The organism is Ruegeria sp. CDSA020 (genome assembly GCF_059612345.1).
Genome location: NZ_JBXWQK010000009.1, coordinates 55,068 through 164,086 on the forward strand (window position 1 = coordinate 55,068; position 109,019 = coordinate 164,086).

The 109,019-nt window shown below is 58.1% G+C and carries 118 protein-coding genes (2 of these 118 cut by a window edge); 46 read left to right on the forward strand and 72 right to left on the reverse strand.

Annotation, left to right across the window (positions count from 1 at the left end; all coding sequences use genetic code 11):
• On the reverse strand, positions 1-85 hold the start of the coding sequence (locus AC2FJW_RS15750) for a DUF4399 domain-containing protein (RefSeq protein WP_281973795.1). 356 nt of this gene lie to the left of the window's left edge; only the first 85 of its 441 coding nucleotides appear in the window; the start codon lies at positions 83-85; the stop codon falls past the left edge of the window.
• A 228-nt stretch (positions 86-313) separates the two neighbouring features.
• Here AC2FJW_RS15750 and AC2FJW_RS15755 point away from each other — a divergent pair, with 228 nt between their 5' ends.
• Positions 314-1,219, forward strand: a complete 906-nt coding sequence (locus tag AC2FJW_RS15755) for a LysR family transcriptional regulator (protein ID WP_142639975.1) — start codon at positions 314-316, stop codon at positions 1,217-1,219.
• 50 nt (positions 1,220-1,269) lie between these two features.
• Here the strand turns inward: AC2FJW_RS15755 and AC2FJW_RS15760 are convergent, their stop codons facing one another.
• Complete coding sequence (locus tag AC2FJW_RS15760; protein ID WP_496750619.1) at positions 1,270-2,187, reverse strand: hydrogen peroxide-inducible genes activator; 918 nt, start codon at positions 2,185-2,187, stop codon at positions 1,270-1,272.
• Positions 2,188-2,283: 96 nt separating this feature from the next.
• On the opposite strand from AC2FJW_RS15760, the gene AC2FJW_RS15765 reads away from it, so the two are divergent.
• Complete coding sequence (locus AC2FJW_RS15765; protein WP_496750620.1) at positions 2,284-3,246, forward strand: sodium-dependent bicarbonate transport family permease; 963 nt, start codon at positions 2,284-2,286, stop codon at positions 3,244-3,246.
• A gap of 3 nt (positions 3,247-3,249) precedes the next feature.
• Here the strand turns inward: AC2FJW_RS15765 and AC2FJW_RS15770 are convergent, their stop codons facing one another.
• From AC2FJW_RS15770 to AC2FJW_RS15785, 4 genes are read right to left on the reverse strand one after another with little or no spacing between them, the layout of a single operon-like run.
• The gene (locus AC2FJW_RS15770) at positions 3,250-4,152 is read right to left on the reverse strand and encodes an OmpA family protein (protein ID WP_496750621.1); all 903 of its coding nucleotides are present in this window, start codon (positions 4,150-4,152) and stop codon (positions 3,250-3,252) included.
• Positions 4,149-4,721: a peroxidase-related enzyme gene (locus AC2FJW_RS15775; protein WP_496709462.1), complete on the reverse strand. Its 573-nt coding sequence runs from the start codon at positions 4,719-4,721 to the stop codon at positions 4,149-4,151. Before AC2FJW_RS15775 ends, AC2FJW_RS15770 begins: the two co-directional genes overlap by 4 nt.
• Entirely contained in the window at positions 4,718-5,446 is a 729-nt protein-coding gene (locus tag AC2FJW_RS15780; RefSeq protein WP_496750622.1) for a GNAT family N-acetyltransferase, read from the reverse strand. The genes AC2FJW_RS15775 and AC2FJW_RS15780 overlap by 4 nt, the downstream gene beginning before the upstream one ends.
• Positions 5,443-6,165, reverse strand: a complete 723-nt coding sequence (locus tag AC2FJW_RS15785; RefSeq protein ID WP_496750623.1) for a competence/damage-inducible protein A — start codon at positions 6,163-6,165, stop codon at positions 5,443-5,445. The genes AC2FJW_RS15780 and AC2FJW_RS15785 overlap by 4 nt, the downstream gene beginning before the upstream one ends.
• Positions 6,166-6,214: 49 nt before the next feature.
• Here AC2FJW_RS15785 and sfsA point away from each other — a divergent pair, with 49 nt between their 5' ends.
• A complete protein-coding gene (gene sfsA, locus AC2FJW_RS15790; protein WP_496707023.1) occupies positions 6,215-6,931 on the forward strand; it encodes a DNA/RNA nuclease SfsA in 717 nt (238 codons plus the stop codon).
• Positions 6,932-7,222: 291 nt separating this feature from the next.
• Here sfsA and AC2FJW_RS15795 read toward each other — a convergent pair whose 3' ends face one another.
• Genes AC2FJW_RS15795 through AC2FJW_RS15805 form a run of 3 tightly spaced genes read right to left on the reverse strand, consistent with a single transcriptional unit; the run spans position 7,223 to position 8,720 of the window.
• A complete protein-coding gene (locus AC2FJW_RS15795; RefSeq protein ID WP_496707019.1) occupies positions 7,223-7,759 on the reverse strand; it encodes a GNAT family N-acetyltransferase in 537 nt (178 codons plus the stop codon).
• Positions 7,756-8,163 carry a DUF6632 domain-containing protein gene (locus AC2FJW_RS15800; protein ID WP_496692752.1) on the reverse strand — a complete coding sequence of 136 codons (408 nt, stop codon included), beginning with the start codon at positions 8,161-8,163 and terminating at the stop codon, positions 7,756-7,758. Before AC2FJW_RS15800 ends, AC2FJW_RS15795 begins: the two co-directional genes overlap by 4 nt.
• Entirely contained in the window at positions 8,160-8,720 is a 561-nt protein-coding gene (locus AC2FJW_RS15805; RefSeq protein WP_496703515.1) for a carboxymuconolactone decarboxylase family protein, read from the reverse strand. Before AC2FJW_RS15805 ends, AC2FJW_RS15800 begins: the two co-directional genes overlap by 4 nt.
• A gap of 145 nt (positions 8,721-8,865) precedes the next feature.
• On the opposite strand from AC2FJW_RS15805, the gene AC2FJW_RS15810 reads away from it, so the two are divergent.
• A complete protein-coding gene (locus AC2FJW_RS15810) occupies positions 8,866-9,567 on the forward strand; it encodes a winged helix-turn-helix transcriptional regulator (RefSeq protein WP_496703513.1) in 702 nt (233 codons plus the stop codon).
• Here the strand turns inward: AC2FJW_RS15810 and AC2FJW_RS15815 are convergent.
• From AC2FJW_RS15815 to AC2FJW_RS15840, 6 genes are all read right to left on the reverse strand, one after another.
• Positions 9,564-10,571 carry an NAD(P)H-dependent flavin oxidoreductase gene (locus AC2FJW_RS15815; RefSeq protein ID WP_496750624.1) on the reverse strand — a complete coding sequence of 336 codons (1,008 nt, stop codon included), beginning with the start codon at positions 10,569-10,571 and terminating at the stop codon, positions 9,564-9,566. The two genes, AC2FJW_RS15810 and AC2FJW_RS15815, sit on opposite strands and share 4 nt — an antisense overlap.
• 12 nt (positions 10,572-10,583) lie before the next feature.
• The gene (locus AC2FJW_RS15820; RefSeq protein WP_496750625.1) at positions 10,584-11,819 is read right to left on the reverse strand and encodes an NAD(P)-binding domain-containing protein; all 1,236 of its coding nucleotides are present in this window, start codon (positions 11,817-11,819) and stop codon (positions 10,584-10,586) included.
• A 27-nt stretch (positions 11,820-11,846) separates the two neighbouring features.
• The gene (locus AC2FJW_RS15825; RefSeq protein ID WP_496692757.1) at positions 11,847-12,413 is read right to left on the reverse strand and encodes an OsmC family protein; all 567 of its coding nucleotides are present in this window, start codon (positions 12,411-12,413) and stop codon (positions 11,847-11,849) included.
• 688 nt (positions 12,414-13,101) lie between these two features.
• Complete coding sequence (locus AC2FJW_RS15830; protein WP_496750626.1) at positions 13,102-13,332, reverse strand: hypothetical protein; 231 nt, start codon at positions 13,330-13,332, stop codon at positions 13,102-13,104.
• Positions 13,333-13,547: 215 nt separating this feature from the next.
• Entirely contained in the window at positions 13,548-13,826 is a 279-nt protein-coding gene (locus AC2FJW_RS15835; protein WP_496750627.1) for a hypothetical protein, read from the reverse strand.
• Between the two features lie 110 nt (positions 13,827-13,936).
• Positions 13,937-14,200: a hypothetical protein gene (locus tag AC2FJW_RS15840; protein WP_496750629.1), complete on the reverse strand. Its 264-nt coding sequence runs from the start codon at positions 14,198-14,200 to the stop codon at positions 13,937-13,939.
• A 46-nt stretch (positions 14,201-14,246) separates the two neighbouring features.
• Here AC2FJW_RS15840 and AC2FJW_RS15845 point away from each other — a divergent pair, with 46 nt between their 5' ends.
• A complete protein-coding gene (locus AC2FJW_RS15845; protein WP_496692760.1) occupies positions 14,247-14,396 on the forward strand; it encodes a hypothetical protein in 150 nt (49 codons plus the stop codon).
• A 221-nt stretch (positions 14,397-14,617) separates the two neighbouring features.
• On the opposite strand, the gene AC2FJW_RS15850 is transcribed toward AC2FJW_RS15845, so the two are convergent.
• Positions 14,618-15,277, reverse strand: a complete 660-nt coding sequence (locus tag AC2FJW_RS15850; RefSeq protein ID WP_496692761.1) for a sulfotransferase family 2 domain-containing protein — start codon at positions 15,275-15,277, stop codon at positions 14,618-14,620.
• Between the two features lie 590 nt (positions 15,278-15,867).
• Between AC2FJW_RS15850 and map the strand changes: the two genes are divergently transcribed.
• Positions 15,868-16,680 carry a type I methionyl aminopeptidase gene (gene map / locus AC2FJW_RS15855; protein WP_271952408.1) on the forward strand — a complete coding sequence of 271 codons (813 nt, stop codon included), beginning with the start codon at positions 15,868-15,870 and terminating at the stop codon, positions 16,678-16,680.
• Here map and AC2FJW_RS15860 read toward each other — a convergent pair.
• Genes AC2FJW_RS15860 through AC2FJW_RS15875 form a run of 4 tightly spaced genes read right to left on the reverse strand, consistent with a single transcriptional unit; the run spans position 16,668 to position 19,268 of the window.
• On the reverse strand, positions 16,668-16,847 hold the full coding sequence (locus tag AC2FJW_RS15860) for a hypothetical protein (RefSeq protein WP_496678387.1): 180 nt from the start codon (positions 16,845-16,847) through the stop codon (positions 16,668-16,670). The genes map and AC2FJW_RS15860 overlap by 13 nt on opposite strands.
• A gap of 24 nt (positions 16,848-16,871) precedes the next feature.
• Complete coding sequence (locus AC2FJW_RS15865; RefSeq protein ID WP_496750630.1) at positions 16,872-17,519, reverse strand: HAD family hydrolase; 648 nt, start codon at positions 17,517-17,519, stop codon at positions 16,872-16,874.
• Positions 17,500-18,060, reverse strand: coding sequence for a 16S rRNA (guanine(966)-N(2))-methyltransferase RsmD (gene rsmD / locus AC2FJW_RS15870; protein WP_496750632.1), 561 nt, complete (start codon positions 18,058-18,060; stop codon positions 17,500-17,502). Before rsmD ends, AC2FJW_RS15865 begins: the two co-directional genes overlap by 20 nt.
• Positions 18,057-19,268 (reverse strand): NAD(P)/FAD-dependent oxidoreductase, encoded by a 1,212-nt coding sequence (locus tag AC2FJW_RS15875; protein ID WP_496750633.1) that lies wholly within the window; start codon positions 19,266-19,268, stop codon positions 18,057-18,059. The genes rsmD and AC2FJW_RS15875 overlap by 4 nt, the downstream gene beginning before the upstream one ends.
• 99 nt (positions 19,269-19,367) lie before the next feature.
• On the opposite strand from AC2FJW_RS15875, the gene AC2FJW_RS15880 reads away from it, so the two are divergent.
• The 4 genes from AC2FJW_RS15880 to AC2FJW_RS15895 all read left to right on the forward strand — a co-directional run bounded on the left by AC2FJW_RS15880 (position 19,368) and on the right by AC2FJW_RS15895 (position 20,902).
• Positions 19,368-19,853: a peroxiredoxin gene (locus tag AC2FJW_RS15880; protein WP_142638675.1), complete on the forward strand. Its 486-nt coding sequence runs from the start codon at positions 19,368-19,370 to the stop codon at positions 19,851-19,853.
• Between the two features lie 102 nt (positions 19,854-19,955).
• Positions 19,956-20,201 carry a glycine zipper 2TM domain-containing protein gene (locus AC2FJW_RS15885; protein ID WP_496697828.1) on the forward strand — a complete coding sequence of 82 codons (246 nt, stop codon included), beginning with the start codon at positions 19,956-19,958 and terminating at the stop codon, positions 20,199-20,201.
• Between the two features lie 11 nt (positions 20,202-20,212).
• Positions 20,213-20,557, forward strand: coding sequence for an EF-hand domain-containing protein (locus tag AC2FJW_RS15890; RefSeq protein WP_496678396.1), 345 nt, complete (start codon positions 20,213-20,215; stop codon positions 20,555-20,557).
• Between the two features lie 33 nt (positions 20,558-20,590).
• Positions 20,591-20,902 carry a hypothetical protein gene (locus AC2FJW_RS15895; RefSeq protein ID WP_496750635.1) on the forward strand — a complete coding sequence of 104 codons (312 nt, stop codon included), beginning with the start codon at positions 20,591-20,593 and terminating at the stop codon, positions 20,900-20,902.
• Here the strand turns inward: AC2FJW_RS15895 and AC2FJW_RS15900 are convergent.
• Genes AC2FJW_RS15900 through AC2FJW_RS15915 form a run of 4 tightly spaced genes read right to left on the reverse strand, consistent with a single transcriptional unit; the run spans position 20,899 to position 23,641 of the window.
• On the reverse strand, positions 20,899-21,192 hold the full coding sequence (locus AC2FJW_RS15900; RefSeq protein ID WP_142638667.1) for a 4a-hydroxytetrahydrobiopterin dehydratase: 294 nt from the start codon (positions 21,190-21,192) through the stop codon (positions 20,899-20,901). The genes AC2FJW_RS15895 and AC2FJW_RS15900 overlap by 4 nt on opposite strands.
• Positions 21,189-22,376 carry a GNAT family N-acetyltransferase gene (locus tag AC2FJW_RS15905; RefSeq protein WP_496750636.1) on the reverse strand — a complete coding sequence of 396 codons (1,188 nt, stop codon included), beginning with the start codon at positions 22,374-22,376 and terminating at the stop codon, positions 21,189-21,191. The genes AC2FJW_RS15900 and AC2FJW_RS15905 overlap by 4 nt, the downstream gene beginning before the upstream one ends.
• A gap of 45 nt (positions 22,377-22,421) precedes the next feature.
• Positions 22,422-23,189, reverse strand: a complete 768-nt coding sequence (locus AC2FJW_RS15910) for a glycerophosphodiester phosphodiesterase family protein (RefSeq protein ID WP_142638663.1) — start codon at positions 23,187-23,189, stop codon at positions 22,422-22,424.
• A complete protein-coding gene (locus AC2FJW_RS15915) occupies positions 23,186-23,641 on the reverse strand; it encodes a RidA family protein (RefSeq protein WP_142638661.1) in 456 nt (151 codons plus the stop codon). The genes AC2FJW_RS15910 and AC2FJW_RS15915 overlap by 4 nt, the downstream gene beginning before the upstream one ends.
• A gap of 345 nt (positions 23,642-23,986) precedes the next feature.
• On the opposite strand from AC2FJW_RS15915, the gene AC2FJW_RS15920 reads away from it, so the two are divergent.
• Both AC2FJW_RS15920 and AC2FJW_RS15925 read left to right on the forward strand, forming a co-directional pair.
• Positions 23,987-24,757: an MlaA family lipoprotein gene (locus tag AC2FJW_RS15920; RefSeq protein WP_142638706.1), complete on the forward strand. Its 771-nt coding sequence runs from the start codon at positions 23,987-23,989 to the stop codon at positions 24,755-24,757.
• Complete coding sequence (locus AC2FJW_RS15925) at positions 24,747-25,355, forward strand: MlaC/ttg2D family ABC transporter substrate-binding protein (protein WP_496692767.1); 609 nt, start codon at positions 24,747-24,749, stop codon at positions 25,353-25,355. The genes AC2FJW_RS15920 and AC2FJW_RS15925 overlap by 11 nt, the downstream gene beginning before the upstream one ends.
• Positions 25,356-25,357: 2 nt before the next feature.
• Here the strand turns inward: AC2FJW_RS15925 and AC2FJW_RS15930 are convergent, their stop codons facing one another.
• From AC2FJW_RS15930 to AC2FJW_RS15950, 5 genes are all read right to left on the reverse strand, one after another.
• Entirely contained in the window at positions 25,358-25,690 is a 333-nt protein-coding gene (locus AC2FJW_RS15930) for a putative quinol monooxygenase (protein WP_271952393.1), read from the reverse strand.
• Positions 25,691-25,782: 92 nt separating this feature from the next.
• A complete protein-coding gene (locus AC2FJW_RS15935) occupies positions 25,783-26,880 on the reverse strand; it encodes an ABC transporter ATP-binding protein (RefSeq protein ID WP_142638656.1) in 1,098 nt (365 codons plus the stop codon).
• A gap of 4 nt (positions 26,881-26,884) precedes the next feature.
• Positions 26,885-27,784, reverse strand: coding sequence for a carbohydrate ABC transporter permease (locus AC2FJW_RS15940; protein WP_271952391.1), 900 nt, complete (start codon positions 27,782-27,784; stop codon positions 26,885-26,887).
• Positions 27,777-28,649 carry a carbohydrate ABC transporter permease gene (locus tag AC2FJW_RS15945; RefSeq protein ID WP_142638652.1) on the reverse strand — a complete coding sequence of 291 codons (873 nt, stop codon included), beginning with the start codon at positions 28,647-28,649 and terminating at the stop codon, positions 27,777-27,779. The genes AC2FJW_RS15940 and AC2FJW_RS15945 overlap by 8 nt, the downstream gene beginning before the upstream one ends.
• 57 nt (positions 28,650-28,706) lie before the next feature.
• Positions 28,707-29,951 (reverse strand): ABC transporter substrate-binding protein, encoded by a 1,245-nt coding sequence (locus AC2FJW_RS15950; RefSeq protein ID WP_496703494.1) that lies wholly within the window; start codon positions 29,949-29,951, stop codon positions 28,707-28,709.
• A 214-nt stretch (positions 29,952-30,165) separates the two neighbouring features.
• Between AC2FJW_RS15950 and AC2FJW_RS15955 the strand changes: the two genes are divergently transcribed.
• Positions 30,166-30,903, forward strand: a complete 738-nt coding sequence (locus tag AC2FJW_RS15955; RefSeq protein WP_282022099.1) for a response regulator transcription factor — start codon at positions 30,166-30,168, stop codon at positions 30,901-30,903.
• A complete protein-coding gene (locus AC2FJW_RS15960; RefSeq protein WP_496750638.1) occupies positions 30,900-32,351 on the forward strand; it encodes a sensor histidine kinase in 1,452 nt (483 codons plus the stop codon). The genes AC2FJW_RS15955 and AC2FJW_RS15960 overlap by 4 nt, the downstream gene beginning before the upstream one ends.
• A gap of 4 nt (positions 32,352-32,355) precedes the next feature.
• On the opposite strand, the gene fliP is transcribed toward AC2FJW_RS15960, so the two are convergent.
• From fliP to fliF, 4 genes are read right to left on the reverse strand one after another with little or no spacing between them, the layout of a single operon-like run.
• Complete coding sequence (gene fliP, locus AC2FJW_RS15965; protein WP_496692770.1) at positions 32,356-33,084, reverse strand: flagellar type III secretion system pore protein FliP; 729 nt, start codon at positions 33,082-33,084, stop codon at positions 32,356-32,358.
• Positions 33,084-33,371, reverse strand: a complete 288-nt coding sequence (locus AC2FJW_RS15970) for a FliM/FliN family flagellar motor switch protein (protein WP_496750640.1) — start codon at positions 33,369-33,371, stop codon at positions 33,084-33,086. The genes fliP and AC2FJW_RS15970 overlap by 1 nt, the downstream gene beginning before the upstream one ends.
• Complete coding sequence (locus AC2FJW_RS15975; protein ID WP_496750641.1) at positions 33,364-33,960, reverse strand: FliH/SctL family protein; 597 nt, start codon at positions 33,958-33,960, stop codon at positions 33,364-33,366. The genes AC2FJW_RS15970 and AC2FJW_RS15975 overlap by 8 nt, the downstream gene beginning before the upstream one ends.
• Entirely contained in the window at positions 33,960-35,546 is a 1,587-nt protein-coding gene (fliF, locus tag AC2FJW_RS15980; protein WP_496750642.1) for a flagellar basal-body MS-ring/collar protein FliF, read from the reverse strand. The genes AC2FJW_RS15975 and fliF overlap by 1 nt, the downstream gene beginning before the upstream one ends.
• Before the next feature lie 119 nt (positions 35,547-35,665).
• Between fliF and AC2FJW_RS15985 the strand changes: the two genes are divergently transcribed.
• From AC2FJW_RS15985 to AC2FJW_RS16005, 5 genes are read left to right on the forward strand one after another with little or no spacing between them, the layout of a single operon-like run.
• On the forward strand, positions 35,666-36,163 hold the full coding sequence (locus AC2FJW_RS15985) for a flagellar basal body-associated FliL family protein (protein ID WP_496750643.1): 498 nt from the start codon (positions 35,666-35,668) through the stop codon (positions 36,161-36,163).
• A gap of 9 nt (positions 36,164-36,172) precedes the next feature.
• Positions 36,173-36,679 (forward strand): hypothetical protein, encoded by a 507-nt coding sequence (locus AC2FJW_RS15990; protein WP_496750644.1) that lies wholly within the window; start codon positions 36,173-36,175, stop codon positions 36,677-36,679.
• Positions 36,676-37,251 (forward strand): MotE family protein, encoded by a 576-nt coding sequence (locus AC2FJW_RS15995; RefSeq protein ID WP_496697848.1) that lies wholly within the window; start codon positions 36,676-36,678, stop codon positions 37,249-37,251. Before AC2FJW_RS15990 ends, AC2FJW_RS15995 begins: the two co-directional genes overlap by 4 nt.
• Before the next feature lie 46 nt (positions 37,252-37,297).
• Entirely contained in the window at positions 37,298-38,167 is an 870-nt protein-coding gene (gene motA, locus AC2FJW_RS16000) for a flagellar motor stator protein MotA (RefSeq protein ID WP_496678419.1), read from the forward strand.
• Positions 38,164-40,299 carry a hypothetical protein gene (locus tag AC2FJW_RS16005; RefSeq protein WP_496750645.1) on the forward strand — a complete coding sequence of 712 codons (2,136 nt, stop codon included), beginning with the start codon at positions 38,164-38,166 and terminating at the stop codon, positions 40,297-40,299. Before motA ends, AC2FJW_RS16005 begins: the two co-directional genes overlap by 4 nt.
• Positions 40,300-40,421: 122 nt before the next feature.
• On the opposite strand, the gene betB is transcribed toward AC2FJW_RS16005, so the two are convergent.
• Positions 40,422-41,876: a betaine-aldehyde dehydrogenase gene (betB, locus tag AC2FJW_RS16010; RefSeq protein WP_496697851.1), complete on the reverse strand. Its 1,455-nt coding sequence runs from the start codon at positions 41,874-41,876 to the stop codon at positions 40,422-40,424.
• A 166-nt stretch (positions 41,877-42,042) separates the two neighbouring features.
• Here betB and AC2FJW_RS16015 point away from each other — a divergent pair, with 166 nt between their 5' ends.
• Positions 42,043-42,372 carry a hypothetical protein gene (locus tag AC2FJW_RS16015; RefSeq protein WP_496750646.1) on the forward strand — a complete coding sequence of 110 codons (330 nt, stop codon included), beginning with the start codon at positions 42,043-42,045 and terminating at the stop codon, positions 42,370-42,372.
• A 13-nt stretch (positions 42,373-42,385) separates the two neighbouring features.
• On the opposite strand, the gene AC2FJW_RS16020 is transcribed toward AC2FJW_RS16015, so the two are convergent.
• Together AC2FJW_RS16020 and trhO are read right to left on the reverse strand one after the other, a co-directional pair.
• Positions 42,386-42,889, reverse strand: coding sequence for a potassium channel family protein (locus AC2FJW_RS16020; RefSeq protein ID WP_142638623.1), 504 nt, complete (start codon positions 42,887-42,889; stop codon positions 42,386-42,388).
• A 73-nt stretch (positions 42,890-42,962) separates the two neighbouring features.
• Entirely contained in the window at positions 42,963-43,868 is a 906-nt protein-coding gene (gene trhO / locus AC2FJW_RS16025) for an oxygen-dependent tRNA uridine(34) hydroxylase TrhO (RefSeq protein ID WP_496750647.1), read from the reverse strand.
• A 96-nt stretch (positions 43,869-43,964) separates the two neighbouring features.
• Between trhO and pncA the strand changes: the two genes are divergently transcribed.
• On the forward strand, positions 43,965-44,558 hold the full coding sequence (gene pncA / locus AC2FJW_RS16030) for a bifunctional nicotinamidase/pyrazinamidase (protein ID WP_142638619.1): 594 nt from the start codon (positions 43,965-43,967) through the stop codon (positions 44,556-44,558).
• Here pncA and AC2FJW_RS16035 read toward each other — a convergent pair.
• Positions 44,555-45,088, reverse strand: coding sequence for a hypothetical protein (locus AC2FJW_RS16035; RefSeq protein ID WP_281973310.1), 534 nt, complete (start codon positions 45,086-45,088; stop codon positions 44,555-44,557). The two genes, pncA and AC2FJW_RS16035, sit on opposite strands and share 4 nt — an antisense overlap.
• A 165-nt stretch (positions 45,089-45,253) precedes the next feature.
• On the opposite strand from AC2FJW_RS16035, the gene pncB reads away from it, so the two are divergent.
• Positions 45,254-46,546 (forward strand): nicotinate phosphoribosyltransferase, encoded by a 1,293-nt coding sequence (pncB, locus tag AC2FJW_RS16040; protein ID WP_282022090.1) that lies wholly within the window; start codon positions 45,254-45,256, stop codon positions 46,544-46,546.
• A gap of 3 nt (positions 46,547-46,549) precedes the next feature.
• Here pncB and AC2FJW_RS16045 read toward each other — a convergent pair whose 3' ends face one another.
• Genes AC2FJW_RS16045 through AC2FJW_RS16070 form a run of 6 tightly spaced genes read right to left on the reverse strand, consistent with a single transcriptional unit; the run spans position 46,550 to position 53,963 of the window.
• Positions 46,550-48,001 carry an aldehyde dehydrogenase family protein gene (locus AC2FJW_RS16045; RefSeq protein ID WP_496750648.1) on the reverse strand — a complete coding sequence of 484 codons (1,452 nt, stop codon included), beginning with the start codon at positions 47,999-48,001 and terminating at the stop codon, positions 46,550-46,552.
• Between the two features lie 32 nt (positions 48,002-48,033).
• The gene (locus AC2FJW_RS16050) at positions 48,034-49,632 is read right to left on the reverse strand and encodes an ABC transporter ATP-binding protein (RefSeq protein WP_496750649.1); all 1,599 of its coding nucleotides are present in this window, start codon (positions 49,630-49,632) and stop codon (positions 48,034-48,036) included.
• Positions 49,629-50,444: an ABC transporter permease gene (locus AC2FJW_RS16055; RefSeq protein ID WP_496750651.1), complete on the reverse strand. Its 816-nt coding sequence runs from the start codon at positions 50,442-50,444 to the stop codon at positions 49,629-49,631. The genes AC2FJW_RS16050 and AC2FJW_RS16055 overlap by 4 nt, the downstream gene beginning before the upstream one ends.
• The gene (locus AC2FJW_RS16060) at positions 50,441-51,388 is read right to left on the reverse strand and encodes an ABC transporter permease (RefSeq protein WP_282027660.1); all 948 of its coding nucleotides are present in this window, start codon (positions 51,386-51,388) and stop codon (positions 50,441-50,443) included. The genes AC2FJW_RS16055 and AC2FJW_RS16060 overlap by 4 nt, the downstream gene beginning before the upstream one ends.
• A gap of 40 nt (positions 51,389-51,428) precedes the next feature.
• Positions 51,429-52,448, reverse strand: a complete 1,020-nt coding sequence (locus AC2FJW_RS16065) for a hypothetical protein (protein ID WP_496750652.1) — start codon at positions 52,446-52,448, stop codon at positions 51,429-51,431.
• Between the two features lie 27 nt (positions 52,449-52,475).
• Positions 52,476-53,963: an ABC transporter substrate-binding protein gene (locus AC2FJW_RS16070; RefSeq protein ID WP_281995708.1), complete on the reverse strand. Its 1,488-nt coding sequence runs from the start codon at positions 53,961-53,963 to the stop codon at positions 52,476-52,478.
• 170 nt (positions 53,964-54,133) lie between these two features.
• Here AC2FJW_RS16070 and panB point away from each other — a divergent pair, with 170 nt between their 5' ends.
• From panB to AC2FJW_RS16090, 4 genes are all read left to right on the forward strand, one after another.
• Positions 54,134-54,973, forward strand: a complete 840-nt coding sequence (gene panB / locus AC2FJW_RS16075) for a 3-methyl-2-oxobutanoate hydroxymethyltransferase (RefSeq protein ID WP_496750653.1) — start codon at positions 54,134-54,136, stop codon at positions 54,971-54,973.
• Positions 54,970-55,812: a pantoate--beta-alanine ligase gene (gene panC, locus AC2FJW_RS16080; protein WP_496750654.1), complete on the forward strand. Its 843-nt coding sequence runs from the start codon at positions 54,970-54,972 to the stop codon at positions 55,810-55,812. Before panB ends, panC begins: the two co-directional genes overlap by 4 nt.
• Before the next feature lie 69 nt (positions 55,813-55,881).
• Positions 55,882-57,360 (forward strand): glycerol kinase GlpK, encoded by a 1,479-nt coding sequence (gene glpK / locus AC2FJW_RS16085; protein WP_496750655.1) that lies wholly within the window; start codon positions 55,882-55,884, stop codon positions 57,358-57,360.
• 220 nt (positions 57,361-57,580) lie between these two features.
• Complete coding sequence (locus tag AC2FJW_RS16090; protein WP_142637549.1) at positions 57,581-58,918, forward strand: metal-dependent hydrolase family protein; 1,338 nt, start codon at positions 57,581-57,583, stop codon at positions 58,916-58,918.
• 144 nt (positions 58,919-59,062) lie between these two features.
• Here AC2FJW_RS16090 and smpB read toward each other — a convergent pair whose 3' ends face one another.
• The 10 genes from smpB to AC2FJW_RS16140 all read right to left on the reverse strand — a co-directional run bounded on the left by smpB (position 59,063) and on the right by AC2FJW_RS16140 (position 67,262).
• Positions 59,063-59,539, reverse strand: a complete 477-nt coding sequence (smpB, locus tag AC2FJW_RS16095) for an SsrA-binding protein SmpB (RefSeq protein ID WP_271951849.1) — start codon at positions 59,537-59,539, stop codon at positions 59,063-59,065.
• Positions 59,540-59,585: 46 nt separating this feature from the next.
• The gene (gene idi, locus AC2FJW_RS16100; RefSeq protein WP_496697875.1) at positions 59,586-60,128 is read right to left on the reverse strand and encodes an isopentenyl-diphosphate Delta-isomerase; all 543 of its coding nucleotides are present in this window, start codon (positions 60,126-60,128) and stop codon (positions 59,586-59,588) included.
• Between the two features lie 199 nt (positions 60,129-60,327).
• The gene (locus tag AC2FJW_RS16105) at positions 60,328-60,741 is read right to left on the reverse strand and encodes a c-type cytochrome (RefSeq protein WP_496750656.1); all 414 of its coding nucleotides are present in this window, start codon (positions 60,739-60,741) and stop codon (positions 60,328-60,330) included.
• Between the two features lie 113 nt (positions 60,742-60,854).
• Positions 60,855-61,871: a P1 family peptidase gene (locus AC2FJW_RS16110; RefSeq protein WP_496750702.1), complete on the reverse strand. Its 1,017-nt coding sequence runs from the start codon at positions 61,869-61,871 to the stop codon at positions 60,855-60,857.
• Positions 61,872-61,953: 82 nt separating this feature from the next.
• Complete coding sequence (locus AC2FJW_RS16115; RefSeq protein WP_496750657.1) at positions 61,954-62,700, reverse strand: SDR family oxidoreductase; 747 nt, start codon at positions 62,698-62,700, stop codon at positions 61,954-61,956.
• A 59-nt stretch (positions 62,701-62,759) separates the two neighbouring features.
• Positions 62,760-63,179 carry an alternative ribosome rescue aminoacyl-tRNA hydrolase ArfB gene (gene arfB, locus AC2FJW_RS16120; RefSeq protein ID WP_496697881.1) on the reverse strand — a complete coding sequence of 140 codons (420 nt, stop codon included), beginning with the start codon at positions 63,177-63,179 and terminating at the stop codon, positions 62,760-62,762.
• 262 nt (positions 63,180-63,441) lie between these two features.
• Complete coding sequence (locus AC2FJW_RS16125; protein ID WP_496750658.1) at positions 63,442-64,086, reverse strand: queuosine precursor transporter; 645 nt, start codon at positions 64,084-64,086, stop codon at positions 63,442-63,444.
• 91 nt (positions 64,087-64,177) lie between these two features.
• Positions 64,178-65,062, reverse strand: coding sequence for an esterase-like activity of phytase family protein (locus AC2FJW_RS16130; RefSeq protein ID WP_496750659.1), 885 nt, complete (start codon positions 65,060-65,062; stop codon positions 64,178-64,180).
• On the reverse strand, positions 65,035-65,898 hold the full coding sequence (mepA, locus tag AC2FJW_RS16135; protein WP_496692797.1) for a penicillin-insensitive murein endopeptidase: 864 nt from the start codon (positions 65,896-65,898) through the stop codon (positions 65,035-65,037). Before mepA ends, AC2FJW_RS16130 begins: the two co-directional genes overlap by 28 nt.
• Positions 65,895-67,262, reverse strand: a complete 1,368-nt coding sequence (locus tag AC2FJW_RS16140; RefSeq protein WP_496709436.1) for an MFS transporter — start codon at positions 67,260-67,262, stop codon at positions 65,895-65,897. Before AC2FJW_RS16140 ends, mepA begins: the two co-directional genes overlap by 4 nt.
• A 131-nt stretch (positions 67,263-67,393) precedes the next feature.
• On the opposite strand from AC2FJW_RS16140, the gene AC2FJW_RS16145 reads away from it, so the two are divergent.
• The 3 genes from AC2FJW_RS16145 to yaaA all read left to right on the forward strand — a co-directional run bounded on the left by AC2FJW_RS16145 (position 67,394) and on the right by yaaA (position 70,624).
• Positions 67,394-67,681 carry a YggT family protein gene (locus AC2FJW_RS16145; protein WP_271951835.1) on the forward strand — a complete coding sequence of 96 codons (288 nt, stop codon included), beginning with the start codon at positions 67,394-67,396 and terminating at the stop codon, positions 67,679-67,681.
• Positions 67,682-67,759: 78 nt separating this feature from the next.
• Positions 67,760-69,799, forward strand: a complete 2,040-nt coding sequence (recQ, locus tag AC2FJW_RS16150) for a DNA helicase RecQ (protein WP_496750661.1) — start codon at positions 67,760-67,762, stop codon at positions 69,797-69,799.
• A 33-nt stretch (positions 69,800-69,832) separates the two neighbouring features.
• The gene (gene yaaA / locus AC2FJW_RS16155; protein ID WP_496750662.1) at positions 69,833-70,624 is read left to right on the forward strand and encodes a peroxide stress protein YaaA; all 792 of its coding nucleotides are present in this window, start codon (positions 69,833-69,835) and stop codon (positions 70,622-70,624) included.
• On the opposite strand, the gene AC2FJW_RS16160 is transcribed toward yaaA, so the two are convergent.
• From AC2FJW_RS16160 to AC2FJW_RS16185, 6 genes are all read right to left on the reverse strand, one after another.
• Positions 70,594-71,055 (reverse strand): VOC family protein, encoded by a 462-nt coding sequence (locus tag AC2FJW_RS16160; protein WP_496750664.1) that lies wholly within the window; start codon positions 71,053-71,055, stop codon positions 70,594-70,596. The genes yaaA and AC2FJW_RS16160 overlap by 31 nt on opposite strands.
• Positions 71,056-71,073: 18 nt before the next feature.
• Entirely contained in the window at positions 71,074-73,281 is a 2,208-nt protein-coding gene (locus tag AC2FJW_RS16165; RefSeq protein WP_496750666.1) for a response regulator, read from the reverse strand.
• Positions 73,282-73,594: 313 nt separating this feature from the next.
• Positions 73,595-75,637 (reverse strand): hypothetical protein, encoded by a 2,043-nt coding sequence (locus tag AC2FJW_RS16170; protein ID WP_496750667.1) that lies wholly within the window; start codon positions 75,635-75,637, stop codon positions 73,595-73,597.
• Entirely contained in the window at positions 75,634-78,396 is a 2,763-nt protein-coding gene (locus AC2FJW_RS16175) for a DUF4159 domain-containing protein (RefSeq protein ID WP_496750669.1), read from the reverse strand. The genes AC2FJW_RS16170 and AC2FJW_RS16175 overlap by 4 nt, the downstream gene beginning before the upstream one ends.
• Entirely contained in the window at positions 78,393-79,268 is an 876-nt protein-coding gene (locus tag AC2FJW_RS16180) for a DUF58 domain-containing protein (RefSeq protein ID WP_496694308.1), read from the reverse strand. Before AC2FJW_RS16180 ends, AC2FJW_RS16175 begins: the two co-directional genes overlap by 4 nt.
• Entirely contained in the window at positions 79,265-80,272 is a 1,008-nt protein-coding gene (locus tag AC2FJW_RS16185; protein WP_271951824.1) for an AAA family ATPase, read from the reverse strand. Before AC2FJW_RS16185 ends, AC2FJW_RS16180 begins: the two co-directional genes overlap by 4 nt.
• Positions 80,273-80,336: 64 nt before the next feature.
• Between AC2FJW_RS16185 and AC2FJW_RS16190 the strand changes: the two genes are divergently transcribed.
• Complete coding sequence (locus tag AC2FJW_RS16190; RefSeq protein ID WP_281973328.1) at positions 80,337-80,912, forward strand: DUF1285 domain-containing protein; 576 nt, start codon at positions 80,337-80,339, stop codon at positions 80,910-80,912.
• Here the strand turns inward: AC2FJW_RS16190 and AC2FJW_RS16195 are convergent.
• Positions 80,895-81,839: a DMT family transporter gene (locus tag AC2FJW_RS16195; RefSeq protein ID WP_496697908.1), complete on the reverse strand. Its 945-nt coding sequence runs from the start codon at positions 81,837-81,839 to the stop codon at positions 80,895-80,897. The genes AC2FJW_RS16190 and AC2FJW_RS16195 overlap by 18 nt on opposite strands.
• Before the next feature lie 178 nt (positions 81,840-82,017).
• On the opposite strand from AC2FJW_RS16195, the gene AC2FJW_RS16200 reads away from it, so the two are divergent.
• Positions 82,018-82,773: a hydroxypyruvate isomerase family protein gene (locus tag AC2FJW_RS16200; protein ID WP_496750671.1), complete on the forward strand. Its 756-nt coding sequence runs from the start codon at positions 82,018-82,020 to the stop codon at positions 82,771-82,773.
• Positions 82,774-82,844: 71 nt separating this feature from the next.
• Positions 82,845-83,075: a DUF2798 domain-containing protein gene (locus AC2FJW_RS16205; protein WP_142638700.1), complete on the forward strand. Its 231-nt coding sequence runs from the start codon at positions 82,845-82,847 to the stop codon at positions 83,073-83,075.
• A gap of 42 nt (positions 83,076-83,117) precedes the next feature.
• Here AC2FJW_RS16205 and polA read toward each other — a convergent pair whose 3' ends face one another.
• The 3 genes from polA to AC2FJW_RS16220 form a co-directional block, all read right to left on the reverse strand.
• Entirely contained in the window at positions 83,118-85,916 is a 2,799-nt protein-coding gene (gene polA / locus AC2FJW_RS16210; protein ID WP_496750673.1) for a DNA polymerase I, read from the reverse strand.
• 70 nt (positions 85,917-85,986) lie between these two features.
• On the reverse strand, positions 85,987-86,454 hold the full coding sequence (locus tag AC2FJW_RS16215; RefSeq protein ID WP_281995731.1) for a hypothetical protein: 468 nt from the start codon (positions 86,452-86,454) through the stop codon (positions 85,987-85,989).
• Between the two features lie 410 nt (positions 86,455-86,864).
• Positions 86,865-87,044 carry a zinc-finger domain-containing protein gene (locus tag AC2FJW_RS16220; RefSeq protein WP_142638543.1) on the reverse strand — a complete coding sequence of 60 codons (180 nt, stop codon included), beginning with the start codon at positions 87,042-87,044 and terminating at the stop codon, positions 86,865-86,867.
• A gap of 87 nt (positions 87,045-87,131) precedes the next feature.
• On the opposite strand from AC2FJW_RS16220, the gene AC2FJW_RS16225 reads away from it, so the two are divergent.
• Positions 87,132-88,124: an ABC transporter ATP-binding protein gene (locus AC2FJW_RS16225; RefSeq protein ID WP_496750704.1), complete on the forward strand. Its 993-nt coding sequence runs from the start codon at positions 87,132-87,134 to the stop codon at positions 88,122-88,124.
• Here the strand turns inward: AC2FJW_RS16225 and AC2FJW_RS16230 are convergent.
• On the reverse strand, positions 88,121-88,588 hold the full coding sequence (locus tag AC2FJW_RS16230) for a DUF1203 domain-containing protein (protein WP_496697916.1): 468 nt from the start codon (positions 88,586-88,588) through the stop codon (positions 88,121-88,123). The genes AC2FJW_RS16225 and AC2FJW_RS16230 overlap by 4 nt on opposite strands.
• 165 nt (positions 88,589-88,753) lie before the next feature.
• Between AC2FJW_RS16230 and AC2FJW_RS16235 the strand changes: the two genes are divergently transcribed.
• Both AC2FJW_RS16235 and AC2FJW_RS16240 read left to right on the forward strand, forming a co-directional pair.
• Positions 88,754-89,185, forward strand: a complete 432-nt coding sequence (locus AC2FJW_RS16235; protein ID WP_142638539.1) for a group III truncated hemoglobin — start codon at positions 88,754-88,756, stop codon at positions 89,183-89,185.
• 112 nt (positions 89,186-89,297) lie between these two features.
• Positions 89,298-90,236 carry a DMT family transporter gene (locus tag AC2FJW_RS16240; RefSeq protein ID WP_496690284.1) on the forward strand — a complete coding sequence of 313 codons (939 nt, stop codon included), beginning with the start codon at positions 89,298-89,300 and terminating at the stop codon, positions 90,234-90,236.
• A 53-nt stretch (positions 90,237-90,289) separates the two neighbouring features.
• Here the strand turns inward: AC2FJW_RS16240 and AC2FJW_RS16245 are convergent, their stop codons facing one another.
• The gene (locus AC2FJW_RS16245) at positions 90,290-91,402 is read right to left on the reverse strand and encodes an S-(hydroxymethyl)glutathione dehydrogenase/class III alcohol dehydrogenase (protein WP_496697919.1); all 1,113 of its coding nucleotides are present in this window, start codon (positions 91,400-91,402) and stop codon (positions 90,290-90,292) included.
• Between the two features lie 130 nt (positions 91,403-91,532).
• Here AC2FJW_RS16245 and AC2FJW_RS16250 point away from each other — a divergent pair, with 130 nt between their 5' ends.
• Positions 91,533-91,820, forward strand: a complete 288-nt coding sequence (locus AC2FJW_RS16250) for an I78 family peptidase inhibitor (RefSeq protein WP_496750674.1) — start codon at positions 91,533-91,535, stop codon at positions 91,818-91,820.
• A gap of 34 nt (positions 91,821-91,854) precedes the next feature.
• Here the strand turns inward: AC2FJW_RS16250 and AC2FJW_RS16255 are convergent, their stop codons facing one another.
• Complete coding sequence (locus AC2FJW_RS16255) at positions 91,855-92,580, reverse strand: SDR family NAD(P)-dependent oxidoreductase (protein ID WP_496697921.1); 726 nt, start codon at positions 92,578-92,580, stop codon at positions 91,855-91,857.
• A gap of 178 nt (positions 92,581-92,758) precedes the next feature.
• Between AC2FJW_RS16255 and AC2FJW_RS16260 the strand changes: the two genes are divergently transcribed.
• The 5 genes from AC2FJW_RS16260 to AC2FJW_RS16280 are packed head-to-tail and all read left to right on the forward strand — an operon-like array spanning position 92,759 to position 96,965.
• The gene (locus tag AC2FJW_RS16260; protein ID WP_496697923.1) at positions 92,759-94,093 is read left to right on the forward strand and encodes an NAD(P)/FAD-dependent oxidoreductase; all 1,335 of its coding nucleotides are present in this window, start codon (positions 92,759-92,761) and stop codon (positions 94,091-94,093) included.
• Entirely contained in the window at positions 94,044-94,589 is a 546-nt protein-coding gene (locus tag AC2FJW_RS16265) for a hypothetical protein (protein WP_281995737.1), read from the forward strand. Before AC2FJW_RS16260 ends, AC2FJW_RS16265 begins: the two co-directional genes overlap by 50 nt.
• Entirely contained in the window at positions 94,589-95,812 is a 1,224-nt protein-coding gene (locus AC2FJW_RS16270; protein WP_496750676.1) for an MFS transporter, read from the forward strand. Before AC2FJW_RS16265 ends, AC2FJW_RS16270 begins: the two co-directional genes overlap by 1 nt.
• The gene (locus AC2FJW_RS16275) at positions 95,809-96,426 is read left to right on the forward strand and encodes a DUF3833 domain-containing protein (RefSeq protein ID WP_496750678.1); all 618 of its coding nucleotides are present in this window, start codon (positions 95,809-95,811) and stop codon (positions 96,424-96,426) included. Before AC2FJW_RS16270 ends, AC2FJW_RS16275 begins: the two co-directional genes overlap by 4 nt.
• On the forward strand, positions 96,423-96,965 hold the full coding sequence (locus AC2FJW_RS16280) for a DUF3833 domain-containing protein (protein ID WP_496697927.1): 543 nt from the start codon (positions 96,423-96,425) through the stop codon (positions 96,963-96,965). The genes AC2FJW_RS16275 and AC2FJW_RS16280 overlap by 4 nt, the downstream gene beginning before the upstream one ends.
• A 60-nt stretch (positions 96,966-97,025) precedes the next feature.
• Here AC2FJW_RS16280 and AC2FJW_RS16285 read toward each other — a convergent pair whose 3' ends face one another.
• From AC2FJW_RS16285 to AC2FJW_RS16310, 6 genes are all read right to left on the reverse strand, one after another.
• A complete protein-coding gene (locus AC2FJW_RS16285) occupies positions 97,026-98,033 on the reverse strand; it encodes a porin (protein WP_496697929.1) in 1,008 nt (335 codons plus the stop codon).
• 430 nt (positions 98,034-98,463) lie between these two features.
• The gene (locus AC2FJW_RS16290; protein ID WP_496750679.1) at positions 98,464-99,585 is read right to left on the reverse strand and encodes an energy transducer TonB family protein; all 1,122 of its coding nucleotides are present in this window, start codon (positions 99,583-99,585) and stop codon (positions 98,464-98,466) included.
• Positions 99,582-99,959, reverse strand: a complete 378-nt coding sequence (locus AC2FJW_RS16295) for an ExbD/TolR family protein (protein WP_496678484.1) — start codon at positions 99,957-99,959, stop codon at positions 99,582-99,584. The genes AC2FJW_RS16290 and AC2FJW_RS16295 overlap by 4 nt, the downstream gene beginning before the upstream one ends.
• A gap of 4 nt (positions 99,960-99,963) precedes the next feature.
• Entirely contained in the window at positions 99,964-100,329 is a 366-nt protein-coding gene (locus AC2FJW_RS16300) for a biopolymer transporter ExbD (RefSeq protein WP_496697935.1), read from the reverse strand.
• Positions 100,322-100,987 carry a MotA/TolQ/ExbB proton channel family protein gene (locus AC2FJW_RS16305; RefSeq protein WP_496697937.1) on the reverse strand — a complete coding sequence of 222 codons (666 nt, stop codon included), beginning with the start codon at positions 100,985-100,987 and terminating at the stop codon, positions 100,322-100,324. Before AC2FJW_RS16305 ends, AC2FJW_RS16300 begins: the two co-directional genes overlap by 8 nt.
• Positions 100,984-101,418, reverse strand: coding sequence for a hypothetical protein (locus tag AC2FJW_RS16310; protein ID WP_496694292.1), 435 nt, complete (start codon positions 101,416-101,418; stop codon positions 100,984-100,986). Before AC2FJW_RS16310 ends, AC2FJW_RS16305 begins: the two co-directional genes overlap by 4 nt.
• Positions 101,419-101,866: 448 nt before the next feature.
• Between AC2FJW_RS16310 and AC2FJW_RS16315 the strand changes: the two genes are divergently transcribed.
• The 5 genes in view from AC2FJW_RS16315 to AC2FJW_RS16335 are tightly spaced (at most 53 nt apart) and all read left to right on the forward strand, a layout consistent with a single transcriptional unit that may run on beyond the window.
• Complete coding sequence (locus AC2FJW_RS16315; protein WP_496750681.1) at positions 101,867-105,070, forward strand: adenylate/guanylate cyclase domain-containing protein; 3,204 nt, start codon at positions 101,867-101,869, stop codon at positions 105,068-105,070.
• 53 nt (positions 105,071-105,123) lie between these two features.
• Positions 105,124-106,005, forward strand: coding sequence for an encapsulin (locus AC2FJW_RS16320; RefSeq protein WP_271951782.1), 882 nt, complete (start codon positions 105,124-105,126; stop codon positions 106,003-106,005).
• Between the two features lie 14 nt (positions 106,006-106,019).
• The gene (locus tag AC2FJW_RS16325; protein WP_496750682.1) at positions 106,020-106,847 is read left to right on the forward strand and encodes a DUF3237 domain-containing protein; all 828 of its coding nucleotides are present in this window, start codon (positions 106,020-106,022) and stop codon (positions 106,845-106,847) included.
• A complete protein-coding gene (locus tag AC2FJW_RS16330) occupies positions 106,840-108,888 on the forward strand; it encodes a hydroxysqualene dehydroxylase (RefSeq protein ID WP_496750684.1) in 2,049 nt (682 codons plus the stop codon). The genes AC2FJW_RS16325 and AC2FJW_RS16330 overlap by 8 nt, the downstream gene beginning before the upstream one ends.
• 3 nt (positions 108,889-108,891) lie before the next feature.
• Positions 108,892-109,019 carry the start of a polyprenyl synthetase family protein gene (locus AC2FJW_RS16335; RefSeq protein WP_496697947.1) on the forward strand. Its footprint extends 943 nt past the window's final position, so 128 of the gene's 1,071 nt are visible here — the first part of the coding sequence; it begins with the start codon at positions 108,892-108,894; the stop codon falls past the right edge of the window.

The following is a 109,019-nucleotide window of genomic DNA, read 5'->3' on the forward strand; positions in this document are numbered from 1 at the left end:
CTTCGGGGTTTGATGGTGTTTCACCCCCGGCCAGAGCAAATGTCGCCGACAGGCAGGTTGCGGCAATAGCTAAAACAGCTTTCATAATCTTCTCCGTTGTCACAAATTTGCCATCCTCATGGTAGCATGTTTCGGCCCGAAATCGAGGATACCCGTTGTCAAAAGGCTTGTGGCCCATATGGAAACCACTGTTTCAGAGTTTCCCAAGCGCAAACGATCCGATTCAAATCCCTGATATTATCCCATGTCCGCCCTGTTTCCGCCCAGATTTGACGTAAAGATCAGTTAAAGAACCTACACCTGGGGAACAAGAATGGACCGACTGACCGAAATGGAAGCCTTCGCCAACGTGGTGGACCAAGGCGGTTTCACCGACGCGGCCAAGAAAATGGGCATCTCAAAATCGGCTGTGTCCAAGCACGTTTCCAGCCTGGAAGCACGCCTGGGCGCAAGACTGCTGAACCGCACGACGCGCCGCGTGTCACCAACCGAAATCGGGCTGGCCTATTATGACCGGGCCCGCCGCGTTCTGAATGACGCGGGCGAGGCTGATGCGCTGGTTACCTCGATGCAATCTGCCCCCTCTGGTCTGCTGCGGATCAGTGTGGCGACAGATTTCGGCGTGAATCACCTGTCTCCGGTTCTGTCGGGATTTCTAGCTGCCTATCCCGACATCACAGTGAATATGGTGCTGAACAATCGCTATGTTGAACTGATCTCGGAAGGGTTCGACGTTGCCGTGCGGATTGGTGAGCTGGAAGACAGCACATTGCGCGCCCGCAAGCTGACCGAAACCGTCAAGCGGATGGTCGCCGCGCCCACCTATATCGAGAAATTCGGGCGTCCGCAAAAGATCGACGACCTGAACGAACACAAGCTGTTACATTATTCCAGCCAGTCTTCGGGCAATGTGTGGAAACTGACCGCACCTTCGGGTGAAAAACGTCAGGTCCGCACCGCCGGGTGGCTCAGCGTGAATGATGGGCAATCCTTGTTGAACGCTGCGGTCTCGGGGCTTGGGATCGCGCATCTGCCCAGCTATCTCTATTCCGACGCGCTGAAGTCGGGCGAAGTTGTCGACGCAATGCCGTCGCTGCCCGATGAAGTGCAAGGCGTTTATGCCGTCTACCCGCCCGGTCGCTTTACGCAGCCCAAGGTGCGGGCATTCATTGATTTCCTCGTCGATGCCTTCAACGAAAAAGGCCCGATGGACTGGTAATTTCTCCCGGTGGAAACTGAACGGCCCGCACAAGTAGTGTGGGCCTTTTTTTATTCGCTGATCACGGCCAGCCCCATGCTTTGTGCGACCGCGCGCAGGGATTGGGTCAGGATATTCTGCCCCGGCAGATCCGCTTCTTTTCTGCGCGACAGCAGCGCGATATCGCGGTTGGCATTTGCGATTGTCAGCGGGCGCAGACGGACCTCATCGCGGTAAATGCCCTGACGCCTTGCATAGAGGTCCGGCAATACTGCGACCCCAACCCCCGAAGCCGCCATCAGCACGATGGAATCAAGCGTGGTGCCCTCGTATTCATCCGACACCACCCCGCCGCATTCCGCCGCAAGCGCATAGACGATCCGGGACAGACGGTGGCTTTGGTCCAGGGTCAGGATCAGCCGGTCGCGCAAATCCTGGGCGGTGACACCCTGGGTATCACCCGCCAGCACATCATCCACAGCGACCCCGATCCACAGGGATTCGTTGAACAGGCGCTGCTGGATTGTGTTCGGATGGTCCTCGGGCGTGGACAGGATCAGATCGAACCGACCGGATTTCAGCCCTTGTTCCAGATCACGGGTGTTTTCCTCGCGCACGACAATGCGCAGACCGGGGCGGTCCTGATGGACCTTTTTGATGACCTGAGGCAGCAGGTAGGGCCCGATTGACGGCAACACGCCCAGCCTTAACCGCCCCGAAACCGGTGTCTCGCTGCTCATCGCGTGGCGCAGATCCCGGACATCGGCAAGGATCTTCTGGGCGCGTTCGATGAACTCTTCGCCTTTGGCAGTCACCTGAACACCACCCCGGTTACGATCAAAGATGCGCAGGCCAAGTTCTTGTTCTACAGAGGCAATTTGCGCCGAGAGGCTGGGCTGGCTGACATTCAGAACCTCGGCTGCCAATCCAAATCGACCCAATCGGCTGACCGTAACGATATATTCCAGTTGCCTTAGTGTTGGGCGCATTTCATAACTTTAAACTATCCAAAAATTAGAAAGATAATATTTGGATAACATAAATAGGCAAGGCACTTAGCCCGTGAAATCGGGACAGGAGCCAAAATGCCCAGCGTGATCGAAACCCTTTCCAGCAACCTGCTGGTGCCAACCATCCTTTTCTTCGTCCTCGGGCTGCTGGCGGCTTTTGCCCGCAGCGATCTGTCGATCCCCGCTGGGGCGGCCAAGTTCATGTCGCTGTATCTGCTGTTGGCCATCGGCTTCAAAGGCGGCAGCAGCCTGGCCGAGCATGGCATCCACATGGATCTGTTCCTGACTTTGCTAGGCGGTGTGGCGTTGTCTTTTGTCATCCCCTTTGTGGCATTCGGCCTGCTCCGGGTCATGACGCGGCTGGACGCGTTGAATGCGGCGGCTGTTGCTGGGCATTATGGATCAATCTCAATCGTGACCTTCGTCACCGCAACCAGCCTGCTGGATCTGGTGGGTCTTGATCATGACGGCTTCATGGTTGCTGCCGCCGCCGCGATGGAGGTTCCCGCCATCCTTTCGGCCCTTTGGCTGGCGCATAAAACCAGCAGCAAGGGCGTCAATGACAATGGGCTGTGGCGCGATCTGTTGGCAAACGGGTCGATTGTCCTGTTGACCGGGGCCTTTCTAATTGGCGCTATTACGGGTGGCGAAGGGATGCAGATGATTGCGCCCTTCATCGTCACGCCCTTCACCGGCATCCTGTGCCTTTTCCTGCTGGATATGGGCATTTCCGCGGGGCGCAGCCTGATCAAGAACTGCGATAAGCTTTCGCTGGGTCTGTTTGCCTTTGGTATGCTGATGCCCCTGATCGGCGCTGCGATGGCTTGGGTGGTCGGGGCGGTGATCGGCCTACCTGACGGCAGCCTGTTCCTGTTCATGGTCCTGTCCGCATCGGCCTCGTATATCGCTGTGCCCGCGGCGATGAAGATCGCGCTGCCAAAGGCCGAGGCCGGGATCTATCTGACCCTGTCGCTGGGCGTGTCCTTCCCGTTCAACATCACGATCGGACTGCCGCTGTACCTGTGGTGGGTGATGTAGGGATCAGTTGATCAGCAGAACCGCCTCGACCCGGCGGTTCAGTTCGCGACCTTCGGGCGTTGCATTCGAGGTGATCGGGGCCAGATAACCAATCCCCCGCGCCTCGACCCGGTCGGCGGCCACGCCATGTTTCTCAATCAACCGGGCGCGCACGGTCTGCGCTCGGCCTGTGCTGACCGAAATATTGGCCTCGAGTGCGCCAGTATCATCCGTGTGCCCGACCAGAGCCAGCCGCGTTCCGGGATTGTCCGACAAATACTGCGCAATCTCATTCAGAGAGCCGAAAGGCCCCTCACCCAAGGTTATTTCGCCCGTGCGAAAATGCAGATCACCCAGAATCACATGGCCCTCTTGGGCAAGCTCTGCCAACAGCCCCTGCGCCTGATCGACCGCTTCTTCGATCACCAGCGGAGGCGCGGCTTCGGCCCCTTCAGGTGACACGCGGATCATCTGCACATAGCCATCGGGCGGGTTTCGGCTGACCAACAGGCTCAGAACTTCGTCGCCCCTGGCAGCGGACAAAAAGCGATAGTCCTGGATGGCCACATACATGTCAGGCGTGGGGACAACTTCGGTTCCAAAGCGAAAATCGAAGCCGCCGCAACTGCGGGCGTCGCAGTCAAAGAGAACCTCATACCCCTGGGCTTTGATCTGTTCCCGCAACGGGGCTAGCAGCTGCAAAGTGGTGCTGGACCCGGCCTGCAGCCGCCAGGTATAGCGCTCGACCCGCCCTTCGACCCGGCGCGCCGGGACTGCTCCGTCGGTATAAGGGCCAGTGGGCAGGTCATAGCTGTCCAACGGGCTCGTGCGGTCGCTGACCAATCGCGTACCCGAAGGAAGCGTCAGCTCCTGCCCGACAACAGGCGATGCCATGAGCAACAGGAATATAACGAGACGGCGGATCATCTTGATTGGGCGTGATACTCGGGGTTGGGGGACATCGCGGTCGCGCTTGCAACACGGTTCGACATGTTGAAAAAGCCGGTCACGTTGGCAATGTCCCAGATATCGCGGTCGCTAAACCCGGCATCCCGCAGGACCTGTCGGTCGGGCTCTTCGATCTTGGTGCTTTCGGTGGTCATTTTGGCCGCGAAATCCAGCATGGCACGCTGCCGCTGATCCAAAGGCGCAACCCGGTAGTTCATGACCAGCATTTCGCCCAGTTGCGGATCACCCGACAACTGCCTGACCGCCGCCCCATGTGCGACAAGGCAATAGAAACACTTGTTTATTGCCGACACGACCACCGCGATCATCTCGCGTTCAAGCTTGGACAACCCACTATCCGCTAGCATCAGATCATTATACATCGCGGTGAACGCGTTCAGCTTGTCGATGTCAAAGGCATAGGCCCGCAGAACGTTGGGCACAAAACCCAGCTTTTCGACGCAAATGTCGAAATATTTCTGCGTCTCCGGCGGCAGCGGATCCACCATCGGAAGGTTCAGCGCGGTGGGTGGGGTAAGATCGGTCACTTTGGGTTCTCTCCTTCAGCCAGCTGACGGTAATGGTATTCTCCGGCAAGCTCCATCCCAAGCGCGCGATAAAGGCCATTGGCACCCGCATTCGCCTTGGTGCAAATCACGCTGAGCGTCACGGCGCCCTGATCCTGTGCCCAGAGCGCAGCCGCGCGCATCGCCCATTGGCCCAGGCCCTGACGGCGATGAGCGGGCAAAATCTCAAGTGCGTGGACCATGGCCACGTCCCCGTGCATCGCAACAAACCCGGTACCAGCAGGTTGGTCACTATGGCGAAGCAGCAGGCCGGTCTTTGGACCCGGGGCTCGCTCCATCACGGCCAGCCGCTCTGGTCCAATCCCGCCCTCGGCCCAGATCTCACGCATGATTGCCAGCGGCTCCCATATCGAGAACACCGTTACGCGGGGGAGCGGAAGATCAGTCAGATGCTCAACCGGGCAGGTGTAAATATTGACCGGATCCAACACGGAATAGCCCCGGCCTTCAAGCTGCGCATCCAGCGCCTCGTCCCCTGGCCACAGGCAAAAGATGCGCTTTTGCCCCAGTGCCTGCATCGCGACCTCGGCCGCCGCGATATCGTCATCCAAGACCGGCCCCAGCGCATTGGCTGCACTCACCCGCGATCCGCCGCCCAGACCCTGACGCACCCAAAACGGCCCCTTCCTGTCGCGATGCGCAGATGGCCAAGTGCCATCGACGACATCAGGCCAGACAACGCTCACAGACCAAGCTCTTTCGCCAACCGGGTTGAGGCTGCATCAATCTGGGCGCCCTCGGTTCCGCGGATGACAACGTTGGCACCGAACACACCATTGATCTGAAACGGATAACACCCGATGGACAAATCCTGAAAATCCGCTGCTAGTGCCGCAAGGGGAGCGGCGATATCGCCTTCGCCGCGATCCACCCGCAAGGTCTGGGACAGCAGAGGAACACCGCCGGTCAGACCCGGCAATACACTCGCCACCATCGCCTGAAAGACCGAGGGCACCCCAGCCATCACATGAACATTGCCGATGGTAAAGCCTGGCGCAGTCGACACCGGATTGTCGATCAGCGTGGCACCATCGGGGATGCGCGCCATGCGCAAACGGGCAGCGTTCAGTTCCAGCCCGGATTTCTCGTAATGCGCTTCAAGCAAAGCGCGAGCATCGTCGCGGATGTCGATATGCGCGCCAAAGGCACGGGCGATGCAATCGGCGGTGATATCATCATGGGTCGGTCCAATCCCACCGCTGGTGAAGACATGATCAAAATTTGCCGACAACGCCTGAACGGCGGCTTCGATTGCAGCGGCGTCATCGCTGACCACACGGACCTCTTTCAGGTCGACCCCCTGCTTGGTCAGCTCCTGCGCGAGATAATGCATGTTTGCGTCGCGGGTGCGACCCGACAGGATTTCATCCCCGATCACCAGCATGGCTGCGGTTGGATTTTGCATGGCCTGCGCCCCCTTGATCGACCCTTTCCGCAGGTATAGGCCCTGAAGCATGCGATTTGAAACCCCTCTTGTCCCCGCCCACCTGATCCGCCGCTATAAACGCTTTCTAGCCGATTGCAGGCTTGAGGACGGGCGCGAGGTGACAGCGCATTGCGCCAATCCCGGCTCGATGATGGGACTGGCCGAACCGGGCGAGAAAATATGGTTGGAGCCCAATGACGACCCGAAGAAAAAGCTGAAATATGGCTGGCGGCTGGTCGATCACGAAAACGGGCATTTCACCGGCGTGGATACATCCGTCCCGAACCGGGCGTTGCGCGCGGCATTGATCGCGCGGGAGATCCCCGAACTGGCAATGTATGAAACTGTACGCCCCGAGGTGAAATACGGCGAGAACAGCCGCGTTGATTTCCTACTGACCCAGCCGGGTCTTCAGGACGCTTATGTCGAGGTCAAATGCGTGACCCTGTCTCGCGAACCCGGTCTGGCCGAATTCCCCGACAGCGTCACAGCGCGCGGAACCAAACATCTAGGGGAACTGACGGCTATGGTGGACCAGGGGCATCGCGCAATCCTGCTGTATCTGGTCCAGCGCACTGATTGTGAACGAATTGCATTGGCCGCAGATATCGACCCGACCTATGCAGCGGCGTTCGAGGCGGCGCAAGCTAGGGGTGTCGAGAAATTGGTCTACGGCACACGGATATCGCCTGAAGGGGTTTGGGTAAACGTGACCGAAAGCCAATCGTTCATGCAGAAGCGTTGAAAAGGCCCTTTGATCCCATCCTGTGAATTCGACCTTCTAGCAACGTGGGATTCTCTGCTTGAGCAAGAAAACCGGGGCGCTGGCCCATCCTGATCTAAACACCCATTGTCTGCCGTAAGAAGTGGGATTGCGGCGAATGCGCTGGCTGTTTGCCGCTGGCACATCCGGCAATGACAACAATGTACGATCATTGGGTCAGCAGTCACGACAAGGCAGATATCTTTCATGAGTATCTGAGGAATGCGTCATTACACGCAGTGCTGTCATAATCAGTCCACAACCTTGATCCAGTCATTGTGGGTCGAGTTGCAGGACCATGAAGGTTAGCCAATCCGCCATTTCCTCGCTGACATCATAATAGGGTTTGATCGGCTTAAAACCGAGCTTTTGATACAATCCTCGTGCCTCGATTTGTTCTGGGCCTGTATCAAGATACATTCTTGAGTACCCAAATTCGCGGGCTCGGTGGGTAAGATGCGTTGCAAGAGCCTGACCTACGCCTTGCCCGTGAAATTTCGGAACGACGAACATGCGCTTCATTTCGCAATATTCTGTATCGAGTGCGCGCAGACCGACACACCCAACGAATTCCTTATCAATGGTTGCGATTAACAACGTTCCTGTGGGCGCTCCATATATGCGATGCAGGTCTGAGAGCTCTCGTTCAAATTCAACCGGGTCGAAATAGCGGGCGACAAGATTGCGATAGGCGTGATGGCGCAAGAACAACCAATCAACCAAGGCGCGCATCATGTTTTGTATGGCGGCGATTTCAGCGGGTGTCTGGGCGGTCTTGACGGCCACGCGCTGCAGAGCTGCGGTTTTCATTTGGGTGTTCCTTCGCTGGTTCTGGGTGTCTCTGATCGGCGTGGCGACAGATACCAAAGCACCGCAGCCATAATGATCAGGGCTGGGATATCGCCCACCAAATGACCGATCTCCATATGGTCCCGGCTGACTTGAGCGGCCATAATCGCTGCGTGGACGATACTGGACCAGATGGCAAAACTGATCAGACTCATATGGTTTTGCGGGGCTGAGGATGCCCGGATCAGGAACCATCCCAGAACCGCGTAAATACCGCAGATCATCTGGAAATAGTGCTGACCTCCGCCACCATGCCAGACCCACCCCGAAGGCCAGATAACGGCCAGTGGATAGATCAGAAAACAGATGGTCCCAAACAGGGCCAAGGCGATCTTTAATCCCTTCGCGCGGCTTTCGGGGCTCATGCTGCGTCTGCCTTAGGAGTCCATGCATAGGGCGCAAATTCCGCGTCTAGCGGCAGGTCCAGTAAGTTGGCGGTCATGTTGCTTAGCGTCTTGTTTGCAACGCCTATGATTACCTCCAGCGCCTGCTCTGGGTGATAACCTGCCGCTAAAAATCCCGCGTATTCTTCGGTGCAGTCACGACCACGGTCTGTTGTGAGTTTCCGGGCAAACCGTGCCAGAGCACCAAGACGATCGTCTTCAGGGTCGCGCCCCGCACGCATCGCTTGAACATGGCTGTCACTCAGTTCGGCATCAGCAGCAAAAGCTGTGTGACCTGCGACGCAGTAGCGGCACTTGTTGGCCACGCTAACCGCAAGTTGGATCACCTCGCGTTCGGCGGGCGACAGGCTGCTGTTCCCAAAGGCGCCGGTCAGCCCGGCAAACCCGGTCATCGCATCAGGAAGACCGCCATAGACGGCATAAACGTTAGGAACAAAGCCACGTGCCTGCGTGATCGCGTTGAATATCGGACGTGATTGTGGGGCCGCTGTCTGGGGCGTGTGTATGGATAGGGTCATAAGCACTCTCTGTTTTGCAGATCCGCAGTTGGGCTGCTTGATGTCATGAGATCTATCTGACGGCGTCCCTACGCGATGCTTTACAGATTGGAGCAAAGCACTATACCGATTGGAGTGCCTTACTACACTTTCTGGAGTAACTTTGATGTCGCACAGCTATGGCCAATGGTGCCCCATCGCCAAATCAACTGAAATCTTGGGCGAAAAATGGACCATGCTGATTGTACGCGAACTGTTGATGGGCAGCACACGTTTTTCAGAGCTCCAGCGTGGGTTGGGCGCGATCTCTCCCACGCTTTTGACGCGCAGATTGGTCACGCTCGAGGAGTATGACCTTGTCTATAAGCGTCGTATTCAAGGCGGTCGAGGGCACGAATACCTACCAACCGCAAGCTGCCGGCAGCTGCAGCCAATCCTACTGGCACTTGGAAGTTGGGGCATGGAATGGTCAAAGGCGTTTATGAGCGACGCGGATTACGACGTCGAGCTTTTGATGCTTTATCTTCAACGAAGTATTGTTCCCGAGAACCTGCCCGGCAGCAGAACGGTCGTGTTGTTCCAGTTTACGGATTTCGCTGAGCAACCTAAATGGTGGATCACGGTTGAAGGTGGCAATGTTGATGTCTGCACAACCGACCCCGGTCTGGACGTGGACGTATTCATCACAACCAAGGTGCGCGCGATGGCGGATGCATGGTTGGGTCACACGACCTATAAGGCTGCCAAAGCCTCTGGCGCGATGGAGATCATCGGACCGGCGGCTCTGACACGTAATATATCAAGCTGGCTTTCCGATTGCATTTTCGCAAGCTTGCCAAATGCCGAAGAGATTTTGGCGGCACGTTAGGACAATCTTAGCGCCGCGCCGGCCTGTGACATAATACTGTCGACAATCGTTCCAGCGGGTTCAGTGCTGTTCACCAGGCCAACGCTTTGACCTGCCCACATCGATAACGCCTCAATCTCTCCGGTCATCGAATGATGGGGTGTCGTGGATTGATAGGCCTTGATTGGGGCGATGCCTCGCATTGCAACCGTTTCACCGGACCGGTGACGTGCCCGATTGCCGGGGCGGCCCTCTGCTAGCCAACGATCCGCTACGGCGTTACGCAGCACGCGATGTGCAGCATTTGACCATCCAACATTATAAAGATCGGTCTCATGGACTGTGTCTGAATGCTGGGCCGCTAAAAGCTGTGCGATGTATTCGGAATGCGCCGCACTTTCTGGGGTTGCCAGAAAACGAGTTCCCATGACAACGCCGCTGGCCCCCAAACAGAGGACCGCAGCCAACCCGCGCCCGTCCGAGATACCTCCGGCCGCCAGAACTGGCACCGATCCTGCCACATCCACGACGGCCGGGATCAGCGGCAGGGTCGCAACGGTCCCACGAACATGCCCTCCTGCTTCCCAACCCTGCGCGACCAATACATCAACGCCCGCATCAACGGCGCGTTTTGCCTCATTCGCAGACGAGACGGTTTGGATTACCAATGCCCCGCTGGCATGCACTTGTTTTACGAAGGGCGCTGCATCCCCCCAGAAGAAATGCACAGCATGAGGGCGATGCGATAGGCAAAGTTCTAATCGGGCTTCTTGCGGCATGTCGAGGCAAAGGTTTATGGCAAATGGCGCACCGGTCTTTGCCCGCAGGTTTGTAAGTTCAGCCTCAATAGTCTCTCTGCTGCTCCACGAGAAGGGCATGATCGGATAGCCGCCTGCATTGCCAACAGCAGCAGCCAAGTCGCTTTCCACGGCGCCGGCCATGGGGGCCAGCGCGATAGGGTGATCAACCGCAACCAGATCTGTAAACGCCGTCGAAATTGCGCGGGTTTTGATCGCCTTGTTCATTATTGAACTCCTTCAAGCCGCGTGGCGGTTTCGATTGGCAATAAGGTGATCGGAAAGGGCCTGCGCATCACCGCCCACGCCATCAATCAACGCCGACTTCCGACGCCGCATGAAGGGCAATCCCAGGACGTATAGACCGGGTGCAACGATGCCCTGATCGTGGACCAAAATGCTTTTCCGGTCGAACACAGGAAGCTTCAGCCAACTGAATTCGGGGGAATAACCCGTTGCCCAGATGATGGTGCAGATCGCTCCGTTTCTCAGATTGGACATGAGGTGTGGCGGGTTGGACAATAACGTCGGGGGCAACAGCTGCGCATCGGGAAGGCCTGTAATGTTCACGCGTTCGGCCCAGTCGTCGAAATGCTTAAGAAGGCGGCCGATCTTCAAGTCCGACATGGCACAGTGATTGGCAACTGAGCCGGAAAACTGCGCCATTCCGTTTTGAATGCCGACCAGTCGACCCGTTACTGCAACCCCCATCGCCTGAAGCGTATTCAGGTCAATGGAGCCTATTCCAGAATCACCCATCAGTTGGAACGAGGGCAAGCGGCGGGCGCGTTCGATATCGTCCACATCCTTGACGCGGACGTCCAGAATGCCGCTACGATCCATCCACCATTGAATATCCCGCCCACGATAACGCCGCGGCGCACGGATATGCTCCCCAACGGCAAGGGTCACAGCATGCCCCGCTTTGCAGAGTTCAGCGGCAATCTGCACGCCGCTGGCTGACCCTCCAACCACCAGCACACCGCCCTTTGCAACTTGATCAGGCGATTTATACGTTCCGAGCGACAGCTGCGTGACGCCTTCCGGAACAGCGCCCGCCAACTGAGGCAGTTTAGGCCGTGCGCAAGCCCCACTGGCGACAACGACATGGTCGCAGATCCAATCGCCCTTGTTGGTGCGAACCAGATAGTTGTTCCCGTGAGAGGTCACAGAATGAACAGCTGTGTGCTCTTCGACCGGGGCATCGATCGCATGGGCATAGTCACGCAGATAACCAGTGATCTGGGGCATGTTCATATACCCGTCCGGATCAGGTCCTTTATACCTATACCCCGGCAACCTTGACTGCCAATTTGGAGTAAGCAGCCGCAGGCTGTCCCACCTGTCTTTCATCCAGGACTGCGCCACCTCGCCCCGCTCCACCACAACATGCGCAACGGAACGGTCCGAAAGACACTTGCTCATTGCAAGCCCGGCTTGCCCGGCGCCAATGATGACAGTCGAAATATGTCGCATGACGCTCGCTCCTGTAGCAATCGCGGCCTAGGCGACGACCACATGTACGTTGGTCGGATTGGTCATAAGATCAAAAACAGTGGATCGTTTTTGTGACTGTGCGACCAAAGCGCGAATGTCATCGTCGCTTGCGTCAGCATCGATATCAAAGGTCACACGGACTGCACTGAAGCCGTTGCGAATGTCGGGGTCCATGCCCAATATCCCGCGCATATCCATATCACCCTCGACAACGCATTGTACGTCATGCAGTTGGATGCCCCGATGTTGCGCGACTGCAGCGATGCCACCGGTCAGGCAGCTCGCCAATGCGGACAATGCGATTTCCGGGGGGGTCGGCGCGCTGTCACGAGCAGCGAAAACTTCTGGATGGTCCGAGCAAATTGAAAAAGTTTCTTTGCGTGTGTGTTCTTCACCCAGGCCAAAATAGCCATTGATGGTGTTGCGGCTTTCACTGCCGTCGACCCAGTCGCAAGTGCTGCGGAATGTGAAGGACGCAGCTTTTGGCATCTCGGCAAATGCGCCCCGTGCCCCGATCAGGGCCTCGGTATTTACGCCATTTGAAACGGGCTTGTCTTGGGGTTGCGTGGTCATTGTGTTGTTCCTTTAGAAGTGTGTTGAGCTGTCGGTGCGGCTCGATACGACGACTTCTAGGGAACACGCGCTCTGCGTGATACTTCACGGTCGAAAGCAATCCACTACATATTTGATAGTAAGAAAAAGAAGCTAACGCCGCTAGCATTGCGAAGGATGGATTTGGCGAAATTGGCTATTTGCCTAAGCCGATTTGTTCTGTGCCTTTTTGCCTGTCTTGGTAGGCCGCTCCCCATGTTGTCCGGCAGTACCGTTGAGCGCTTGATGCCAAGCAGGCTTCTTGACAGGGTTTGCACCCGGGCGCCTCGCCTTGGGCTTTTTGGATTTAGGCATTGGGTGTCCTCTCTTGGTTGCAGGGAGGCATATTAGGTTTGAGACCGGATTGATACCACCGAGTTCAGGCTTGGACATGATGTTAGGCAACTGGAATCAAATCAATCCGATCGTACCCTTAAGTAGAAACGCATCAGGGATTGATTTGCCCCAACAACAAAACTGATCCTTTGTGAATGCTGCGCCATGTATCAACGGCGGCAATGGCGGGCTGCACCGCAGCATGACCGGGCCGGATCGAGTGGCTGCTCTAGGCCGTCCTCATCCAAGTAAATGTGTCTGAACCCCGAATTTCCTTCTGCCTCCAAGGTCTGGTCCAGCCCTACAAAGTCGAAAGCAATTTCTATACTTAAGTTCAACTGGGCAAACCGGCTGCGCGTAGGCCAGCAGCAAGGTGTTCGAAATCATCTGGTTGCCGCCACATCGTCTGAAACCCATGAGTGAGAGTAGAAACGGTTTCTTCATTCACTCGGATACCTCGGCTCATGAGTTCGTCGCGACGCTCGGCTGTAAAATCAACGAGGGCTGCTTCGGCCTCTGCCTGACGATCAAGCTTTGCATAGAAGGCCGCCACGAATGCTGTCACAAGGAATTGAGCCAAGCCTCTCCCATAATCCAATCGATGGCCGGGGGGTGCAAAGGATCCAACTGCATTGCCTCAGATACGACCTCACGCGCCTTCTCATGCCTCTCGAGCAAAAGAAAGGCGTATCCACACCAAGCCATGGACTCTGCCTCGTTTTCGATCAAAGACAGCGTTTTTTCAAACTGGGTCTCAGCCTCTTGCCAAAGGCCTGCGCACTAATAGGCGAAACAGAGTTGGTCCTGGATGTAGACATCCCGGTTGTCCAGTGCCGTCCCCTTTCGAGCAATTTGCAATACATGGTTGGTTGCTTCGGTAACAGCAAACCCTAGCCAAATATCAATGACATAGGTATCTGAAAGGTACATGAACGATCGCGCGATTGTCGGGTCGAGGGCTACTGCCCGTTCTAGCAGGGCCCGTGCCTTTGCCGTATCTCGGGCATTCAGGCCCTCGCGAAGGGCTTTGCCCTTTAGCATTAGCTCGTAAGCCCTCATTTCCTTTTCTGGCTTTCGGGGCAACATCGTGCTGAACCCGCCCGGGGAGGACCGCCACGATGCTTCGTGTCACATCGTCTTGAACCTCCAAAACATCCTCTAATTCACGATCATTTCGATCCGACCACAACTGCAATCCCCAAAATTGAGTCTGAGAACTGCTCCGAAACTCTGACCCGGCTCCCTGCTTTTCGCACACTACCTTCGACAAGATAATCCGCGCCCAAAGTCGCCGCAATTTCAGCTGGATCGGCTTCCTTGCGTCTGAAGCGAAAAGAGGCGTTCCTTGAGACCAACTGAAGCGTGCAAAAGCGCGACAATCCTGTGATGATGTCTTCTGTAATACCATCACTGAAAAAACTGTTCTGGATCATCGCTCAGGTTGTGGAATGGCAAAACGGCGATTGTGGACGAATTGCCATGGCCGCAGATATCGACCCGACCTATGCAGCGGCGTTCGAGGCGGCGCAGCTAGGGGTGTCGAGAAACTGGTCTACGGCACGCGGATATCGCCTGAGGGCGATTTGGGTGAACTTAGCCGAAAAACTATCGTTCATGCAGAAGCGTTGAAGGGGTAGTTTGAGCCCTGGGTGACCAATTTTGCATGACGAACGGACTGGCGCAATGCGCGGAAGGCCGCCTCCTCGTTTCATTAGTACGGTCCAATCCAAACGCACAGATCTGCTATTTTCGCCGCGATGCAGCTTTCGCATTCCTGCCGTTCGTCCCATCTCCTGTAATATTGCGTCGGTAATGACTCGGTCGTGGACTGAGCTGAGTCTCTGGGCGGCTTAGTCAACGGCGCGTGTTTCAAACTCGTACTCAAATCGTTCAATGTCGAGTTTATAAACTTGGTCGACTATCTCTCTTTCACGGGGGCCGTAGTAGCTTGAATAGTGAACTTTCTCAGTGCTGCTCTTATTAAGGTGCGGTGGTGTGCTTCTCACATCGAAAAGACCATATTCGAGCGCAACTTGTTCAACGACCTCGAAGTCGGATGCGAAGTTCTCCAGTTTCCCTAAGAAATCCAACTCCAAAGGTACGTAAAGAGATTGAGGAAGCCAATGATGATTGACCTTCTCTTTCGAGAATTGAAGGAACTGCAGAAAGTCCATGTCTTCTCGCCCACCCATAGAACGCAGTTGATTCACGCGAAAAGGCTGCGTCGTAAACATCTTCCAATTCGACACAGCTCTGGACCAAGGGTTCCGGACAAAAGAAAATCGAAAAAGGTTCTTTGAAAAAAGGGGCAGATGACGAAGGCTTTTGCTTTCATCTTCTCCAAAGAAAGATCTGCGGATAGAACTAGAAGCACTCTTGGGGACGTCAAAATAGACCAAAGGTGCGTTTACATACCGAAAAGTATAGTTTCCTCGTCCTCCGGAACCTGGGCAGCCGCACGTCGGACAGTCGCATTTGATGCGTCTTGCCGTAAAAAAGCTAAGTAACATATGGGCTTCCCTCCCGTGTCGATAGCGCCGCGTTTTCTAGCAAGATCGTTGATAGAGAGAAAGCAATAACTTTGTTTCGCCTATTGAAGAGACCGCGAATGAGGGCGGTTTTGCACTCCCGATTAACTGGGTCGAACACCTTGCAAGAAGCTTCGGTTGTCGCTTTAGTCAGGCTAGCAGACGGTTGTGCTTTTTGCGGGATTAGTCAAAAACGGGGCCACCCGGCGCAGTAAGTTTGAAAATGTGAGTTTGAACGACCGCTCTCGGATCTGCCCTATGTGTCCTTTCGCATCCGCAGCAATCCATAGTTCGTTGCATCGGGTCTTTTTCGAGATGGGCACAGAAAGCAACCACCAGCCGCTCACCAAGGGAGGATGACCCGCAAGATGTCTGCCAAGCCGACATTGGCGGAACCTCTCTGGCTGGGCATAGAGCTCAGAAAAAGGATCCGCCCAAACAAAGGCGATCCGACCAATCCTTGAAGCCACGGCATTGATCCCCATCTTAACCCGCGACCGTGCGCCCTCTGGTACTTTCTGCACAAGCAGCGTAAAAAGGGTGCTGCGCGAAATATTTGGAGCCTCGCATCGATGAAAGAACATCGTGGCCGTCTGACCAAGGACGGTATCCGTATCTATGAACAGGGTGACTTTGCCGGCATGCAGGCGGCGGGGGCTTTGGCTGCGCGGATATTGGATGATATTGCCGATCATGTGTTTGTCGGCCAGACCACTGGCGCGATTGACGGGCTCATCACGCAGATGGTCGAGGATGCGGGCGCAACATCGGCCACGATTGGCTATAAGGGCTATCAGCATGCCAGCTGTATCAGCGTCAATCATGTGGTCTGCCACGGCATTCCCGGCGACAAAAAGCTGAAGGATGGCGATATCCTGAATATCGACGTGACCGTTATTGTCGACGGCTGGTTCGGGGATACCTCGCGCATGTATGTAGCGGGAAAGCTGCCGCGCAAAGCCGAACGGTTGATCCAGATCACTCATGATGCTCTGTTCAAGGGCATCGAGATGGTCAAACCCGGCAACACGTTCGGCGATATCGGCCACGCGATTCAATCATTTGTCGAAGCACACCGGATGAGCGTAGTCCGCGATTTTTGCGGCCACGGGCTGGGCCGGGTCTTCCATGCACCGCCAAACGTTCTGCACTATGGCCGTCCGGGCACTGGTGCGGTTCTGGAAGAGGGCATGTTCTTTACCATCGAACCGATGGTCAATCTGGGCCGCCCCGAGACCAAGACGCTGGCCGATGACTGGACCGCCGTGACGCGCGACAAGTCACTGTCGGCACAGTTTGAACACTCGGTCGGTGTAACGGCAGATGGGGTCGAGATTTTTACCCTGTCGCCAGGCGGCAAGTACCACCCGACCTATTCTTCCTGATCCGCCGCCTGATCCCGTAGCAGCTTTAGCAGCAGGGTTTCCTGCCCCCATGGCGTGACCGCATCATGGATGAAAACCGGCGCGCGCAGAGGCGTGCGCTGGGGATCGGTTGCGGTGTCAGCCTCTTGCGGAAGTGACCAATTCGACGGGGTCAGTGCACGGTCCATGCCCCGCAGGGTAACATGACCGGGTCAAATCCCCAAAAGCGCCGGAACCTGCGCCATGTCAGAGAAGACTTCGCCCCCCGCAGCGGCCAGTTTTTTACCGCCATCATGCGGTGCATAGGCCAAACAGCGCATATGTGCCCTGCTTGCTGCGGTCACGCCGCTGAGGCTGTCCTCGATCACCACGGGGTTTACGGCGTTGAAACGCTCAGCCGCTGTCAGAAACAATGTCGGGTCCGGCTTGGCCGTTCCCAGAACATGAGCGGAAAAGGCGACATCGCGAAACCGATCCCATAACCCGTTCTGACCCAAAGTGATCTGCATCTTGTCCGGGCTGCCGTTCGAGGCGACACAGAAGGGCAACCCGTTTGCCTCGAGAACCGCCAGCAGGTCCGCCACGCCGGGCATCAGCTGCACGCCAAGGCGGAGCCGGTCATAGGTTTCCGCATAGACCTCATCGACCCAGTCATTGGACAAGTCCGCGCCCAGCGCCCTTGCCTTGTCCCGCACCCCGGTCATGGTGCCCCCAACGAACAGCTGCATACTGTCTTCGATTGTCAGGTTCAGGCCATAACGGGCAAGATTGTCGACCAGTACCTGATTGGACAGCGGCTCACTGTCGACCAGGACTCCGTCGCAATCAAAGATCACCAGATCATGCATCCGGATCGCCATTCCACATCAGGGTGATATGCGTGTCGCCATATTTGCGGCTGTTTTGCAGGACGAATCCTTCGGGCGGCTGCATGGGCGCGTTTTCCTCCCAGACCACAAGGGCGCCTTGTGCGAACCAGCCCTCTGACAGGGCAGCAATCGCCTTTTGCCCAAGGGATTTACCATAGGGCGGGTCCAGGAAGATCAGGTCATAAGGCGCTGCAGGATTGGCTCCCAACCGCGTGGCGTCGCGACGGATCAACTCGGTACAGTCAGAGCTGCGGGTCAGGTCGATATTCTTGCGGATCAGGCCCTGTGACACGCGGCCATTATCGACAAAGCTCACATGTGTCGCACCGCGCGACAAGGCCTCAAGCCCCAGCGCACCGGTGCCTGCGAACAGGTCCAACACGCGCAGTCCGTCAAAATCAATCTGATGGGCCAGTACGTTGAACAGGCTTTCGCGCACTCGGTCTGTGGTCGGGCGCAGATGCGCGCCGGCGTCCCCCTTGCCGACCGAGGCCAAAGCCCGACCTCGGAAGGCTCCGGCGATGATCCTCACGCTTTGAGCAGCGGTTTCAGGTCCGCATCCGGGTCGGCCACAATAGCAGGATCAGCTGTTTTTCCGCTTTCAATCAGACGCTTACCAACCATATAGGCACGCGGATCGTTCATCGCGTCGACCGCGATCAGCTGATCGCCCTTATAGTACCAGAAGGACACGGTCTGCCCGTCACCATTGCGGGTCACCACCCGGTCATACCCGGTGTTCAGGCCCGCGATCTGCAGTTTGACGTCATACTGATCCGACCAGAACCACGGGGTCGCAGTATAACCCTTTGCCGCGCCCAACATGTTCTGGGCAACAATCTCGGCCTGATCAATCGCGTTTGGCACGCTTTCCAGACGGATACGCCCGCCAGCATGCGGGAATGAGGCGCAATCGCCCGCCGCCCAGATCGACGGATCAGAGGTGCGCCCAAGCGCATCTGTCTTGATGCCATTGTCCAGCTCCAGCCCGGCCATCTCGGCCAGTTGGGTCGCAGGGGCGATGCCAACACCGACAACAACGAAATCGACCGCCAGTTCTGTTCCATCGGTCAGCACCGCGCCAGTGACCTTGCCGTTTTCACCCAGCAAACGGTCCAACCCGACGCCTTCGCGGATATCGGCACCATATTCGGAATGCAGCGTTCTGAAATAGTCACTGGTTTCAGGGGCGGCGACCCGTTGCAGAATGCGGTCGGCCATTTCAACCAAGGTCACCTTGACCCCGCGCTTGGCGCAAACGGCTGCGGCCTCAAGCCCGATGTATCCTCCGCCCACGATCAGCGCACGCGCGCCTTCGGACACATAGGGTTCCATTTCGTCCACATGGGCCAGATCACGCACCACATGCACCCCGTCCAAATCGCCGCCAATAGCGGCTGGAAGGCGGCGCGGATCCGATCCGGTGGTCAGGGCCAGCTCGTCGTAAGCAACAACCTGATCACCCAGCGTCACGGTCTTGGCCTGAGGGTCGATTCCGGTCACGCGCTGACCAAGGCGCAGGGTGATATTGTTATCGGTATAGAAATTTTCGGGGCGCAGGAAGAGGCGCTCTAGCCCCATCTCACCCAGAAGATAGGCCTTGGACAAAGGCGGTCTCTGATAGGGCAAATGCGGCTCTGCGCCGATCAGAGTAATCTCGCCGTCGAACCCATCTTTACGCAGCCGGGCGACAAGCGAAGCACCTGCCTGGCCGGCGCCAATCACGACAATATGGCTCATATTCCCCTCACCCTGTCGAATTCCCGTGGTCACTTTTGTTAGCTCACCTATATTGCGGCTAGGCCCGACTCTGCAAATCCAAATGACAGGAGCGAAAAAATGATTTCAACAGGTGACACTCTGCCCGACGCCACATTGACCCAAATGGGGGCAAATGGCCCTGAAGAGGTCCGCGTTTCGGACAAGACCAAAGGGCGCAAGGTTGTCATTTTCGCCGTGCCCGGCGCCTATACCGGCACGTGCACAACGGCGCATGTTCCAAGCTTTATGCGTACCAAAGACCAGTTCGATGCAAAAGGCGTGGAAGAAATCATCTGCATCTCGGTCAACGACCCCTTTGTCATGAGCGCCTGGGGCGAGTCCACCGGCGCAACTGCGACTGGCCTAACCATGTTGGCCGATGCGGCGTCTGAATTCACCAAAGCCATCGGGATGGATTTCGACGCCCCGCCCGTTGGTCTGATCGGCAGGTCCAAGCGCTATGCGATGCTGGTCGAAGACGGCAAAGTGGTCGCCATGAACCTGGAGGAAAACCCCGGCGTCTGCGAGATTTCCGCAGGTGAAGGGCTGTTAGAGGTTATCTGACCTGATCTGGCCCCAGTGCTGCTGGGGCCATTTTCGCAATTTAACTTGCGACACTCTTATGATGGGCGAATACTTGGTACATATTCATCAGGGAGTTTGTTTATGAACCTAAAGACATTTACCTTTCTTTTAGGTCTGACCGGCGCACTTGGCGCTTGTGGACCGGCCCCCACCCAACAGCAACAGGCCGCACGACAGCATGAAATCGCCTGCCTGAGCGGCACAGTGGGTGGTGCCTTGCTGGGCGGCGTCATCGGCAATCAGTTTGGCGGCGGTTCCGGGAAAACCATCCTGACGGCAGCGGGTGCTGCGGTCGGCGGCGTTGAAGGTCAGAGGTTCGCATGTTGAGAGGGATGAAGATGAAAACCGCAATCGTCCTGTCGATGTTGTCCCTGGCGGGTGCCGCAACGGCCGAAACCGTGGCAGAGCTGCATGAGAATGAGCTTAAGGCCATCGACACCAATAATGACGGCTTCCTGTCGAAAGATGAGTTCGACGCCTTTTCCGACTATGCGTTCCAGACGATGGATGAGGACAAGAACGGCACATTGGGCCTGGATGAAGCCAAGCCGTTTCTGGATATAAAGCAATTCCAAAAGGTTGACCGGGACCGGGATAATAATATTTCAAGAACGGAATACGATCAGCATATGACCGAAGATTTTATTTCTGCTGATCAGAACAGCAACGGTCAACTGGACTAGGCTCTGCGGCCTTGGGCCAGACAGGAGTATGCAATGACCAAATGGAGTGCTCTTTTTGCGTTGGGGTTGCTTGCTGCATGTGATGTGCCGCAGGCCCCTATTGTGACCGGCCCTGATGGCCAATCGAGGATTGAGATCAGCGCCACTGGCCTGACCTGCTATGACCGGCGTTGTCTCGACATCAACCCCGCAGCACGGTCCGTGCGCATGATCGGCAACAGAACTACCCGGATACCTGCCGAAATCGACGTTAGTGACAACCTGGTCACCCCAGCTGAGTTCAAGCGGCTGGGTCAGGTTGCCAGCCTTGCCGGTGGTGTCGGATCACGCGGTGACAGCGGTTAGACCAGGCTGTCCATCTTGCGGGCCAGTTTGGCGTCAAGCGCCGAAAGCCCGCCGACATCATGGGTGGACAGCGTCACCTCGACAGTGCGGTAGACATTGAACCATTCGGGATGATGGTTCCATTTCTCGGCAAACATAGACACTTGGGTCATCCAACCAAAGGCGTGGACGAAGTCCTCGAACATAAAGGTCTTGGTGATCGCATCCCGGTCCTTGACCATGGTCCAGCCGCTTTTGAACAGCGGGTCCAGCAAGGGGCCACGGGTCTCGGTCGACAGAAGTTCAGTCATTGGTGTTCCTCCGGGTTCGACTTTCTGAACGGGCCATAATCAGTCAGAATCTCGATTTCTTCTCCCACTGCTTGGGCCTCGGCGTCCAGATATTTTTTGATCGCATCGGCAAAGCTGGGGTCATTGACCCAGTGCAGGCTGTGCGTGCGCGTGGGAAGATAGCCGCGCGCCAGCTTGTGTTCGCCCTGCGCCCCAGCCTCGACCCGAGCCAGGCCTTGCGCAATGGCAAAGTCGATTGCCCTATAATAGCACAGTTCGAAATGCAGGCAGGCATGATGTTCGACGCAGCCCCAGTAACGGCCATAAAGCGTTTCGCGCCCGATAAAGTTCAGCGCCCCCGCAATCGGATACCCGCCGCGCTCGGCCAGCACCAATGCCATGTCATCCGCCATGGTTTCTTGCGCAATATCAAAGAACTGCCGCGTCAGATAGGGCACGCCCCATTTCCGAGCGCCGGTATCCTGATAGAACTCCCAGAACGCGTCCCAATGTTCGGGGCGCAGGTCATCACCGGTCAACGCGCGGATTTCGCCGCCAAAGGCGCAGGCCTGCGCGCGTTCCTTGCGGATGTTCTTGCGTTTGCGCGAGGACAAAGCGGCCAGAAATCCATCGAAATCCGCATACCCGTCGTTTAGCCAGTGAAATTGCTGGGAATGGCGCAGCATCAGGCCCATCTGTTCGCCCGCCAACGCCTCATCTTCAGTGCAAAAGGTCGTATGGACCGACGATACCTGATTATCCGCGGCCAGCTGCACCGCCCCCTGTACCAAGGCGGACATGCCCACCGCCTGATATCCCGGCCGCAGCAGAAAGCGGCGCCCGGTGGCCGGGGTGAACGGCACGGCAATCTGCAGTTTGGGATAATACCGCCCGCCGGCGTTTTCATAGGCATGCGCCCAGTTGTGGTCGAAGATATATTCGCCCTGACTATGCGATTTGGCGTACATCGGGGCGGCCCCGATCAACATTCCGTCCAGGTAAACCGTCAGGTATTGCGGCTGCCAGCCGGTACCCGGCCCGACCGACCCGCTTTCCTCCAAAGCCAAAAGAAAGCGATGAGTGGTAAAGGGATCAAGCGGACGGCCCCAATCCGCAGCCTCGGGGCAGGCACAGCTGTCCCACTCTGCCGCAGTAATCTGCGAGAGCGATCCAAGTACCCGAACCTCGATTTGTGCCTGATCCATGTGCCCTCTGCGTTTGATCTTTATCTGTGACGGAAGGGGCGCGGTTCAACCCGGATGCGCGGCTAAGTACCCTTCGAAAGTCACATTATCGGCAATCTTGCGAGCCTCGGCCTCTTGCGCGGCCGAGCGAACGGTCCAGCACAGGACCGGAACACCCTGAGCCTTCAGCTCGGCAACCCTTGGGCGGGACAAGTCTTCGGCTTCGTGGCTGATGAAACTGGCCCCGACCCTCGCGAAATCCGGGATGTCCCGCAGGTAATCGCACACCGCCGCAGGCAAAAGTTCGACTTTGGGCTGATACGAACAGGTCGTGATCCCCCTGGGCAAATGCGGCGCCAACCGCGCCAGTTCAGCCACCGAATTGGGGTTGAACGACATCAGCGCCACCGGACCTTCATAACCCTCAAGGGCTCGTACAGTATCGCGCTCGAGCGGGCCCACATTCGGGCCCATCACACCGTCCTGATCCTTAAGCTCGATCAGCAGGGGCACCTTGCCCGCCACGATTTCCAGCACATCATCCAGTGTCGGAATACCGTCATCAGCGTGCAACAGCTGTGTCTCGGACGCTACCTGCGCCGAAATCTGCCGAACTGGCCCCGGTCGCCCGGTCAGTCGCCCCAGGTCATAGTCGTGAAAGACCAAAGCCCGGTTGTCGGCGCTCAACTGCAGATCAATCTCAATCCCGTAACCGGCCTTAACAGCGGCACGAACCGCCGCCCGGCTGTTTTCCGGGCGGTTGTCCAATTTGTCGTGCAGGGCCCGATGCGTGATCGGGGCCTGTAGGAACGTAGCGGGCAGTACCGGGGTCATGCGATCTCGAAGATGCCTTCGATCTCAACCGCGACGCCCAACGGCAACGACGCTGCACTCACGGCCGAGCGCGAATGGCGACCAGCCTCGCCCAGCGCCTCGACCAGAAAGTCCGACGCACCATTGATCACCTGCGGCTGGTCGGTGAAATCGGCGGTTGAATTCACGAACCCTGTCAGTTTGATCACACGCACCAGCTTTTCTATATCGCCACCGCAAGCAGCCTTGACCTGCGCCAGAAGATTGATCGCGCAGACCTTGGCAGCCGCAGCACCCGCTGCAACATCCATGTTATCACCCAGCTTGCCGGTGATCAGTTCCGCATCCTTGGAAATCTGTCCTGAAACGTAGACGATATTGCCGACCCGCACGAAAGGCACATAGTTGGCGGCGGGCGCCGGCCCGTCTGGCAGACTGATTCCCAGGCTTTCCAGTTTTGCTGCGATACTCATATGTTGATCCTCACCTGATATAGACTCGGCGGGACGCTATCCGGGATCGTTCGGCTGGAAAAGGGTGAAACCAGTAAAACTGCGGTCAGTGGCGTATTAAGCGTAACTTCTCTTATCCCGAGGTGTTGAACTTGTGTCACTTTACCAGATGCAGTCGGCCGGGTTAAACGCGAACTGTTTCAAAATGGGCCCAAAACCTTTATGTGACGACAGATTGAGCCGCAAAATGGCCGCAGGCATTATTGATTGAGCGTCCAGCCCCACTCACAAAACGGCTGGCGCGTTTGGAGTTGAAATACCGTGTTGAGCAAGATCAGATTCAAGCCCCTGATTGTCGTGACCCTGATGACCGTTCTTGGCGCTTGTGCGTCCCAACCCGCCGATCAGGCCGCGCGCGGCGATACTTTCGATCCCTACGAGAATACAAACCGCGGCATTCACAAGTTCAATCTGGGCGTCGACCGGTTCCTGTTCCGTCCGGCCTCGAAAGGCTATGTGAAAATCGTGCCCGATCCGATGGTGACCAGTTTCAACCATTTTGCCGAAAACCTGACTATGCCGGGTCAGGCTCTGGATTATCTGCTGCAGGGCAATCTGAAGCAGTCGGGCAATGCCCTGCTGCGGTTCCTCATCAATACGACCGTTGGTGGCGCGGGTCTGTCTGACCCGGCCAGCGAATTGAACCTGCCGCCCGTGGATACCGATTTCGGTGAAACCCTGCACGTCTGGGGTTTTGGCGAAGGCGCCTATGTGGAATTGCCCTTCTATGGCCCCTCAACATCCAGGGATGCGGTCGGCGTCGTCGTCAACCTGTTTTCGAACCCGATCAACTTCACACCGGTGCGCCCGGTCGAGAATATTGGCGTCTACGCCGAAATCGTAAGGCGGATGGGCGACCGTGGACGGTTCTCGGACACAGTCGATTCCATCCTCTATGAAAGTGCTGACAGCTATAAGCAGGCACAAACAATTTACCTGCAAAATCGACGTTTCGAACTGGCACGCGATGATGAGGACGCCTATCTGGGATTGTATGACGATCCCTATGCAGATATCGGGACCGACCCTGTCAGAGACCCCTACCTTGACCCCTACGAGGATCCATATGCCGAGTAATTATTTGAAGAGAAGAGAGTTTATTGCATCTGGCATCGCCGGCCTGGCGCTAGCCACCCTCCCCTTGCCAGGCTTTGCCCAGACAGAGGCCAGTGCAAAAGCGTTGGTCGTTAGCGTTGTGGATGACATCAATCGCGTCATCAGTTCGGGAAAATCCGAAAAGAGCATGATCCGCGATTTTGAGAAGATTTTCGTGCAATATGCCGATGTTCCGATCATGGCGCGCTATGTGTTGGGGGCCGATGGCCGCTCGGCCAGTGCGTCGCAGATCAGGCAGTTCACCGACGCGTTTCAGGGCTATATCTCCAGCAAATACGGGCGTCGCTTTCGCGAGTTTATTGGCGGCCAGGTGACCGTTCGCAATGCGCGCAAGATCAAAGCGGGATACGAGGTCCGCACCTCGGTCAAGTTGCAGGGATCTTCCCCGTTCGAGGTGACCTTCCTGGTGTCCGACAAATCCGGCCGCGACAAATTCTTCAACATGTTTATCGAAGGCGTGAACATGCTGCTGACCGAACGTACCGAGATTGGCGCCATGCTGGACGCGCGCGGCGGTGATCTGAACCGTCTGATCAAGGATATGAAGCGAACCGGGTAAATTCACAGCGATTTACTGCAGTCAAAACTTTCAAATCCGCTCGTAGTTTCGACCAGTTCGGCCTCATAGTGTGCGATCATTGGCATTGCAATGGGTTCGATCTGGTCATTCCAGACCGCCTCGCCATAGAAGCTGTCCTTTATCCTGTCGCGTTCTTCCAACGAAGAGAACGCGCGCATCCAATGCACTTTGTCAGGATTTTCCAGATCTCTGAGCGGCCCAAACACAAGCATTCCTGCATCCCGCAACGCAGCGCGATTGTGTTTCTCAAAGAATTCTATGAACGCTTCTCGGCGGCCCGGTTTTAGTGTGTAATGTCGAATTTCCAGTATCATCGATATTCCCCGGGCAATCTCGTTGGCCTGACATGGCGTCAGTACTTGGCGAAATTGCCCGAGTTTAGCAAGAACAAGTCCTGCGCAGTGCGCTAGTTCAACCGCTCGCCGGTTTCCTTGGCAAAATAGGACACTTTGCTCATGTCAAAGGCCAGGTTCAGCTCTTGTCCGGCCTGGGCGCTGGTTTCCGCGTGCAGGCGCGCAGTGACCTGTTTGCCGCCCAGTTCGGACACAACATAGGTGTCAGCTCCGGCAGGTTCGACCATGTCGACCATGCAAACCGCTTCCTGTACACCGTCTCCGGCGCGGAACCCGGCCTCGGCGATATCCTCTGGGCGCAGGCCCAGAATGACATCCTGCGGCAGTGACAGATCACGGGCATCCTTCAGGACTAGCGTTTCACCCGATGACCGCTCGATGGCAATTTCGGTGCCTGTGCCGTTCTTGGTTGCCTTTGCAGGGATCAGGTTCATCGCGGGTGAGCCCATGAAATCAGCCACGAACAGGTTGGCAGGGTTGTTATAGATCTCGGCCGGGCTGCCGATCTGCTGCACGATCCCGCCTTTCAGAACCACAATCTTGGTGGCCAGCGTCATCGCCTCGATCTGGTCGTGGGTCACATAAACGATAGAGGCATCCAGAGTCTGGTGCAGCTTCTTGATTTCTGTCCGCATCTCGACCCGCAGCTTGGCGTCGAGATTCGACAGCGGCTCGTCAAACAGGAACAGTTTGGGGTCGCGCACCAGCGCCCGTCCCATCGCCACCCGCTGACGTTGACCACCGGACAGCTGACTAGGACGGCGGTTCAGCAGCGGTTCGATTTGCAGCAGCGCGGCCACATCCTTTAGCTTAGCGTCCATCGTAGCCTGATCCACGCCGCGCACTTTCATGCCAAAGGTAATGTTCTTGGCCACCGACATGGTCGGGTACAAAGCGTAGGACTGAAACACCATGGCGATGTCCCGGTCCTTAGGGCTGACATGGGTCATGTCTTTGCCACCAATGGCCAGCGTACCGCCGGTGATCGGTTCCAGCCCGGCAATGCAGTTCAGCAAGGTGGATTTACCACAGCCCGATGGGCCGACCAGCACCAGAAAGTCGCCCGGTTCGATCGAGATGTTGATATCCTTCAGGATCTCGGTTGCGCCGTAGTTCTTGTACAGCTTGTTGATATCAAGGATGGGAGCCATCATTCTATCCCTTCACAGAGCCAGCGGTCAGGCCGCGGATGAAATACTTACCGGCAACGACATAGACGAGCAGCGTCGGCAGACCCGCGATGATCGCGGCGGCCATGTCGACATTGTATTCTTTGACACCGGTGGTGGAGTTTACGATGTTGTTAAGCGCCACAGTCACAGGCTGTGTGCCCGCCTGGCTGAACGACACGCCGAACAAGAAATCATTCCAGATCTGCGTGAATTGCCAGATCACGGTTACCACGATGATCGGCAGTGACAGTGGCAGGAAGATCGACCAGAAAATCCGCAGGAACCCGGCCCCATCGACGCGAGCGGCCTTGGTCAGCTCGGCCGGGATAGAGACATAGTAGTTGCGGAAAAACAGCGTGGTGAAGCCAAGACCATAGATTACGTGGACAAAAATCAGACCCGGAATGGTTCCGGCAATACCCATCATGCCCAGAAGGCGCGCCATCGGCAGCAGGACGACCTGAAACGGAATGAAGCAACCAAACAGCATCAGCGAGAAGATGATGTTAGCCCCTTTGAACCGCCACTGCGCGACAACGTAACCATTCAGAGCACCCAGCAGGGTCGAGATGGCCACCGCAGGCACCGCAATCAGGACCGAGTTCCAGAAGTAAGGCCGCAGACCTTCGCATTGGATACCCGTGCAGGCGCCCGACCAAGCGGTTTTCCAGGCCTCGAAACTCACCTCACGCGGTAACGATATCAGACTACCGGTACGGATTTCCTCAAGACTTTTCAACGATGTCGTCAACATCACAAATAATGGCATCAGGTAATACAGCGCGAACAGGCACAGCACCACGTAAAGCAGCCAGCGCAGGGCGATTTTGCTCATGTTACTTTGACTGCGGGTTTGGGTGTGGGGCATCGACAGATCAGTCATTTTTAGCCCTCAATTCTGAGTAGAGATAAGGAACCACGATGGCAAAGACGACCAGCATCATGATCATTGCAGAAGACGCCGCCTGACCGATATCGCCGCGCGAAAAGGCCATCGCATACATGTAGGTGGCGGGCAGATCGGTCGCATAGCCCGGACCGCCTCCGGTCAGGGCGATGACAAGGTCAAAGCTCTTGATTGCCAGATGCGCCAACACGATGAAAGCCGACAAGAAAATCGGGGCCATCGACGGGATGATGATCGCGGTATAAATACGCCAGGTTGGAATACCATCGACCTGTGCGGCCTTGATGATCTCGCCATCGACCGAGCGCAGACCGGCCAGAAACAACGCCATCACAAAGCCCGAGCTTTGCCAGAGTGCGGCAATGACGATGGTGTAGATCGCGTAATCGGGATTCACAAGCCAATCGAATTCGAAGTTGGGAAAGCCCCAACCCTGCACCATGGACTCAATCCCCAGACCGGGGTTCAGGATCCACTTCCACGCCGTGCCCGTGACGATCATCGACAGCGCCATGGGGTAGAGATAGATTGTTCGGATCGCTCCTTCGACGCGGATTTTCTGATCCAGCAGGATGGCCAGCAGCAGGCCCAGCAGCATCGCGATCACGATGAACAGAGTACCAAAGATATACAGGTTGCCAATCGCCGTATCCCAGCGCGGAGAGTCGAACAGGCGCTCATACTGGATGAAGCCATGGATCTCGTATTTCGGCAGCAGTTTCGATCGGGTCAGCGACACCCATGCGGTCCATCCGATAAATCCGTAGACAAAGATCAATACGGCGATGAACGACGGTGCCAGCACCACCTTGGGCAGGTGGTTTTCCAGCCATTCGGACATGTTTTCCTCCGGGGAAAGATGCTCTGCCCCACACCTTGGGGGGCAGAGCGTATTGGATCAGTAGCTGTTGGCCACCGCGTCCGCCAGTTGCTGAACCGCGTCAGCCGAGGACATATCCGAGTTGAAATGCGCGGTCACAACATCGGTGATCGCACCAGCCTGCGACCCGCGCAGCGCCATGCCATGGGCATAAGATGGCAGCAGCGAACCACCTGCCGAGGTCGAGCCCATGTCTTCGGCCGAGATTTGCGCGCAGATGTCAAAGGCATCCAGCGACACATCGGTCCGGGCCGGGATCGAACCCTTGTTCAGGTTGAACACTTCCTGAAAGTTCGGTGCAACAATCAGCTTGGCCAGCAATTCCTGACCGGCGCGATTGTCGTCGCCCTCAACCTCGAACATGGCAAAGCTGTCGACATTGTACAGATATCCATCGCCGGGGGTCGAGGCGCACAGGAAATCCTCACCAGGCTTCTTGCCCGCTGCCAGGAATTCGCCCTTGGCCCAGTCACCCATGATCTGAAAGGCCGCTTCGCCGTTCATCACCATCGCGGTGGCCAGGTTCCAGTCACGGCCCGAGAAGTTCTCGTCCACATAGCCACGCAGGGTGCGCATCTGGTCAAAGACCTGGATCATCGTGTCCGAGGTCAGTGCTTCGGGGTCCAGATCGACCAGGGCTTTCTGATAGAACTCGGGTCCGCCAAGACCCAGTGCAACGGCTTCGAAAACCGTGGCGTCCTGCCAGGCCTGACCGCCATGGGCCAGTGGGATCACACCGGCGGCCTGCAGTTTCTCGGCAGCGGCGTTGAACTCATCCCATGTGGTGGGCATTTCGATGCCATTCGCAGCCAGCACATCGGCATTGGCCCAGATCCAGTCGATGCGGTGAACGTTCACAGGCGCCGCGCACCAAGTGCCTTCGCACATCATGTGACCAGCGATCGACGCGGGCAGAACGTCGGCCCAGCCTTCGGCGGCGGCCACGTTCGAGATATCGGCCAGAACGCCCTCTTCATACCATTCCTGAATCGCCGGGCCTTTCAGCTGAACCGCTGTCGGCGCGTTGCCTGCCAGAACCCGCGCCCGCAGCGCCGTCATGGCTGCATCACCGCCGCCGCCTGCGACAGGCATATCGGTCCATGTGCCCCCGTTCGAGGCAAACTCTTCCTGAAGCACGGCCACCGATTTGGCCTCGCCACCGGATGTCCACCAATGCAAGACCTCCGCCTGTGGTTCGGCCACCACAGATGATCCGGCCGCGACGGCCAATGCGGACACAGTCGCAAAAGAAAATCGTTTCATGTTTTCTCCTCCCTGAGAATTCGGTGCCAGTCAAATTGGCAATGCCGCAATACTGTGCCCCAGACCGAGTCTGACAACGCTTAATCCGGGCCAATACCCGGGAAAGGCGCAAATTTTCACCGCTTTTGTTACAGCGTGTTACGTTAGCATTGAATCTGTTTCCGTTCGTTACAATGGACGAAGTTTGGAGCCAGAGAACAGGAGGAAGAACACTGTGAGCATTCCGCGGCTGTTGGTGGTGGATGACGACCCTGAAATGCGGTCGATGATGACCCAGTTCCTGCAACAGAATGGCTTCATTGCGCTGCCCGCCAGTTCCGAAAGCGAAATCCGCGCCCATCTCAAGTCGGGTCGGATCGACCTGATTCTATTGGATGTGATGCTGGGGGATGAAAACGGCGTTGATATCTGTGCCCGCCTGCGGGCCGAACAGGACGTGCCGATCATTCTGGTCTCGGCCTTGTCCGCCGATCATCAACGCATGGCCGGGTATGAGGTAGGCGCCGACGATTACATCGCCAAGCCTTTTAATCCGCAACTGATGCTGGCTCGCGTTCGCGCCGTCATGCAACGGGCGCGTCGTACACCTTCGCTTGCCTATCGCCGCCGCACCCGCTCTTTTAGGTTTGACGGCTGGCTCTATGACGGCAAACGGGACGAAGTGCATTCGCCGGACGGATATCTGGTATCCCTGTCCCAGCGAGAAACAGCAATGCTAAAGGTTTTTCTGGCCAACCCGCATATTCCCTTGACCCGGGATGAAATCGCCGCGGCCCTGGATGTAACAGGCGCTACTGACAAGAGCGAAGGCCAGGGACGCGCCATCGACATGCTGGTCGGGCGGCTGCGATCCAAGATCGAGGCCAACCCCAAAGACCCGCAAATGCTGAAGACCGAACGCGGTGTGGGCTATATCTTTGCCGCAGAGGTGTCTGTGGACGAAACCGCATGACCGTCCGCGCCACGCGCCTGCGCAGCCTAGGCTGGATCTGGACCTGCGCCGCTTTTACCTCGGGGTTGCTGGCCGCAGGCCTTTGGTTCGCCTCGGCCCGGGCATGGCAGGAATTCCAGACCCGTGCATATGTTGCCGGGTTCGCTGTTTACGAGGATTTGCGCATCGGTAAATCCCCACCGTCAGGCATCTCAATCGTACCATTGCCGCCCAAAGCAGCCAGCCTGGCGGATGCCGGGCAGTTTGAGCAACTTCCCGGGTTTTCGGATCGCAGCTTTGTCACCAACCTGTCGATCCTGACTGACAGCTCGGCACCGGTTTCGGGCCGAGAGTTGACGCTGGCTGTGATGTCAGACCGGCTGGTTTACCCGGTGTCCGACATCCTCTCCGGCATCGACCAGACCGGCCCAGAGAAAATGGGCAACCTGACCCGGCTTTTGGCGACCTATTGCAGCGAACCGATACTGATCGCCCGCTATGGGCGCGGCGCATGGCAACAGGTGGACGGGACAGATATCTGGGGATGCCGTGCAGCCCCAACCGACTTGCGTCTGCCCACGATTCTGGTCGCCATAGTTGCGCTGGCGGTGATCCTTACCTCGGTCGGCAATGTATCGGACAGTTTCACCCGCTTCTCTACTGCCTTGCGCGACCGCAAAAGACGGGGCGGGCCGAACAGCTATGAGGCCGATGGCCCGGCCGAGTTGCGCGACATCGTCTCGGCCGTGAACGAGCATCTGGACGCCGAGCGCATGCAGCTGGAAAAGCGCGCCACTGTCTTGTCGGGTGTCAGCCACGATCTGGGCACCCCGGCCACCCGCGTCCGGTTGCGTGCCGCTTTGATCCCGGATGTAGAGCTGCGCGAAAAGCTTGAGGCCGATGTCGATCAGATGACCGGCATGATCGAAAGCGTTCTGACCTACACAAGGTCCGAGCTGAGCATCGAAGAACCGCGCCAGATTTCACTGACATCGCTGGTCGAAGCCTTGGTGGCGGATTATCAGGATATGGATCTGCCGGTGACCCTGAAAAAGCTGGCCCCAGTGGCGGTACAGGGCGGCACGTCCGTTTTCATGTCGCGCCGAGGGCATGGATCCCTGCCCGAGACCCGGAGAATGCTGGTCGTCGGCAGGCCAATTTCGCTGAAGCGCGCCCTGACCAACCTGATCGACAATGCGCTGAAATATGGGCGCCATGCCGAGGTTCAGCTGGAAACCGATGCCAAAATAGCAACCATCACCGTTGAGGACAAAGGGGCCGATCTGTCCGTCTCGGATATCGAAGCCCTGATGGCCCCGTTCCGGCGCGGGTCAAACACCGGGTCTTCGGATGGGTTTGGTCTGGGTCTGACAATCGCGGCGACAATCGCAGAACAGCATGGCGGCACCCTCAGTTTCGAAGCCGGAGAGCAAGGCCTGCGCGCACGTCTGCAGATCACCAGGCAGTGACGATTCATGTCATATAGCTACGCACCAGCGCGCTTGCGATCAGCGACCAGCCGTCGGCGATGACAAAGAAGGCTAGTTTGAACGGCAGCGACACTGTTGCAGGCGGAACCATCATCATCCCCATCGACATCAGCACAGCGGCCACCACAAGATCAATGATCAGAAACGGCAGGAAGATCAGAAACCCGATCTGAAAGGCCCGCGCTATCTCAGAGAGCATGAAAGACGGCATCAAGATCGACAAGGGTGCCTCGGCCGACAAGGAAACCGTATCACCCCCGGGTCGCAATGCTGCCATGGCGTGGAAAGTATCCGGATCAACTCGCCCTGCCATAAAGGCACGAAACGGCTGCAACGCGCGCTCCAACGCTGGTTCGACCTCCATCGTTTCTTCGACCATGGGGCGAATACCTGTGGTCCAGGCCTCCGAAAAGACCGGCTCCATGATGAAATAGGTCAGAAACAGTGCGAGGCTGACGATCAGCATGTTGGGGGGGGATTGCTGCAATCCGATCCCTTGCCGCAAGATGGCCAGAACGGTGATCAGGAACGGGAAACAGGTGATCATGATCGCCAGCCCAGGCGCGAGGCTGAGCACGGTAATAAGCAAAATCAACTGAATGGTGCGCGCGGAAATCGACCCGCCTTCGCCCAGCGACAGCGACACCTCTTGTGCGGCGGCCAGAGACGGGGTCAGCGTCAGCAGCACCGCCACCCAAAACAGGAAACGCATTACCCGATCCCGTTCTGCAGATCCGCGATTTCGGTTAGGCGCACGGCCAGTTGCCCGGCTTGATCACCCTCCATCTCTTCCAGCAGACCGCGCGCCACCAGTTGATCGCCAACATATAGGTCCACAGGATCTTCGATCCGTTTGTCCAGGGTGAGAACAGCGTTTTCCCCCATATTCAGCAGATCCCGGATTAGCGGGCGGGCGCGGCCGACTGACACGGTTACCTCGATCGGAACGGTATCAAACGGGCTGGCTTTTTCGGGTTTGGGGGATTGCGGGTCACTCATTGTTCAATGCCTCTTTTGCCTCATACACGTAAGCGTCAAATGCTGAACGGATTGTCTTTAGCAAGGCGCTGCTATCCACCTCTCGCTGCGAGGTACCAACCTGCAGACGCGCCTGACCAGGCCCCAGAGACGGATCCTCGACAACCCGTGTCGGGGTGGCCAATTCAGGGGGCAACAGCCCCTCGACCGCATCCGCGAAACCCGAAGGCACAAAGACCTGCATCGGCTGACCAATCTGTTCCCGGGCCATTTCGGTAAGCTGTTCGACCAGCCGCGGGGCCTGCCCCCGATCCAGGGTGTCCGGCAACACCAGATTGACCAGGCTTTGGAACATGGGCTCCAACGACAGTGTCATCCGGCTCGTCGCCTCATGATAGGTAAAGGACATATCCTCAAGCGCGCGAGCGAGGTTGGCCGATACCTGTCCACGACCCTGTTCCTGGGCCTGCAGGGCATCGTCCCATCCGGCGCTATAGCCGTGTTCGAAGGCGCCTAGCCGCTGTTCCTCCAGCGCCTCTTCGTCCAGCAAATGAACTTTGCCGCCGCCTGCCTGTACGGTGAAATCCTCAAGAAGATGGGCTATCGACATCACGCACGCTCCTCACTTTCTTCAAGCCAGCTGCGCAGAATTTCCACGGTTTCCTCCTGCTTGTCGCCGATCATGGCGCGCAGCCGATCAACCGGATCAGCGCCTGGATTTGCCGCCAATGCCGGCACGTCTGCTGGGGCGTGCCCCGGAATGGCGGCGAATTGCCCGCCCTCTTCGGTCGCGATCTCACCGGTCAGAACCGCCTCGGGCTCTGGCGGTGTTCCCGCCGGCAAAAGGGCGGGGGCAAGGGCCGGTTTCATCAGGATCGGGCGGATCACGAACAATCCCAGAACCAGCATCACGATCGCCAGAACGGCCATTTGGACCAGTGACATCGCATCAAAATGAACCTGCTGCCAGATCGAGGACGAAACCACAGTTCCGCCAGGCTCTACTGCGGGCAGATCCAGCGATTTCAGGGTGATGACGTCGCCACGTTCGGCATCGAACCCAACGGCCGAGGCCACAAGCTCTCCCAATGCGTCAAGCTCGGTCTGAGGCAATGGCGCAAAGCTTTCTGCACCCGAGGCATCAACCGAGCGCGTTCCATTCACCAGCACCGCCACTGTCAGGCGCTTGATCGCACCGGGTGCGGTGTGAACCTCTAGCTCCGTCTCGGATACCTCATAGTTGACCCGCTCCCGCGTCTGTGTGGCATTTGAATTGGTTGCGTCCCCGCCCGCGCCATCCCCATCGGGCAGGTTCGACGCCACCGTGACGTCGGACGATTGGTTCCGGGCGCTGTCAGACCGTTCCTCGACATCGGTGCTGATGGCCACGCGCCCCTTAGGATCAAAGCGCCTTTCACGGATGGATTCGGTTTTAGTGACCGTATCGACACTGACTTCGACGACTGCATTTCCGGCCCCCACTCGGGCCTCAATCAGACGTAGGACCCGTTCGCGCAGCTGGCGCGACTTGTCATCCGCAGTATCTGCCGCAACCGCAGTCTCTTTTGCGCCAATGACCGCACCATTGGAATCAATCACCGCCACATTCTCGGGTGCGAGGCCGCTGACGGCAGAAGAGACCAGAAAACGGATCGCCTTGGCCTGATCCGAAGTGATATCCGCACCCGAGGACACCAGATAGACCGAAGCTGTCGGCGCGACGCTGCGCTGAAACGGATTCGTCGACCCGTTGGCAATATGCACGCGCGCCTGACTTATGTGAGGGCTGCCGACAATCGTGCGCGCAAGCTCACCCTCTTTCGCACGCCAATAGGCAGCATCGAACATTTGCGAGGTGGTGCCAAAGCCGCTGAGTGAATCCAAAAGCTCATACCCTCGGTTTCCGTTCGCAGGCAGGCCTTCGCTGGCCAGCGTCATACGCAATTCGTCCCGCTGCGAGCCGGGCACGTAAATCGAACCGCCCCGAATCTCATACTGTACGCCGCGCTGATCCAGTGATCGAACGATATCCCCCGCCGCGCCGCTTTCCAGCCCGGCATAGAGTAGGGTCATCGACGGCGCCGTCGCCAACCGCGACATCGCAAGGACCCCCAAAAAGACCAGTACGACTGCACCGGCTACAATGATTTGCTTTCGCCTGTCCAAACTTGCCCAGACAGTTCCGATCTGCTGCACGCTCACCTCCGACTCGCCGACATTCTGCCCGGCGCCTCCCCTGTTTGGACGATTGCCCTTAACAATCGGTTAGTCCCTGCCGGGTTATGACATCCCCAGACTGAATGAATGAGGACGTCATGACTGACGCGACTGCAGAACAGGCAGAAGCCCCGGAAAAATCGGGGAAAAAAGGATTGATCATTGGGGTGATTCTGGCCGTTGCCGGGGCTGCGGGCGGGTATTTCCTGACCACTTCGGGGCTACTGCCATTTGGCGGCCAACCAGCCGCAGAAAACGCCAAGGAAAAAGACAAAGGGACCGAGGTTAAAGCCCTGCCTGAGGTTGGTTTTATCGACCTGCCGGCGGTGATCGTCTCGGTCAATGCTGGCGATTCACGGCACCTGAAATTCCATGCCCAGCTTGAGGTGAACAGCAGCTACGCCTCGGATGTCGAGAAGATGAAGCCTCGTATCATGGATGTTCTGAACGGGTACCTGCGGGCGGTCGAAGTGTCGGATCTGGAGGATTCGCTCGCACTGATGCGCATCCGCGGTCACCTTTTGCGCCGCATTGAAATCGTCGTCGGGGAAGGGCGCGTGCGCGATGTCCTCGTGATGGAATTCGTATTGAATTAGGAGGCCGAGATGGAGCTGATTGCAGATATTTTGCTGGTCGCAGGTGCGCTGGGTGCGGGTCTTTACTGTTTCGTGCTGTCCCGTCGGTTAAAGCGGTTCACTAATCTGGAACAAGGTGTCGGTGGCGCGGTCGTTGTCCTGTCATCTCAGGCGGATGAGTTGAAGAAATCGCTTGATTCGGCACGAACTGCTTCGGACCAGTCGGGCCTTGTACTTGAGGCACTGACCCAAAGGGCGGAATCGGTTGCTCAGCGGCTCGAACTGATGATGGCTTCGATGCATGATGTCATTCCGGCCGAAGAACCCGCCAATGACATCAAGGTTGAAGATCCCAAGCCGCAAGAACCCAAGGCCGAGGAACCAACGACCGATCCTGAGCCTGAAGAGGTTCCAATCGAGGCGGTGGAAAAGCCAGAGGATCCTACGGCGTCCAAATTTGAGGACACTCAGGAAAAACGCCCGGGCGGGCTGATGTTTTTCCGCCACGACCGCAATAGCGGAGAGGCCGCGACATGAGCGGACACATTGAAGAGAAACGACCAAGAAGCGGTGTCCTGACAGTTATTTCACTGTTGATGCTTGGGTCAGCCGCGATTCGGCTGGGGTTTGAGGCTGCACCAGCCCTGGCAAAAGGGGCCGAGCAGGCAGAAGCAAAGTCGAAAGAGACCCCAGCAGAGCTGCCCGGAGCCCGGATACTGCTGACCGAATTGCTGCGGCGCGAAGAAGCGTTGAAAAAACGCGAAGCCACAGCCATTGATCGGGAAAAGGCGCTCGCCATTGCCGATGAGGCCATTGAGACCCGCCTGGCCGCCCTGCAGCAGGCCGAAGAGGCGCTGCGTGAGACGCTGGCCATTGCAGAAAAAGCGGCTGAGACAGACCTGACGCGCCTGACGGATGTCTATCAGAACATGAAGCCGAAAGATGCGGCCGCCCTGTTTGAAACGATGGACCCGGCCTTTGCCGCCGGATTCCTGTCACGGATGCCGCCCGATGCCGCAGCCGGTGTTTTGGCAGGCCTGAACCCCGAGGCTGCCTATACAATCAGCGTGATTATGGCCGGGCGAAACGCTTCGGCTCCGCAGGAGTAGCCCCCATGATTTTCAACCCTGCATCGGAATTCGCCGGAGACCTCTTATGATCGGAATTGTCGGAATTGTTGTTATTTTCGTCATGGTGTTCGGCGGCTATTTGGCGGCTGGCGGGAAAATGACCATCATCATGAAATCCCTGCCGTTTGAAATGATGATGATTGGTGGCGCTGCGGTCGGCGCATTTATGATCAGCAATGACCTGAGCGCCGTAAAGCACACGATCAAGGATATGGCAAAAGTATTCAAAGGGCCGAAATGGAAACCAGATGACTACCGTGACCTGCTGTGCCTGTTGTTTTCGCTGATCCGTATCGCCAAGGCCAACCCGGTCGAGGTTGAACAGCATATCGAAGACCCCGAAAACTCGCCTCTGTTTTCGACTTATCCGAAAATTCAGGCCGACAAAGAAGCCGTCGATTTGATCTGCGACACGATGCGGGCTGCCTCTTTGAATTATGACGATCCCCACCAGGTCGAAGAGGTGCTGGAAAAGCGGATGGAGGCGAATTTTCACCACGCCATGCACTCTAGCCACGCGCTACAGACTGTTGCTGACGGCCTGCCCGCACTTGGAATTGTTGCGGCAGTTCTGGGCGTTATCAAAACGATGGGATCGATTGATCAACCCCCAGAAGTGTTGGGAAAGCTGATCGGTGGCGCTTTGGTCGGGACGTTCCTGGGGGTCTTTCTGGCTTATGGGCTGGTCGGCCCATTTGCAGGAAAACTCAAATCCGTGGTGGAAGAAGACAATCACTTCTATCAGTTGATCAAAGAGGTTCTGGTTGCCAACCTGCACAACCACAACCCAGCCATGTGCATCGAAGTCGGACGGCAGAACACTCCCACCCATAACAGGCCGGGTTTCTCAGAACTTGAAGAGGCCTTGAAAGAGCTAAAGCAGGCAGCGGCATGATCCGATACGCCCTAATGGTTTCAGCGGCGCTTACGGCCGCTGGACAGGCTGGCGCGCGCGACATTTCTGTGCGATCGGGCGAGCATGACGGATATACGCGTCTTGTTGTGCAGGTGCCCCCGGGTACGGAATGGGGTCTGAAGCAAACGAAGAATGGCGCAAGACTCGACATAGCGCTTTTTGATGTCGAATTTCAGACCGGGGCAGTGTTTCAGCGGCTGTCGCAGAACCGTCTGTCTGCGATCTCACAGACCAACCCGGGTGATGCGTTAGAGATGGAATTCGGCTGCGACTGCTTTGCCACCGCATTTCTGCATCAAAACACGATGATCGTTGTGGATATTGCGCCGGGGGCAGCCCTTCCACCGATCAGCAGCGACATTCCACCCCCAACGCTGCCCAAAGCCGCTGTGGTAAACGCCCCGCTGCCCGGGCCACAGGCGCTTGATCCTCTGGTATTGCCGCTTTTGAATCTCAATGCGCAGGTATTTGAGGACCAGCTATCGACGCGATTGTTGCAGGGCGCTGACCGAGATCTGGTTGATCTTGAACTATCTCAGATTGGGCCCAGGAACTCGAATGGCAATCAATCGCTCGACATGCCACCGCGTATGGACCTGAACATCGCAGTTACGTCGGTACTGGACGATCTGGATGGCTTGCTGGGACCATCCATTCCACAACTGGAAAAGAAACCAGCCTGCTTTTCCAGCGCCGAGCTAGGCTTTGACAGCTGGTCCGATGGGCGCCTGTTCCCCGAACAGGTGGCAGAGCTGCGCACTGGCCTGTTTCAGGAGTTCGATCGCGTTGACAAAGAACGGGCCATGAAGCTTGCCAAGCTCTATGCGTATTTCGGCTTCGGTGCCGAGGCGGTTCGCAGCCTTGGCTGGATGGGTGAAGAGACGCCGGAAACGAACCGGATTTCGGCGATTGCCGCTGTTCTGGACGACCGGCCATTGAAAGGGTCAAATCCATTCCGCGACCTACAGCGTTGCGAAAGTGACGCCGCAATCTGGGCCGCTCTGACCGAGGGTAAGCTCGCCGAAGATGCCCAGATAAGGGTTATGGAACAATCCTTTGCGCGACTACCGGATCATCTGCGTCGGCAAGTCGGACCTATGCTGTCCGACATTTTCGTTGCAGCCCAAAAACTTGAAGCCGCGCGGCGCGTCTTGCGGGCTCTTGATCGCATCGAAACCAAACCCAGCCCCGGCGCGATTCAGGCCGAGGCCGGTGTTGCAAAGGCCGAAGGTAATCAGGAAAAATCCGAAACCTTGCTGAAAGACGTGGTGGGCAGCTCGGAAGCGGGGCTCGAAGCGCCTCTGGCACTGGCGCGACTGATTGAACAGCGGTGGGCAGAACGCGGGTCAGCCTCCGCCCGGGAGCTCGAACTTGCCGCATCTTATACGGTCGAATTGCGCCGATCTGAGATCGGCCCACTTATGCAACGTACATATGCGCTGGCGCTGAGTTTGGGCCAAGAGTTCGACCAGTCTTTTGATCTGTTAGAAGATATTCCGAATTCAGCTGAAACGCTGGACCGGGCCGTTCAAGTACTGACTGCGCGCGCCGACGACGATACCTTTTTGCGGCGCATCTTCAACCTGCCCGAACCGATGGCACAATCGCTGACAACCGAAACCGCAATCTCCATTGCCGAAAGGTTGGCATCGCTGGGGTTTGCCCGTCCAACGCTATTTTGGTCCAACCGACCTCAGGACACTATCAGGCGAAAGGACCGAGCCCTTTTGCGCGCGCAAGCGGCATTGTTGTCCGGCCAGCCACACAAAGCCTTGCTGGAGTTAGGAGATGACCCCTCGGACAAGGCCATGTCACTGCGGGCGCAGGCCGATCTGGATATAGGTGAGTTTGAAAATGCAGGGCGGGTATTGTTGCAGTTTGACAGGGTGAACGAAGCAGAAAGATTGTTCTGGCTTTCTGATATGGAAGACGTCCCGCAGCCTGAGGCCGACCAAAAATTTGGACAGGTCAGGCGGGCGACTCTGGCATTGGCAGAACCTGTAACCAGGATTGAAGAACGACCATTGGCGGATGCAACTGCCCTGCTTGAAAACAGCACCAACGCCCGAGAGAAAATCGCTCAGCTTCTCGCACTTGTGAGGGCAGACTGAAACGTCTGGGCAAAACTCAGGATGGCCACCCAGTCAGGGCTGATCTCCTGACGAACCGCGGCATCCAATGCCCTGTTCCCGAGGGAAAACCCCATGAACAGAGCCTGAATTTTTGGATTTAGTCAGTAAGGTGCCTCGACGTCATTCATCGAGACATAGACCGTTTTCATCTCGCTGAAATGATTGATTGCCAATTTCGAGTTTTCCCGCCCGACCCCAGACATTTTTGACCCGCCAAACGGGGCTTCAACCGGTGCGAGGTTGTAGGTGTTGATATAGCAGGTACCGGCCTCGAACGCGGCCACAATACGATGGGCTCGGGTCAGATCTTTGGTGAACACACCGGCTGCCAGACCGAATTCGGTGTTATTGGCGCGGGCCATCACCTCTTCCTCGGTTTCGAAATCCAACACTGACATAACCGGGCCGAAGATTTCCTCGCGCGCGATGGCCATTTCATCGGTCACATCGGCAAAGACGGCGGGCTGAATGTAGAACCCGTCGCCTTCGATACGCGCACCGCCATAGACCAAACGCGCACCTTCTGCCTTGCCTTTTTCAACATAACCCAGAGCGATATTCATCTGGTTTTCGCTAACCATCGGACCGAAATTAACCTCTTCATCCATCGGGTCGCCGATTTTCACATTCGCCAGACGCTGGGACAGGCGATCGAGGAAGGCTTCTTTGATGCCTTTGTGTACAAAAACACGGGTGCCGTTGGAACAGACCTGACCCGAGGAGTAGAAATTCCCCAAAATGGCGCCAGACACGGCGTTTTCGATATCCGCATCGTCGAACACGATCATGGGGGACTTGCCGCCCAGTTCCATCGTGACATGCTTCATGCCATCGGCTGCTGCGGCATAAACCTTGCGCCCTGTCGGTACCGATCCGGTCAGCGAGACCTTGGCAACACGGGGGTCCGTCACAAGTGATGCGCCCACATCGCCATAACCCTGAATTACGTTATAGACACCCTTTGGTGCCCCGGCCTCGACCAGGATTTCGGCCACTTGCAGAGCAGACAAGGGCGTGGTCTCGGAAGGCTTGAATACCATCGTGTTGCCGCAGGCCAAAGCAGGCGCGCCTTTCCAGCAGGCAATCTGGGTTGGATAGTTCCACGCGCCGATTCCGACGCAAACCCCAAGCGCCTCACGGATCGTATAGACGAAATCCCCACCACCCAGCGGGATATGCTCGCCGGTCAGCGAGGCCGCCAGACCTCCGAAATATTCCAACGCATCGGCTCCGCTAGTAGCGTCGGCAACCAACGTTTCCTGCAGCGGTTTTCCAGTATCGTGGGTTTCGATGATCGACAGATCACGATTGCGTTCGCGCATGATGTCCGCGGCGCGGCGCAGAACACGGCCCCTTTCGGTCCCAGACATCGCGGCCCAGTCTGCCTGTGCCGATTTTGCGCTGTTTAGAGCCTGATCTATGATCTGCGGAGTAGCAGAATGCAGCCGTGCGATCACTTCCCCTGTTGCAGGGTAGATCACGTCTATGGGTGCTCCGGTCGTGTCGTCGACATATTCACCGTTGATGAAATGGCTCGCCTTGGGCTGAAATCTCATTGTGGGGATTCCCTGATCAGAAGCTGTTTCCTCCGCATCTATATTTTATTGACTCAGCAGTCAATAAAACTGATCCACAGCGATTTCCTGCCAATTCCAACAGGCCGCGGCTTGAAATTTTCGGTTAATGTTCTATTTATGTTCTACATAGTCAGAGGATCAACCGATGGCCCATTCATTGCCAAACGCCGCCCCGCACGGCCCGACAAACGACTATCACCTGCTGCCCGTCACTGATCGGCAGATACGCTATGCCCGCGCCATCGCGGAGCAAACTGCACTTGAGATTCCGGTCGAGGCACAGCGCGACCGTCAGTCCATGTCCGCCTGGATTTCCAAACACAAACCTGATGATCCCTCGCCATTTGCAAATTACCCGACCGGTAAGCAGGTTGCCTTTGCCGAACGTATCTCGCGCAGCAAACGCCGCCCAATCCCGTCGGAGTGCTTTCGCGACAAACAGATGATGTCGCGTTGGATAGATCAAAACAAATAGACGAAATCAGAGCCTAATCCGGACTATGATTGCGGGCATACAACGCCACCGCCGCCGCGACGAACAGGCCCAGTAGGATATAGCCGGTCACCGCCTCGGCCACGGCCAGGGCGCGGCACAGCCCGGTTGGGGACATATCGCCGTACCCAACGGTGGTGAAGGTAACATAAGAAAAATACAGGATATCAGCGGGCCCTTGCGCCCCGATGACGCAATTATCCTGGTAGCCGAATGCGCCATAAGCAGCGGCGAACAGGAACGGAACGACCTGAATAAAGGACACACCCATCAAAAGCAGAATGCGGCGCGGTGATTTCACCTGAGTCATATAGAACCAGGATTGAGACACCATCCACACTACCAGCCCCACAGAGGCGATCGTACCGATCGTGTCACCTGCGGTGCCCTCGCTCAGACGGGACAGACCGAACCATGCGAGGAAACTGGCAACCACCATTGCGGCTGCCGCCAGCAGCGTTGATTTCCATTCTTCCAAGGTCGTGGGTTTTCGGGACATGGAACCTCCAACGCGCTGAAATCTCCGGGATTATCCGGTGGACTGTCCTGCGTGGCAACCAGATTTCAGAAAATCAGTCCGTGCCCAGATGCTCCTGTCCCCGCTGACGTGCCAGCAGGATCTGTTTTTGACGTTCCCGGAACCGGGTTTTGTCGACCTCAGAGGTTTCCTCTATGCATTGATGGCAGGACACGCCGTGTTCGTATTCGGCTCGTTTCACATCCTCTGGCAGGATCGGGCGACGGCAGCCATGGCACAGGTTGTGCGGCCCTTCGACCAGCCCATGCCCAACAGATACGCGGTTGTCGAACACAAAGCATTCGCCCTGCCAGGTGCTGTTCTCGACGGGCATTTCCTCGAGGTACCGCAGGATGCCACCTTTCAGGTGATAGACATCCTCAACCCCCTGACCCAACAGGTAATTGGTGGATTTCTCACACCGGATGCCACCCGTGCAGAACATCGCCACACGCTTATTGTGGAACCGGTCTTTGTTTTCTTCCCACCAGGTGGGGAATTCACGAAAACTGCTTGTTTCAGGGTCTAACGCGCCCTCAAACGTACCGATTGCCACCTCGTAATCATTTCGGGTGTCGATCACCACCACATCATCCGAGCGGATCAGATCATTCCAGTCTTCGGGCTCGACATAATTGCCGACACGGGCTTGCGGATCGATATCCGGTTGGCCCATGGTCACGATCTCTTTTTTCAGGCGTACCTTGATCTTGCCAAATGGCGGTTGGTCAGACGTGGCCTCTTTCAACTCCAGATCAGCACAGCCGGGCAGCGCACGGATATGGGCCAGAACCGCGTCAATGCCAGCGCGGGGTCCGGCAATAGTGCCATTGATCCCTTCCTGTGCCAGCAAGAGCGTCCCTTTGACCGATTGTGCGCGGCACAGCTCAAGCAAGGGCGCACGAAGGGCTTCGTGGTTGGCGAACCGGGTGAAATGATAGAGAGCAGCGATCGTATACATGCGCGCGGTCTAAACCCGCGCGGACAGAGTCGCAAGAGACCGGATTGACGCCCCTTGTCGCGCCCACTACCGATAACGCAACCGAAGGAGGTCCCCATGACCCATGCCCTTATTGTGATCGATGTTCAGAACGATTTCTGTCCCGGCGGTGCGTTGGCGGTTCCCGGCGGAGATGAGATCGTGGCTCCGATCAACGCGATGATGCCAGATTTTGACGCGGTGATCCTGACTCAAGACTGGCACCCTGCGGGGCATTCGTCCTTTGCCAGCAGCCATGCGGGCAAAAACCCCTATGACATGACCGAGATGCCTTATGGGCCTCAGGTTTTGTGGCCAGATCACTGCGTGCAGGGAACAAATGGGGCAGCATTTCATGCGAACCTGCGTACGGATGGCGATCTGATCCTGCGCAAAGGGTTCCGCAGCAACATCGATAGCTATTCGGCGTTCTTTGAGAACGACCAGACCACGCCCACCGGGTTGGAAGGGTATCTGCGCACCCGTGAAATCGAGAGACTGACACTCGTCGGACTGGCCACGGATTTCTGCGTCTACTACTCTGCGGTTGACGCAGCGCGGCTGGGTTTCGACGTGTCAGTTCAGATGAGAGCCTGCCGGGCAATTAACCTGGATGGGTCATTGGCCTCGGCAGAGACCGCGATGAAAGATGCTGGCGTTCGGCTGATCTAAGGGGTTGCCCCCGCAGCCGCCAGATATTTGAGCAGCGCAAAGATAATCACCGCCAACCCCAAAGCAAACCCAACCCGGCCTGGTACAGTTCGGCGATTTGGTCCGGCCGATTCCGCCTGCTGTGGCCTGGGTTTCCACATTGGAACCTCTTTGGGCAACCCGGCGCGCGGCTTGGCGGCTTTTACATCGTTCATGAACTTCAGGAAATCAAACTCGCCGCAATATTCGCCTTTGACTCCCGTCGTCCGGATATTGTGAAACAAGGCTCGCAGAATGCGATCCCTGTCCGCCGTATCCTGTGGACGGTAATATCCATGGGTAATCTCGCTGCGCGTCGAATCCAGACCAAAACCGGCATCATGAAAAATTTTGCGTATTTTGGGTGACGCTGCCCGCAATGCATCGGCTGTTTTCACATTCCGAAACAGCGCACGCACTTTGCGTCCGTTTTGCGCCCCTGACGGGGTCGCCTCCGGATCGTTTTCCCCCGAAGCGATCGTTACAATATCAAAGTCGTACTCGAGAACCATTCACTAACTAAACCTCGACTATCCATCCCCCTCTTTCCACTAACCGGTGAAAAGACCCCACAATATGCTCGCATTGTGACTTGACCTTGTCATTGTCATCAATTTAGCGACTCTTGCCATTCCACGCACCTATTGATCTAACAACGGAAATCGCAGGAGTTCCCAATGGTCGATATTGCGACGCGAGTATACAATCACAAATGGAAGATTGACCCGATTGTCCGGTCTTTAATCGACACAGACTTCTACAAACTGCTGATGTGCCAGTCAGTGTTTCGAAATAAGCCCCAAACGGATGTGGTGTTTTCACTTATTAACCGGTCGAATCACATTCCATTGGCTGAATTGATTGATGAGGGAGAGCTGCGCGAACAGCTGGACCACATTCGGTCACTCAGCCTGAGCCGGGGGGAAAGCACTTGGCTGCGCGGCAATACCTTTTATGGCAAACGTCAGATGTTCCGTTCGGATTTCATGGGGTGGTTCGAGAACCTGCGACTGCCGCCCTATCACCTTGAACGCAAAGGTGATCAGTACGAATTGACCTTTGAAGGCAAATGGCACGAGGTCATGCTGTGGGAAATTCCCGCATTGGCAGTCCTGATGGAACTGCGATCCCGCTCGGTGCTGAATGCGATGCGGCGGTTCGAGCTACAAATTCTCTATGCTCGTGCGATGACCCGTGTATGGGAGAAAATCGAACATCTACGAGGGATTCAGGGGCTGGGCATCGCCGATTTCGGCACCAGACGGCGGCATTCCTTTCTATGGCAGGACTGGTGCGTCCAAGCCATGATCGAAGGTCTGGGCCCTGCATTTACCGGCACCTCGAACTGCCTGATCGCCATGCGGCGCGAGGTCGAGGCCATCGGCACCAATGCCCACGAGTTGCCCATGGTTTACTCTGCGCTGGCTGATACTGATGAGAAACTGGCGCAGGCACCCTATGACGTGCTTAGCGATTGGCACGAGGAACATGACGGCAACCTACGGATCATCCTGCCTGACACCTATGGCACCAAGGGTTTTCTGGACGACGCGCCAGATTGGTTGGCGGGATGGACCGGCATCAGAATCGACAGCGGTGATCCGGCAACCGGTGCAGAAACTGCGATCAAATGGTGGCAATCGCGCGGTGAGGATCCCAAACAGAAACGCGTGATCTTTTCTGACGGTCTGGATGTCGACAAAATCCGCGAACTGCATAGTCAGTTTGCGGGCCGCACCAAAGTATCCTTCGGCTGGGGCACGCTGCTGACCAATGATTTCAGAGGGCTGGTTCCCGATGACGCGCTGGCACCCTTCTCGTTGGTCTGCAAGGCGGTTTCGGCCAATGGTCGCCCGACGGTCAAACTCTCGGACAACCCGGAAAAAGCGATGGGTCCGGCGGATCAGATCGAGCGCTACAAACGTGTCTTCGGCGTTGGCGTGCAACAGCCAATCGAGGTTATCGTTTAGGCCCTAACCATGGAACGCGGCTACCGTTTTCACCTGTGAGAACCCGTACAGCGCTTCGAACCCTTTTTCGCGACCATGGCCGGATTTCCCGACACCACCAAAGGGCAGCTCCACACCGCCGCCAGCGCCGTAATTGTTGATAAACACCTGCCCCGACCGCAACTTCTTTGCCAGCCGCATCTGCCGCGCACCATCGCGTGTCCAAATGCTGGCAACCAGCCCGTAATCGGTGGAGTTGGCGATCTGCAGGGCCTCTTCCTCGGTCTCAAAGGGGATCAGCACTTGGACTGGGCCGAAAATCTCATCCTGTGCCAAAACATGATCAGGGGGTACGTCGGCAAACAGGGTCGGTTGCACATAGGCACCAGTCTCGGGTGCGTGGCCAACAATCGGCCCCTGGCCCACGATATTCAGATCTGCGCCTTTGTCGATAAATCCGGTCACGATGTCCTTCTGACGTGCTGAAATCAGGGGCCCCAGGCGCAAATCTTCGGACGCGGGCCCAACGGTCAACTCGGAATAGGCCGAGGCCATGCGCGATTTGACCTGCTCATACACTGCGCGTTGCACCAGAACGCGGGAGGAGGCCGAACAGGTCTGCCCTGCGTTCTGAACGCCCGCATTCACCAGAAATGGCAGGGCCGCATCCAGATCTGCATCGTCGAACACCAGCTGCGGGGATTTCCCGCCCAGCTCCAGCGTCACTGGCACCACGTTATGCCCAGCGGCCTGTTGCACCAACGCGCCGGTGGCAACGGAGCCGGTGAAGGACACATGCTGAATCCCCGGATGCACCGACAGCGCCGCCCCGGCCTCGGCCCCCAGCCCCGGAACCACGTTCAAAGCACCCGCCGGCAACCCGGCCTGCTGCGCCAGATGGGCAAAGGCAAGCGCGGTCAAACAGGCCTCTTCCGCTGGTTTCAGCACACAGGCATTGCCCATCGCCAAAGCCGCCCCGACAGAGCGGCCGATGATCTGCATAGGATAATTCCACGGCACAATGTGGCCCGTCACACCATGCGGTTCACGCAGGGTATAGACGGTATAGCCATCCAGATAAGGGATCGTTTCGCCCATCACCTTATCCGCCGCGCCTCCGTAAAACTCACAATACCGCGCCAGTGCCACCGCATCGGCGCGCGCTTGTGTCAGGGGTTTGCCGACATCCATCGCCTCCAACGCGGCCAGATCATCGACACGTTCCAGCACCATCTGGCCCAATCGGGTCAGAATGCGGCCCCTCTCCAGTGCGGTTTTGCGGCCCCAGTCCCCATCCAGCGCCTTTTGCGCCGCGTTCACCGCAGCATCGATGTCATCAGCATCCCCGCGCGCGATCCGACATAGCTCGGACCCGTCCGACGGGTTGATCAGCGGCAAATCGGCCTGAGACGCAGGCCGCTGCCACGCGCCGCCAATCAGGCACAAGCTGGGATCGAACCACAGGGGATTGGTCATGTCAGGCTCCATTTCGTCTCTAACATTGTAGTTTACGCCACATTTTGACTGATATCCGGCAGGGTCGGTGCGGCGGCGATCAGGGTTTGGGTATAGGGGTGCTGCGGGTTGGAAAAGACCTGTTCGGTCTCACCCTGTTCGACAATCTGCCCCGCCTGCATCACCAAAACCCGGTCGGTAATGGTGCGCACGACGCTTAGGTCGTGGCTGATGAACAGATAAGTCAGGTCATAGGCGCCGCAGAGCTCGGCCAGCAGATCAAGGATCTGCGCTCGGACAGAAACATCAAGGGCCGAGACCGCCTCATCAAACAAGATCAGTTCGGGCCGGATGATCAGGGCACGGGCGATGGCGATACGCTGCCTCTGCCCGCCCGAGAATTCGTGAATGTACCGACCCGCGTCATCGGGGCTGAGACCTACGGCCGTCAGAATCTCGGCGATCCGATCCTGCCGCTCGGATCCGGTTGGGGGATGTTCGAGCAGGTGAAACGGCTCGGTGATCAGGCGCGTAACCCGGTGTCGGGGGTTGAAGCTGCCATAGGGGTCCTGGAACACAACCTGCATCTTACGCCGGACGGCCAGATTGGGTTTGTGCCCGGTGAATACTGGTTGCCCGTCCAGCAGAATCTGGCCGCTCTGCACCTCTTCCAGCCCCAGGATAGCCCGTGTTAGGGTCGATTTTCCGCACCCGGACTCTCCGACCAGGCCCAAGCGCTCGCCTTTGTTCAGTGTAAAGCTGACCCCAGCCACAGCCCTGTGGTGTCGCGGCGCATCAAACAAGCCCTTTCGGGGCAAACGGTAATCCCGGACTACCTGTGCAACCTCAAGCAAAGGCTGTGCCGGTTTGAGTTCCGGCAGGTCGACCTGATGGCCCGAAGCCTGGAACAGCATGCGTGTATAAGGGTGCTGCATGTTCCGCAGCAAGCGTTCAGTGGCGCCGGCCTCGACGACTTCGCCATAGCGCATGACGATGATCCGGTCGGCCATATCGGCCACAACCGCCAGATCATGGGTGATCATTAGCAATCCCATGTCATATTCGCGCACCAACCCCGTGAGCAGGTCTAAAATCTGCGCCTGCGTAGTGACGTCCAGCGCCGTCGTAGGTTCGTCCGCGATCAGCAACCTTGGGCGCAACGCGATGGCCATGGCGATCACCACGCGCTGACGCTGACCACCGGACAGCTCATGCGGATACCGGGACAGAGGGAACCTTTCGGGCGGAAGGCCGACGCGCGTCAGCACTTCTTCGGCACGGGACCGGGCCTGTGCAGTAGGCATGGCCTTGTGGATCAGGATTGTCTCCATCACCTGATCCCCGATGGTTTTGACCGGGTTCAGCGCAGTCATGGGTTCCTGAAACACCATCCCGACCGAGGCGCCACGCAGCGCGCACATCTCATCCTCGGAACAGTTCAGCAGGTCCAGCCCGTCCAACCGGATCGCGCCCGCGGCATCCGCACCGTTTGGCAGCAGTTGCATCACCGCCAACGCCGTCATGGACTTGCCCGAACCGCTTTCACCGGTGACGGCGACGATCTCACCCAACGCAACAGACAGGCTGACCTGTTTGAGAATGTCCATGCCATGAATCGACAGGTTGAGATTTTCGATTTCCAGCAAGCTCATGCGCGCGCCACCCGTATTCGGGGGTCCAGCCAATCCCGCAAACCGTCGCCCAGCAGGTTCAGCCCCAAAACAGTGACAATGATTGCGAGCCCCGGAATCAGAGCCAAATGCGGGGCAAAACTGACCATCGTCTGCGCATCTGCCAACATCCGGCCCCAACTGGGCGTAGGCGGTTGCGCACCCAACCCGACATAGGACAGGCCTGCCTCGGCAAGAATGCCAAGGCTGAACTGGATGGTGCCCTGTACGATCAGCAAGTTCGCCACATTAGGCAGGATATGTTCCGCCGATATCCGCGCCGCGCTCTTGCCCGAGACCCGGGCGGCCAGGATGAACTCTCGCTCCCACAGCGACAGCGCAGCGCCACGGGTGATACGGGCAAAGACCGGAATGTTGAAGATACCGATGGCAATGATGGCGTTGACTGCCCCGGCACCGAAAACGGCAGTGATCAGGATGGCGATGACCAACGACGGGAAAGCAAAAACCAGATCGTTGCCGCGCATGATCACCTCATCCAGCCACGTGCCTTTTCGCGCCGCTGCAGCCAGACCAAGTGGCACGCCCAATGTCATGCCGATCCCCACCGCCACCAAGGCCACAGCGATTGAAGTGCGCGCGCCCACCATGATCATTGAGAACATGTCCCGCCCAAAATGATCGGTGCCAAACCAGTGCTGCGCATTGGGTGGTTGCAGCTTGGCGGGAATATTCAGCGCGGCGTGCGCATAGGGCGTCCAGACAAAGGAAAGTGCCGCCGCCAAGACCACCAGCGAGGAGAGTACTGCACCAAGGATGAGGTTACGGCTCATGTCCTGCTCCTCAGACGGGGGTCAACGGCGGCATAGGCGAGGTCAACTAGAAAATTCACCGTGATCACTGCAAAAACCAGCAGCATGACCACCGATTCCACCACGATCAGATCGCGGGCCGAGATCGCCTGAAACACCAGTCGTCCGAGGCCGGGCAGGTAAAACACCTGTTCGATAATGATGGACCCGGCCAGAAGAAAGGAAAACTGCAGCCCGATGATAGTCAGCACCGGGATCAGCGCATTGCGCACCCCGTGACGCCACAGCGCCTGTCGGCGGGACAGCCCCTTGGCCCGTGCGGTGCGCATGAAATCCTCACCCAGAATATCCAGCAGGGCCGACCGCATGACCCTTGCAAGAATCGCCGCCTGTGGCAGGGCCAGCGCTATGGCTGGCAGGGTCAGCGAGTGTAGACCGGTCCAAAACCCGTCGTCCCAGCCTGCGAACCCTCCAGCGTTGAACCAGCGCAGATTGATGGCAAAGACCAGCACCAGCATCATGGCGAACCAGAAATTGGGCACGGCGATGCCGAGCTGTGTGGCCCCCATGACCGCCACATCGCCCGGCCGCCCCCGGCGCGCAGCAGCATAAATCCCTGCGGGAAAGGCGATCAGGGTCGATAGGGTCAGTGCATAAAGCGCCAGCGGCAGCGACACCCAAAGTCGGTCCGCAATCATCTGAGACACCGGCGTGCGATAGGTGTATGAAGTGCCGAAATCCCCGACCAGCATTCCGCTGACCCAGTTGAAATAGCGCTGCGGTTTGGACACATCCAACCCCAGCTCGGCCCGCAGCGCGGCCAGCGTGTCCGCCTGCGCGTTGACGCCAAGCATGAAGGATGCCGGATCGCCCGGCGCGACCTCGATCACTGCAAAAATGACCACCGAGGCGATAGCCAGGCTGATCACCAGCGAAATCAGACGTTTGAGGGCATAGCGTAGCATTACAAACAGGTTACGGGTGCGAGCCGCGCCTACGCAACAGCTACTTGTAGGACTGCTGCTCTTGCCGGACCAAATCGGTCGCGCAGGTCGAAAGCTTCGCCGCGGGTGCGCTGTCCATCAGCGTTTCCAGATTTGTCTCGGTTCGGGCCAGTGCCGCCCGACGAAGGACCATCAGGCGCGCGCGAGGACTGTCCAGAAACTGCTCCTGCGGGATGAGCGTTTCCAGCGGGCTGTCGATGCGGATGACCTCGAAATAGCCGCCAAACAGGGCAAGGAAGGCGAAGGCGCAGTTTGGTGCCTCGGCCCCGCATTGGTCAGAACAGAGCTGCGCGATGGGGCGGGTCGACTGGGATGTCATCAACCAGTTTTCCACCGCCGGGCGCCAGCTATTGTCCACTGACAGATCGCCATATCCCAGCCCCAGGGCCAGCAATCCCGCCATGCCCAGCGCCTGATCGGAATTCATGTCAACTGGATCAGGCTGAATGTGGCGCAGCGCGGCCAGACCGTCGCCGCGCGGCTCGGGATCGACCGTCAGATAACTCAGGTAAGGTTTGAGGTCCTGCATCAGCTGCCCATCCGCCAACAGGTCGCCGCGCATTTCTGGATCGCCATAGAGCGCCACAATTCGCGTCGGGTAGTCCGTAGCTTGATGTTCTCCCAACGCATTGAGCTGTGCAATCAGCTTCGGGTCTGGTGTGGGGCGTTTGGCATCCAACAGCGCTTGGGCAAGCTCATTTCCACCTTTCGCCTCGACCAACAGCCAGGATCGGCCAAAGGCCGTCAGGTCTTTTTGACGAAACAGCTTGCGCGAACCCATTCGGCCCAGCGATTGGCGGAACGGAGATGGTCCAAGGTCGGCGGTTTCAATTCGCCCCAACAGCAGACGAGCCTGCGCGTTGCCATCAGCCGCCAGCTCCGCCAGCAGTGGCAGAGCGCGTTCATCATCGCCTTCCAGCCACAGTGTCACCGCCTGTTCAAGCGGCGTATCCCCTTTGGCGACCGGCGCAATCACGGCTAAAACCGCGATCATCAACGCAACGAGGGTTGATCTTCTCATGCGCCGGTCTCCTCTCTGGAACTGGTCTTATTCCGCCCAACTGATGGCGGTCAGGTCGATGGCCGCTGTGGGTGCGTTTTCCCAAAGGCCCTGAACGCCAGCCTTGGCAACGCCAAGCTTGGCCAGCTGGAACAGATACCCGTTTACGTAATCATTTGCGATCAGACGCTGCGCTTCGCCCAACAGGCGGGTACGCTCATCAGGGTCGGTGGTGGCGTTCAACGTCTCCATCAGCGTCTGAAAGTCGATGCTGTCATACTGGAAATAATAGTCGGGCCGCGCATAGATGCCGATATCCATCGGCTCGGTATGGCTGACGATAGTCAGACCAAAATCCTTGCCCTTGAACACCGATTCCAGCCACTGCGCCCATTCGACATTGATGATTTCAGCCTCAATCCCGACCTCGGCCAGTTGCGCGGCGATGATCTCGCCTCCGCGGCGAGCGTAAGAAGGCGGCGGCAGGTGCAGAGTGGTCTTGAACCCTTCGGCATAGCCCGCATCGGCCAGCAACTGCGCGGCCTTCTTGGGGTCATACGCCGAATTGCCGGTCAGATCGACATAGGCCGGGTTGTGCGGGGCAAAATGCGTTCCGATGGGCGTGCCATAGCCGAACATCGCGCCGTCAATAATTGCCTGACGGTCGATGGCATGGGCCAGCGCCTGCCGCACCCGGATGTCGTCAAAGGGCGGCTGCTTGTTGTTGGTGGACAGAATCGTCTCACCCTCGGTCGAGCCGACAAGCACTTGAAAGCGCGGATCAGCCTCGAACTGCGGCATGTTCTCAGGCGCCGGGAAAATGTCGAACACATCCACATCCTCGGCCATCATGGCGGCAAAGGCGGCGGTCGGGTCCGAGATGAACTTGAATGTAGCAGACTCTAACGCGGGCTGATCACCCCAATAGTCGGGGTTTCGCGTCAGCGTGATGCTGTCCCCCTGCACCCAGTCCCCAAAGGCAAACGCGCCGGTGCCGACCGGGTTGGTCTTGATCGCCTCTATGCTTTCGGGGGCGACAATCACCGCATCCCCCCAGGCCATATTGAACAGGAAATTCCCGTTTGGTCCTGACAGGGTGACCCTGACGGTCAGCGGATCCACGACCTCTACGCTTTCGATCCCGGCAAACAGGGCCTTTTGTGCATTGGCGCTGTCTTCAGCGCGGGCCCGGTCAAGGCTGAATTTGACGTCCTCGGCATCCATGGTGGTGCCATCGTGGAAGGTCACACCATCGCGCAGCTTAAAGGTATAGACGGTGCCGTCGTCTGATATCTCCCAGCTTTCCGCCAGCCCGGGCACGACCGATCCGTCGCCCATGAACCGGGTCAGACCTTCGAAGATATTGGTATAGACAACCGAATCGATGGCCTGTGCCGCAGCGCTGGTCGGGTCCAGATGCGGCGGCTCAAGCTGCATTGCGATGGTGATGTCGGATTTGGCCAGGGCTTGGGTGGCTATCAAACTGGCTCCAATCGCCAGCGCCGATGCAAAAGACCGAAACATCTGCTTTGTCATATCGTTGTCTCCCCACTGAAACTGCGTGGTCCTGCATGTCGCGGACCGGTCTGCGGACCAATGTCCCTTTAAACCTTAGGTCAATCAAGGAAATGTTCGCGCAACCGGGCTATCTTTGGCCCGGTCCAATCTGCTATGCCGCACCGCAACATGAACCGCGAGGAGCGAGCATGAGCGCCACCGCCCGCAAAAGAGCCCCGAATGCCGTGGATATTCGCGCCCGAAAAGGTGGCGAGCCACTGGTCAGTCTGACCGCATATACAACTCCGATGGCCCGGCTGATGGATGATCATTGCGACTTTGTTCTGGTCGGTGACAGTGTCGGCATGGTGCTACACGGGTTGGAATCCACCCTTGGCGTGACGATGGAGATGATGATCCTGCATGGTCAGGCTGTTGCTCGCGGGCTGGACAAGGCGATGATGGTCATCGACATGCCCTTTGCCAGTTACGAGGAAAGCCCCGCACAGGCGTTCCGCAATGCCGCCCGCCTGATGGCCGAAACCGGTGCCGGTGCCGTCAAGCTTGAGGGCGGGGTCGAAATGGCCGAAACCATCCGCTTTCTGGTCAAGCGCGGCATCCCGGTGATGGCGCATATCGGCCTGACCCCACAGTCGATCAACACGCTGGGCGGCTACAAGGTGCAGGGCCGTGATGATCAGGCACAGACGGTACTGGCCGATGCCCATGCCGTGGCTGATGCAGGCGCCTTTTCCCTTGTGTTAGAGAAGGTCCCGCAGAGTCTAGCCAACCAAATCACTGCCGAGGTCGCCATCCCTACTATCGGCATTGGCGCGTCCGCCGGATGTGACGGGCAAATACTGGTGGTGGACGACATGGTCGGCTTTTTCACCGCTTTCAAACCGAAATTCGTCAAACGCTATGCCGAGCTGGGGCCACAGGCCGAGGCCGCCATCGCCGAGTACGCCGCCGAAGTGCGCGCACGCGCTTTCCCCGCCGATGAACATGTCTTTGCCGATCAGGCTCCGTCACAGGGCTCAGCTAAATGACCGCTCCGATCCTGCGTCGCTTCTCCGATCTGCGCGCCTTGACCGCCAACTGGCGCAAGAAAGGTGAGGCAATCGGCGTCGTCCCAACTATGGGCGCGTTGCATCCGGGGCATCTGTCTCTGGTTGAGGCGGCCAAAAATGGCACCGACCGAGTTATCGTGACGATTTTCGTGAACCCAAAGCAGTTTAACAACCCCGAGGATCTGGCCAATTATCCGCGCACCGAAATCGAAGATGCTCAGAAACTGGCGCCCTATGGCGTTGATGCGATTTATGTGCCGGACCCGGACGAGATCTACCCGCAAGGCTTTGCCACCACCGTATCTGTAACTGGCCTGACAAATGTGATGGAGGGCGAATTCCGCCCCGGTCATTTCGATGGCGTCGCCACTGTGGTCGCCAAACTGTTCCTGCAAACCCAGGCAGACAGAGCCTATTTTGGGGAAAAAGACTATCAACAGCTGCTTGTCGTGCACCGCATGGCGCGTGATCTGGATATCCCGATCGAGGTGATCGGCTGCCCCACGGTGCGTGAACCTTCGGGTCTGGCCATGTCCTCACGCAATCAGCGCCTCTCGCCCGAGGGAATGGAGATTGCAGCGCACAAACACCGCATCATGCTGGATCTGGCCAACGCGCTAAAGAACGGCGCCCCGTTCGACACACTGGCAGCACAGGCCAGTACCGATCTTTTGGCCGCAGGTTTTACACAAGTGGAATATATCCAACTGCGCTGTGCGGAATCTCTGAACCCGCTGACACATGCCGACCGACCCGCCCGCCTGTTTGCCGCGGCCTGGGCGGATGGAGTGCGTCTAATCGACAATATTCCCGTCTGAACACTCTGGTACGCAACCGACTGTTTGCGCTAAAGTCTCGCAAAACCAAATGCGAAGGGGGGCGCCGGCGTGACCTATATTCTTGCCATTGATCAGGGCACCACATCATCACGGGCCATTCTGTTCGACGCGGACATGCAACGGGCAGGCACCGCGCAGCATGAATTCACGCAGCATTTCCCACAAGAAGGCTGGGTCGAACACGATCCCGAGGAAATCTGGGACAGCGTCCTACGTGTCTGCCGCGAGGTGATGCAGAGCGTTGGCGCAACCCCCGATCAGATTGCCAGTATCGGCATCACCAACCAGCGTGAAACAACCGTGGTCTGGGATAAACAGACCGGCGAGCCGATCCACAACGCAATCGTCTGGCAGGATCGACGCACTGCCGATATCTGCGCCCGCTACAAGCAGGCCGGGTGCGAGGATGACGTGACCCAGCAGACCGGGCTGTTGCTGGACCCGTATTTTTCGGGCACCAAAGTCAAATGGCTACTGGACAATGTCCCCGGCGCCCGCGGCCGCGCCGAGGCAGGCGAGCTACTGTTCGGCACCATCGACAGTTTCCTGATCTGGCGCCTGACCGAAGGCCGCAACCATGTGACAGACGCCACCAACGCTGCCCGCACACTGCTGTTCGACATCCATAAAGGCTGTTGGAGCACCGAGATCTGCGATCTGTTGGATGTGCCCATGTCCATGCTGCCCGAGGTACAGGATTGCGCCTCGGACTTCGGAGAAACGACTCTGATTGGGGGAAATATCCCGATTCTGGGTGTTGCGGGCGATCAGCAGGCCGCGACCATCGGGCAGGCCTGTTTCCAGCCCGGCATGATGAAATCGACCTATGGGACAGGCTGTTTTGCGCTGTTGAATACCGGGCCTCAGCCGGTCGCCTCGAAGAACCGCCTGCTGACAACGATTGCCTATCAGTTGGACGGGCAAAAAACCTATGCGCTTGAGGGGTCGATCTTTGTCGCAGGGGCTGCGGTGCAATGGCTGCGCGATGCGCTGCAGATCATCGAAACCGCCCCGGAAAGTGGCGAGCTGGCGCAGCAGGCCGACCCCAACCAGCATGTTGTGCTGGTGCCCGCATTTACCGGATTGGGCGCGCCTTATTGGAAACCAGATTGTCGGGGCGCGGTCTTTGGCCTGACCCGCAATTCCGGGCGGGCAGAATTTGCCAAGGCAACACTGGAAAGCATCGCCTATCAGACCCGAGACCTTTGGCATGCCATGCAGGGCGACTGGGGCGCAGATACCGATGTCATCTTACGCGTCGACGGCGGTGCCAGCGCATCTGATTGGGCGATGCAAGGACTGTCGGATTACCTCGGCGCCGAGGTCGACCGACCCGTGATGCAGGAAACCACCGCTCTGGGCGCGGCCTGGCTGGCCGGTATGCGCGCGGGCATCTACCCCGACCAACAGGAATTCGCAGAAACCTGGGCGCTGGATCGCCGGTTCGAACCCAAACTCTCCGCAGAGGAACGCGACGCCGCCTATGACCGCTGGCAACGCGCTGTTCAGGCGGCCATGGCGTTCTGATCGCAGCCGCATTTGGGCTCTGCTTTGTTCAAAGTTGGGTTCTTATGGGGCCACCTGTGCGAACGGTGAATTTCTACGGCAAGTCAGTGCTGCGAGTAAGGCTGATGGTCAATGTCGGTAGAGCGGACAAAGCTGCCATTGGAGAAAAGCGAGGTAATGCTTGAAAAATCTTGCTTCCGCTGGGATGGTTTATCCGACAGTATTTTCTGAGGAATTTCGAATGCATTTTCCCAAACTTGCCGCAGTTTCGTCGATTGCTCTTGCAATAACCAGTTCGCAAGCGCTCTCCCAGGATGGGGGACCGATACTGTTCACAAACGTCAACGTGTTTGATGGTGTGAATGAGGAAATGATTGCAAATGCCAATGTCGTTGTAACCGACAATCTGATCACAGATGTGTCCTCAGAACCCCTCGCCGTCGCCAATGGTATCGTCATCGACGGCGGTGGACGCACGTTGATGCCTGGCCTGATCGACGTACACTGGCACACGCTTTACTGCTGCAATCCGCAGAGCGTGGTTGTGACCGGCGATATTCTTGAGGTCGCGGTGCGGGGTGCCATCGGGTCCGAAGGCACATTAATGCGCGGCTTCACTACGGTGCGCGACGTTGGCGGCAATTCATTTGCCATAAAACGGATGATTGACGCAGGCGAGATCGAAGGCCCTCGTATCCTGCCGTCCGGCCCGCCCGTGACACAAACCGGCGGCCACTTTGACTATCGCCCCTACCAAGCGGTTCCGACGAACGGCGCGGATTCGCAATGGTACTGGTACAGCGTTGGTTTGATGGCGCAGGCTGATGGTGTTCCGGAAGTGGTCAAACGCGCGCGTGAGATCATGCGCATGGGCGCGACCCAGCTTAAGATTTCCACCGGCGGCGGGGTGTCATCTACCTATGACCCTCTGGATGTACGCCAATACACCAAGGCCGAAATCGAGGCATTCGTAGAGGTGGCTGACACCTACAACACCTATGTTGCATCTCATGTCTTCACGGACGAGGCAGTGGAGATAGCCGTTGCCGCTGGCGTTAAGTCCATCGAGCATGGCTTCTTGATGAGCCGCGAAACGATGGAACTGATGCGCGACAACGACGTGTGGTTGTCAGTGCAGCCTCTTCTGGATGACGAGGATGGCTTTTCTTTCGACGACCCTGTTAGCCAGCAGAAATGGATCGACGTCACCAACGGTACAGATTTCACCTACAAAACGGCGAAAGAAGTTGGCGTGAAAGTCGCTTTCGGCACCGACATCCTGTTCGATCCCAAACTGGCCGAACGTCAAGGCGCGTTCCTTGCCAAGTTGCAGCGCTGGTACACGCCATACGAGGTGCTGAAAATGGCGACTTCAACCAATGCTGAACTGCTCAAACTCTCAGGCCCGCGCCACCCCTATCAACAAGGCGATTTGGGTGTAATCGCAAAGGGCGCTTATGCCGACTTAATCCTTGTGGACGGCAATCCGCTGCAAGATATCGACCTGATCGCAGACCCGCATGAGAATTTCGATCTGATCATGAAAGACGGCAAAGTCTACAAGAACACGCTGGACTGAGTTCCAGATGAAGTCCTTTGCTCAAAGCCAGCTTTGTAACGACTGCTCGGGGCTCGAACCGGACTTCTGCCGTATCTGTAGCCCCGGTAGCCTGATTGAGAACGCGAGGATCAAATCCATCTGACAACCGAAGTTCGAGCGCCTTTAGCTGTGATCTTTCAGCAAGCGTTGCTTTTGCCGTGACCAGTCGCGCTTGGCCTGGGTTTCGCGCTTGTCGTGGTTTTTCTTACCCTTGGCGATGCCGATCTTAATCTTGGCCAGGCCCTTGTGGTTGAAATACAGGACCAGCGGCACAAGCGTCATGCCTTTGCGTTGGGTCGCGTTCCACAGATTTGACAGCTCTTTGCGCGACACCAACAACTTACGGCGACGACGTTCTTCGTGTTTGAAGACCTTGGCCTGTTCGTAAGGGGCGACATAGCTGTTGACCAACCACAGCTCTCCGTCATCAACCGTGGCATAGCTTTCGGCGATGTTCGACCCGCCTGCCCGCAGGGATTTGACCTCGGACCCGTGCAGAATGATGCCGCACTCGATATCCTCTTCGATCGCGTAATCGAAGCGGGCGCGCCGGTTTTCGGCAATGACTTTGTAATTCGGGTCTGTCTTCTGCTTGGCCATGACGGGTTGATTTATGCCCCTTGGGCGGACCTTGCAAGCAGGTGCATCAGGATTTGGCCGAGATAATCAGATCGGGGCCGAAAATCGTGTCGGCGTGGTTGTGCAGATAGATTTTCAGCCAAGGCGTAAACCGGTCAGGATGGCGCTGCACCTCGGCCAGCAGATCGTGGTAGTCGATCCAGCGGATATCCATCACTTCATCTGGGTTCGGCTCGATCTTCAGTGGTCCTCGAACATGGGCCAGGAATACGTCTACCACCTCATGCTCGATCAGCGAATTGCCGACATCGGCGTGATATTCCAAACGGTGACGATATTCGGGGTATAACCCGGTGATCCCCAGTTCCTCGCGCAGGCGGCGGACGGCACAGACCGAGGGCATTTCACCCCAGTCAGGATGGGTACAACAGGTATTCGCCCACAGGCCGGGCGTGTGGTATTTGCCCATTGCCCGGCGCTGCAGCAAAATCTCGGTGCCGCGCACAACAAAGACCGACACCGCTTTATGCCGCAGACCCTTTTCATGGGCTTCAAGCTTTTCAACGGGGGTCAATTCACCATCAACCCAGGCCGGGATCATGATTCCCATTTGTCGTCTCCTGCTGCCGATCCGCCTGTGCGACCGGGAATTCCGGAATAGCTTTGGCCTGATAGGCTTGGCTGTGGTGCAAAGCGGGCAATGCACCACGCGATTCCAAACTGGCGTCTATTGATCCGGTTATCAACCGCACGAAAGGCCGCAGGGGCTGCGGCCTTTTCTGGTCTTACCGATTGCGTGGTTTCCCAGGTTATTCGCCCGAAACACTGACGATATAAGCGTAAACGTCCTCAGCGCCCTTTTTCAGCTTGAAGGTCATTTTGGACTTGGCCGAGGTCTGATCCAGATAGGATTGCAGGAAGGCTTTGGGGTCCTGGGCATATTCGACAAAAGTTGCCTCGTCCCAGACCAAACCGTTTTCACCAGCTTCGACAATGCTGTCACCGTATTTAAACCCTTCAACCGTCCCAGCAGTACGGCCAGCAACCCCATAGAGGTTCGGGCCGGTTTTTCCGCCTTTCACGATCACCTCGCCATCGGGATCGGCGATCAGATGACAGGATTTGCATTTGTTGAAGGCCTTCTTGCCAGCGTCGGCGTCACCTTCTGCGTAAACGGGTAGGGCCAACAGGCCGACGATTGCGGTAGCGAGGATGCGATTCATGGCTTTGCTCCGATATAGGTTTGTTGCGCCGAAAGGACCTTCAGCACCGGGAAGAGTCAATGCGCGGATTGCCGCGCGATGGCACCATGTCACAGATTTGATCCCGCCACGCCTTAACCAAAATCATGTACATCCGACCAGCACGGCAACAAATCGCCCGCTGACGGAGAGGCAGAAAACACCGCGCGCGCGATGGCACGTGACAGGCACAATGACGCCACATGCCCGATCGTGCCCAACTCGGATTCGTTCTGCAGCGGGCGCGCACCTGTGCTGACGGCAAAGACCAGATCACCATCTCCGGGGGTATGGGCGGGCAGAATGGCCCGCGCAATCCCGTCATGCGCCGCCACAGCAACGCGCTGACATTGCGGTTTTGTCAGGCAAGCATCGGTGGCGACAATGGCAAGCGTGGTATTTGTCTGATCGGGTCGGGCGGGGCGCATCGCCAGTGCTTTGCGGCTTGGGCGCATCTGGCTTTGATCGGGCGACATATCCGGGCCCAATCCGCCAAATTCCGCACCATGTTCGAATGGGGCCGCCCAGAAATGTCGATCTCCGGGCGTTGTCACACTACCGAGCGGGTTTGCCGCGACAAGCGCTCCGACAGTAATACCGCTGGGCAACACAAATGAGGCCGAGCCAAGCCCGCCCTTATGCATTGCAGCCAATGCCCCGGTGCCCGCCCCGGCGGTGCCAAGTTCGAATTGCGTTGATGCGTTTTGATAAGCGGCACGCCCCAGCACTCGATAGGGGTTTTCAGCCCAGCCTTTTTCGCCTCCGTTAAGAAGGTCAAACAGGATCGCGCCCGGTATGATCGGAACAATCGCCTGACCGACCGGAAAACCGCGTCCATCGGCCCGCATCGCGTCTGAAACACCCGAGCAGGCATCCAGCCCAAAAGCAGACCCGCCCGAAAGGACGATGGCATCAACACGGTCAACCGATTTGTCGGGGGCCAGCAGGTCGGTTTCCCGTGTTCCGGGTGCGCCACCCATGACGTGAACCGACGCAATGAAAGGAGATTCCGCTGTCAAAACAGTGGCACCGGATTTCAGGACATCATCTTGCGCGTTGCCGACCTTGAGGCCGGGGATATCAGTGATAAGGTTTCTGGGTCCTGGGGTCATGTCTACCTCAAGCGTTGGGCAGGAGAGCAGGCTGTCGCGCGCTGCCGCAGGCGGAGGTATTTCTGGCCAGATGTAGAACGGATCAGATGCATCGACCACCGTCCACTTCCAAGGCTGTGCCGGTGATCATGCTTGCCTCGTCCGAGCACAGGAAGAGGACCGCGTTGGCCATGTCTTCGGGTGTTGAAAAGCGGCCAATCGGGATGGTCGACAGGAATTTGGCGCGTATTTCAGGGGTGTCCTGGCCCATGAAGGATTTCAGCAGCGGCGTTTCACCAGCCACAGGGCAGATCGCGTTGACACGCACGCCGGACGGAGCAAGTTCCACCGCCATGGTCTTGGTTGCGGTGATCATCCAGCCCTTGGAGGCGTTATACCAGTTCAGGTTGGGGCGCGGGGACAGCCCGGCGGTTGAGGCGACGTTCAGGATCGCCCCGGTTCCGCGTGCCTTCATCATCGGCACAAAGGCGCGGGCGGTCAGATAGACGGATTTCATGTTCACTTTGAAGACACGGTCGAAATCCTCTTCGGAGACGTCTTCGAGCGGGGTCGGCAGATGGGTCACTCCGGCATTGTTGACCAGGATGTCGAGCCCGCCAAAGGCGTCGTGGGCGGTGTCCGCCATTTCCTGAACCGATGCCGTGCTGGCCACATCAACCTGCTGCGCGATGGCCTGCGCGCCCAGCGTTTCTGCCATTTCGCGGGCCGCAGCGCCGTTGATATCCGCGATCATCACGCGTGCGCCCTCTGCAATGAACTTCTGCGCGATACCGGCACCGAACCCGGACGCGCCGCCTGTTACGATTGCGGTTTTTCCCTCCAACCTCATGGCTTTGCCTCCTTGTCGCCTGTCAGGGCAGAGTAGCAAGGCGCAAAGAAGTTACCAGATCAATCTTCGTCGACCCTGCCGCGCAGAGATTTGACATCCGAACGGGCCTTTTTGGCGGCCAATCGACGTTTGACCGAGCCATAGGTGGGCTTGGTGGCGATACGCCGTTTGGGTTTGACCAGCGCGCGGGTGATCAGTTCGGCCAATCGCCCCCGCGCAATCTCGCGGTTGCGGGCCTGGCTACGCGTTTCCTCGCACTGGATGATGATCGCGCCCTCTTTGGTCCAGCGCCGCCCAGCCAACCGTTTCAGCCGCGCCTTGACCGGATCAGGCAGTGAGGGCGAGCGCGCCGCTTCGAACCGCAACTCGACTGCGGTCGAAACCTTGTTCACGTTCTGCCCGCCAGGGCCGGAAGAGCGCACAAAGCTTTCGGTCATTTCCCAGTCTTGCAGGGTGATATCGTCATTGATCCGCAACATGGGGCGGACCTTACAAGTGCTGCGCGGAAACAAAAAGGGCCGCCCTGGCAGGACGGCCCTTCGAAAGTTCAGGAGGTTGGGTCGGTTAGATCAATCGACCAGCCGGAGCGAGCGCTCCGCCAAGGGCTGCCCTAACGGGCGATCCCCCCGGTTGTTCCAACACCTCTCTCCAATCTCTTTCTCGACACTGGATCACCTCCTTTTCTATCTGTTGCGGTTAACTAGGATGGTGGCACAAGCTGTGCCATTCTCAAAGCCTTTTTTACACGGGCTGCGCGGACAGGCGCGCAACGATCACCTTGAAGGGGATCAGCGCCACCAGCGCCAACGACAACTTTACCAGCCAGTCGGCAAAGGCCAGCGTGACCCACAGGGGTGCCATCGGGCCAGACAGCATGAAGGGAACAGGCTCCCACGCCCAGCTGATCGCGGCGTCGGCATTGGCGCCGAAGATCGCAACCGAGGCCGAAAAGGCGATGGTGAAGAACAATGCTGTATCCAGCGCCGAACCCACTAGGGTCGAGACCAGCGGTGCGCGCCACCAGCGACCCCCGCGCATTGCATTGAACACGGTGACATCGGTCAGCTGGGCGATCAGGAAAGCAGTGCCAGAGGCAACAGCGATCCGCAGCGGCACAGCGGCATAGGTGAACCCGTCGCCCTGCAGCATGATCTGGCTGCCGATCAGCGAGCAGACGATGCCGGTGACGAACCCGGCAAACACGACCTTGCGGGCGGTTGCCACGCCATAGACGCGGTTCATGATGTCGGTGACCAGAAAGGCCAGCGGATAGGTGAAAGCACCCCAGGTCAACAGGCCGTCAAGGATCAGGAACTGGACCAGAATGTTCGAAGCCACAACGATGGTGGCCATGGCAAGGATGCCGGGAATAAAAGCGCGTTGCATATTTTGATGCCCGTTTTGACAAGGTAGCGGCGACTTGGCCAAGGGACTGTCCCAAGGCAAGCCGTGCGTTTAGACCTTTGTTTCAGGCCTGTCAATCGGGCAGCAGATATTCCACCAGCTCCGTCCGCTGAAGGGCCAGAAAATTGTCATCCGAAATCATCGTAACCCGCAACCTTCCCTGATCGTCACGCCAGACCGACAGGCCTTCGAGGTTGTCATGCGTCCCACGCGCGGTTTGCAGCAAGATCTCTTCGGATTGCGGTGTGTCACCATTCAGTTCCCAACGCCTGAGCTGCGACCGAAAGCCTGTCAGGGACACCGATCGTTCCAGCACATAGAACCGCCCGTCGGGGCCGAAATCCGCGGCTACTGGCAGGAACTTGCCCCGTTGCGGCAGGACAAAAGGTGTCGACCAGGCCTGACCATCCCAACGATACACCGGTATGTCCCCCGATACGGTGCGGCTCTTTTCGGTCAGGGTGTACAGCCGCCCAACCCCGTCAATGGCCAGCCCCTCGAACGAGCCATTATGATCCAGACCCGAAAAGGCCTTGGGGCGCGGCAGGACCTGCGCCGGGCCTGTCGGGTTGGGGTAATAGGCCACCCGGTGCACCCCCTCGAATGAGATATAGACCCCACCGTCAGGGGCGATTGCCAAGCCTTCGGAATCGCCAGCGGTGCCCACCAGAACCTTGCCGGTGCTGGACAGGATGGGCCAGTGCCGCTGGATCTCGATGCCAGTAACCTCATCCTCGTTTCGATCAATACGAGCGTCCAACATCGTTGCGCGATCACTCAGCGCGATCATGCGGGTGCCACCGTCAAAGATGTGAATTCCGGAATATCCGCCGAACCAATCCGCCTGATGTCGCCAGGCAAAATTGTTCAGCAAAGCGGCAGGCTTTACCCCCTCCGCCCAGACCATTCCTGTCAGCAGCAGCGCCGCGATCAGTTGGATTGCAAGACGTTTGTGCATTGCTTGGGCAGATCGGCCATCCGGTATTCGCGTCGCTTCTTGGGTGCTGGCGCGTTTGGATCGGGCGGTGGCGGGTTGAGGATGTTGTTCACCCATTGCTGTGCTTCGGCGCAACCATCACCCTTGGGCGGCGGATCCTGGTTCACGCAGCCGCTTGATCCTCTGGGGCAGGCCAGCCGCACGTGGAAATGATAGTGATGGCCCCACCATGGCCGGATTTTACGCAGGTAAGCGCGGTTGCCCTTTTCGTCGTTGCACATCTGCACCTTGGCCCCGGGAAAGACGAAAATCCGCGCCACACGCTTGTCTTTTGCCGCCGCACGCAGGACGGCGTGATGCTGTTTGGACCAGTTGCCGTTGACGAAGGCGCCATTGGAACGGCGCAGGGAAATCGAAGAGATATTCTCGCGCGCCTTGCGGGAAAGACGCATGTTGTCACCGGGCAGCATCCAGATATCGATGTCCAGACCCAGCTGGTGGCTGCGGTGGCCCGATGTCATCGGCCCGCCGCGCGGCTGGCTGATATCGCCTATATAGAGACCATTCCATCCTGACTGCTTGGCCGCAAACCGGCTCAGATCCTGGACATAGTCGATCGCCTGCGGATGGCCCCAGTTGCGGTTGCGTGACAGGCGCATGGCCTGCCATGTGGGTCCGGTTTCGGGCAGTTGTACCGCCCCCGCCGCACAGCCGCGCGAATAACTGCCGAAAGCGGCCGGTTTTTGTTGTGAACTTTGCTTTTGGCCTCCGAATAACTGCTTGGCCAGCGGCTCGGAACCTGCGGTACCGGCGAATGTGATTGCGGCAATGACCGCGAAAAAACGTAATAAAATCATCTGCTCTGATCCCCTTCCGGTTTCACCCAGCGCATTAGGAACAGTCCCAGAATAAACAACAGAACTATGGGTGACACCCCCAGTCGCGCACTACCGGTCAGGGTTGTGGCAATCCCGATCAACAACGGGGCCGCAAATGCGGTGGCGCGGCCGGACAAGCCATACAGGCCAAAGCTCTCGACCGGGGCAACGGGATCGGTGTGGCGCACCATCAGAGAACGGCTGGCCGATTGTAGGATACCCCCCATGCCGCCGATCAGAACACCGCAACCAAAGAACACCAGATCCGGCAGGCCCGACCCTTCGGGCAGGGTGATGCCGTAGATCTGGGTCCGGTCCATCATCACGACGGTGATACAGACAAAGATCAGTACCCAGATCGCAACCAGAATGACAGGTTTGGGGCCGTATTTCTTGTCCAGCTTGCCGCCAAGCCAGGCAAAGGCTGCCGCAGCCAGAACGCTGACAATCCCGAATACGCCGATCTTGATCAGATCCCATTCCAGCACCAGCCGCGCATAAACGCCGCCAAAGGTATACAGACCGTTCAGCGCATCGCGATAGAACATGGACGAGCCCAGATAGCTGGCGAGGCTAACGCGATTGCGCAGGTTAGAGACTGATTTGACCAGCAGCTGCAGCGCCTCTTTGACGCTGCCTTTCTTTTCGACATCTGGATCGTCGCGCACCCACAGGAAATAGGGGATCATGAACAGAATGAACCACACGGCGGTGAACGGCCCGACAAAACGCGTGCCTTCGCGTGCTGCGGCGTCCAGACCAAAAACAGGGTCCATGCCGATCAGGGTCTTGCCATTACCCTGCTCAACAAACAGGGCCAGCATGATCGCCAGCGAGATAAGCCCGCCGAAATAGCCAAAGGCAAAACCCGAACCCGATATCTCGCCCACCTCACTGTCATCACCCAGATCGGGCAGCTGAGAATTGGCGAAGATCAGCGCGTATTCCGCCCCGACAAAACCCAGGCCAAAGGCCGACAGCATCAGCCACATGTTTGACCCGTCCGGCAACGTGTACCACAGCGCAGCAGAGCCCACCGCGTACATGATGGAAAAGCCGAATATCCATGGTATACGACGGCCCGAAACATCCGCCATCGCCCCCATCAGCGGGGCACCAAAGGCGATGATCAGCCCCACGATGGTCATGCAGTTCGCCCACACCGTCTGCGCCCGTGCATCTGCGGCATCGGCACCCAGCCCGGCGTTCAGATAATACTCGGCGGCTACTCCGGCAAAATAGGGCCCAAAAACAAAGGTCACCAACAGCGTGTGATAGGGCTGACTTGCCCAGTCGAAGAACCACCAGCCCCAGATGCGTTTGCGCTTGGAAATCTCTGCCATACCTGCCCCGTTTTTATTGTTGGCGTCATAAGACGGGGCTTTGGCTCAATTCGCAAGCGTTCTGTTGGCGCGGACTTGCTCTTTTGTGCAGGGGCGCTTAGGTCTCAGCAGATGTGAAATCCGGAGGCCCCATGCTGTCGTTGATCCAAATTCTGCTGCTGATTCTGGACATTGTCTGGTTCATCATTCTGGCCCATGTCATCATGAGCTGGCTGATCAATTTCCAGGTGCTGAACCTGCATCAACAGTTGGTTGCGCAGATCTGGTACGGGCTGAACCGCCTGTTAGAGCCGATTTACGGCCCGATCCGACGCGTTCTGCCTGCAATGGGCGGGCTTGACCTGACGCCACTGGTGGTTCTGATCGGTGTCTATGCGCTGCGTATTATCCTGATCAATAATATGGTCTATTTTGTCTGACCTCTTGTTCAGTGAATCTTAGTATGTGATTGTCCTGTCTTAAGAGCAGATAAACCTTAAAACAGGGCACCCCCGCACATGTTTGACGCCGCGCCTTTGCTGCGAGATGTCTTTGGATTCGACGATTTCCGTCCGGGTCAGGAAGAGATCGTCGATGCCGTCACGCTGGGCGAAAACGTGCTGGCCATCATGCCCACGGGCGGTGGCAAATCCCTGTGTTTCCAACTGCCTGCGCTGATGCGCGATGGGGTCACGGTGGTGATCTCTCCGCTGATTGCCCTGATGCGCGATCAGGTGCGCGGGTTGCAAGAGGCCGGGGTTGAGGCCGGCGCGCTGACCTCCGGCAACACGCCCGAAGAAACCGATGCCGTGTGGGAAGCGTTAGAGGCCGGGCGGCTCAAGCTGCTGTACATGGCTCCCGAACGTCTGGCCGCCGGATCGGCGCTGGGCATGTTGCGGCGGATCAATGTCAGCCTGATTGCGGTGGACGAGGCGCATTGCGTCAGTCAATGGGGCCATGATTTCCGCCCCGACTACCTTCGGATCGGAGAGCTGCGGCGTGCGCTGGATGTGCCTTTGGCCGCTTTCACCGCCACAGCAGATGCGGAAACGCAGGACGAGATTGTCGAAAAGCTGTTTGGCGGTACGGCCCCGCGCAAATTTCTGCGCGGGTTCGACCGGCCCAACATCCACCTGGCCTTTGCCGCCAAGGATGGGCCCCGCAAACAGATCCTGGATTTTGCCGCCGCGCGCAAAACCCAATCCGGCATTGTCTATTGCGGCACCCGTAACAAGACCGAGGTTCTGGCACAGGCCCTGCGTGCCGAAGGCCACACCGCCTGTCACTATCACGGCGGCATGGATCCCGAGGATCGCCGCATCGTCGAGACCCGCTTTGCGCGCGAGGATGGTCTGATCGTGGCGGCCACGGTTGCCTTTGGCATGGGCATCGACAAGCCCGACATCCGCTGGGTCGCCCATGCGGACCTGCCCAAATCCATCGAAGCTTATTATCAGGAAATCGGCCGCGCCGGGCGTGATGGCGCCCCGGCAGAAACCCTGACCCTGTTTGGGGCAGATGACATTCGCCTGCGCCGGTCACAGATAGACGAGGGGCTTGCTCCGTCTGACCGGCGGATGGCCGATCACGCCCGTTTGAACGCTCTGCTTGGCTTGGCCGAGGCGCTGGCCTGCCGCCGTCAGACTTTGCTGGGTTATTTCGATGAACAGACCGAACCCTGTGGCAAATGCGATCTGTGTGACAGCCCGCCGGAAGTGTTCGATGGCACCACCCCGGTTCGTATGGCCCTGTCCGCGATCCTGCGCACCGAGGAATGGTTCGGCGCAGGCCATCTGATCGACATCCTGCTGGGCAACGAGACCGACAAGATCCGCGCCCGCCGCCATGATGCGCTGTCCACCTATGGTATCGGCAAGGACTGGTCGCGCCCGCAATGGCAGGCGATCTTTCGGCAGATGATGGGCCATGATCTGGTCCGTCCTGATCCCGACCGCCACGGCGCGCTGCGCATGACTGAGGCCGCCAAGCCGATCCTGAAAGGCGAGGCGCAGATCAACCTGCGTAAGGACACGATCCGCAAAGCAACCCGTCGGCCTGCGGTCAAAGAGATGGTATCCGAAGAAGACGCACCGCTGCTGAGCGCACTGAAGGCGAAACGCCGTGCGCTGGCCGAATCCGCGCGGGTCCCGGCCTATGTTATTTTTCCCGATCGCACCCTGATCGAAATGGCGGAAACCCGCCCTGCAACGCTGGACGATATGGCCCGGATCAGCGGGATCGGTGCTAAGAAACTAGAACGATACGGGGCCACGTTTCTGGAGGTTCTGACCGGCGCGGTCGAAGAACTGCACCCGGCCCGTCGCAAACTGGCCGGGCGCGATCAGGGTGAGATTTACGACCGCCTGCTCGAAGTTCAGTCGCAACTGTCGCGCGGCCCTGATGGAATCGACAAGCCGCTGACCTGTACCGCCTCGCAACTGGCAAAGGTGGCGCAGTTGCGATCAGACGACCCGCGCGCCATCGAACAGGTTCTGGGTGACCGCCGTCACGAAAGGTTTGGCGCCGCCTTTCTGGACGTGCTGCGTATGGCAAGCTAGATACCCATCAACAGGCAAGAAACGAGGGCGACTATGCTGGTAGTGATTTCCCCGGCCAAACGGCTGGAATGGGCAGAACGGAATGTTGAGGTCACGCAACCCGACTTTCAGGATGACGCGATCCGCCTGTCGAAAACCGCCCGCAATCTGACGCTGGGGGACCTGAAGAAGCTGATGGATCTGAGCGATGATCTGGCCCGCCTGAACCGCGACCGTTATCGCGCCTTTTCGGACGCCCCCGATGCTGTGGCGACACGCCCGGCCGCACTGGCCTTTGCCGGAGACACCTATCAGGGGCTCGAAGCGACTTCGCTGGATGTGGAAGAGATGGCCTGGGCCCAGGATCACCTGCGTATCCTGTCCGGACTGTATGGCATATTGCGTCCGCTGGACGCCATTCAGCCCTATCGGCTTGAGATGGGCAGTAGGCTGAAGACCCGGCGCGGCAAGAACCTGTACGATTATTGGCGCGACCAACTAAGCAAGGCGCTAAACGCTCAGGCAGCCGGGATCGGTAGCGACGTGCTGTTGAATTGCGCCAGTCAGGAATATTTCGGTGCAGTAGACCCCAAAGCGCTGAAATTACGGGTCATCACGCCGGTCTTCATGGAAGACAAGAGCGGCACGCCAAAGATCGTCAGCTTCTTTGCCAAAAAGGCACGCGGGGCGATGGCACGCTATGTCATTCAACACCGTCTGTCCGATCCCGCCAGCCTGACAGAGTTCGACTCGGGCGGCTATGAATACCGCCCCGACTTGTCAGAGGACGACAAGCCAGTCTTTATCCGGCCCTATCAGGCCTCAGCCAGCATCGACGGGTCGTAAGAGACCAGTTCAACTGTGTTGCCTTCCGGGTCTTCGGTGAAAATTCCGCGCCAACCAACCCATCCGAACAGCTCGATGCGATAGGGTTGGCCGATCTTGTCATACCAACTTATGACCGCCGCCTGCTCGTCGAAGGGCAGCGACAATGCGATATGATGCAGCGACGATCCCGCTCCTGTTACGGGATCTTCGGCACCGGCCCGATGTTGCCCCGGTCGTGGCGCGGTGCTGTGGTGAAACAGGGCCAGAACTTGCGTATGGCCGCCAAACCCCTCGGCTATCCGGAAGAAGGTTATAGCGCTGTCATGGTCACCGCTCAGACGCTGCAGGCCGATCACCTGTTCATAGAACTGCACCATAGCGGCCATATCTGCGCAGCGAATGGCAATCTCGCCCAGCGCGCGGGGGTGAAATCCACGGTCATCAGTCATGTCGGCAGCCTAGATCGCTCAGGTTTCGTCATCAAGAACCGGTTGCGTTCCGTCTGGCCGATGGTCAAGGATCATTTGGTGGATTTTCTGTTTTTGCAGCGGTTTGGTCAGGTAGTAGTCCAATCCAGCCGATAAAATACTTTGGTCATCTCCGCTCATTGCATGTGCGGTCAGGGCTACGATCGGGACGTGCTGATTGGTTTCAACCTCGCGGCGGCGGATTTCACCTGTAGCCTGTTTACCGTCCATTCCGGGCATCGAGATATCCATGAATATCAAATCCGGGTCGAATTCCAGATGGGCGGCGACCGCCTCAAGCCCGTTGCCGGCAAAGCGAAGATCAATGTTCAGATCCTTGACCATCTTGCGAAGGATCAGCTGGTTGGTCTTGTTGTCCTCAGCAGCCAGAACCCGCATGAGCCTTTGATCCTCGGCAATCGGTCTGACCTGCGCAACCGTTGGGTTTTGCGTGTCGGAACCATTCGATATCGAATTCGCTGATCGTCCCAGAGCGGTCAGACGTGCATATAATTCTGAACGAGGGATCGGCTTTTGCAACACTCCGTCAATAAGCTCGCAGGCCGGATGAGCATGAATCACGCCGGGATTGGCCGACATGACCACGACAGAGGTATCCGTCCACCCCCGACCCTTTATCGTGGCCGCCAAATCCAGCCCATCCATGTCCGGCAGATCGTGATCGCACAGCACCAGATCTACCGTGTCATCAAGCGTAGCCAGCGCCTCGGTTCCGGTGGTACATTCGGTAACCTTGGCACCTAGGCGACCAAGTTGCTTTGACAGGATCGCGCGATTGACAGCCAGATCTTCAACCACGACCACATGGCGCAGACATCCTTCCAGATTCGGGGGGGCGGGTTGCGGACCTTCGACCGTCGGCAGCGTTATCCGAAATCCAAAACAGGACCCCTCGCCCGGCTCGCTTTCGACCCAGATGGCACCGTCCATCAATTTGATCAGTCGTTTGGTGATGGCCAGACCCAACCCGGTCCCTTCAAACTGTCGGTTTTGTTCATCCTCAACCTGATTGAATTCACCAAAGATATGCGCCGCTTTATCCTCGGCAATACCGATACCGGTATCTTCTATGGCAACATGAATATCACAGGCCTGGGCCTCCGCGCGGGGGACCCCCGTGACGCGGATCAAGACATGCCCTTCCGCGGTGAACTTGACCGCGTTGCCAACCAGATTGGTCAAGACCTGACGTACCCGGCCCGGATCGCCCACGAACAGGGTTGGCAAAAACAGGTCATAGTCGACTAAAAGGCTTAAACCCTTGTCACGAACACTGGGCTGCAGCAGCATCGCCACCTCAAGGATACAGCGTTCGAAATCGAACTGTTCGGGGTGCAGGACCAGCTTATCCGCCTCAATCTTCGAGTAATCCAGAACATCGTTGATGATCACCAGCAAGGCTTCACCGGAATTGCGGATCGTGTTGAGATAGAGCCGTTGTTCTTCATCCAGCGCGGTTTCGGTCATCAACTCGGTCATGCCAACAATACCGTTCATGGGCGTGCGGATTTCATGGCTCATATTGGCCAGGAATGCAGATTTCGCGCGGTTTGCAGCCTCGGCCCGTTCGCGCGCCGCGGTCAGTTCGGCCTGATGCCGGACCGAGGCGGTTATATCAAGCGCAAGGCTGACCACATCGCCACCGCCACCGCGTTGATCAATCAGCTTGATATAGAGCCCGTTCCACAGTTTGACGATTTCTGACGGCGGGTTGGACAACTTCCAACGGGCCAGCATCCTGGCGCGCCAATCATCCTGTGCCTCGTCGACGGTATCAATCAGACCCTCCTGCGTGAGGGTTTCCAGAATTCTGCCATAGCTGATACCGGGCGCTACTTCATCCAGCCCCTCAAACAGGCTGAAATATGAGGCATTTGCCCCGATCAACCGGCTCTCTTCGTCGAAGAATGCAAACCCGTCTGGGAAGGTCTGGATCGAATGCCATAGCCGCCGTTCGGCCACTTCGATCTTGGCATTGGCCAATGTCAGGTCCGATTTAACTTTTTCATTTTCATCGCGCACCGTCTCAACCTCGGCCCGCGTTTCACCAATGCGTTTAGTCAGAGCCATCGCGTGCAGGCCCAATTTCCGGTTGGCCGCTGATAGCTCGGCCTGTTTCATCTCCAGCAGACGTTCAGCGGCAAGCCGTGCGCGTCTTTCCTGTGCCAGTTTGGTTGCAAGACTCATCAAAGGTGATCCCGGTACAATCTGCCCACAGCATCCTGACAGAGCGTGAAAAAGTGTTTAAGCCGTGCCTGTTGCCACAGACCAATGGCAGGCTCAGAGGCCGCAAACGTCCAAAACTGCCTGCCTCGCCGGTACCTGCCTTTTCCTACTCAACGCAAAATCTGCTGTATCTGAATGCGCTACAGGCGCTCAGATCAGAAAAATTGTGTGGGATTACACGACAAACCTGACGCAGCAAAGCCGGTTCAAACGGTGCTTTACCATGACATGATGCTGGTGAATGGGGCCACAATCAGCGTTGTGGTCGAATGACCTAACGCCGACCTTCGCGCAGCCAACCCGCCAGAAGGAAACCACCGGCCAGCAAAAGCACCAGCCAGGGCGGCAGAACACCAGCCTGTGTTACAGAGCTGGTCTGGTAGGCATCGCGCGGGGTCAGCCCGATCCAACCGCGCCCCGATGCTGGCCGCCCAGCGCGGACATTGCGGATCGAAGGCAAACCGTCCTCGACCCGGATCACACCGCCGCGCAATTCGGCCAGAACCGGCTCAAGGATCTGATCAGTAGCAATCGTGCGTTCAAATTCTTTGGGGGCCGCAGGGCCCAACCCGATCACCGCCGAATGTTCACCCTCTTGCAGACGATAGAGGCCAATCTCGGGGCCGAAGATCTGAGCTTCGAACCGCCCCGGAGAAACTTCGTTCAGCGTCACCTCAAGTGTTTCGCCATTGGGCTGCGTGATGGTAACCGCTCCGACGTCATCCCCCAGGGTTTGACGGATGACGCGCATGATTTGACCATTTGCTTCGGCCCACAGAGCCTCTTCCTCAAGCTCGGGTTCTTTCATCATCCAATGTGCCAATCGCCGTAGAAGTTCAAGCTGCGGACCACCGCCGTCGAAGCCACGGCTCCAGAGCCAAGCGTGGTCAGAGGCCAGCATTGCCACGCGCCCCTCTCCGACCCGGTCCAGCACCAGCAGCGGCCGGTCATCGACGCCGGTCATCAGCGTTTCACCTGATCGGAACAGGACATCAACCTGGCGCAACCATGCACCCCAATGCTCGGAATCGCCCAGATCCGTGGTCACCGGGTGCCGGTGCCCCATATCTGTAACTGTGGGCACAAAGCGTTCTTCGATGACCCGCGCGGTGGGTTGCGCCGGAAGAATCGGCGCCAGCGGCGAGCGGAAGATACTGTCGGCGCTGGCAAAATCAGGACCAGCCGCAATCAGAACCGCACCACCATCATTGATGTAATTGGTGACATTCTCCAGATAGACCGCAGGCAGAATACCGCGCCGCTTATAGCGATCAAAGATGATCAGATCGAAATCGTTGATCTTTTCCAGAAACAGCTCGCGGGTCGGAAAAGCGATCAAAGACAACTCGTCCACAGGCACACCATCCTGCTTTTCAGGCGGTCGCAGGATTGTGAAATGCACCAGATCGACCGAGCTGTCGGATTTCAGAAGGTTCCGCCAGGTCCGTCCACCGGGATGCGGTTCACCCGAAACCAGCAGCACCCGCAGACGGTCGCGCACACCGTTCATCTGAATCAGTGCGGTGTTGTTGCGGTCGGTCAACTCTCCTTCGACGCCGGGTACGGTAAACTGGATGACATTCCGCCCGCCATGGGACAGCTTGACCGGTAGCTCGACATCGACACCGATTGGAATGGTGAAATGCTCTGGCGCATTGCCATCAACCGAAATTTCCAAGGGCGCATTCGCAGCCGCAACAGGAACTGCGCCGCTATCCTCAACCCGCAACGTCAGCGTGACCGGCTCTCCGATAATGGCAAAAGCCGGTGCATTGCGGACGATCAGACGGCGGTCCCAGTCGCTGGCCCGCCCAGTCTGCAACAGGTGCATCGGTGCAGGCAGGTCAGGGGCCTGATCAACGTCATGCACGATCCCGTCCGAAACCACGAGGATCCCCGCAATGCGCGCACGGGGTTCCTCGGCCAGGACTTTGTTCAGCGCAGCCATGACCTGTGTGCCCTCATCCCCATCGCTGTCAGCCACCCGGATCCGGCGCAGCTCGGTATTGTCGCGCGTGTCGATCTCGGCCGCCAGTTCGGCAGCGGCCTGTGCTGTCTGTTCCGGGCGATCGGACAGGGTCTGGCTGGCGCTTTCATCCTCGATCATCACCACGATGTCGGTCAGCGGAGTGCGATCTTCGACCTGATAAACAGGCCCCGCCATGGCCGCGATCACGACCAGGGCGGCCAACCCACGCAAGGCCCAGCCAGACAGGCCCCGCCACAGGGCTAGAACAACGCCTGATATGGCAATCGCGGCAACGACCATCAGAACGGGCCACGGAATCAGAGGGTCAAAGATAACGGTTCCGGTCATTGTCCCAACCTGTCCAGCAGCGCAGGCACATGGACCTGATCCGATTTGTAATTCCCGGTCAGCACATGCATCACCAGATTGACGCCAAACCGATTGGCCAATTCCCGCTGCCGCTCACCGGCATATCCGCGCCCGACCGGCAACAAGGCCTGCCCGTTTCGGTCGACGGCCCAGGCCCCGGCCCAGTCATTCCCGCCGATCACTACCGGGGTCACATTGTCGTTGAGGTTGCGGAACGGCATGCCGTCGATCTGTTCCGCATCCGGCGGGGCGGCTTCGACCCAAATCTCGGTACCGGCATATCGGCCCGGGAAATCCTGTAGCAAATAGAAGGCCCGCGTCAGAACATGGTCATCCGGAACAGGCTCTAACGAAGGGATATTCAGCGGGGCGGCCAGTTGTTGCAGCTTGCGGCCATTGGGGCTGGCTGCACCGAAACGCGCCACATCCGCGTCGCGCGTGTCGAACAGGATCATGCCGCCCGAGCGGAGATAGGCATTCAGCTTGGCATAGGCTTCGTCCGAGGGTTGCGGCTGTTCCGGCGTGATCGGCCAGTACAGCAGCGGGAAAAACGCCAGCTCGTCCCGTTCCAGATCAACGCCGATGGGCTCTGCCGGTTCGACCGAAGTGCGGAAGAACAAAGTTTGCGCCAAGCCACGCATCCCGGCGCCCGCGATATCGTCAACCTGCGCGTTTCCGGTCATGACATGAGCCAGTACCAGCTCTTGCGTTGCCATCAGGGCAAAATCGGTTTCCTCGGGCGTCTGAGCCTGAAGGTCAGGTGCAATCAGCAACGCACCCAGCGCCATCGCCGCGGCCCGGGCCAGCCCAAGTCGCCCCGACAACAGAAGTGACGCAATGACGTCCACCGTCAGCAAGATCAGCGCGAGGCTAAGCAAAATGCCCCCGACCGGCGTTTCGGCGCTGATTTCCTGCCCTTTGATCGGCACATCAGATGGCCAGATGGCTGGCGTCAGCACCGTATCCGCATCCAGTACATTCAGCGCCAGTTTTTGCTTGCCGCTTTCATACAGGCCCGGCCGCAGGTCCGGCCCGATTGCGCCCGAGGCCAGATCAACCCCATCGACACCGGCCAGGTTATCCGCATCCGACAAACCTCCGAACCCATCCATGACCTGCAGCGGTTCCCAGGTCGTGCCCTGTAGTTGCGATTCTTCCCGGGATTTCGCAGCCGACGCAACGGCGAGCCGGTCCAGCATCTCGACAAACAGGCCCGAGAGGGGAAGGCTGGACCATTCGGCATCGGCGGTGACATGGAACAGCACCACCTGCCCCAGCCCCAGCGCCTTGCGCGTGACCAGAGGCGTGCCATCCGACAGCGATGCAATCACCCGATCCGCCAAATTAGGGTCTGGTTGTGCCATGACCTGCGTGGTGACCGATACATCCGGCGGCACGCGCAGCCCGTAGAACGGAGAGGTTTCGGGGAACGGAGCCAGACCTTTGGCCTCACCCCAGCTCATCGCGCCGCCGACCGAACGGCCACCGCTGCGCAGGCGCACCGGCAGCAAGGTATCCTCGACATCCCGCCCCAGATCGCTAGCGGCCATGCGCGGCCCGGCAAAGCGCAGCAGCAGCCCGCCCTGTTCGACCCATTCGGTCACCGCCAGTTGTTCCGCTTCGGCCAATTTCGCCACATCCGCCAGAACAATCACATCCGGATTGGCGGGCAACACATCCATCAACCCGCCCTCGACAAAATCCGCGGTCGGGACCAAAACCTGCGTCAGATAATGTAGCGGCGACAACAGCTCTAACCCTTCACGGTTCAAACTGCCCGCAAGCAGGGCCACCTCACGCCTGCGCAGGCTGTCATCGGTCAGCGTTACGGCACCCGCCGACCGCTGGCCCTGAATCTCGAACCGGGTGATTCTGGCCCGTAGTTCCGAGGGCAGCGCCAGCTCCACCTGAGCAAGCGTTTCACCTTCAGCAAAGACGACATTGGCGGATTGCAGAACCCGCATTGCGCCCGCCGGATCGCGCCCCTGTGCCAAAATGGTCAGGATGTTTTCCGGACCAGCAGTGGCGCGTTGGGCCGTCAGTTGAATGACACCATCCTGATAGGCGGCGGGCAGAATCGCATAAACAGGCGAGCCTGACTGGTACACGGTCACTTCCCCGCGCGATTGCAACGCAGCCAGAACCGTTTCCCGACCCGCAAATCCCAGACCGTCGCTGAACCAATATGTATCAAAACCACCATCAAGCTGATCCAGCACATCGAGCACCTGATCCATCTGCAGCTGAGTTGGTTGCCAGGGCATCGGAGTCACCCCCGGAAGCCGACCCCGCCACGCTTCGGCGGCCTGAAAGACTGGGGCTTCTGGCTCCGTCAAGTTGAGCAAAGCCACCGTGCGTCCGGCGCGTCCGGCCTCGGTCAGCTGCGTATCAAGCTGGTCCTGAAGCGATGGCCAGCCGCTTGCACCTGCCCAGCTGGCATCCAGCACCAACAACAGCGGCCCCGAACCCACCTGATCCCGCGAGGGATTCAAAACCGGCCCGGCCAGACCGATAATGATCGCCGCCGCCGCCAGCATTCGCAACAGCAGCAGCCACCATGGTGTCCGATCCGAAACACTCTCGTCGTCCTTCAGCCCCAGCAGCAGCGTTACGGCCGGAAACATTCGCCGGATCGGCGCAGGCGGCACAGCGCGCAGGACCAGCCACAGGATGGGCAGGGTCAGCAATCCCAGCAACACCCAAGGCGCGGTAAAGCCTATCCCAGCCAAAACCGTCATACTCTGCCCCCGTCCAAAGCGCGATACAGCCATAACAGAGCCGCCTGTGCGCTGTCGCCAGTGTGGTGCAACCCCAGTTGCCATCCCGTCACCCGACACAAGCGCATCAAGGCATCTTTTCGTTCGGCAAGGCGCGCAAGATACCGGTCACGAAGATCAGAAGCCTTGAGCGTTTCATGCCGAGCCGAGCCGCCAACGCTTTCGAAAATGGTGCGCCCGCGATAGGGGAAATTCTCTTCACCGGGATCCAGCACCTGCAGGACCACCCCGCGCACGCCACGATCCGCAGCTTTGGACAGTGCCAGTTCAACTTCTTCCATCGGGCCAAGAAAATCAGAGATGAACACCGCCCGCGCATGGGGGATCATGGCGCGGTGCTCGGGTGGCGCATAGTCGGCTTGATCATCCTCGGACCAGGCCTGCGCAAGCCGGATGATCTGTGCGTTGCCGCGCCGGGGCGGCAGGGTTGTGCCCGTCAGGCCCACACGCTCACCACCACGCGCCAGCAAGATCGAAGTTGCCAGCCCCAGCAAACGCGCGCGATCCGCCTTGGTGGGCAGCGAAGCGTCCGAGGCAAAGCGCATCGACGCGCCCTGATCCACCCACAGCATCACCGATTGGGCAATCTGCCATTCGCGTTCGCGCACAAATTGTTGATCGCCACGGGCCGAGCGGCGGTGGTCAATCATCCGGCGGCTGTCGCCAACCTGTGCCGGGCGGTATTGCCAGAAATCATCGCCCATCCCGGATCGGCGACGCCCATGGTCACCCAGCAGGACGGTTCCGGCCAGGTGTTCCGCCCGCGCCAACAGGGGCGGCAACCGAGATGCCTCGGCCTCGGATCTTTCACGAAGGGTCAGCCCGGCATTCACGCCGCAGCCTCGGTTCGGATCAACCCAAGTGCAGTCGAGTCAATCAGATCGGCCAGACTGTCACCGCGCGCCCGTGCCGCAAAGTTCAGCGCCATACGATGGCTGAGGACCGGGCGGGCCATCTCAAGAACATCTTCGGCGTTGGGGGCCAGTCGCCCCTGCAACATGGCGTTGGCACGCACCGTCATCATCAACGCCTGCGCCGCGCGGGGGCCAGGGCCCCAGGCCACGGTTTCGGCCACACGATCGGACACGCCTGCTTCGCCGGGGCGGAATGCGCGGACCAGATCCAGAATCAGTTCGACCACAGACTCGCCAACCGGCATCCGGCGCAACAGAAGCTGCGCCGCCAGCAATTCCTCTTTGGTGAAAATCTGATGGGCGTCGTCTTCTTCGACACCGGTCGTGGCCAGAAGGATATCCCGCTCGGTCTGACGATCCGGGTATTCTACGTCAATCTGCACCAAAAAGCGGTCCAACTGCGCCTCGGGCAGCGGATAGGTGCCTTCTTGTTCAATCGGGTTTTGCGTGGCCAGCACGTGAAACGGCTCATCCAGCGCACGATCCTCGCCCGCGACGGTGACGGTGCGTTCCTGCATCGCTTGCAGCAAGGCCGACTGTGTGCGCGGGCTGGCGCGGTTGATCTCATCCGCCATCAGCAATTCGCAGAAGATCGGTCCGGGAATGAACCGGAAGTGGCGACTGCCATCCTCGGCCGTATCCAGAACCTCGGACCCCAGAATATCAGCCGGCATCAGATCCGGCGTGAACTGGATACGGTTGCCATGCAGGCCCATCACGGTCGACAAAGTCTCAACCAGCCGGGTCTTGCCCAGCCCTGGCAATCCGATCAGCAATGCGTGCCCGCCGCATAACAGCGCGGCCAGCGTCAGATCCACGACCCGCTCTTGCCCGATAAAGCGTCGGGTGATCGAGGCCTTGGCCTCTTGCAGTTTGGTTTCCAGCGCTTCGATCTCGGATACGAGGTCGGCAGGTTCGCTCATGACTTTCCCTTCCGTGGACGAGTATGGTTGAAGTGTATCGCGCGAAAAGGAAATGGCAAAAGTAATGAGCGGACAAATCCCTGTGACACCTTCTCCTGATGGCATTGCGGCATCAGTCAAAGCCGCGAAAACACGGGATTTACCCCCTGTTCACCTGTGGAATCCCCCGTTTTGTGGCGATCTGGACATCAAGATCGCAAAAGATGGTTCTTGGAGTTATTTAGGCTCGCCCATCAACAGGTTCGAGCTTGTGAAGCTTTTTTCCTCAATTCTTAAGAAAGAAGAGGGCAAATATTATCTGGTGACCCCGGTCGAAAAGGTGGGAATCACGGTTGAGGATGTCCCGTTCGTCGCTGTCGACTTTGATGCCACAGGCTCAGGCGCAGCGCAGATTTTGACTTTCAGCACCCATGTGGGTGACACGGCCAAGGCCGGACCGGATCACCCGATCCGTGTTGAGTTTGATCCGAAGACCCAGGAACCCTCGCCCTATATTCTGATCCGCGCCAATCTTGAGGCGCGCATCGACCGCAAAAGCTTTTACCGGCTGGTCGAGATCGGCACCGATCATGAAGACTGGTTCGGGGTGTGGTCGGGCGGTCAGTTCTTTCCGCTGATCCGCTCAGCCGATCTGGGCTGAGCGCGGCCTGCGATCCTGCGCCAGAACAACGGCGACCGCCACGATGCCCGCGCCCAGCGCGCGGGTTGAATTCCACTCATCTCCCAGCACAATCATGATCAGCATCACGTAAAATGGCGCGATGTTCATATGGAATGAGGCCAGCGCCACGCCCAGCTTTCCAACCGAAGCAACGAACAGGATCTGGCTCAGCCCCAGCGAAATCAGCGCATAGATCCCCAGCATCCCGATCTGCTGCCCGTCAATGGCAACCTCGGGGATCACCTCCATGCCCATCAGGCCAGCGGCAAAGCACAAGATCACAGCCATGGCAAAGCCCCCGATCAACGTGATCGTCGCGCGCCCGGTCTGGCTGAGTTCGGGGAAATCGCGCGCTGTGGTCATGCTGCCCCAGCTGAAAAAGACGACCGACACGACCGCGCATAAGGCCCCAAGGCCCAGCTGCGCCGGGGCGACGGCGCTGGTGGCGATCAGCCCGCCGATAATTGAAACCAGAACGCCTAGGCCAAAATTCCAGCTCAGCCGACGTGTGCCCGCCTTAAGTTCCAGCAGGGTTGCGATTAGTGGCGCACAAGAGGCGATGATGACGACGGTTACCGGATCGGTCAGCTTTTGCGCCAGGATCAGCAGGAACATCGGGCAGCCAAAGCCAAACGCTCCGACGATCATGGCCCATCCCCATCTGGCCCTTAGAATACGACTGGGACCGTCCAGCATCAGCCAGATCGGCAGCAGCACCAGAACCGCCAGACCCAGACGTGCCGCCAGCAAGCCCACTGGCGACCAGCTTTGCAACAAGACCTCTGCCGCCGGAAAGCCTGCGGCCCATGCCAGCATCGAGGCAACCGCCAACCCGTTGCCAGACAAGGCGGAGTTGCGGTCGGCGGACATAGAAATAGCGGTCCCGCGCACGGGGTCAGGGCTCATTGCCATGGGTCATACCTCTGGTCAAAGCGGCGCCAGAAATGATTCGCCGCATTGTCCCGAACGTCACTGAATTAAACCGGGTGATCTGGCCGATTTTCGACAATCTGTCGTTTTCAGTCCCTTTCGCTGAAATCACCCGACCGATATGGTCCGGCGAACAGACACGCAAAGGCCATCCATGCCCAAATTCGCTGCAAATATCTCACTGCTCTTTGCCGAACTGCCCTATCTCGACCGGTTTCAGGCCGCCGCGCAGGCCGGGTTCAAGGCGGTTGAGGTTCTGTTTCCCTATGATCTGGCTACCAAGGAAACCTGCCGTGCCCTGCTGGCTAATGGGCTCGACCTGGTGCTGATCAACGCGCCGCCACCCAACTACACCGGCGGCACTCCCGGATATGCCGCCGTTCCAGGCGGTGAGGCGCGGTTCCAGTCCGACATCCGCCGCGTTCTACGCTATGCTCAGGCGCTGCGGCCCGAAAAAATCCACATCATGTCCGGATATTCCTCGGGCGCGGATGCTATGGATTGCTTTGTTCAAAACCTGCAATGGGCAGCAGACCACGCGCCCCAACAACCGTTCACGATCGAACCGCTCAACCCGGTGTCACAGCCTGAATATTTCCTGAACTCTTACGATCTGGCCGCCGAGGTTTTGGATCGTGTGAACCGGCCCAATGTTGGCCTGCAATATGACAGTTTTCACGCCCAGATGATCCATGGCAACGCGTTGCAGGTCTGGCAGCAGTTCCAAGCCCGCATCGTGCATGCCCAGATCGGAGCGGCACCGGATCGCTCAGAGCCCGGTCGAGGTGAGATGAATTTTGCCGAGTTGTTCCGAGCGATTGATGACAGCGGCTACACCGGCTGGGTCAGTGCCGAATATCAGCCCTCGATCCAACGTACCGCCGAGACGCTCGGCTGGATGCACCTTTGATTGTCCGCTCGCACTGGTATTACCCGGAAAAATGGCGCAGATCATTGCCACCTCACACCAAGGATGTCCGGATGATCCCTGCCCGCTATGCCCGCGCCCTGTTCAGCCTGATCATGTCAGGCATGATGTCCTGCATCGTCACCGGTATCGCCACGGCCAAGGCCGTCGGCTTCGGTCCCGCGACGCTGGGCGACTGGATGGGCTCATGGGTTTTCTCCTGGCCCATCGCGTTCACAGTTATCCTACTGCTGGGCCCCAGCGTGCAACGGATGGTCAACCGCATGGTCAGACCACAGGGCTGACCCGCCGCGAAGAGGGCCCGCAGGGCTTGATGAACGGCGGCGCTAGTGCGCCTCGGCCCAATTCGCGCCCTGTCCCGCATCAACGCTGAGTTTCACATCCAGTTTCACCGCTGGGTCCGAGGCCTCCTCCATCACGTCGCGCGCCGCGTCGATCAGCGGGTCAACGGCGTCCTCGGATACTTCGAACAGCAATTCGTCATGCACTTGCAGCAACATTTTCGCGGGCAACCCATGGATCGCATCCGGCATCCGCACCATCGCGCGGCGGATCACGTCGGCCGCGGTGCCTTGAATCGGAGCGTTGATCGCTGCCCGACGCGAAAATCCGGCATGCGGCCCCTTGGCATTGATTTCGGGCGTATGGATTTTGCGCCCGAATAGGGTCTGCACATAGCCATTTTCTTTGGCAAAGGCGACGGTGTCGTCCATATAGGTCCGAATGCCGGGGAAGCGTTCGAAATAGCGGTCGATGAAGCCCTGCGCCTCGGCCCGTGGAATGCGCAGGTTGCGCGCCAGACCAAAACCCGAGATGCCATAGATCACACCAAAGTTGATCGCCTTGGCCTGACGGCGAATATCCGGCGTCATCTCATCCAGCGGCACGTCGAACATTTCCGACGCGGTCATGGCGTGAATGTCCAGCCCATCGGTAAACGCCTGCTTCAAGGCCGGAATATCGGCAATATGCGCCAGAATGCGCAGCTCGATCTGGCTATAGTCGAGGCTGACCAGCACATTTCCCGGCTCGGCAATGAACGCCTCGCGGATACGGCGGCCTTCTTCGGTGCGCACAGGGATGTTCTGCAGGTTCGGATCGGTCGAGGCCAAACGACCCGTATTGGCCCCGGTGATCGAATAGGATGTATGTACCCGGCCCGTATCGGGGTTGATATGGGTCTGCAGCGCGTCCGTATAGGTCGATTTCAGTTTCGATAGCTGCCGCCAATCCAGCACCCGACGCGGCAATTCATGCTCGGTCGCCAGATCCTCAAGGATATCGGCCCCGGTTGAATACTTACCGGTCTTGCCCTTCTTGCCGCCTTCCAGACTCATCTTGTCGAACAGAATCTCGCCCAGCTGAGCGGGCGAGCCGACATTGAAGCTTTCACCAGCCAACTCGTGGATTTCAGCCTCTAATCCGGCCATTTTCTGGGCAAACGCGTTGGACATGCGGCTGAGGACATCGCGGTCAACCTTGATGCCATGCATCTCCATTTCGGCCAGAACCGGCACCAGAGGGCGCTCCAACGTTTCATAGACGGTCGTTACCTGAACCTGATGCAGCTGAGGTTTGAACAGTTTCCACAGCCGTAGGGTGATATCGGCGTCCTCGGCGGCATAGGCCGTGGCCTCGTCAATCGGAACCTTGTCGAAGGTGATCGCGGATTTGCCGGATCCCAGCAGCGGTTTGATCGGAATCGGCTTGTGGTTCAGATAACGCTCGGACAGGGTGTCCATGCCATGCCCATGCTCGCCGCCATGCATCGCATAGGACATCAACATCGTGTCATCAATCGGCGCCACATCCACGCCATAGCGGGCAAAAATCTTGGCATCGTATTTCATGTTTTGCCCGATCTTGAGGATCGACGGGTCCTCTAACATCGGTTTTATCAGTGTTAGAGCCTGTTCAATCGGCATTTGCCCCTCGGCCAGCGCGTCCGAGCCGAACAGATCGTCGGTGGCACTTTGACGATGGATCAATGGGATATAGCAGGCCTCGCCCGCCTCAATGCAGAGCGAAATGCCAACCAGATCTGCGATCATCTCGTTCAGCCCGGTGGTCTCGGTGTCCACTGCAACCCACCCACGCTCGTAGGCCTGGTCTATCCATTTCTGCAAAGCCCCCGCGTCGCGGACGCATTCATACTTCGACGCGTCGAATGGAATGTCTTCAGCCTCGGCCACATCTGTAACGGGCGCAGGCGCGTCTGCAATCACCGGTGCCTCGGCCCCCAGCTTGTCCGCTATGCGCTTGGTGAGGGTTCGGAACTCCATCTCAGCCAGAAAGCCCAGCAGAGTGTCCGGTTCAGGGTCTTGCACCTCAAGATCGTCTAAGGTGAAATCCAGCGGCGTGTTCTCATCCAACTGCACCAGTCTTTTCGACAGCTCAATCTGGTCGCGTTTGTCGATCAGGGTCTGGCGGCGTTTGGGTTGTTTGATCTCTTCGGCGCGGTCCAGCAGGGTTTCCAGATCACCAAATTCATTGATCAAAAGCGCCGCCGTCTTGATCCCAATGCCCGGAGCCCCCGGCACATTGTCCACGCTGTCCCCGGCCAGCGCCTGCACGTCCACCACACGTTCCGGCCCGACGCCGAATTTCTCGAACACACCATCGCGGTCTATGCGTTTGTTCTTCATCGCATCCAGCATTTCGACCCCATCGCCGACCAGCTGCATCAGGTCCTTGTCGGAACTGACGATCGTGACGCGACCACCGGCCTCACGCGCCTGTATGGCAAGGGTGGCAATGATGTCGTCGGCCTCATAGCCCTCAAGCTCTTTGCAGGCGATATTGAAGGCGCGGGTCGCCTCGCGGGTCAGGGGCATCTGAGGGCGCAGATCCTCGGGCATCGCCTCGCGATTGGCCTTGTAGAGGTCATACATGTCATTGCGGAATGTATGAGAGCCCTTGTCAAAGATCACCGCCACATGGGTCGGCGCGTCTGGCCCAGTGTTCCCCTCGACATATTTCTGCAGCATGTTGCAGAACCCAGACACGGCCCCAATCGGCAACCCATCTGACTTCCGCGTCAGCGGCGGCAGCGCGTGATAGGCCCTGAAGATAAAGGCCGATCCGTCAATAAGATGAAGGTGACACCCTTTTCCGAAATTGCTCATGCGCGCGCTCCCTGTCGGTCAGGGATGGTTCTGCCACAGGGGCGCACGGGTGACCAGTACAGAAGGTGAACTATCCGCCGAACAGGCCGCCAAATACATCCGAAAAGCTGTTGAGCAGCGCCATAATGACCAGCACACCGAGGAAAGCGAAAAACGCAAAAGCAAAGAACTGAAACAGGATTGCGCCGATGCCGATTGCGATACCCGCAATGGCCGGGCGCAGTTTTTCGTGGCGCAGAATGCCTATGGCCGACAGGATGACGGCCAATCCTCCCAAAAGGGCTATGCCGATCTGCAGAAAGTCGTCCAGATCACGGACCCGGGCCACCGGCTCGGGTTGGTCCAGCCCGGCGGCCGAGCGCAGGGTGGATTTTCCAAGCTCGGCTGCAAGCTCTCCCAAAGACGCGCCAGTCGATTGTTGCGGTGCGAATGGCCCGGCCCAGAACAGGAACAGGGCGCCCAACAGGGCCATCGCGGAAACACTAAAACCAATCCATCCGAAGACCGGTTGGTTGGTATTTTGGATACTGGCGTCCATCAACACACTTCCTCCATTGAGCCGGCGCAAAGCTATCGTCAGAACACGACATTAGTTGGGCAGGTTTGACCTTGCCTGATTGGTTTATCAAGCAGGACAAAGTGATCGAGTAAGGCAATGGCACCCATGTGCCGAAGTCTTCATTCGCGGACCACAGCACCTCACCGGCCCAGACATGGCAGGTTCGCAGCGCGTTGAAACACCCTTTGGCCTTAAAACTGATTGTGGTTGGAAAAACCCGGCAGCCAGGAGGCCTGTAGATCGGCCCGCTGACCAGGCGATTTCGATCGTATCACGCCCTGCGCCCGATTTCCCGATCCGGTTAGAAGCATTCCGATAGCGGCGGCCAGAAAATAGCCAACAGCTCCAATGATCAGGCAGAGGCCAAACCTGCCCGCGGCTTTGCACAATCAGGCGCTGGCCTCGTGCCCTTTTAAGACAAATTTGCAGTCGCAATAGGGGCACTCGACCCAGCCGGTGTCTTCGGGGATCTGTAACCAAACACGTGGGTGGCCCAACGCACCTTCGCCGCCATCACAGGCGACACGAGAGGTTTCGACGATCTTGGTTTCCGGCGCTTCGATTGTCACGGCTGGCGATCCTTCACTGGTTGTCGGCCTCGCGGGCATGCATTAGGTGCGTTTATGAGCGATGAGCAAACCGGGGGCAAGAGCCACATGGACAATGCGGCAATCAGGATCGAAGGGCTGCGCAAGACCTATCGCAGCAGCAAGGGCCAGCCTGAAAAGCAGGCGCTGAAGGGCATCGACCTGACAATCCCGCGCGGTTCAGTCTTTGGATTGCTGGGGCCGAACGGGGCTGGGAAATCGACCCTGATCAACATTCTGGCCGGGTTGGTGGTGAAATCTGCAGGCCATGTGTCGATCTGGGGTCATGACCAAGACCGCAACCCGCGCCAATCTCGCGCTGCCATCGGCGTTATGCCGCAAGAGCTGAACCTGGACCCTTTCTTTACCCCGCGCGGTGCTTTGGAGGTTCAAGCTGGCCTATATGGTGTACCAAAGGCGCAGCGGCGCAGTGATGAAATCCTCGAACTGGCTGGCCTCAGCGACAAGGCCGAGGCCTATGCCCGCACCCTGTCCGGCGGGATGCGGCGCCGGTTGCTGTTGGCCAAGGCTTTGGTGCATAACCCCAAAGTGCTGGTTCTGGACGAACCCACAGCGGGCGTGGATATCGAGCTGCGCCAAATGCTCTGGGCCAACGTGCGCAAGCTGAACCAGCAGGGCATGACCATCATCCTGACGACGCATTACCTGGAAGAAGCACAGGAGATGTGCGACCAGATCGCCATCATCAATCATGGCGAAAAGATCGCACAGGACAGCACGGCAGACCTGCTGAGCCGCATGGATGGCCGGACGATGGTAATTATTCCGGATGGCCCCGTCACTGAACTGCCTGCGACCGAGGGAGTCGAGGCCACACTGCGCGACGATGGCAGCTTGGTGCTGCGCTATCGCAGTGCCCAGACCAGTGCCGAACAGGTTCTGGAATCCGTCAGGGCCGTGGGCATCCGTATCCGGGACGTTCGCACCGAAGAAGCGGATCTTGAGGATGTGTTCCTGGCCCTGACCTCGACCCGGGCGGGCGATGTCCCGGCAGCTGATCTTGATCAGCCGCGCCGGGGATTGCACCGGGTTAAGCTTTAGGCGCGGTCGATCCGCGCGTGATAGCAGTTATTCGACGCGGATCTGATGTGGATATAGGCGACATCCGCGCGGGCAAAGATATCCCCGGCAACGTTTTGCAATTCCGCCTGCGGCGTAATGATCCCGGTGCCGTAAACAATCCTGTCGTCCGATCCGTACCCTTTAATCAGATAAGTGGGTGAGGCGGTCAGCGCCTCGGGCAGGTTGGTGAGATCCTCATAGCGCTGACAAGGCTCTACACAAAGGTAAATCGGCCCGGTTTCAGCAAAAGGTTGTGTCGCTGGAAAGGGCCGGTGGGCCAGCACCAGCATTTCCTTTCCCTTGGGAATATAGGTCAGGCAATGACGGCAGGGGTTTCCTTCCCCGTTCGATATCGCCCGTTCGGGCGGGTTGCCATAACCATCAGGCGCACCTTGGCGATAGGCCTGCACCTGCGCAGTGGGGAGGGCGGATATTTTGTGCATGTTAGGTCTCCTTCTTTGTACAAAAGATGCCTGACCCGGCGAGGGGAACCGACCCGTTTCCTGCGCAAACGCTTCTTTGAGACAGCGCGACATATACGCGCCGTGGCTTGACAGCACGGGCTACAATCCGATCTGAACGGGACGCAATTCAGTTTCGGAACGCCCATGTCCAAACCTACCTCTCCTGCCCGCCCAGGAATTCCTCCGAGGTTTCCCGCCACCGCTGAACAGATCATGTCGCAGGTGAGCGCATTCTACGCCCGCGTCCGGCAGGACGAGGCACTGGCGCCGGTCTTTGCAAACCATGTCAGCGACTGGCCCCCGCACGAGAACAAGATCGCCGCGTTCTGGCGCAACGCCATTCTGCATGAGCGTTGTTATGACGGAAATCCGCAGCGTATTCACATCGAAAGGCCTGATATCAGGCCCGAATTGTTCGATCATTGGCTGGACCTGTTCGAGGAGGTGGCCCATAGCACCCTGCCCGCAGAAACCGCGCTGCCCTGGGTGGCGCTGGCCCGGCGCATCGGCGTAGGGATGAAAGTGGGTGTACAATCCGCGCGCCAGCCAAAGGACGCGCCACCGATCCTGCGATGATCTCAGATCATGGCCGGTAGTCATGTTAGCGGTAAAATAAAGGCTATCAGACTCTGAAAAATGGGTTTATGCAACGGATGAACCCACCATTCCGCTGCCCAAGGTCAAACCCATGAGCACTCAAAACACCACCCTCAGGGGCCTTGGCTATGCGTTTCTGGGCTTTGCTGTCTTTGCCAGCCACGATGCTCTGATCAAGGTGCTGGGCGGAACCTATTCGGTGATGCAAATCATCTTTTTTGCCACGCTGTTTTCTTTTGTGCCGATGGCCGTGACAATCCTGACAGACCGCTCTACCGGCAACTTCCTTCCGCACCATCCCTGGCTGGTCCTGCTGCGGTCGGGGTTGATGGTCACAGGCATGTCCTGCGCATTTTATTCCTTTTCGGTCCTGCCTTTGGCCGAGGTATATTCACTCCTGTTCTCTTTCCCGCTGATCGTCACGGTCCTGTCGATCCCCATATTGGGCGAGGTGGTCCGCGCCCAGCGTTGGGCCGCGGTTGGCGTGGGCCTGATCGGCGTGTTGATCGTTCTGCGTCCGGGTACCACGGACATCACGCTAGGCCATCTGGCGGCGCTGACGGCCGCGTTCTGCAGCGCTTTCGCGTCAGTTCTGGTCCGTAAGATCGGCAATGAGGAACGCTCGGCCGTTCTGATCCTTTATCCGATGCTGCTGGCCATAGTGGTCATGAGCATCGCGCAACCGGCCGTTTATCAACCTCCGTCCCTGTTGCATCTGGCCATGATGGCACTGGTCGGAGTGTTTTCTGTCATTGCCCAACACCTGATTATTCTGGCTTATCGTGCCGCGCCAGCGGGGGTCATCGCCCCCAGCCAATACAGCCAGATCATCTGGGCCACGATCTTTGGCATGGCGTTTTTCGGCGAAAAGCCAGACGGCTGGGTTGCCGTCGGCGCCAGCATCATCATCGCATCTGGTGTCTTCGTCGTCTGGCGCGAGAGCCGGTCGAACACTACCTCAGCCAACACCCCGGTTCTGCGGGTTCGCTCACCGCGTTCGGATACAGGGGCGACGCGACCAGGGGAATGACAAACGGCGCGCCAGGAGCGCGCCGTAACAACTTTTCCGTCTGGATTAGAGCCTTAGTAAACCACAACCGAGCGGATGCTTTCGCCCTTATGCATCAGGTCGAACCCATGGTTGATGTCGTCCAGGCCCATGGTGTGGGTGATCATCGGGTCGATCTCGATCTTACCTTCCATGTACCAATCGACGATCTTGGGCACATCCGTGCGGCCACGGGCGCCGCCAAAGGCAGTACCGCGCCAGGAACGACCAGTGACCAGCTGGAACGGGCGGGTCGAGATCTCGGCCCCTGCAGGTGCCACGCCGATTATGATCGACTCGCCCCAGCCCTTATGTGCAGATTCCAGCGCCGTGCGCATCACGCCAACATTGCCGGTGGCGTCAAAGGTGTAATCCGCGCCGCCTTTGGTCAGGTTGACCAGATAGGGCACCAGATCGCCTTCAACCTCAGCCGGGTTGACGAAATCGGTCATACCGAACCGGGTGGCCATTTCCACCTTGGAGGGGTTCAGGTCGACGCCGACGATCTGGTCGGCGCCTGCCAATCGTAGACCTTGAATGACGTTCAGACCGATGCCACCCAGACCAAACACAATCGCACGGCTTCCGATTTCAACTTTGGCGGTGTTGATCACCGCGCCGATGCCGGTGGTCACGCCGCAACCGATATAGCAGATCTTGTCGAAAGGCGCGTCCGGGCGCACTTTGGCAAGCGCGATTTCCGGCAGGACCGTGTGGTTGGCAAAGGTCGAGCAGCCCATGTAATGCAGGATCGGATCACCATCCAGCGTCGAGAACCGCGAGGTGCCATCGGGCATCAACCCTTGGCCCTGCGTCGAACGGATCGCCTGACACAGGTTGGTTTTGGGATGCAGGCAGTATTCACATTCGCGACACTCGGGGGTGTAAAGCGGGATCACGTGATCGCCCGGCTTCAGGCTGGTCACGCCCGGGCCGACATCGACCACCACACCTGCGCCTTCATGGCCCAGAATGGCGGGGAACAGGCCTTCGGGGTCTGCACCCGACAGGGTGAATTCGTCGGTGTGGCAAATGCCGGTCGCCTTGATCTCGACCAGAACCTCGCCCGCCTTGGGGCCTTCGAGGTTCACATCCATCACTTCCAAAGGTTTGCCGGCCTGAACGGCAACGGCGGCACGGGTGCGCATGATGTACTTCTCCCAGTCAAATTTGGCCTGACCCTGCGTTAAATGCAGGGTTTTTTCAACTGCGCTTTGATGGCAGCAATGCTAAATATTTGATATTACAGAAACGACATTGCCAGAAAGAGGAGCGCCAATGCGCCGTTTGACCCCTGTTTTGATTTTGCTGGTCGCATGTACGGAGTCGCCCGCTCCTGAGGACGCGCCACTGCCACTTGAACCCACCCCGGTAGATTTGGCCTTTTGCAAAGGAGAGCCAATTGCCGATGCGATTGGCAAGCCTGTATCGACCATTCAGTCGCAATTACCCGAACGGTCGCGCGTTTTAGGCCCAGATGACATCGCCACACAGGATTATCGCATCGACCGGCTGAACGTCTTTGTAAACGGCTCGGGGATCATACAGAACCTGACCTGCGGTTAAGCCTGGCAGAAGCTCAAAACCCCATTGTTAGGGCCTATCTTCCGCGATATATCACCCAATCCGGCAAATAGCCTACAAGGCGGATCAGCCATGAAAACGGCGCTGGGAAGTCTGTGCGGAATCTGTGGCGGGACATTGCCCGAACCACATGCTGGGCCGCGCCCTGAGGCGTCATCAGCATCGGCATCTTGAAACTGTTCTTTTCGGTCAGGCGAGTCTTGATGAAGCCGGGATTTACGATCCGAACCGTGACGCCCGAACCCGCCAGATCATGCCGCATGGTTTCTGCCAGTGAAATCAAAGCCGCCTTGCTGGCACCATACCCAACTGCAGATGGCAGGCCATGATAGCCGGACAGCGACCCGATCAGCGTGATCTCCCCCTGCCCGGCCTTAACAAACCCAGGAAGTACTTCGCCCAGAACCCGCAAAGCGCCCTGAAAATTCACATCGGACATCCGAAGAGCAGCCTCAGTGTTCCACTCAGTGCTGCGCATCGGGTCATAAGCCCCGGCATTATAGATAAGGCCATCCACCTTTCCGGCAGCGGAAGCGGCACGTCGAACAGAGTCTAAATCAGCGACATCGCAACGAATGGCTTTTGAATTTGGCAGAATGCTGCAGATTTCATCCAGGCGTTTCGCGTTTCGCGCCGACAGGATCACCCGGGCGCCGCGATTGCTTAGAGCCTGCGCCAATGCACGACCCAGACCTTCGCTTGCGCCAACTATCCAATAAGTTTTCCCGTCAAAGCTGTTCATGCCGACCATTTCTGAATTGTGTTATTTCGATACGGTTACACGGCCAGTTTGGATCACCTTCGGTTGCTCGCGGTGAGGCCGCTAAATTGCAGCCGCACCTGAAAAACCCCTGTCTTGAATGATCCAATCCTGCTCCTACTGCGTATTCATTATCAAAACGTCACGTAACGAGGCTATCATGTTCGACGAAACCCAAAGGGGCAGGAAAAAAATCGCCATAGTTGGCGCAGGCATCTCAGGCCTTTCAGCGGCTTATTATCTTTCCGAAAACAATGACGTGACACTCTTTGAGGCTGAACCCAGGCTTGGCGGGCATGCCCGCACGGTCACGGCGGGAAAAAATGGCGATCAGCCCGTCGATACCGGTTTTATCGTCTTCAACTATGCCACCTACCCTTACCTGACACGGTTGTTCGATACGCTGAACGTGCCTGTCGAAAAATCCGAGATGAGCTTTGGTGCGACCATCGACAACGGGCGCATCGAATACGGGCTGAACAACCTGCGCACTCTTACGGCGCAGAAACGCAACCTTGCGCGGCCGGCCTATTACAAGATGATCGCCGACATCCTGCGTTTTGGCAGAGAGGCCCCGGACGCAGCCAAGGACGATGACACAACGATCGGAGAACTGGTTGATCAGTTGCAGTTGGGGCACTGGTTCCGGCACAATTACCTGATGCCCATGTGCGGTGCGATCTGGTCGACCCCAGTTGAATTTGTGGATCAATTCCCAGCGCGGTCGCTGGTGCAGTTCTTTAGCAATCACGCTCTGCTGGCCAATGGCCGCGCCAATCAGCACCAATGGTACACGGTAAAGGGTGGCAGCATTGAATATGTCCGCCGGATTGACGCCACCCTGCGTGCCCGCGGGGCCGAAATACGTCTGGCCAGCCCCGTTCAGAGGGTTCAGCGCAATGAGATAGGCGTGACCGTTCACAGCCAAGGCCAGTCGGATCAGTATGATGAGATCATTCTGGCCACCCACTCGGATCAATCCCTTGCCATTCTGGGCCAGGATGCCACCCCAGCCGAAGCAGCCGCGCTTGGCGCGATCCAGTATCAGCCCAACACGGCCATCCTGCATTGCGATCCGTCGCAGATGCCCAAACGCCGGGCCTGCTGGTCCAGCTGGACCTATCGCTCGCAGGCCGGGAATGTCGGGGTGACCTATTGGATGAACAGGCTGCAGAATATTCCCGACAGTGACCCGCTGTTTGTGACGCTGAACGCCTCATCCGAGATCGCCGCCGACAAGATCTATGATGAGGTCGAATTCGCCCATCCGGTTTTTGACAAGGCCGCACTTTGGGCACAGGGGCAAATCCGCGAGATGCAGGGACAGAACCGCACCTGGTTTGCGGGCGCCTATAACCGGCACGGGTTTCACGAAGACGGGATTGCCAGCGCCATGCATGTCGTCGAGCGGATCACTGGCGGCCCGCAAACCATCGGAGCAGACAATGGCACCCCCGAACAGATCGCGGCCATCCCTGTTGCGGCCGATCTTTGAGCTGTTGCGCCAGGCCATTCTGGCGCTGGCGATGGTGCTGCCCTGCGGTTTAGCGGCGTCACCTTTGGCTGAACGGTTGGACGATCCAAAAGTTCTGGGCAGCTCTACGTTCCGGTTCCTGGGTTTGCCGGTTTACGATGCCAGGCTTTATACGCCCGGCGGCGCACCGTTTGACTGGAATCAAGAGTTCGGACTGAAACTGACATACCGCAAATCCATCGCGCAGAAGGCTCTGATCAAGTCGACGCTTGACGAAATGGTGCGACAGGGCAACCCGACTCCAACCGCCGATCAGTTGCAGGCCTGTTTTCAGGCCGTCAGCAAAGGCGACAGCTATTTGGCAATCTCGGAGGGGCCGGACAAGATCGGGTTCTGGCGCAATGGCAGCAGAACCTGCACCTTGTCGAGCCCGGGCATCACGCGCGCATTCATGTCGATCTTTCTTGGCAGCAACACCAGATCGGCCAACTTTACCCGGCAGTTGAAGGGTCAGTGATGCTGTATCCCCGGGTCAGTCTCTATGCGTTGATGCTCGCCGCTGCAGGCATCCCGCTTTACATTCACCTGCCGCGTTTTGCGGCGGTCAATCTGGGCATTGGCCTTGGGGTGATCGGCGCCGTCCTGTTGCTGATCCGTTTGGTTGACCTTGTGCAGGATCCCCTGATTGGCTGGGCGATTGACCGGTGGCCTGGTGGCCAGCTTTTGTTTGCTGCCCTCGCCGCACTTGGGCTGGCGGTTGGCTTCCCGCTGCTGTTCACTCTGTCTGAGGGCGCGTCCGTTGCCAGTTTGGTGGCCATCCTTATCCTGCTGTTTTCAGCCTACAGCCTGGGAACCATCCTGCTCTATGGCCGCAGCGCCACGTTGGCCAAAACGCCCACCCCGTCCGAGCTGATGACACTCGCCGCCTATCGCGAGGGCGGGCAGCTAACCGGCGTGATACTTGCCGCAAGTGCCCCCGCGCTGTTTGTAGCCATTGGCGCGCAGGCGCAGGGCTATCCTGCGTTCGGGCTGTTTTTGGGCCTCATCGCCATTCTGGCCCTTGCCCTAACTATCCCGATCTGGCGGCGCGCGCCGATCACCGGACAGGCCCTGACCTTTGCAGGGCTGGGCGATGCCGGAGCCTTACGCCTGCTGGTTCTGGCGCTGATCAACAGCTTGCCGGTCGCCATCACCTCGACCCTGTTTCTATTCTTTGTCGAAGACCGGCTGCAACTGCCGGGCATGGCAGGACCGCTGTTGATCTTGTTCTTCCTCAGCGCGGGGGCAAGCGTGCCCCTTTGGGCGCGACTCAGCAATCGAATTGGCCCGAAACAGACCCTAATGATCGCCATGCCGCTGTCGATTGCGGCCTTTGTCAGCGCCGCGACGCTGTCAACCGGCAGCCTAGCCGGGTTCGCCCTGATCTGCATTGCATCGGGCGCCGCACTTGGGGCGGATATGGTGGTGCTGCCGGCCATGTTCTCGGTCGCTCTGACACGCGCAGGTCTGAACGCATCCGCCGCATTCGGCATCTGGTCATTCGCGGGCAAGCTGGGGCTGGCCCTGGCGGCCTTTTTCACCCTGCCATTGCTGGAACGCAGCGGATTCACTCCGGGACAGGCAAATTCAGCCGAGGCGCTGCAAACGCTCAACCTCGCCTATGCCATTTTGCCCTGCATCCTGAAACTCGGCGCGTTTGGAATGGTCCTGACGCTGCCAACTGAGGTCTCAGCCAAATGAAACTACTTGCTATAGCCCTGCTCATCATCTTCGCCCTGTCCATTGCAAAGGGGCGCTATCTTAGCTTTCGGGCCCAATCGCCTGAGGATTACAGCGGTACCGGCCCCGCCTTTGAGATGAAGGAAAACCTGAACGGGGAGATCCTGTCCGAAGGGCTGATCTATGGCCCCGACGGTAAGATGTCGAACAGCTTTGTCGCCCGTATGGTCGGGGAATGGGACGGCAACACAGGCACCCTGACCGAGAATTTCACCTATTCCAACGGCAAGAAGATGGCCCGCAAATGGTATCTGACTCTGGGCACAGGAAACACATTCATTGCGACAGCAGATGACATCGTGGGCGAAGGGCGCGGCACGGTCTCGGGCTCGACCGTAAAGCTGACCTACAAGTTCATCCTGCCCGAGGACGCAGGGGGACACACGCTGGACGTAACCGACTGGATGTACCTGACGGAAAGTGGCGTGATCATGAACCGGTCCGAGATGCGAAAGTTCGGCATCAAAGTCGCCGAGCTGATAGCCACCATGCGCCCGGCGCCCTCCACCAAATCGGCCTATCTGGACCGGGCGAATGGCCATGACACCGCCGCTGAAACACGGGTGCTGCAATGAAACCACGTCGTGTTTTCATCGCTGGCCTTGCTGTTCTGGGGCTGACCGTTCTGGCTGCCTGCTCCGCGAAACCCCGAACCCCCAAGACCTTTTTGTCCGATCGGCAGTTGAACCTGGAAGAGTTCTTTGAGGGTCAGACTGTGGCCTATGGTCAATTTCAGGATGTTCTGGGCAATGTGCCACGCCGGTTCACTGTTGATATCAATGGTACATGGGATGGCGAGACGCTGACCCTGATCGAGGATTTCGTCTATGACGACGGCGCAACCGAGCAGCGCGTCTGGACCCTGACCAAAACCGGCAAGGATAGCTGGACCGGCACAGCCCCCGGCGTGCTGGGCACCGCCAGCGGGATCGAGCGTGGCGATACGTTCAACTGGACCTACAAGATCGACCTGCCCGTCAAGGATGGGACCATGCGGGTCGATTTCGATGACTGGATGTGGATGCTGAGCGATGACCGGCTGCTGAACCGGGCCTATGTCTCGCGCTATGGCATCCGGCTGGGTGAGGTCATTTTGTTCTTTGAAAAGAAATAGTCAGACAGAAAAAGGGCGAACCCGAAGGCCCGCCCTTAGATCAATCTGGTTCAGATCAGCTTAGAAGTTGAACTGAGCACCAAAGTCGGCACGGATCTTGCCGTCGTCGTCGCCGTCTTTGATCTCGCCAACTGCACCACGCAGCGATACACCGCCGCCCAGGTCATAGATGGCGCCAACACCGATGTTGCGGGTGTCGTCGTCAGCCGAACCGTCACCGTAAACCAGCTGCAGCGTGGTTGCCGCACCCAGATCATAGGCGACCGAGAAACCATAAGCGGTGCCGTCTTCGGCGTCGTTGTTGACGTCATCGTCAGCCACGAACAGGGTGCCGTAGAAATCGCCCAGTTCTGCACCCAGGGTCAGAACAGTCAGGCTTTCCTTGTCAACGCCTGCACCTTCATCAGTTTCACCATATGCCAGCGAGGCGGTGAAGTTGTTGAAGGTATAAGATGCGCTTACGTCCCAGCGGTCACGGTCGTCAGTGATGCCTGCGCCCAGGAATTTCGTGTCCTGGTCATAGGATGCCGAGAATGCCAGATCGCCAACGGTGTAGCGGAAGAACACAGCATTCGCGCCCGTGCCGGTTGAGCTGTATTCCAGGAAGGAATAGTTCACGCCCGAATACTGACCCAGGAATTCTTCCAGGCCCGGCTCGGTACCGAAGTAGTCATCCAGGTTGTCGAACGAACCCGAAACGTTACCGGCGTCAACACGCAGGCCGCCATAGATAACCGAGAAACGGGCGCCATTCAGGCCAGCTTCGTTCTGCTCGCCGGTGCTTGAATCGTCATCCGCCTGCAGACGAACACGGCCCTGGAATTCAACGCCGCCATCTGTTTCGGCACTGGCGTCGATGTTCAGACGAAAACGCGACACCAAAATGGTATCGTCGGTCGAGGCGTTGTTTGCATTGACCGCACCAGACGCGGTCGTTGTGGTGGTGGTTGCTGAACGGTCTTCTTCATAGCCCAGACCAAAGCGGCCATAGCCGCTGAATTTGACTTCCGCGGCAGCAACACTGGCGGTTGCAATCAGCGCGGTCGATGCGATGAGTACGTTTTTCATGGTTAATCCATAAGTTTTGAGAGGAGTAGTGCCACCGAAGCGGCGGCTAAATTGGTCGAATAATTTCAGCATGGGCACAATAGCGAGACGGGATTTTCCACGCCCTCTGCCTGCGACGGTGTTGCCACTTTGCACCGGGCAAAAAGGCCGCAGGGCACAGATATTCAAGCTTTTCGAGCACTTTGTTCGCTCATTGGAAACGTTACAAAAATTTGAACGCAAAAAAGCCAGACCACCTCTTTAAACCGGGAATTATTGACAGGTCGCATGATTCAGGGATTCTCGGTCCCTAGCCCTGTTGTGACTGCAGCCCAATTTCAGGTGAGTCGCAATCTGAGAGTCCGCATTCCGGGAATTGCCACGCCCATTCAGACGGCATAATGCCCAGCCGCGCCTCGGGTAATATGCAATCCTGCTACGGCACCATTTGCTAGTTGCTGTTATAGAAAAATGACAGGCTGCGGCTGACACCGCCAGGGGGCAACGGGAAAGGTGACGCCGCACGAACCTGCGCCTTGGCAGCACGGTCGACTTCGGGGGATCCAGAGCTGTCGACCACATCGACAAAGGCCAAGGTGCCATCCGGGTTGATCTGAAAAAAGACCTGAGCGAAACCGCGCGCCGAAACATAGACCAAAGGGGCCCGGTTCAGATGCATGAGCACACGGCCAGCATAGTTGGTTTTGGTGGAATTGCCTGGCCCCCTTCCCCCTGAACCGGCACTGGTGTTGCCGCGTGTGAACGGGTCAATTCCCGCGCGTTTGTACTGCGACAGCGGGGATTCGACTTCTTTCTCAGGGAACCGTAGATCACTGAAATCGTTGGAGCCCGGCAAGACGCCCTGCGGTTTGGAACTAGGCCGTTGATCCGGTAGCTTCGGACGCACCGAAGAGGTCAGTGCCGTCTCTGTCTCTTCCTCCGCCTCAGGTTCGGGTTCGACAAGTGGGATGTCGACCTCGGGCGTCTCAGCTATCAGCGGTATCTCTGGAACCGGTGATGGTTTGGGCGTTGGAACCTCGGCCAGGGGCGGGTCAAGCGCTGCCTGTTCTTCGGCTTGCGCCGGGCTGGTTTCGGGCTCTCCCTCCGGTGTTTCGGCCTGTTCACTGGGTTCGGCCAGAGGCGTGGCATCCGTGTCTTGGCTGGCGGCCTCATTCGTCTCCGAAGGTGTCTCAGACTCGGTTTCAGACGGCTCAACCGTTTCCGTCACCACGGGGCGCACAATTTCGGATTTGCCCAGATCGGGTGAAGGGACCTGCTGAGGGTTATCAGAGGCGACCAATGCTTCGCTGACCGGCACTTCTTCGGGTGCCGGTTCGGGCTCCAGTGGCTCTTCCGGTTCCGGTTCGGATTCGGGGGCGGACTCGGGCTCAACCGGGTCCGCAACGACATCGGCAATCTCTTCGAACTCATTGCCCAGCGCGATGGCATCGGCCGGGCCTGCAGGTTCCGTGGTTTCAGTCAGACGAGGCGCCGTCACGCTCAACCCGACTAAGTGAATTAACAGGGACACCAGGACCGCAATAGCCGCAATGACAACCGAGCGTCTGATCATTCCAGCGCCTTTTCGGTCACAACAAAGACTGAGGTTGCCCCCAGCCGCCGCAAAGTGCCGGTCACCTCGATCAGGCGGTGGCCCGGTGCTTCACGGTCGGGCACGATGCGCACCGGCGCGGGGTCGCGGCCGGTCATATAGGCTTCGGGGGTCATCGGCTGGCCCCGAAAGCTGAGCAATCCGTTCTTGTGCAGAACCAACGCGTCGGGGGGCTCACTGCCCTCCAGTTCCGACGTATCCACAAGTTGCAGATCCGGATCCAGCGGCGGCGCTATCGTTCCGGTGATCAAAAAGAAGATCAGCATCAGAAACACGACATTGATCAAAGCAATGGTCGAATCGCGTTTGCGGCGGGGTCGAAGATTGCGGATCATCGCCTCACTCCAGCACCAGAACGCTCAACCCGTCACGGCCACGCAACCGCACCAGCAGATCCACCAGCCTTTGCGAAGTTGTATCCGGGTCAAGGCTGACCAATACCTGCCCGGTATCTACCTGCGCGACCAACTCGTCCAGTGTGACCGGCACGCCGTTCAGGATCAGGCGTTCCGACCCCAGCTGGAGAAATACCCGCTGACCCGTAACTTCGTCGGCAGAGGCGCCACCGGTGGCGCTGCTTAACTCGATCTCGGCATATTTCGAGAATGTCGAGGTCAGCATGAAGAAGAGCAACAAGAGGAATATGATGTCGATGAGCGGCGTCATCGACATTGGCCGTCGCACAAATGGTGCAGAATTACGCATGATCTGCTGTCGTTGGGACAGCGGCCACCTGGGCAGAGTCTGACGATCCCCGCCCCGGAACAAGAACGGTCCTCAAGGCCTTGTCGGCAAAAACCCGTTCGCGCGCAGTGCGACTTTCGAACCAGGACAGAACCATCGAGGTCGGCATCGCCACGGCCAGACCAACCGCTGTGGTGACCAGCGCTACCCAGATACCGCCCGCAAGCAGCGAGGGATCAACCGACGATCCGGCAGTCTGAAGGCTCTGGAACGCTTCGATCATGCCAAGGACGGTGCCGAACAGGCCCAGCAGAGGCGCCAGCTGTGCCACGGTGTCCAGCAGGCGAAAGCCGCGTTCAAGGCCCGCCAAGGCCAACCCGGCCTCGGCATCCAGCCTTTGGTCCAACCCAGGCATGATGGGCGCATCCATGGCAGTGCTGACCAGCGGCGCAAGATAGCTGCGGCTTTCTGCCAGCTTGGCCCTTGCGGCTTGCGTGTCACCGGCATCCCAGGCCGCAAGCGCCTGGGACAGGATCTTGTGCCGACCGACACCGGAAACCGTGAACTGCCAAAGCTTGTACAGCGTGACGGCCAGCGTCACGATCGACATGGCGATCAGGACCGCAACCACTGGCCCGCCAAGGGCAACAATTTCACGCAAAGCATCAAGCGGGCTCATCTGAGAAACTCCACATCTGTTCGGTTGTTTAGCGTAAGGGCTTCGTCGCAAAGATCGCTTTCGGCGCCTTCGACCGTACATGTATTGGATCCGTTGATCAGAATCCGGCCAACATCGCCGCAGCTCATGTCCGCGATGCTGAACTGCCGCACCCGCAGACGTCCCGCAGGAATATCGCGGAAATTATACAGCGACAGGCTGACAACATTGCCCTCAGCGTTGAAGATCACGGTTTCATAATTGGCGGCCTCAATCTCGGCACCGGTCTGATTTTGCAACAGAAATGACAGCCGGCAGTTGCCATCGACCTGTTGCAAATTGTTCAGTTCCATCAACAGCCCAGCGCTTGGGTCCTCGGCGGATTGCGCAAGGGACATGGTTGGAATGCCAAGACAAAGGATCGCTAGTTTCGCCAGGCGGAAAGACGTCACAGGTATTCTCCCGGTAATTCAATGAAGACATCGAAGGCCGGCGTTTCGGTGCTGGCGCGTTATTCTTTTATCCAAGAGCTATGGCCCGCGAAAGGGCTCGCGACGCATTTGTGACCAACCGGCATATTTACGGCCATCCAGTCAGACCACTGGTTTCCGGCCGGATTAACCTGAATCCCTGAGGCCTTGTATCTGGTGCCAATTAACCTCGGACCGACCGAAATTGCGTCTGAGTGGTGCGACCACACCGGGCTGGTTCCGATTTGACAACAAAACCATTCATTTGGGAGGCTTGACCGCAATATCATAGCAATTCGGCCCGACATCTGCCACACTTGTTACCAAATTGGTCTGATACCACGTCAATCTTTTGGATTCGGCGCGATATCGACGCGAATGAGGCATGCAACGATGTGCCGAAGAAGTACCAGGGGGCAAGCGCTGATCAATGACGACTGTCATCGGGAAATCCACACGCCTTTCAACTATTCTGCAAAACGCCGATCTACATGACTTCAGCGCGCGGTTTCTCGAAGAAGGGATAGACGACGTAATATTGGACGAATTGACAGACCCGGAACTTCGAGATCTGGGTTTGACAGTCGGTCAAAGGAAACGTTTTCGGCAAACACAGGCAGAACTGAAGCTTCAGGAAGCGTCCGACAAACCCGCAATGTCCCGCGTGGCCGAACGGCGACAGCTGACGCTTGTATTCTGCGATCTGGTCGGGTCCACGCAATTAGCACAGCGGCATGATCCGGAAGAGCTGATGCAGATCATGAATCTGTATCTGGACACCGCCATCGGCACGATGAAACAACACGGATGCCACCTGGCTTATAAGCAGGGCGATGGCATCATGATGTATTTCGGATATCCGAAAGCCACTGAAGATGATACCGAGCGCGCGGTGCGTGCGGTTTTGGAAACCATCGAAGCGGTTCAGAATCTGGAAAACAAGTTCGGTGAAAACCTGGACCTGCGCGCGGGAATCGCAACCGGAGTTGTCGTTGTCGGGGTTGTTTCCTCTGCCAGCCTGGGAACACAGGATTTCATTGTTGGCGAAACGGCCAACCTTGCCTCACGCCTTCAGGGATTGGCCAATCCCGGTGAAGTTGTCGTCTCGTCCGAGACATGGCGCCTGACAAAAGGGGCCTTTAACTTTGAACCGCGCGGCAATCACGAATTGAAGGGATTTGATGGTGAGCGCTCGGTCTTCCGCGTTATTGACGAAAAGATCGCCGCCAGCCGGTTCGACGCGCGCACCGGCAAGTCCACGGTCAAATTGGTTGCCCGCGAAGACGACCTGACCGGCCTGACAGGGCTTTGGGATCATGTGCTGCGCGGATCGGGTCAGGTTGCGCTGGTTGGTGGCCCGGCCGGTATCGGGAAATCGCGCCTGATCAATTCCCTCAGCAAAACGCTGGGACAAAGGCCTATGACCCTGCAATGTGTCCCGCATCTTGCCAGTTTGCCCCTGCACCCGCTGCGTGCCGAGCTTCGACGGTTTGCAGGGGATGAGACTGATACCGACAAGGTAACCGAGTCGATCAGGGAATACGCGAAATACGCCTCTCGTTTGACCGAAGAAGATGCTGCGCTGCTATTGGATTTGGCCGGGTTTGAAACTGACGCTCCGGTCGAACCCGATCCGATCAAGAAAGCCCGCAAATCTTTGGATTTGCTGATCCGCTGTGCCGGGAGCATCTGCGATGAACGCGGGTCATTGCTGTTGGTATTCGAAGATGTGCACTGGGCGGACGCAACCACGCTGGATGCCTTGGACGCGCTGATCGACGCCTTGGACCAATTGCCCATCCTTGTGGTTCTGACGCACCGCCCTGAATACGAGCCTCCGGAACATTTTGAAGGCCGCGCGTCAATCGTCGAATTGACACCTCTTTCGGTTCTCGAAGCGTCTGAACTGGTGCGCCGTGTTGCCGTACCGCGCAGCCTGCCGGTCACTTTGGTCAGACAGATTGTCGAAAAAGCCGATGGTGTGCCGCTTTATATCGAGGAAATGACCAAGGCGGTTCTGGATCAGCTGCCGCAGGACGTACCCATCGACGCCGGGGTAATGGGAACCCTCAGTATCCCCGCAACTCTTCATGACTCGCTGATGTCGCGGCTGGACCGGATGGAAAATGCGCGACCTGTAGCGCAGTTGGGATCCGTGATTGGCCGCAGCTTCACGTCGGCGATGATCCATGCGGTAGCGCCCAAGGACACGGATGTGGAATCGGCATTGATCCAACTGATCGGTGCAGGTCTGGTATCCATCACCAGCGAAGCCGGGGCGCCGACTTACACGTTCCACCATGCGCTGGTGCAGGACACAGCGTACCAGTCGCTTTTACTTGAAGACCGGGAACAGATTCACCTGAAAATCGCCAAAGAATTGCTGGCCGGTCACAAGGCTTTTGGTAACCCGACACCGGATACCGTGGCGCATCACTGCGATCTAGGCGGTCTTAAGGGCGAGGCTGTTACCCACTGGGTTCTGGCGGGTGAACAGGCCCTCAGCCGCCTTGCGAACCTACCGGCGATTGCCGCTTTTCAGGCCGCATTGCGCAATATCGAAACGATGCCCGGCGGTCCCGAACGAGATGGGGTAGAGCTTGGCGTTCAGATGAATGTGTTGCCTGCGTTCATGGCGATACACGGTTGGTCATCCACACAGGTTGGGCAGACCGCAGCCCGTGCGATGCATCTTGCACAGGCGCTGGGTGCGGGCGAAACCCTGTTTGCCGCGACCTTCTGCCGATGGACGCATTTCTTTGTGTCGGGCCAGATGAACCGCGCACTTGAGATGGCGCAGGCCCTTGACGGCATGGCCAGCCTTGCACCGGATCCGGTTACAAACGTCCTTGCTGCTCGGGCACTCAGCTATACTCATTATTTCCGCGGCGAGTTTGCCGATTGCGAAAGACAGCTTGAACGGGGCCTTGCCCTGATCACGCCCGAGCTTGACATGGCCATGATGCCGATGACCCAGTCCTCGACCAGCGCGTCGTTCTTTGCCATTCAGGGCTGTCTTCTGTGGCAGCTTGGCAAATTCGACGAGGCCGAAGAGGCCCGCCTGAAGTCGATCGAAATCAGCAAGCCGTTCGAACACGCCCCCAACCTTGTTTACATTATGGGCGCGTCGTCGATGTTCCTTCCGTATGCGGGCGAATGGGACTTGCTGGACGATACGATGAACGAAGCGCGTCGGATCGCGGACGAAGAAGGGTTCCTGTATCTTCACGCAATGCAGGATATCTATCTGGGTCTGGCTCAGGCGGGCAAAGGTGACGTGATCGGGGGGGCTGCTCGTGCCGGGACCTATATGGACCTTGTGTCCCAGGCTGGCGGCAACTTTACCTTCCCGCAAAACCAGATTGTCCTGTCCGAGCTGTTGATCGATCAGGGTCATATCGAGGATGCCCTGAACCGGCTTGAACATGTTTGCACGCCCGGGTGGGAGCGTGGAGAGATGTTGAACAAGCCGGAATATCACCGTGTGCGCGCTAAAGCATTGGCCGCCCGTGGCGACCTTGACCAAGCTGTCACCGAGGCAAATCAAGCCCTGCAGCTTGCACGTGACATCGGGGCAGTTGTTCAAGAGAAACGCGCTCTGGATTGCCTGAACAAATTTGCTAAAACGTTATGAAATTAGATAGCTGCCAGATTTAACCGCGCAGTGCCATCCAGAAGGGGGAGACGATGACCGAAGCACTTGAATTGGACCAGCAGCAGTGGGACGCTGTGAACAAGGCCGTCCACGATGAAGCGTTGCGCGCGCGTATTGCTGCCAGTTTTCTGCCGCTCTACGGCCCGCTACCGGCTGATACCCAATCGGTTCCTCTGAACAAGCTTGAACTGGTTCCCGAAGCGACCGGTCCAAAGATGCGCTTTGGCGTGAATGATTTTGATACGACGCGGCTGTCGACAGTGTCCGTGAACGTCCATGTCAAAGGCGCACAGCTTGCAGATCCCGAACTGGCCGCCGCGCTGATCATGTTCCGCCGGGCGGCTGCCATTGTCGCACGGGTCGAGGATGAGATCATTTTTAACGGTCAGGCCGGCACCGGTGAAGGCCCCCAACCCGCGCCCGGCGCACCCGTCACGCTGCCCCCAGTTTATACCGTAAGCGGTGGTGGAAAATACGAAGGCCTGCTGGAAGCGGGGGAGGCACAACCCATTTCCAGCGGTTCCAAGAAAAAGCCTACCGGCCCCGAGGTTTTCGAGGCCGTGGTTGCGGGGATCAGTCAACTGGAATCCCTAGGTCATCTTGGACCCTATGCCTGTGTGATGGGTAACGGCCTGTTCCAGGCGGTCACGACACCGATGGAAAACTCGATGGTCCTGCCCCGCGACAGCATTCTGCCATTTCTGGACGGGCCGCTGCTGCGGTCTGGCGCATTTCCGGTGAACAAGGCCGTGCTGGTGTCTTTGCAGGGCGCACCGGTTGAGATTGTTGTGCCTTCTGACATTGCTGTCAAATATCTGCAGACCTCGGCAGATGGCGATCATATCTTCCGCGTTCAGCAGAAGTTCCGCCTCAGGATCAAAGAAGCTCAGGCTATCTCGACCATCACGTGCTGACCGGCGCGATGGGTATGCGGGAATTCAGCGACGGCGGGGTCACCCTGCGCTGGTCCGAGGCCGCCTTTCAAGCAGCCACCGGGGTACAGCGGGTTCTGGTTGAGGCCGGGCCTGCGATATCTCCGCATGACACGCTGCGCCTGTTCTATCGCGAAGGGGGCGGACCTGAACGGGCTGTCCGTGGGTGGCCACTGGGTCAGGATCCACAATCGGGGTTGCAACAATTTGCAGCGGCCCTGCCGGTTCCCGCTGTGGGAAAACAGATGACCTGGCGGCCGGTTCTGACCTCGGGCGGGCGCGATTATGACCCCGGAAACGCGGTCGCGCCGAAACCAGAAGATCGCGCGCCAAAACACGAGACATCCAGTCCGGTGCTGGATCATATCGCCCATTTTGAGGTGCCGTTTTCAGGCAACTTCAACCCATCGGGTGAAACTCCCGATGGCATATGGCTGCATTTTGCGATCAAAGAAGGCGGTACCGTGACCGGCCCGAAACTGAACGGAACGATCGAGCCGGTGGGCGGAGACTGGATGCGCGTGCGCCCTGATGGCGTGGGTATTCTGCATGCCAAGGCGCTGATCAATCCGACAACCGGCGGTGCCCCGGTCATGTTCGACGATACCGGGATCTGCGATTTCGGTACGGATGGCTATGCCGCCCTTGCCAAGGGCAAGCTGCCACCCAGTGCCCCGGTTCGGCTGGCACCCCGGTATCTGACCTCGAATCCGCGTTATATGTGGATCAACCGTCTGCAGGGTTTCGGGATCGGAGAGGCCAGCCTGTCCGACATCACCCTGCGATTTGACGTCTATTCCGCGAAAGGAACATCCGATGGCTGAAAAGGTGGTCATATTAGGCGGAGGCGTCGGCGGGATGAGCGCCGCGCATGAGCTGATCGAACGGGGTTTTGAAGTCGAAGTGTATGAGCGTCAGCTTATCGCCGGCGGCAAGGCACGCAGCATTCCCGTGCTTGAAGGTGAAGACGATCACGGTTCGAAAGAGGAACATATCAGAGCGCTGAAAGACTGGATCGGGATGCACGGCTATGACCTGCCACCCGGTGTCAAACGCCCCTGGTTGCCCGGTGAACATGGGTTCCGGTTCTTCCCCAACTTCTACCGGCACATCACCAATACGATGTCGCGCACGCCCTATTATGACAAAGGCACCTGCTACGACAATCTGGTTCCGACAACCCAGGTATTGGTCAGCCAGTTCGACCACCCCGGTATCATCGTACCCGAGCGGTTTCCACAATCGCTAAAAGAGGTCGCCAATGCGCTCAAGACCTTTGCCTATACAATCTCGCCGCGCAACGAAATCGACTTTGAGGATATCGAACATTTCCTTGGTTGCATGTGGCGCATTGCGACCTCGTGCAAAGAGCGCCGGTTCGATGAGTATGAACGTATCGGCTGGTGGGAATTCATCGGCGCCGCGGAGCGGTCCGAAGCCTATCAGAAGTTTCTGGCAATCGGCCTGACCCGGTCACTAGTGGCGGCCAAAGCGACAACCGCAAGCACCAAGACCGTTGGCGATGTCGCCATTCAACTGCAGCTTGGGATCGCAACACCCGAGGCGACCAGCAACAGGCTGCTGAACGGGCCGACCAACCTGGTCTGGATTCAGCCTTGGCTGGAATATCTGAAAAGCCGGGGTGTGGTGTACCATTTCGATTCCAAGGTCACCGGGATTGAATGCCGAAACGGCCGAATTTCCAGCGCCACGGTTGAACAGGATGGCGTGCAAAAGCAGGTCACCGGCGACTGGTTCATCAGCGCCTTGCCCGTAGAACGCATCGCTCCGCTGGTGACGCCGGCCATGACAAAGGTAGATCCGGGTCTGGCCAAGCTGCCATTGCTTGCCGAAGACGTGCAGTGGATGAATGGCATCCAGTTTTACCTGACCAAGGATGTTGAACTGGCCCATGGCCATGTGATCTTTATCGACAGCCCTTGGGCGCTGACGGCTGTTTCGCAAAAACAATTCTGGTCCCAGATAGATTTTGAAAACTGGGCCGACGGTATGACCAAGGGATTGCTCTCGGTCGATATTTCCGAATGGGACAAGCCGGGCACAAACGGAAAAACCGCGCGCGACAGCTCTCGTGAAGAAATCGCCAAAGAAGTCTGGGAACAGCTCAAGCGCAGCCTGAACGTTGATGGCAACATCGTCCTCAGGGATGAAGAACTGCATTATTGGTTCCTGGATCCCGACATCGTCGAGGACCCCGATCATCCTGCCCGAGAAAGCAATGTCGAACCGCTGTTGGTAAACCGCATTAACAGCTGGCGGCTGCGGCCCGAAGCGGCGACGCTGATACCGAACTTTATGCTTGCGTCCGACTACGTCCGGACCAACACCGACCTGGCCACCATGGAAGGCGCAAATGAGGCTGCCCGAAGAGCCGTCAATGCCATCCTGCGGCGCAGTGGTTCTGAGGCCCAGCCCTGTGAAATCTGGGATCTGCATGAGCCCGACATCCTGCAACCCCTGCGGGCCTATGACTATGCCCGATATCAGGCGGGTGAGCCCTGGGATGAACGCTTTGCCATCGCTGTCGAGGCCACTTTGCGCATGGGACAAGACGCCACCGGCACCAAACGTGGTGGGCAAGGACCGCTGGCCGCGATTGGTCCGCTAACGGCCGAATACTCCAAGCCCGGCGGAATTGTCGAAGACCCTGCGATCTCGGACGCGTTGCGCATGGTCGCGGCACCTCCAGAGCTCTATAATCTGATGGCCGCGCATCTGCCAGGCCGGGACACACCGATCCCCGGCGCGGACTTTGCTGAAGATCTGGCGATCGGCATTGTCGAGGCGACCTCACCGCCAACCGACACGTCCGGTCGCAAAGTCATCATCACGCAGAAAGGCTGACCGGTGACTGTTCCCAAGGCGCAGCCGGCATCCGCGGCCACGCAAGGTTTCCTTGAGCAACTGACGCGTTATGGCGATCAGGCGCGCAAAGTACTGTTGGACAAAATGCCAACGGGTGAGCCGCAAGCCTA

What these genes read in the sequence shown, in the direction of transcription:
- AC2FJW_RS15755 (WP_142639975.1), top strand. Translation starts at nt 314, where the DNA reads ATGGACCGACTGACCGAAATGGAAGCCTTCGCCAACGTGGTGGACCAA.
- AC2FJW_RS15760 (WP_496750619.1), bottom strand. Translation starts at nt 2,187, where the DNA reads ATGCGCCCAACACTAAGGCAACTGGAATATATCGTTACGGTCAGCCGA.
- AC2FJW_RS15765 (WP_496750620.1), top strand. Translation starts at nt 2,284, where the DNA reads ATGCCCAGCGTGATCGAAACCCTTTCCAGCAACCTGCTGGTGCCAACC.
- AC2FJW_RS15770 (WP_496750621.1), bottom strand. Translation starts at nt 4,152, where the DNA reads ATGATCCGCCGTCTCGTTATATTCCTGTTGCTCATGGCATCGCCTGTT.
- AC2FJW_RS15785 (WP_496750623.1), bottom strand. Translation starts at nt 6,165, where the DNA reads ATGCAAAATCCAACCGCAGCCATGCTGGTGATCGGGGATGAAATCCTG.
- sfsA (WP_496707023.1), top strand. Translation starts at nt 6,215, where the DNA reads ATGCGATTTGAAACCCCTCTTGTCCCCGCCCACCTGATCCGCCGCTAT.
- AC2FJW_RS15795 (WP_496707019.1), bottom strand. Translation starts at nt 7,759, where the DNA reads ATGAAAACCGCAGCTCTGCAGCGCGTGGCCGTCAAGACCGCCCAGACA.
- AC2FJW_RS15800 (WP_496692752.1), bottom strand. Translation starts at nt 8,163, where the DNA reads ATGAGCCCCGAAAGCCGCGCGAAGGGATTAAAGATCGCCTTGGCCCTG.
- AC2FJW_RS15805 (WP_496703515.1), bottom strand. Translation starts at nt 8,720, where the DNA reads ATGACCCTATCCATACACACGCCCCAGACAGCGGCCCCACAATCACGT.
- AC2FJW_RS15810 (WP_496703513.1), top strand. Translation starts at nt 8,866, where the DNA reads ATGTCGCACAGCTATGGCCAATGGTGCCCCATCGCCAAATCAACTGAA.
- AC2FJW_RS15815 (WP_496750624.1), bottom strand. Translation starts at nt 10,571, where the DNA reads ATGAACAAGGCGATCAAAACCCGCGCAATTTCGACGGCGTTTACAGAT.
- AC2FJW_RS15820 (WP_496750625.1), bottom strand. Translation starts at nt 11,819, where the DNA reads ATGCGACATATTTCGACTGTCATCATTGGCGCCGGGCAAGCCGGGCTT.
- AC2FJW_RS15825 (WP_496692757.1), bottom strand. Translation starts at nt 12,413, where the DNA reads ATGACCACGCAACCCCAAGACAAGCCCGTTTCAAATGGCGTAAATACC.
- AC2FJW_RS15835 (WP_496750627.1), bottom strand. Translation starts at nt 13,826, where the DNA reads ATGAGGGCTTACGAGCTAATGCTAAAGGGCAAAGCCCTTCGCGAGGGC.
- AC2FJW_RS15840 (WP_496750629.1), bottom strand. Translation starts at nt 14,200, where the DNA reads ATGATCCAGAACAGTTTTTTCAGTGATGGTATTACAGAAGACATCATC.
- AC2FJW_RS15845 (WP_496692760.1), top strand. Translation starts at nt 14,247, where the DNA reads ATGGCCGCAGATATCGACCCGACCTATGCAGCGGCGTTCGAGGCGGCG.
- AC2FJW_RS15850 (WP_496692761.1), bottom strand. Translation starts at nt 15,277, where the DNA reads ATGTTACTTAGCTTTTTTACGGCAAGACGCATCAAATGCGACTGTCCG.
- map (WP_271952408.1), top strand. Translation starts at nt 15,868, where the DNA reads ATGAAAGAACATCGTGGCCGTCTGACCAAGGACGGTATCCGTATCTAT.
- AC2FJW_RS15860 (WP_496678387.1), bottom strand. Translation starts at nt 16,847, where the DNA reads ATGGACCGTGCACTGACCCCGTCGAATTGGTCACTTCCGCAAGAGGCT.
- AC2FJW_RS15865 (WP_496750630.1), bottom strand. Translation starts at nt 17,519, where the DNA reads ATGGCGATCCGGATGCATGATCTGGTGATCTTTGATTGCGACGGAGTC.
- AC2FJW_RS15875 (WP_496750633.1), bottom strand. Translation starts at nt 19,268, where the DNA reads ATGAGCCATATTGTCGTGATTGGCGCCGGCCAGGCAGGTGCTTCGCTT.
- AC2FJW_RS15880 (WP_142638675.1), top strand. Translation starts at nt 19,368, where the DNA reads ATGATTTCAACAGGTGACACTCTGCCCGACGCCACATTGACCCAAATG.
- AC2FJW_RS15885 (WP_496697828.1), top strand. Translation starts at nt 19,956, where the DNA reads ATGAACCTAAAGACATTTACCTTTCTTTTAGGTCTGACCGGCGCACTT.
- AC2FJW_RS15890 (WP_496678396.1), top strand. Translation starts at nt 20,213, where the DNA reads ATGAAAACCGCAATCGTCCTGTCGATGTTGTCCCTGGCGGGTGCCGCA.
- AC2FJW_RS15895 (WP_496750635.1), top strand. Translation starts at nt 20,591, where the DNA reads ATGACCAAATGGAGTGCTCTTTTTGCGTTGGGGTTGCTTGCTGCATGT.
- AC2FJW_RS15900 (WP_142638667.1), bottom strand. Translation starts at nt 21,192, where the DNA reads ATGACTGAACTTCTGTCGACCGAGACCCGTGGCCCCTTGCTGGACCCG.
- AC2FJW_RS15905 (WP_496750636.1), bottom strand. Translation starts at nt 22,376, where the DNA reads ATGGATCAGGCACAAATCGAGGTTCGGGTACTTGGATCGCTCTCGCAG.
- AC2FJW_RS15910 (WP_142638663.1), bottom strand. Translation starts at nt 23,189, where the DNA reads ATGACCCCGGTACTGCCCGCTACGTTCCTACAGGCCCCGATCACGCAT.
- AC2FJW_RS15915 (WP_142638661.1), bottom strand. Translation starts at nt 23,641, where the DNA reads ATGAGTATCGCAGCAAAACTGGAAAGCCTGGGAATCAGTCTGCCAGAC.
- AC2FJW_RS15920 (WP_142638706.1), top strand. Translation starts at nt 23,987, where the DNA reads ATGACCGTTCTTGGCGCTTGTGCGTCCCAACCCGCCGATCAGGCCGCG.
- AC2FJW_RS15925 (WP_496692767.1), top strand. Translation starts at nt 24,747, where the DNA reads ATGCCGAGTAATTATTTGAAGAGAAGAGAGTTTATTGCATCTGGCATC.
- AC2FJW_RS15930 (WP_271952393.1), bottom strand. Translation starts at nt 25,690, where the DNA reads ATGATACTGGAAATTCGACATTACACACTAAAACCGGGCCGCCGAGAA.
- AC2FJW_RS15935 (WP_142638656.1), bottom strand. Translation starts at nt 26,880, where the DNA reads ATGGCTCCCATCCTTGATATCAACAAGCTGTACAAGAACTACGGCGCA.
- AC2FJW_RS15940 (WP_271952391.1), bottom strand. Translation starts at nt 27,784, where the DNA reads ATGACTGATCTGTCGATGCCCCACACCCAAACCCGCAGTCAAAGTAAC.
- AC2FJW_RS15945 (WP_142638652.1), bottom strand. Translation starts at nt 28,649, where the DNA reads ATGTCCGAATGGCTGGAAAACCACCTGCCCAAGGTGGTGCTGGCACCG.
- AC2FJW_RS15950 (WP_496703494.1), bottom strand. Translation starts at nt 29,951, where the DNA reads ATGAAACGATTTTCTTTTGCGACTGTGTCCGCATTGGCCGTCGCGGCC.
- AC2FJW_RS15960 (WP_496750638.1), top strand. Translation starts at nt 30,900, where the DNA reads ATGACCGTCCGCGCCACGCGCCTGCGCAGCCTAGGCTGGATCTGGACC.
- fliP (WP_496692770.1), bottom strand. Translation starts at nt 33,084, where the DNA reads ATGCGTTTCCTGTTTTGGGTGGCGGTGCTGCTGACGCTGACCCCGTCT.
- AC2FJW_RS15970 (WP_496750640.1), bottom strand. Translation starts at nt 33,371, where the DNA reads ATGAGTGACCCGCAATCCCCCAAACCCGAAAAAGCCAGCCCGTTTGAT.
- AC2FJW_RS15975 (WP_496750641.1), bottom strand. Translation starts at nt 33,960, where the DNA reads ATGTCGATAGCCCATCTTCTTGAGGATTTCACCGTACAGGCAGGCGGC.
- AC2FJW_RS15985 (WP_496750643.1), top strand. Translation starts at nt 35,666, where the DNA reads ATGACTGACGCGACTGCAGAACAGGCAGAAGCCCCGGAAAAATCGGGG.
- AC2FJW_RS15990 (WP_496750644.1), top strand. Translation starts at nt 36,173, where the DNA reads ATGGAGCTGATTGCAGATATTTTGCTGGTCGCAGGTGCGCTGGGTGCG.
- AC2FJW_RS15995 (WP_496697848.1), top strand. Translation starts at nt 36,676, where the DNA reads ATGAGCGGACACATTGAAGAGAAACGACCAAGAAGCGGTGTCCTGACA.
- motA (WP_496678419.1), top strand. Translation starts at nt 37,298, where the DNA reads ATGATCGGAATTGTCGGAATTGTTGTTATTTTCGTCATGGTGTTCGGC.
- AC2FJW_RS16005 (WP_496750645.1), top strand. Translation starts at nt 38,164, where the DNA reads ATGATCCGATACGCCCTAATGGTTTCAGCGGCGCTTACGGCCGCTGGA.
- betB (WP_496697851.1), bottom strand. Translation starts at nt 41,876, where the DNA reads ATGAGATTTCAGCCCAAGGCGAGCCATTTCATCAACGGTGAATATGTC.
- AC2FJW_RS16015 (WP_496750646.1), top strand. Translation starts at nt 42,043, where the DNA reads ATGGCCCATTCATTGCCAAACGCCGCCCCGCACGGCCCGACAAACGAC.
- AC2FJW_RS16020 (WP_142638623.1), bottom strand. Translation starts at nt 42,889, where the DNA reads ATGTCCCGAAAACCCACGACCTTGGAAGAATGGAAATCAACGCTGCTG.
- trhO (WP_496750647.1), bottom strand. Translation starts at nt 43,868, where the DNA reads ATGTATACGATCGCTGCTCTCTATCATTTCACCCGGTTCGCCAACCAC.
- pncA (WP_142638619.1), top strand. Translation starts at nt 43,965, where the DNA reads ATGACCCATGCCCTTATTGTGATCGATGTTCAGAACGATTTCTGTCCC.
- AC2FJW_RS16035 (WP_281973310.1), bottom strand. Translation starts at nt 45,088, where the DNA reads ATGGTTCTCGAGTACGACTTTGATATTGTAACGATCGCTTCGGGGGAA.
- pncB (WP_282022090.1), top strand. Translation starts at nt 45,254, where the DNA reads ATGGTCGATATTGCGACGCGAGTATACAATCACAAATGGAAGATTGAC.
- AC2FJW_RS16045 (WP_496750648.1), bottom strand. Translation starts at nt 48,001, where the DNA reads ATGACCAATCCCCTGTGGTTCGATCCCAGCTTGTGCCTGATTGGCGGC.
- AC2FJW_RS16050 (WP_496750649.1), bottom strand. Translation starts at nt 49,632, where the DNA reads ATGAGCTTGCTGGAAATCGAAAATCTCAACCTGTCGATTCATGGCATG.
- AC2FJW_RS16055 (WP_496750651.1), bottom strand. Translation starts at nt 50,444, where the DNA reads ATGAGCCGTAACCTCATCCTTGGTGCAGTACTCTCCTCGCTGGTGGTC.
- AC2FJW_RS16060 (WP_282027660.1), bottom strand. Translation starts at nt 51,388, where the DNA reads ATGCTACGCTATGCCCTCAAACGTCTGATTTCGCTGGTGATCAGCCTG.
- AC2FJW_RS16065 (WP_496750652.1), bottom strand. Translation starts at nt 52,448, where the DNA reads ATGAGAAGATCAACCCTCGTTGCGTTGATGATCGCGGTTTTAGCCGTG.
- AC2FJW_RS16070 (WP_281995708.1), bottom strand. Translation starts at nt 53,963, where the DNA reads ATGACAAAGCAGATGTTTCGGTCTTTTGCATCGGCGCTGGCGATTGGA.
- panB (WP_496750653.1), top strand. Translation starts at nt 54,134, where the DNA reads ATGAGCGCCACCGCCCGCAAAAGAGCCCCGAATGCCGTGGATATTCGC.
- panC (WP_496750654.1), top strand. Translation starts at nt 54,970, where the DNA reads ATGACCGCTCCGATCCTGCGTCGCTTCTCCGATCTGCGCGCCTTGACC.
- AC2FJW_RS16090 (WP_142637549.1), top strand. Translation starts at nt 57,581, where the DNA reads ATGCATTTTCCCAAACTTGCCGCAGTTTCGTCGATTGCTCTTGCAATA.
- smpB (WP_271951849.1), bottom strand. Translation starts at nt 59,539, where the DNA reads ATGGCCAAGCAGAAGACAGACCCGAATTACAAAGTCATTGCCGAAAAC.
- idi (WP_496697875.1), bottom strand. Translation starts at nt 60,128, where the DNA reads ATGGGAATCATGATCCCGGCCTGGGTTGATGGTGAATTGACCCCCGTT.
- AC2FJW_RS16105 (WP_496750656.1), bottom strand. Translation starts at nt 60,741, where the DNA reads ATGAATCGCATCCTCGCTACCGCAATCGTCGGCCTGTTGGCCCTACCC.
- AC2FJW_RS16110 (WP_496750702.1), bottom strand. Translation starts at nt 61,871, where the DNA reads ATGACCCCAGGACCCAGAAACCTTATCACTGATATCCCCGGCCTCAAG.
- AC2FJW_RS16115 (WP_496750657.1), bottom strand. Translation starts at nt 62,700, where the DNA reads ATGAGGTTGGAGGGAAAAACCGCAATCGTAACAGGCGGCGCGTCCGGG.
- arfB (WP_496697881.1), bottom strand. Translation starts at nt 63,179, where the DNA reads ATGTTGCGGATCAATGACGATATCACCCTGCAAGACTGGGAAATGACC.
- AC2FJW_RS16125 (WP_496750658.1), bottom strand. Translation starts at nt 64,086, where the DNA reads ATGCAACGCGCTTTTATTCCCGGCATCCTTGCCATGGCCACCATCGTT.
- AC2FJW_RS16130 (WP_496750659.1), bottom strand. Translation starts at nt 65,062, where the DNA reads ATGCACAAACGTCTTGCAATCCAACTGATCGCGGCGCTGCTGCTGACA.
- mepA (WP_496692797.1), bottom strand. Translation starts at nt 65,898, where the DNA reads ATGATTTTATTACGTTTTTTCGCGGTCATTGCCGCAATCACATTCGCC.
- AC2FJW_RS16140 (WP_496709436.1), bottom strand. Translation starts at nt 67,262, where the DNA reads ATGGCAGAGATTTCCAAGCGCAAACGCATCTGGGGCTGGTGGTTCTTC.
- AC2FJW_RS16145 (WP_271951835.1), top strand. Translation starts at nt 67,394, where the DNA reads ATGCTGTCGTTGATCCAAATTCTGCTGCTGATTCTGGACATTGTCTGG.
- recQ (WP_496750661.1), top strand. Translation starts at nt 67,760, where the DNA reads ATGTTTGACGCCGCGCCTTTGCTGCGAGATGTCTTTGGATTCGACGAT.
- yaaA (WP_496750662.1), top strand. Translation starts at nt 69,833, where the DNA reads ATGCTGGTAGTGATTTCCCCGGCCAAACGGCTGGAATGGGCAGAACGG.
- AC2FJW_RS16160 (WP_496750664.1), bottom strand. Translation starts at nt 71,055, where the DNA reads ATGACTGATGACCGTGGATTTCACCCCCGCGCGCTGGGCGAGATTGCC.
- AC2FJW_RS16165 (WP_496750666.1), bottom strand. Translation starts at nt 73,281, where the DNA reads ATGAGTCTTGCAACCAAACTGGCACAGGAAAGACGCGCACGGCTTGCC.
- AC2FJW_RS16170 (WP_496750667.1), bottom strand. Translation starts at nt 75,637, where the DNA reads ATGACCGGAACCGTTATCTTTGACCCTCTGATTCCGTGGCCCGTTCTG.
- AC2FJW_RS16175 (WP_496750669.1), bottom strand. Translation starts at nt 78,396, where the DNA reads ATGACGGTTTTGGCTGGGATAGGCTTTACCGCGCCTTGGGTGTTGCTG.
- AC2FJW_RS16185 (WP_271951824.1), bottom strand. Translation starts at nt 80,272, where the DNA reads ATGAGCGAACCTGCCGACCTCGTATCCGAGATCGAAGCGCTGGAAACC.
- AC2FJW_RS16190 (WP_281973328.1), top strand. Translation starts at nt 80,337, where the DNA reads ATGAGCGGACAAATCCCTGTGACACCTTCTCCTGATGGCATTGCGGCA.
- AC2FJW_RS16195 (WP_496697908.1), bottom strand. Translation starts at nt 81,839, where the DNA reads ATGAGCCCTGACCCCGTGCGCGGGACCGCTATTTCTATGTCCGCCGAC.
- AC2FJW_RS16200 (WP_496750671.1), top strand. Translation starts at nt 82,018, where the DNA reads ATGCCCAAATTCGCTGCAAATATCTCACTGCTCTTTGCCGAACTGCCC.
- AC2FJW_RS16205 (WP_142638700.1), top strand. Translation starts at nt 82,845, where the DNA reads ATGATCCCTGCCCGCTATGCCCGCGCCCTGTTCAGCCTGATCATGTCA.
- polA (WP_496750673.1), bottom strand. Translation starts at nt 85,916, where the DNA reads ATGAGCAATTTCGGAAAAGGGTGTCACCTTCATCTTATTGACGGATCG.
- AC2FJW_RS16215 (WP_281995731.1), bottom strand. Translation starts at nt 86,454, where the DNA reads ATGGACGCCAGTATCCAAAATACCAACCAACCGGTCTTCGGATGGATT.
- AC2FJW_RS16225 (WP_496750704.1), top strand. Translation starts at nt 87,132, where the DNA reads ATGGACAATGCGGCAATCAGGATCGAAGGGCTGCGCAAGACCTATCGC.
- AC2FJW_RS16230 (WP_496697916.1), bottom strand. Translation starts at nt 88,588, where the DNA reads ATGCACAAAATATCCGCCCTCCCCACTGCGCAGGTGCAGGCCTATCGC.
- AC2FJW_RS16235 (WP_142638539.1), top strand. Translation starts at nt 88,754, where the DNA reads ATGTCCAAACCTACCTCTCCTGCCCGCCCAGGAATTCCTCCGAGGTTT.
- AC2FJW_RS16240 (WP_496690284.1), top strand. Translation starts at nt 89,298, where the DNA reads ATGAGCACTCAAAACACCACCCTCAGGGGCCTTGGCTATGCGTTTCTG.
- AC2FJW_RS16245 (WP_496697919.1), bottom strand. Translation starts at nt 91,402, where the DNA reads ATGCGCACCCGTGCCGCCGTTGCCGTTCAGGCCGGCAAACCTTTGGAA.
- AC2FJW_RS16250 (WP_496750674.1), top strand. Translation starts at nt 91,533, where the DNA reads ATGCGCCGTTTGACCCCTGTTTTGATTTTGCTGGTCGCATGTACGGAG.
- AC2FJW_RS16255 (WP_496697921.1), bottom strand. Translation starts at nt 92,580, where the DNA reads ATGAACAGCTTTGACGGGAAAACTTATTGGATAGTTGGCGCAAGCGAA.
- AC2FJW_RS16260 (WP_496697923.1), top strand. Translation starts at nt 92,759, where the DNA reads ATGTTCGACGAAACCCAAAGGGGCAGGAAAAAAATCGCCATAGTTGGC.
- AC2FJW_RS16265 (WP_281995737.1), top strand. Translation starts at nt 94,044, where the DNA reads ATGGCACCCCCGAACAGATCGCGGCCATCCCTGTTGCGGCCGATCTTT.
- AC2FJW_RS16270 (WP_496750676.1), top strand. Translation starts at nt 94,589, where the DNA reads ATGCTGTATCCCCGGGTCAGTCTCTATGCGTTGATGCTCGCCGCTGCA.
- AC2FJW_RS16275 (WP_496750678.1), top strand. Translation starts at nt 95,809, where the DNA reads ATGAAACTACTTGCTATAGCCCTGCTCATCATCTTCGCCCTGTCCATT.
- AC2FJW_RS16280 (WP_496697927.1), top strand. Translation starts at nt 96,423, where the DNA reads ATGAAACCACGTCGTGTTTTCATCGCTGGCCTTGCTGTTCTGGGGCTG.
- AC2FJW_RS16285 (WP_496697929.1), bottom strand. Translation starts at nt 98,033, where the DNA reads ATGAAAAACGTACTCATCGCATCGACCGCGCTGATTGCAACCGCCAGT.
- AC2FJW_RS16290 (WP_496750679.1), bottom strand. Translation starts at nt 99,585, where the DNA reads ATGATCAGACGCTCGGTTGTCATTGCGGCTATTGCGGTCCTGGTGTCC.
- AC2FJW_RS16295 (WP_496678484.1), bottom strand. Translation starts at nt 99,959, where the DNA reads ATGATCCGCAATCTTCGACCCCGCCGCAAACGCGATTCGACCATTGCT.
- AC2FJW_RS16300 (WP_496697935.1), bottom strand. Translation starts at nt 100,329, where the DNA reads ATGCGTAATTCTGCACCATTTGTGCGACGGCCAATGTCGATGACGCCG.
- AC2FJW_RS16305 (WP_496697937.1), bottom strand. Translation starts at nt 100,987, where the DNA reads ATGAGCCCGCTTGATGCTTTGCGTGAAATTGTTGCCCTTGGCGGGCCA.
- AC2FJW_RS16315 (WP_496750681.1), top strand. Translation starts at nt 101,867, where the DNA reads ATGACGACTGTCATCGGGAAATCCACACGCCTTTCAACTATTCTGCAA.
- AC2FJW_RS16320 (WP_271951782.1), top strand. Translation starts at nt 105,124, where the DNA reads ATGACCGAAGCACTTGAATTGGACCAGCAGCAGTGGGACGCTGTGAAC.
- AC2FJW_RS16325 (WP_496750682.1), top strand. Translation starts at nt 106,020, where the DNA reads ATGCGGGAATTCAGCGACGGCGGGGTCACCCTGCGCTGGTCCGAGGCC.
- AC2FJW_RS16330 (WP_496750684.1), top strand. Translation starts at nt 106,840, where the DNA reads ATGGCTGAAAAGGTGGTCATATTAGGCGGAGGCGTCGGCGGGATGAGC.